This window comes from Ruegeria conchae, from assembly GCF_000192475.1.
Taxonomy (GTDB): domain Bacteria; phylum Pseudomonadota; class Alphaproteobacteria; order Rhodobacterales; family Rhodobacteraceae; genus Ruegeria; species Ruegeria conchae.
This window is the reverse complement of record NZ_AEYW01000014.1, coordinates 115,344-229,925: the sequence shown is the minus strand read 5'-3', so window position 1 is coordinate 229,925 and position 114,582 is coordinate 115,344. Positions and strand designations below refer to the sequence as shown.

Below are 114,582 nucleotides of genomic sequence, written 5' to 3'. Positions count from 1 at the left end.
CCGGCAAACGTTTTCACCTTCGAGATGACAACTTTGATGATGGCCTGAAGGCAGCCTACGCGTTCAAGCGCTCCGCCAAACCCCAAAGCCAGCAGCACCAGTGAAATCGTCCACATCATAGACTGAATACCGCCGCGGTTCAGCAGGGGATCGATCTCCGGAACTCCAGTATCGATCGAATAGCCGCTGTTGGCGAAGGTGAACGTCTCATGCAGTCCAGCCCCCTGACAGAAGATAGCCATGATGCCGCCCGCAACGGCGCCTGCGAAAAGTGACGGGATCGGAGGTTGTTTCATGACCGCCAGCACGATGACTAGAATTGCCGGAAAAAGCATGATCGGCGAAATCCAGAAAGCGTCGTCCAGCGCGGTGGTGATCGCGTGAATACGGTCAAACGATACTTGGGACGTGTCGATCAGAGTGAAGCCGACGACAAAATAAGTTACCAGTGCAATCAGCATGGACGGAACTGTGGTTGGAAGCATATTCCGAATGTGATCGAACAGATTAGTCCCCGTCACAGCAGGTGCCAGGTTTGTCGTATCTGATAAAGGCGAGATCTTGTCTCCAAAGAATGCACCAGAGACCACCGCCCCTGCTGTCCAGTACATTGGAATGCCGAACCCGGCTCCAATCCCCATCAGCGCTAATCCGACGGTGCCTGTCGTTCCCCATGAGGTGCCCAATGAAACAGAGACAATAGAGCAAAGGACCATTCCTGCGGCGAGGAAAAGCTCGGGCGACAAAATCCTGAGACCATAGTAGATCAGCGTCGGGACGGTGCCGCTTGCGATCCACACTCCGATGATCATCCCCACTGTGATCAGTATCGAGACCGACGGAAGGGAGATATTGATAACGTGGAACACGCCTTCTTCGATATTGGGCCATTTGTGACCCAACATGAGGCCAACGATGCCTGTAATTGCGATTCCGAATGCCAGTGGGATGTGTGGAGTAAAGTCACCGAAATAGAATAGTTGCAGCCCAAGCACACACAGGGTCAGCACTATTGGCACGAGGGCCAGCACCAAACCGGGCTGCCGTATGTTGTCTTCATTCCCAGACATATGGGTCTCCTCCTTTGGAATGGTCCAGAACCGTGATGATCTGCGGAAGAAACCAAGTTTGGCGTTGTGAGACTGTCGGTCAGAGCGCACATCTTGTTAGAATTTGCGACATTGGGGCGTCGGACTTCGGCGTCTTCGATTGAATTGAAGACTGACCATTGCAATCACGCCAAACAAATTACTTGCGTTCGTGAAGTATGCCTTGCTTCGAAAAATCGTGCGCGCGCCCAGTGAGGCGACGAGCTACTCAAGCCTTACCCGGATAGCGGCGAGTGGAGGGCTTTGGTCATGAAACGCGACGATGGGAACAGCAAGGCGTTGATCAAGACTCTGGGGTATCTCAAAATTGTGCAGGCGGACGTGATCATTCCCAGCGTCGCCGCCGGGAGGTGCCAGATATCCGAACTGGCCAAGAACGAACAGCATACGGCTATATTCGACGGGCAGAACAATAGTGACCAGAATGACCACAGCCGCAAATGCGACAACAACTGTCGAACGGATAAGTTATCTTCTTCTAAGGTTTAGCACCAGAGCCGATCGCAAGTTTAAGTCCTCGAGGCTTCGAACGCCGCCCATGCTTTTTCGAAGGCGTCGAAATCGAACCCTGATGCGCGGGCGGGATCAAGGATCAGTTTTTCGGTTTCAAGCAGCTTGATGATCGCCCGTTCAAGCTCGTCCACCACCTCGGGCGGGATCACCAGAGCGCCATGCCGGTCGGCATGAACTAGGTCACCGTCCTTGATCGACAGGCCGAAGATCGTAACCGGCGTTCCAACCTCTTTCACGTGCACGAACCCGTGGCTTGGCCCGACAGACCCGGCAACCACCGGAAATTTATCCGGCAGGTCGCCGAGGTCCCGCATCACGCCGTTGGTCAGCGCACCGCTGATGCCAAAACCCTTGTGGACAGTCGTATTGATCTCACCCCAGTAGGCGCCAATGCAGTCGGGGTAATCCAAGTCTTCCACCACGGTCACGGCGGGACCGGTGCCTGCGGCCATGTGCCGGTAGTAATCCATACGACGCGCGCGGATCACGTCAGGTGCCTCGGCCGGTGGGTTCACGGCGGCAATCTTCGCGGTGCGAGCATATCCCACCATCGCGCCCGCATCGGGATCAGAGCATAACATTGTGCCCCGGGTAAAATCATTGAAACCGCGCTTGCCCTGAGCCACTTCGATAGCGTTGCAAACGGTTGGCGTGTCGACCTTTTTCAGCAGGTCCAGCAGGGATTGGTTCATATCATCTCCAGCCAGCGGGTCAGGGCCGCCGTGGTTTGTTGCGGTTGTTCCAGAGTCGGCAGATGGCCAGCGTTTCCGATGATCTCCAACCGGCTCTGCGGCATCAGATCGTGCATCAACTCATGCCTTGAGACGGGGCACAGGGCATCGTCGCGCCCACAGAGAACCAGCGCTGCGCCGGTGAAGTCCCGCAGGGTATTGCTCTGTTCAGGGCGATCACGCAGGGCTTTGGATTGATTGATGAAAACCTCCGGCCCAAGATCCATGGCCATATCCATGCACAAATCCAAAATTGCGGCGCGGCGAGGGCCATCCGTCAGGTAGTTCGGCTTCATCTCTTCGGCCATCACCTTGCGCAGGTTGCCCCGTTCGACGGCATTGATCTGAGGACCGCGTCTGGCCTTGACCTCGTCCAATTCAGCAAGTGGGTTCGTGTCCATCAACGCTAAACCAGCCACGCGATCCGGAGCCTGCCGCAGAATTTCCATCGCCACGATACCGCCCATCGAGAGCCCCGCCATAGCAAAACGATCGGGCGCATAGGTCAAAACCTCGGCGGCCAGAGCCTGCATCGTGTCATAGCCACCGATGGGCGCGGACAGGATCGGGTAATTGCCTGATAGCGCGTTAACCTGCGGGGTGAACAACCGCGCATCGCACATCATTCCGGGCAGGAGGATAAGCGGCGTCATTTGACCAGGGCAGCCCCTTCGGCCAGCGCGCCCAGCTTGGCATAGGCGATATCCGGGTCGACCGCGCCAAAGCCTGCAAAGGTGCCAAAGCCGCAATCCGACCCGGCAACCACGCGTTCAGCATCGACAATATCGACAAAGCGTTGGGTGCGTTGGGCGACCACCTCGGGATGTTCGACAAAATTGGTCGTGGTGTCGACTACACCGGGCACCAGAACCTTGTCATCCGGAATCTCATCCTTGCGGTCACGGAACACCGTCCATTCATGCGCGTGTCGGGGGTTCGAGGTTTCGAACAGAACATAGCGAGATTTGGTGGACATCAGCGTCGAAAATACCTTGTCCATGCCGATGTCACAGCAGTGCGGACCCTCGTAATTGCCCCAGCAAATATGGACACGTACTTTTTCTGAAGGGACGTTTTGCAACGCGTGGTTCAGCGCCTCGACATGCATATCGGCGATTTTCACGAACTCGTCGTCGGACAGATCGGTGAACAACATGTGTCGCGACAGGGCGAGATCCGGGCAATCCAGCTGCAGATCCAGACCAGCAGCGACGATGGTTTCGTACTCTGCCTTCATCGCATCGGCCAGCGCGGCCAGATACGCCTCGCGCGTCGGGTAAAAATCATTTTGCAGAAACAGGGAAATCACCCCAGGGCTGGCCGCGTTCATAAAACCGCGCTCGACCTCGTGTTCGGCCATCGCCGCCTTGAGATTGTCTATGTCTTTCTGCAGCTCACCCTGCCCTTTCGAGCGCACCTCACCCACACACATGGGCCGCGCATATTGCGGCGTTCCGCCGTCATCGGCCAATCGTTGCAGAAAGCCCGGAAACATTTTGAGGTCCGCCGGCGCGTTGCGTGGGCTGTCCCCATCAAAGCCGGTATAGCGATCCTTCACATAAGTGGCATAAGAGATTTTTGAGGTCTCACCGTCCGAGACAATATCAACCCCGGCCTCGGCTTGTTTGCGCACCGTCTCGGACACCGCAGCGGTCATGCAGGCATCGAACGCGGCCTGATCGAACGGTTCCTCCCGCTCGCGCGCGAAGATGAAGTCCACGACCTCCTGACTGCGCGGCAGGCTTCCCACATGGGTAGTTGAAATGCGGGTCATGTCTTCATCTCCCTTCAAATCTTGTTCCTGCGCCGGGCCGGAAACCCGGTGCAGGATGCGCTGAGCATGCCCCGATTGGAATCGGGACACGCAGTTTTGACGTTATGCGCCCGTCCAGGTCGCCCCGGCCGGATCGTCGGTTGCGGTGATGCGGTACAGACCCGCTTGCCCGGTCATCGACGGCTCGGCGCTGTAGCTTTCACCGGGCAGAACCAGTGCGGTATCGCCGTTCGACAGAGTGGTTTCGACCTCATTCATCTTGATGCGCCAATGGCCGCTGGCCGGCATCAGAACCACAGGCTTGTCCGCCTTGACCTTATCAGAAACGGCCGAACCGCGTGTCAGGAAATCGACCTCGAAACCGGGCTTGTCCTTGATCAGGCCATTCTCACCGATCACCATTGTCGGCTTGTCCACCGACAGCGCCATCAGGTCCCAGTACCGCGCGACATATTTGCCGATCACCGCATCAACGGGAACCTCGGGGAAAGCTTTCAGCTCTTCCTCGGTCAGCAGCGGCATGGGCTGGACGTTGTGCGGCAATTCCTCGCCCTTTTTGCTGTCATAGAGTACGCCGTTATTGCCCAGAACCAGGCCATGGGCCTGCGCGTCCTGAATGACTTGCGGAGCCCAGATCACACCGCCACCAGCGTCGTCGCCGCCCAGCATCGACATGATCATGCCGTAGTCCTGGCCGACATTCTCGAACCCGCGGAAGATGCCGGTCGGGATGTTGAAGATGTCGCCTTCTTCGGCGATGAATTCGCCTGCAGTGCCATAGCGGCCCCAGAAGAACCGCCAGCGGCCTTTGGCAACAAAGAAGACCTCGGCGGTGGTGTGGCTGTGCAGCGAGTTGCGGCACTTCGGAGGCTGTCCCGCTGCGCCAATATTGAACCCGATCTTGTCGGTGATATGGACGTGCTGATCGGGGCTTTCGCTAACGCCGCCACCAATAATGGTAAAGTTCTCTTTCTGGTCCGAGCCCGGCGTGTGCGCGTCGATGAACGCGGTTTTACACGGCTTCAGTTCGCCATAACGGACGATGCGGCTTTCGATGGTACTCATATCTTGTCTCCATTTGATTTGGTTTTGTTGGGATCAAACCAAACCTCCCGGCGGGCGATTGTTAAGCCGCCGGGCGCGCAAGCTGGCGCGGTGGGCGTGGAACCGCCGCAACGCCTGCCCGGCATCCAGATTTGAGACACGGAGCGACATATTAGAGATCGCCGGTTTTCATCAGGATCTGTTTCCAGATCGAGGTTTCGTCAAACAGGGTATATTCCTTGCGCAGACCCCAGGGACCAAACTCGGCCTGGCTGATGCCCAGAACAAAAACCTCGGCCCCGGTCGGCACGCCGAAAACGCCCCAGCCGTCATGCTTGCCGTGCAGCGTCCAGCGGATCGCCGCGCGCGGTGGCATCATCGGATCGTCGCGGCCAATCTGGTGCTGGATTTTGAATTCTGCATTCGGGAAAGAGGCGCGCAGGCCCATCCAGAACCGGTCCACCGGCCCCCAGCTGTGCCCCGTGGTGCCGCCGGGATATTCCGACAGGACGGCGCGATCATATTCCGCCTCAACCACGCTCAGATCGGCATTCATGATCCGGGTCAGGATGTCAGCGTATTTCTGGCCCCATTCATTGTCATTGCCACGACCCTTATAGGGACCCGGCTGCTCGTTTGCGGGAGTGTAGGGCTGAACACAGGCGTCCGGCCCGCCCTCGCGGGCGATCAGGTCGCGGGCGTATTCTTTGGGGTCCCAGCCCATCTGCCGCACAATCGCGCTCTGGTCGCGGATCAGCCATTCGTCGTTGATCTGGTTGTTGATGGCGTGGCAGTCGGCGAGGATGCGATAGACCAGCTTTTTGCCGGTCGCTTTGCCATACACACCGTCGCCCATATGCGTTGCGGTGGACAGCAGGCGATGCGACGACAGCATGCCCTCTTCCGGTGTGCCCGACCAGATCACATCCTCGCCAAGCAATGTACGATCCGGAAACTCGGCAAGGGTTGCCATCGTGGCGGCGATAACCCCCTGATTGCCAACCACAACCGAACCGGGCGAACGCACAACGATATCCGGCGCATAATAGTGGTGCAAAGTGGCAATTCCACGATCTTCCCATATCTCTTTGGTAATCCCGATAATATAGTCGGGAAAGTCTTTGAATTTGGGATCAAATCCCTTCATGTTTGCCATCCTTCAGGAATGCGGGCCGAGCCGCGAATGATCAGTGGTCCGTCGATCTCAAGCTGCTTGGGCTCTATCTGCGGGTCGTCGATTTTACTGAGCAGAATGTCCACCGTTTCCGCCACCATGCGGTTGGCGGGCTGTCGGACTGTTGTCAGGTCATAGCTGGGCCAGGCCGCAACGGCGACATCATCATACCCCACCACCGAAACGTCTTCAGGGATCTTCAGGCCCAGCTCGAACCGGAGCGTGTCCATCACCGCGATCGCCATATGATCGTTGGCAACGAAGACAGCATCAGGCGGGTCCAAGGCAAACATCCTGCGGGTTGCGTCCCGCGCATCTTCCGTTCCAAAGTTGCCAACCTCGCGGCTGTGTAGCGTCAAGCCCGCTTGGTGCAGAGCCGCGACAAAACCGGCCTCGCGGTCCCGCTGGGTCGACGCGCCTTCCCAACCGGCGACATAGCTGATTTTCTTGTGCCCTGCGGCCAGCAGAAATTCGGCGACCTTACGTCCTCCGGCCAGGTTGTCCGAAGTGACCGATGACATCGTGGGATCATCCTGCCCCCGGTTGAACAGAACCATGGGCACCCCGGCCGCCCGGCAGCGATCAGACAGATCGGATGACAGCGCGACCGAAGCAGCAACGATCCCATCAACCTGAAAATCTAGGATTTCGCCAACAATCTTGTCGATGTTCTGGGCCGTATTAGAGGCCATGAATATCAGCACATGATACCCGCGCTCCTGTAAGGCGTTCGACAGTTTTTCCAGCGCCTCTGGATAGAACTGATTGTTCAGGTAGGCCACAACCAGACCGATGATGCCGCTTTTGCCCGAGACCATGGCGCGGGCCAGCACGTTGGGCCGATATCCCAATGCCTCAGCCACCTTGCGTACCTTAGCAACCGTCTTGGGCGAAGCCGAGGCGCCCGGTGTAAACACCCGGCTGACTGCGGATTGGCTGACCCCAGCCATCCGTGCAACGTCCATGGATGTAACCTTGTGTGCTGCCATCAGTCCGCTGTCCAACCTCCGTCGATCAAAATTGCTGTGCCGGTCACAAGCGCCGACGCATCCGAGGCCAGATAGACCACAGCCCCCATGATATCCTCAATCTCGCCCGGTCGGCCCAGCTTGATCTTGTCCAGAATCCAGGCGCGTTTGTCCGGGTCATCGAAGGTCGATCTAGTCAGGTCGGTCAAGATGAATGTGGGGCATATCGTGTTGACGCGGATCTTTGCGGGTCCGAACTCCAACGCCATCGCCTTGGTGAACCCTTCGACCGCGAATTTCGACGCGCAGTACACCGCGCGTTCCCTGCCACCGACATGACCCATCTGGCTTGAGATGTTAATCAGCGACCCGGCACAACCGGCCTCCAACAGCCCCCTGGCCACAGCTTGCGTCAGGAAATAGGCGCCCCGGACATTCACCCCCATCACGGCATCGAAATCATCCGGTCGCGTGTCCACAGCCTTACCGTGCCGGGCCAGCCCTGCCGAATTCAGCAATACATCAAACGGTCCGTTCTGCGCCACAGACTCAGCCGTTTCCGCCACGTCCGAGACATCCAGTTCAAGCACATGGGCAGCCCAGCCCCGGGCGCTCATTTCCTCGGCGATATCGCGCAACGCATCTGCGCGGCGCGCAGCCAGTGTGACCTCGGCACCATGTTCGGCCAGCGCAACCGCGCAGGCCATGCCGATGCCCGAGGAAGCTCCGGCGACAAGTGCGCGCTTGCCGCTGAGGCTGAAACTGGGGGTGCTGGGGAATTGGGGCATATCAGACCTCGCCGACCGGGAATGGAATTTTGCCCGGAACACGTGCCTTATTAAACTCGCGCAGGCGGGCAAAGACATCTACGCCCAGTTGGCGGTAGGCGTCCAGCAGATCGACCATGACCCAGTTCTCGCGGATCAGACCATCTTCGAGCCGCCAGAAATCGAGGCTGCGCATGGTAATCCGCTTGCCGGACGGCGCGATACCCATCCAGCCATCATGCGTGACGGTCTGAATCATGTCGGGCCAGCCGGTAACGGCGGCATAGTCGCCGTCACCGAAGAAGTGATAGGTGATATCCTCAACGTACTGGCCACGATCGGGCATACCGTTCAGGAACGGAATCTGGTGCCAGTTGCGGAACCCCGCGATACCGCGACCCGTGCCGATCCCTGCAGGACCGTACCAATTCATGCGCGGATGCCAGAACTTCTCCATCTCCATCACTGCGGGACCGCCCTGGCTGGGGTGTTTCTTAAGGTGTTCGAGCATTGAGACAATGTGAGTGCACGAGGCCTGCGATGTCGCCTCATCCCACGGTCCGGGCACGATGCCGTCCAGCGTTGCCGGACCGGGAATGTAAAATTCCAGCCCCAGCGACGGGGCCATGGGCCAGGCCTTGGCCTGCATCATCACCTCGGGGATGTCCCACAGAGTCTGGATCTCGACAACCTTGCCATCGGTGATGCGGTAGAATTCGTGGAACCGCATATGGGTCAGGTGCCCGGTTGGCGGGATGTCCAACCACGGGGCGACGAAAGTGCCAATGTAATGCCCGCCACAACCGACCCAATCATCGCCATGTTCCGTTGGCCCACCCATCACGATCCAGTCCCGGCGTTCCAGATCGGGCATGGCTTTCAGCAGCGGCGCATAGCAGGTGTCGTAGAGGTCCTGCGGACCGATCAGATCACCGAAAGGATGCGGCATATGCACGACCGCGCCCGGTGCGATCAGCCCATCCAGCGCGGCGCGCACCCCTGCTTCGTCAAAACCGTACATTGCCGCCCGCAACGGGGCGATCAGCGCCTTGTTCGCTGAATGGACGTCGGTCATTCCGCAGCCTCTCGGTAAGGGGCGCCTTCACCGTAAGGAACGTTGATCCCACCATAGCGGCGGACGCGGATATTGCATTGCTCGGCATGGCCGACAAAGCCTTCCAGCATGCACAGGCGCGAGCCGTATTCGCCGATCAGCGTCGCAGCCTCGTCGGTGACGACCTTCTGGTAGCTGTGGGTTTTCATGAACTTACCCACCCAGAGACCGCCTGTATAGCGACCGGCCTTCTTGGTCGGCAGGGTGTGGTTTGTCCCGATCACCTTATCGCCGTTTGCCACATTGGTGCGTGGCCCAAGGAACAACGCGCCGTAGCAGGTCATGTTTTCCAAGAACCAATCGTCGCGGTTGGTCATGACCTGAACGTGCTCGGATGCGATATCATCAGCGACCTGCAGCATCTCATCATAACTGTCGCAGACGATCACCTCGCCATACTCGTCCCACGACACTTTCGCGGTGCCCGCGGTCGGAAGAATGCCCAGCAGGCGGTCGACTTCCGACAAAGTTTCCGCAGCCAGTTTGTGCGAGTTGGTCAGCAGAACGCAGGGACTGTTATAGCCATGTTCTGCCTGACCCAGCAGATCGGTTGCGCAAAGCTCGGCATCGGCTGCGGTTTCATCGGCGATCACCATGGTCTCGGTCGGGCCAGCAAAAAGGTCGATACCGACGCGACCAAAGAGCTGGCGCTTGGCTTCGGCTACAAAGGCGTTGCCGGGGCCAACCAGCATGTGAACCGGATCGATGGTCTCGGTCCCGATTGCCATGGCGCCGATGGCTTGGATACCACCCATGACATAGATCTCATGCGCGCCGCCCAGATGCATGGCCGCGATCACCGCAGCGTTTGGTTCGCCCTGAAACGGCGGGGTACATGCGATGATGCGAGGCACACCGGCGACCTTCGCTGTTGCAACCGACATATGCGCCGAAGCCACCATCGGGAACTTGCCGCCGGGCACATAGCAACCCACGGATTGCACGGGGATGTTCTTGTGGCCCAGTATCACGCCAGGCTGCGTCTCAACCTCGATATCCAGCATCGAGTCGCGCTGCGCCTGCGCAAAGTTCGTCACCTGTGCCTGCGCAAACCTGATATCCGCCAGTTCGCGTTCGGTCAGCGACGCGATCAGGTCGTCGATCTGCTGCTGGCTCAGGCGGAAACTCTCAGGCGAATAGTTGTCGAATTTCTCCGATAACTCGCGCACTGCCGCGTCACCGCGAGCTTCGATATCTTTCAGCGTCGCCTCGACGACAGCGCGTGTTTTGGCGTCATCTTCGGCCCGGTCGGCCTCGGGTTTGCCGCGTTTCAGATATTCAATTGCCATTGTCCTAATCCTCAATTGTCGGGCCGGGGCGGAACCTTCTCTCCCCGGTCGAATGTTTCCCAGCCTTCGCCATTGAACAGATCAACGCCAAGCTGCGCGGCGACATGGGCAAAATCGACATTTACCCAGTTGTCGACGATCTTACCGTCGACGACTTTCCAGAAATCCATGTAGCGGATCTCGACCCGCTTGCCGGTCGGGGCGATGCCCAGAAACTCGCCCGAATGGGTCGCTTCCTGACGGCCAAAGGCCGCAGCCCATTCGCCCATGTAGAGGCGCGCTTCGTCGATGCAGGTCTTATCCGAAAAGGCAGCCTGAAACGGGCGCTGCCAGTTTTCCTGAAACTCCTGCAACCCGGTCTTGGTGCCGCAGCCCTGATTGCCGATCCAGCGGAATCCTTCTGCAAAGAATTCGCCGATATCGTCGATGCGGTGGTCGTTCAAACCATCGACCATCCCCTCGATCACGGCGCGGGTCTCGTCGGTTTTGCTCATGTCCGTGTCACGTGTCAGCACGGCCTGTTCGGGGCGGGAGCCCTTCATGTGTCTCGTCCTTATGTGGTTGCCAAGAGATTTTCTGTACAGACGGGGAGGGTTAATCGGCCGTCAGAAAATCCCTTGGCATCCGGTTGAGCGCCGGGTGGCGCGCAGCGGCGTTATGTCTGGCGGAACAGCTCATGCGGCTGGTTCAGCGATTTCGGCAAAAAGGTCGTAACCCAGCTGCAACAGCACATGCGGGATGTCGACAAAAACCCAGTTTTCGACCAGCAGGTCGCCCTCGCGGCGCCACCAGTCACAGACCCGCATGAAGACGCGTTTACCGCTTGCGGGCTGGTCGAGAAAGGATTTCATCTGCACGCCAGTCAACGAGGGCCAGCCACCCGAGCATACGTAGTTGCCGTCGCCGTAGCGGGTGAAATGCGCAGTCATGCCGTTGCCCGCACTGCCTCCGGACCAGCCTTCAAAGGTGGCTTCGAAAGGTAACTGGAAGCTGGCAAAACTCTCGATTCCGACGAAAGAACCGAAGGCGCCGGGGCCATACCAGACCATGTTGTTATGCCAGTAGGGGCGCCAAGCCTCATTCTCAGTGGCAAGTCCGGCCAGCATTTCTGTGACCATACGATAACTCCTGGCACCCTCGGCAGGGTCTTGAGGGGTGGTCAAGATGCCATCATGGCTGGCTGGGCCCTGAATCATGCCAGTGAAACCGCGGGTCTTGCCCGGGCTGTCGGTAATCGGCCATTGCCCAGCGGCCAGCATCAGCTCTGGGATGTCCAGAAAAACAAAACTCTCCACGGCCTTGCCATCCTGCATACAGTGGAACTCGCCGAAGCGCAGATAGGCAAGCTCGTCTGTGGCGCGAATGCCAAGCCAATCGCGTGAGAACCGACCAACGAAATAGCCCGTGGCGCTGATCCAGCCTTGTCCGTTAAATTCGCCGGCCATGACAATGTCGTCGCGTCGAAACAGCCCGTCGAAGGAATTGGCAAGCGGGGCGATGACGTGATCGTGCAGTCCGAGGCCGCCCGCGACCTCGTTGAAGGGATGCACCACGTTGACTTGCGCACTGGGGGCGAAGAAGGCGTCAAAGGCCGGCCGGAAGTTGCCAGGATGACGTTGTGCGGCGGTGAATTTCAGAAAGGGTTTGCGGTCGAGGCTTTCCATTGTCTTTGTCTCTATGGGATCTGTTCAAGGCGTCTGCGGAGAAGCGTCTCGCATGGTCCTGCGCGCATCAAAGCAAAGGGAATTCGCCCGGGTCGTCGTGCCCGGCACGCAGCCATGTTCAGGCTGGCTGCGCGCGCATGGGCAGATACGGACTGAGGATGCGTACGTCCCATCAGAGTCAGCCTTTCACAGCCCCGGCGGTCAGACCGCCCACAATCTGACGCTGGAAGAACATCACTAGAATGAACAGTGGAACTGTGGCCGAAACCACGGCCGCAACGGCGAACATCACGTTGCCCTCGGTTTGCGTTGTACCGAGGAACGCGGCAATGGCGGGCACCATGGTACGGTTGCTTTCTGACAGCAGCATCGCCCCCACGGCAAAGTCGTTATAGGCCAGCAGGAATGAGAACAGCCCGGTGGTGATGACACCCGGCCACATCACCGGAATGATCACGCGGCGGAAGGCTTGAAACTGGTTGCAGCCATCGACTTTGGCGCTTTCGTCCAATTCGCTTGGGATGTTCTTGAAGAAGGAATGCAGCATCCACAGGGTAAAGGGCTGGTTGATCGCCACAAGCACGATGATGGTGGTTGGGAGGATTCCCCAGATATTCCATTCAAAGAAGGGCAGCAGATATCCTGAAACCAGCGCAATCGGTGGCATCGCACGGAATATCAACGCCGTGATCAACAGCCAGAACGTGTAATTATAGGTTGACCGTGAAAGCGCGTAGCCTCCCAGCGTTCCGATAGTCAATGAAATAGTGACCACGAAGAAACACACGATTCCGGTATTGAGAACATTGCGCCAGAATTCTTCCTGTATCCATGCGCCCTCATAGCCGGTGGTGGTGAATGGCGAGCCATAGACTGCTTCGGTTCGGGCACCGGTCAACGCATTGGTCCAGTCCGCGATAGAGAAGAAATCCAACTCGACTTTGAACGAGCCCCATACCGTCCAGAAGAATGGGAAAGCAGCCAGGAAGAACCAAAGGAGCACGAATAAAGAAGAGGCTATCCGAAGGCTTTTGGGCATTCTTTGTGCGCGACTGGCCATCTTATCTTGCTCCTTTGAAGTCACGCCATGTGCGGACAAGCACGGGCGACAGAAGAATGGCGACCCCGATAATTGTCATCACAGAAGTTGCAGCAGCGGATGAAAGTTGCCGGGTTTCACCACTCATGTCGTTCAAAATGAAGGTGCTGAGGGATTGTGCATGCGCTCCGGCGCTGAACCCGATGATCGGCTCAAGCACTTTGAAATTGTCCATCAGTTGGATCAGCGCAACAAATGTCACAAGTGGCATGAGATGCGGGACGACAACAAACTTGACTTGTTGCCAGCGCGTTGCGCCGTCGATCTGCGCCGCCTCAATCTGGTCCTGAGGCAGCGTTTGTAGCCCAGCATAGAACACGACGAAGGCAAATGGGGCCGAGCTCCAGACGCCGTAAACCATCAAGGCAACCCACATCAGCCCGGTTGAGGCCTTAAGGCTGAAATTCGGATCTCCGGCCATGTATACAAGAGCGTTACCAATGACACCGCGGCTGTCGATCATCCAGAACAGGATAAGAGACCCGATAAGCGGGGTGACGATCATGGGCAGAAGCGAAAAGAAGATCATCAGACCTTTGAGGTGCCGGTGCAGTGAGTTAACTGCCAGAGCGATTACCAGCCCCAAGAGGATCGTGAGAGGCGTAACAATGAAAGTGAATGTAAGCGTGAACGCCATTGCCCGGTAAAAAGGCAGATTTCCCAATTCCGAGAAGAACCCGTCCCACGTCTCGTTGGACGCCCACATCTGGCTGATTTCCTGGATCGCCAAATGACCGCGGTCAAAGTAAATACCCAGCCCAACAAACCGCCCCAAAGGCTGTGCTTCTCGCAGAGCTGCGGTAGCCTCTTGGTCAATGGTCGTCTCTGTGGTGCAGCCGATCAGAGGGGTACAGCTTTCGACCTCTAGCAGAACAGCTGGGTGAGGTGCAAAGATCGATTGCGTCACGATCGACACGATTGGCATCGCGATGAACAGCAACATCGCAAGTCCTGTGGGCAGGAAGAACCAAAGGAATGTCTTATGGCGCATGTTGCAATCCTCGCGTCAGTGGGTTTGCGCGGGCGGATATCGAAGGCGCCCGCGCAATGGGCTTGTTATTGCAAATAGCCTTGCTCGATGGCGGCGGCGCGATAGGCGGCCTCGACATCGGCAAGTGCCTGATCAGCGCTTTCCTTGCCTTGCATGAAGTCCGCAAGTTCGTTGCCAAGCGCGCTGTGCATCAGACCCATGTAGGGCAGCATCGGATAAGCGGGCGTGCCCATTTTCGCCGCGGCAAAAACGCCTTCGGCATCTGCAGCGGGCTCGTAGCCTTCGATCAGCCAAACCGCTAGCGGCGTGGTCTCATCGTTCAACATGTCCGGGCGGATACCGTGTTTCATGGCGATGAATGTGGCCTCGGCCTCTTCATCCGAGATGTTTTTTCCGACAGTCCAGCCGTCCCACCACAGGGTCGATGCCGGGGTATCCCCGCCACCAACTGTCAGCGGTGCGCCAATCGCGTGACCGTCGATCACCTCTTGCAACACGCCCTCGGTGGTGGTCTGCTGTGACGCACGCGACCCCCACATATTCATAATTGCAACGTTGCCCGCGCGGTATTCAGCGTTGGTGGCGTTCGAGTCATGGGTCAGGAAGTCGGGATTCATGTATTCCGACAACGCTTTCATCATGTTCAGCGCGTTTACGCCGGCTTCAGAATTAACGTTGGGTTCGGCCGTGCCGGGCTTGAAGTGCTGGCCACCATAGCCAAGGAACATATTGTTGAATTCTTGTGCCAGATTCCAACCCGATGCGTAGGCGCCGCCCACCGGATTTTGCATGATCCCCTGCTCGCGAATGGCGCTGGCCACTTCGAGCAGTTCCTCATACGTGGTTGGCACTTCAACACCAGCCTGCTCCAGAACATCCTTGCGGTACATCAGGTGCTGCGCATTGGCCATGAACGCGATGGCCATGATATTGTCGCCAATTTTGATCAGCTGTCCTGGCTGCAGGTCCTGACCATGTTGTTCCACAAGATCGTTTAGCGGGCGAATGACGTCTTCGTTCATCAGCGCCACTATCGAGCTGTTGGCGATGATGGCACTGGTATACTCAGACGGGTTTCCGGACAAACCAGCCACGTTGATGGTTTGGTGCTCCGATGTCAGGTTAGATTCTACTGACGCCCCGGTGCATTCCTTGGCACCGGCCGCGACGGCCTGAATGGCCGCAAATTCGTTGCCAACAATATTGACCCGACCGTCGATTTCACAGGCATATCCTGCGCTCGCGGCAAAGGCGGCCAACGAGCCAGCCAATGCGATTCTCTTTAGAAACATAAGTATTCCTCCCTGGATGTTTGGGTGCATCTTCGAAGTCTGCACCCTTGTATGAATCCGTTGTGACGGGTACGGATTTTAACGTTTAGCCATTCAAGCGTGCACCTGTTTGCGCATCAAACAAGTGGCAGTGATCGGTGTGGATATGGATCGAAACCTGATCATCGATCTCGGCCCGATAGGTTTTGTCGGCCTTAACTGAGACAAGCGCTCCGCCAATCCGAACCGAGACCATCGTGCTGTCGCCCAAAAGCTCTTGCGTGTATATCGGCGCGTTGATCTCGCCACCGCTTTCCACAACATTGGCGTCCTCGGCGCGAAATCCCAGCGTGATGGGACCGTCTGGTGCGTTCAGCCCCTGCACTTCGGTGTTTCGAGCGCGGAACACACCACCTTTGACATCGCCATCAACAAGGTTCATCGCCGGGTTGCCAATAAAACTCGCCACAAATGTGTTAGCGGGCTCATCGTAAATGTCGGTCGGAGAGCCGACCTGCTGCACCACACCCTGTTTCATGATCACCACGCGATCGGCCAACGTCATCGCCTCGATTTGGTCATGGGTCACGTAAATGGTTGTCACCGCCAGTTCGTGGCTAAGGTTCTTGATCTGGGCGCGGGTAGAAACGCGCAGTTTTGCATCAAGATTGGACAGTGGCTCGTCCATCAAGAACACGTTGGGTTCCCGAACAATGGCACGCGCCAGCGCGACCCGCTGACGCTGCCCACCCGACAGCTCTGCCGGTTTGCGATGCAAGAAGTCATCCAGTTCGACCATCGCCGACGCACGACGCACTTTTTCGTCATGTGTTGCGGGATCAATGCCGCGAACCTTCAGTGGGAACCGTATATTCTCGTAAACATTCATGTTCGGATACAGGGCGTAGGACTGGAACACCATCGCGACGTCCCGGTCCTTGGGCTCCATGTCGTTAACACGTGCGCCATCGATCAGAATATCGCCTTCACTGGCGTCTTCCAGGCCCGCGATCATGCGCATGGTCGTGGTTTTGCCACATCCTGATGGGCCAAGGAGCACCAGAAATTCCTTGTCGGCGATTGTGAGGTCAAAATTGTCTACGCCGACAAATGAACCCCAACGCTTACCGACATTGCGAAGTTGAATTTCGGCCATTCTTTCCTCCCTGGCGCGCAAACTTATGCATACGCATGCAGAAGCATAGACATTCAGTAAAGCTTATGGCAAGTTTTTTTTGCATGCGAATGCAAACGTGTCGGAAGCCGATGCGCACTATCTCCTAACATACTGAAAGTTAACAATATGTCCTATGAACCCGAGAAGAAGGTTGTCCTCGGCTTCTACGACGCGCTGAGTCGATCCAAGGACCCGGCCATCGCAGAAACACTCTCGAGCTATTGCGAGAAAGGGCTTTTATGGCGAGGATTCCATCCCTTCAACGAACTGACCGGAATCGATGATGTAGTCCAAAAATTCTGGCTCCCTCTGTGGTCGAGCCTAACAGGTTTGCAGCGCCGGATGGATGTGTTCATGGCGGGCGCGAATGAGATCGAAGGGCACAGCTCGGTCTGGGTTGTGTCGATGGGTCATTTGATGGGTTTGTTCGACAAAAACTGGCTGGGCATTCCCCCGACACACAAGATGGTCTTCCTGCGATATTGCGAGTTCAACAAGATCGAGAACGGCAAAATCACCGAGACCGCGATGTATTTTGACATCCCGCACCTGATGATGCAGGCGGGATTACAACCCTTCCCTCCTCAGACGGCCGCGCAGCTGGTTCAGCCCGGACCGATGACTCACGATGGGTTGATGTTCGGCCCACAGCCTGCCGTAGAAGGCGAGAAAACCTTAGCGGCCATTAACGCAATGATTTCCGATCTCGGTCGCTGGGACAGCGGTTTGAGTCTTGTGGACGAACTGCGCCGTACCTGGTGTGAGGATATGATCTGGTGGGGCCCATCGGGCATCGGGGCGACTTACACAATTGAACGCTATGCAAAACAACATGCCGGGCCTTTCCGGTCCTCGTTTGCGGATCGCTCAAAAACCAAACACATCTGCCGCATGGCCGAAGGTCACTATGGTGGTTTCTTTGGGTGGCCGAACTTCACCGCGCGTCCCACGGGAGGTTTCATGGGCATGCCCGCCACCGGTAAAACCGGCGAATTCAGGGTGATCGATATCTACCGGCGTTCCGGGGACAAACTGGCCGAAAACTGGATCTTCATTGACCTCCTCCACTTTTGGAAACAACAAGGTGTCGATATTCTGGCCCGAATGGCAGAGGTGCCGCGAACATGACTCATTGGATCGACGCACATCACCACCTTTGGGACCTCGAGGCAGTATACTACCCTTGGCTGATGGCACGCGGGGTGGAAAGGTTCTTCGGCGACCCAACGCCGATTCAACGGAATTACCAGCTGAGCGAGTTCCAGTCCGAAGCCGCGCCCTGCGGCATCGGTGCGTCGATCCATATTCAGGTGGGAGCAGAAAACGGCCTTGACGAAGCTAGATGGGTTCAATCTGTCGCCGATGCCAATTCAGACTGGCCGATGGCGCAGGTTGTGTATTGTGATCTGACTTCAACCGAACTATCCGCCCAGCTCGACACGTTTCAGACCCTTCCGACTGTGCGTGGCGTGCGCCAGATCGTTGGCCGCGCACCCGGAGAGGACGCACAGACAGGCACCAATGCACTACTGGACGATCCACAATTCCTGATCGGTTTAAAAGAAGCCGGAATATGCAATCTCAGTTTTGATCTGCAACTCGTTCCCGAACTCATGAAAAAGACCGCCCGAGTGCTGGCGCTGGCGCCGGATATTCGTGTTGCACTATGCCACGCCGGATCGCCGCATGACCGCAGCCCCGCGGGCCTGAAGGAATGGGCTCAAAATCTACGCGCGCTGTCCAATCTGCCTAATGTTTCGTGTAAACTCTCAGGTTTGGGAATGTTCGATCACAACTGGACCCTAGATAGCATTCGACCGATCGTGGATGAATGCCTTGAACAATTTGGGCCTAAGAGGGTCATGTTTGGCTCCAATTTTCCAGTAGATAAACTCTATGGCGACTATGCCACTTTGGCGGAGGTTTACCGCGATCTGGTTCCCGCTGAATCGCATTCGGCGGTATTCAGCGAAACTGCTATAAGATTTTATGACCTTGAGGTTCCTTGGGAGGCAGATTCAATTTTGAATCGCTAGTGCAGACTGAGGGTTTGGTTGCAAAAAATTAAACCATTGTCCCGCATCGATAAAGCAATCCGATGACTCACCGTAACTCAAGGTCGAATGCCTGGTCATGAGTTCTTTTAATGGCACACAATGTCCAAAGGGATGTATCGCAAAAGGGATACGCGCCTGTATCCCAGGTCAAAAGCAGCGCAGAACCACCGTCAATTACGACAAGCGCCGATACAAACGCCGCAACAAGATCGAGATCATGTTCAGTAGACTCAAGGACGGGCGGCGTGTCGCAACCCGATACGACAGGTGCGCAAAGGTATTCCTCTCAGCCATCGCGCTCACCGAGACCGTCATGTTCTGGCTATGCAACAAGAACGGGTCCTGACCCTAGCAACTTAGCAGGAGCAATATTGACGATGAATGTCCGCTTTCAGCGATAACGTCAATTCAATCCCACGCTCGCAGCGAAGGACCGCTTCCCGCCCGATTCATTAGAATAACAACGCGTTCTGGCGCAAAAAGAACCGGCGCGGCTAGCACCGCCGCATTTGTTTTTGGGGTCGCGGGATTTGGACAAGCCAAACGCCTCTGGCCGTCAGGGGTAAGACGCTGCCTTCCCCGTCGGGTAACCCTATTAGACAACACCGTGTCCTCAGCTCCGCCCGCAGGCCGCACCACCATTGTCGAATAGCATTGCCTCGCCCCCATCCGTGTTCGCCACGTGGCAGATCAGCAAGAACAGGCGCCTTCGGCGTCTGATCTGCAAATCAGCCCTGATTTTCCTAAAAGGAAGTCAGGTTCAATGAAATGTATAGGTGCTGGATGAAGGAAGTGAGGCGAAAATGGCAGGGTTCTGTCGCTGGTAACAGAACTATGTGTCGCATTATACGAGCACTGTGGAACGTCACTAAAATTTGCCTCAGCCGACAGCTAAAACCTCAGCAAATGAGTGAATCACGTCATTCAATTTTGACCCAAACATCAAGCATTTCTGGCCCAAGGCGATTAATGGCATTTCATCGATGCTGAAGTTGATGTCTCATTTCTTGCCTGTTCCACCCAGCGACTGACAAACGCGGATTTGACCATCATGGAGTTGAGAAGGTTACTAAGTTCGAGGAAACTATGTCACGACTGAACGCCGCGTTGGGTGTCTTAGCCGGTGTCTCCAAGCCTTGCCGATGTATCCTCCTTGGCATTGCCATCAGCCATTCGGCTAAAAGCTTGTCGCCAACCTTCAGCAAGTTCTTCCATCTGAGACAAAACCTCGGCATCTTCCGGCAGAATGCGACGAGTCAGCCGTGCGCGTGTAACAGCCAATACAGACCAATTGGGATTTGGCCTTTCAGCCAAGGTGATCCGATCACCGGCGCCAACTCCGCCAGGTTGGAGCACGCGGTAATACCATCCGGTCCGGCCCGTCTTCTGGAACTGGTAAGGCATTTCTTTGCGCCCCGTATGTAGCCCAAGTTTCCAGCACGGCTGCCGCCCCTGGCTAATTTGAACTACCGCCGTCCCGAGTAACAGGATGTCGCCGATGCAGAGGTTTTCCTCATTCAGTCCCGTGGTAGAAATGTTCTCGCCAAACGCCGCGGGCATTGTGCCGCGTGCCATTAGGTTCTCTACTTGCCAAGCTGAATAGTGACCGAAATCATAATGATGGATGGCTTTGTCTTTGCCGCCATGCACGATCAGGTCCGCCTGAGCGTCCCCGGAAAATCCAAGCGAGGTAATGGCTTGCCGCCCGTCCATCCGGTCTTTCTGAATGGCAGATGGCGGCTTTCCCTCCCATCGATCTCTGATGGCTCCAAAAAAGAGGCCGTCGACGATTGCCGACAGTTCTGGACGGTTCATTTAGCTTCCTCGTGCTCAATGCAGATCTTGTCTTTTTCGCCGGGCTCCAATGAAACACCCAACAATTTGCAAAAACCGTTTTCCGTCGTGACATCATGATGGGCGCAGGATTTGCATTGTCCGAAGGACCGGCCTCCATTTATGGCCAAAGCCAGACTGAGGCCTTGCATCAGCCCCTGCTCAAGCATGGCTTGGTTTTCTAAGGGCATATCTCCAATTGCCTGAGCAACAGGATTTGGCTGACGTACGATCTCGGCCCCTTCTTTTGTGAGTTCGTAGGAAATCGACCGCTGATCGTGTTCTTTGCGGTGCTCTTCTACATAGCCTTTGCGCGCCAAAGCCTTGAGCGTCTGTGACATCGTTCCACGGGTTGTACCGATGTATTCTGCGACATGCGACGGCGAGCGCGAGAACATGTTCGCCTCAGAGAGGTACTCGAGCGCCATCCTCTGAGTCGGGTTCAGATCTCCCGCCCATCCTTCGGAAGCATCAATCCGGGCCAGACGGTTGATCAGTGTGCGTATGCGATGATCTGTGTTCATAACACTTTTAGTAGCGACTCGAAATTATCGTTGCAATGTATTTCTAATAATAGTAGCGACTCGCTATCTTTTTATTGGAGGCACCCATGAAACTTTCAACGCTCACTTCTACTTTGGCTCTGCTCATCGGCAGCACAGCTCTTGCTGATGGGAACCATGCCATTCATCAGGATGGCGCGATCATATCTTCTGCTGACGCCAGTAAAGTCGCGGATTTTGACATTCTGGCCGCGCACGCGCACCGCAATGGAAACACGGTCACTTTCCACATGACCACGAATGGATCGGCTGGTGTCTCGGTTCCGGCGGCAACCGGAGAGGTCGGTGGTTCAGACGTCTGGTCATATGTCTGGCCTACGTCTTTGGACCCTTCGGCCGTTGGGTTCGAAGGCGGCACAGGCATCCTTGCAATGGCCGCAACCAGTCATCCAGATTTTGATGACACACCGCTTTTTGACGAAAACGGCGACGGAGACCCGGCCAATGACGGCATCGAATGGCACAGCCACTGGGTAGTGTTGACTCCGACCGAAGCGTGCGGACCCGACGCGCTTGCCGTACGTGACATCCCCGAAGGTTCGTCACCCAAGTTACCTGCGACATGGCCTGGGTTTCCGATCTTTCTGGATAGCCCTGGGTTTACGCCTTTGTTCGACGGCCCTGAAATCTCGGTGAACGCAGGCTTCGCCAGCGACGTCGAACTGGAAGGTGTCGCTTACGATGGCGTCACTTCGGCCTTGCGTGTGAACGCTAATATCCATGCTCCCTTGCTGTGCGTCACAGATGTTTTTGACGTCGCATCTGGCGAACTGAGCCTGCCGGGCAAGATTTACTAACATTCGATCGCCCAGCCGCCGAACCCACGGCGGCTGCCTGCTCCTGAGGACAAAGAAAATGCAAGCACCAGAGTTAGACGTCACGGAATGGTTCAACACAGACACGCCCCTAACCCTAGATAACCTAAAAGGACGGGTTGTCGTCATTGAGGCCTTTCAAATGCTTTGCCCAGGATGTGTCCTGCACGGTATTCCCCTGGCGCAGTCGATTCAGAGGACGTTTCCTGAAGAGAAGGTAGCCGTAATTGGCCTGCACACCGTGTTCGAGCATCACAACGCTATGACACCGGTGTCTTTGCAAGCTTTCCTGCAGGAATATCGCATCACGTTCCCTGTCGGCGTGGACAAACAGGGCGCAGGACCGTTGCCAAACACGATGTCTCGCTTTGGCATGCGCGGCACACCAAGCCTTGTCCTTTTAGATCAGGCGGGGCAGATCGTTGCGCATCACCTTGGTCAGGTTTCGGAACTTCAATTGGGGTCCGAGATTGGCAGTCTTCTGACACAGGAGGTCGTGTCGACCAAATGCGGCACCGTCACTGTTGATCAAAGCGAATGCAAACCAGGTAGCTGCAATGTGTGATCGGGCCAAGGTGCCCACATATGGAAATCGTTTTTTCCAAGCGCCATCGCCAAACCGTAGTTTTGTCTTACACGGCGACGAAAAGCCCAAAAACACCAAACAGTGCTCGCTACCCAACAACCCACAGCGTCTGGCAAGTCCTAAAAGATCGGGGGACTTGCCAATTGTTTTTATGCCAGGTCTACACACTCGATGCTCAAACCAAGCGCGCTTGCCACACCGGCACCATAACCAGGATCGGCCTTGAGACAGTTCGATATGTGACGGATCTGAATTTCCTTCCTTGCAGCGCCAATCGCGCGGGCAGTGTTTGCGAACAACACTTTTTGCTGCTCCGGCGTCATCAGGCGGAACAAATCACCGGGTTGCGAGAAATAGTCATCATCCTCGCGGTGGTTCCAGTGATCCGCAGCACCTTCGATGGACAAAGGTGGTTCAGAGAAATCCGGTTGCTCGGACCATTCGCCATGCATATTGGGTTCATAGCCAATCCGAGATCCGGCATTGCCGTCGACCCTCATCGCTCCATCACGATGGTAGGAATGATACGGGCAACGCGGCGCATTCACCGGGATCTGGGAATGGTTGACACCCAACCGATACCGCTGAGTGTCGCCATAGGAAAACAGACGTCCCTGCAACATTTTGTCCGGCGAAAAGCTGATACCAGGTACAATTGTAGAAGGCGCAAAGGCGGCCTGTTCCACTTCGGCAAAGTAGTTCTCGGGGTTGCGGTTCAATTCCAGTTCGCCAACCTCAATCAGCGGATAGTCCCCATGCGGCCAAACCTTGGTCAGATCAAATGGGTTGAGGTGATATGTACCCGCATCCTTCTCTGGCATAACTTGGACGTAGAGCGTCCATTTGGGAAAATCACCGTCTTCGATAGCATCGTAAAGATCACGCTGATGGCTTTCACGGTCACCAGAGATGATTTGCGCGGCTTCTTCGTCGGTAAGGTTTTTGATCCCCTGCTGGGTTTTGAAATGGAATTTGACCCAGAAACGTTCGTTATCCGAGTTGATAAGGCTGAATGTGTGGCTGCCAAAGCCGTGCATGTGCCGGTAGGTTGCGGGAATGCCGCGATCAGACATAACAATCGTCACCTGAAGCAATGCTTCGGGAAGGCTGGTCCAGAAATCCCAGTTGTTATCCGCACTGCGCATGTTGGTCCGCGGATCGCGTTTGACCGCGTGGTTAAGATCGGGAAACTTCAACGGGTCGCGAAGGAAAAACACTGGAGTGTTATTGCCCACCAGATCCCAGTTTCCTTCCTCGGTGTAAAACTTGACTGCAAAGCCGCGAATGTCCCGTTCCGCGTCCGCCGCACCGCGTTCTCCTGCAACGGTCGAAAAGCGCAGGAAGAGATCCGTCATCTTGCCAACATCAGAGAACAATTTGGCGCGTGTATAGCGTGTGATGTCGTGGGTCACTGTGAACGTACCGTAAGCGCCGGACCCTTTGGCATGCATCCGGCGTTCGGGGATCACTTCGCGAACAAAATGAGCCATCTTCTCAAGAAACCAGACATCCTGAAGCAGCGCAGGACCACGCGGCCCCGCCGTCAGAGTGTTTTGGTTGTCGGGCACTGGCGCGCCAAACGCGGTAATCGCCGGATAGCAGTCATTGATCCTGCGCGCTGAGAACGTCCACTTCGAGCCCAAAGTGTTCAGCGTTTTTCAAGGTGAGCTACGATCAATTGCGTAGCCAAAATGCAATAGATTTGGCCCCAATTAGAGTACCGTGCTAGCGTCTGAGAAACGCCGATAAAAAAGGATAGACAATGTCTGCGACACTTTATGATCGTCTGGGAGGGACGGATGGTATTCGGCGAATAGTTGACACGCTGGTGGACAATCACTCCAAAAACCCAGTTGTCTCTGCTCGATTTGCAGGAAGTGATATGAAGCACCTCAAGCAAATGGCGGGGGACTTCTTTATTACTGGTTCTGGTGGACCTGAGATCTATGCAGGCAAGGATATGGCTAGCGCGCATCGGCACATGAACATCAGTGGAGACGAGTTTGTCGCAGTATTGGATGACGCCGTGAACGCACTAAAGGCAAACGACGTTGGTCAACAGGAGCAAGAGGAAGTCTTGTACATTCTATATAACCTCAAAGGGCAAGTCGTTGGGATTTGAGTATTGCGTGAACGGAGTGCACACAGAAAAGTGAAAATTCGGTCATTAGATTATTTTTGGGTGGAGCAGGTATCGCTCGGGTCTTGTTGAACGTCCACTGATGGTACCAATTGACAGTGAGGCAGAGAGCTTTTTCTTGGTCTTATTCTTGCTGTCGTACTGCGTATGATCGCGTTGGGAAAAAAGCGGTGTGCTATATGGTAAAACTATCTGCAGGAACTTTCTTCCTTGCTGTGGCAGTTTCAGCCACTATCGGTGCGGCAGCCACAGCGGTGGAGTGTAGCAACGCCGGAGGGTTAACCGAAATGATAAATGCAGAAGCGGTATGTTCTTTTCCCGGCAGAACTTGTCCAAGTGAATGGAAAACATATCAGTCGCTCAGACAATGGCACCCCAAAACTTGTGGGGGTTCGCAATGCACGGGCAAAGATGAATGCACCACGAAGCAGGGTTGGTCAACGAAACCACCAATGTGTGTCTATGAGAGCGGTAGAAATTCTGAAGGCGATTGCACCAAGAGAAACAAATGCGAGGCGGACCAAGTTGTTCGAGTAGCCTGCACCAAATGAGTTTGAGGTGTTGTTCCAGCGACTCCAAGAAACCTTGAAAAAATTCATTCGTGCATTTACGGCAGCCCAGATGTTCGCCTTGGGCAGGAGTTGCAAGAGTCAAAAACTTGGCTTCGGGCAAACACTGACGGCAGCAAAGTCCGCACTGCGGTCATCACCGGACAGAGTCTTGAATGGCGCGCTACTGCAACCACCGTGTGGAACGTCACTGATATTTGACCCAATCGACGGCCAAAACCTCATTAAATCGGTCAATCACGTCATTCAATTATGACCCACACGTCAAGCATTTGTGACCCCAAAAGAATTGCGGCCGCTTGACCAGAACAAGGAAAGGTTTTGTCTTTATGGATGGGTTATAAACAAAACCTCCCTTAGTGTCCTCAGCACCAAGGGCGGCATGGCGTGACTTTTGACAACAGTGGAAAACACCCAAGTTTGGCAGTTAGACAAATCTGTTCACATAATTCTCTATTATTTCCTGGCGTCCAGATTGCGGCTCTGGGTTTATTCCTTCATTTAAAACGCGCGCGGAAATTTCATCCAGGCTACTGCTTAACATGGACTCCGCTTTGGGAGACTTCCAACCGGAATACCGTTGCGAAAGCACGTTTTCCAAGCCTCCATCTTCAATCATTGCAGCTGCTGCTTTCAAACCCCGTGCGCATATGTCCATTCCGCCGATATGAGCCGCCACCAGATCGACAGCGTCAATCGATTGCCGGCGAATTTTGGCGTCGAAATTTGTGCCGCCGGTGTTAAAACCACCAGCCTTCAGGATGTAATAGTAAGCTAGGGCAACTTCCGGTGTATTGTTCGGAAACTGGTCTGTATCCCATCCAGATTGGTAGTCGTTGCGGTTCATATCAATCGAACCCAGCATCCCTTCAGCAGTCGCAACCGCAATTTCATGCTCAAAGCTATGCCCGGCAAGGATCGCGTGGCCCTGCTCGAGATTCAGCTTCACATCGTTCTCCAAACCGTACTTCCTGAGAAATCCGATGCAAGTAGCTACATCATAGTCGTACTGATGCTTGGAAGGCTCCTGAGGTTTCGGCTCCACCAGAATGGTGCCTTTGAACCCGATCTTGTGTTTGTACTCTACGACCATGTTCAGAAAACGGCCCATGTGGTCCAATTCAGTTTTCAGGTCCGTGTTCAGAAGAGTTTCGTAGCCCTCACGACCACCCCACAGAACATAGTTTTCACCGCCTAATTTGTGAGTTGCATCCATGCAGGATTTCACTGTCGCTGCAGCGAACGCAAAAACGTCGGGATCAGGATTGGTACTGGCGCCAGACATCCAGCGACGATGACTGAACATATTGGCCGTACCCCAAAGCAGTTTGTTGCCAGAAACTTGCATCTTTTCACCGATATAGTCGGTGATTTCTTCCAATGTGCGCAAGTTATCGGCGAAATTTCCCTGTTCGGGCCGGATATCAGCGTCGTGCCAGCAAAAGAATGGCTGCCCCAAAAGCTCAAACAATTCGAATGCAATATCTGCCTTCTGGCGGGCCCGGCCCATATCGTCCTGAGGATACCATGGGCGTTCGAACGTAGGTCCACCAAAGGGGTCTCCGCCCTCCCACGCGAATGAATGCCACCAGGCCACAGCAAACCGCAGATGGTCCTCCATGCGCTTTCCTATGACAATCTCGTCCGGATTATAATGGTGGAATGCCAGCGGGTTGTCGCTGTCCGCGCCTTCAAACCGGATCTTTTCGATCCCTTCAAAAAATCCACTTGGCATTTCTGCCCCCTACTCTGCTTTTTGTGCTGGCTGTTTGCCGAGAATGATCATCGACAAAAGATCGTCGTCAGTGACGTCTGCGATATCGACCGTCCCGACCAATTTCCCGTTCTTCATGACCGAGGCGCGGTCACACAGCTCCATAACGGCATGCACATCGTGATCGATCAGAAATATCCCGATGCCTTGTGCCTTCAGTTGGTGAATCAGATCCGCCACCATCTGCGTTTCATGTGGCCCAAGTGCCGCTGTCGGCTCGTCCATGATCAGAATGCGTGCGTTGAAGTAGACAGCCCGAGCGATCGCCACTGATTGCCTTTGCCCACCCGACAAGGCGGAGACCGGATCATTGAACTTCTGAAAGTTCGGATTGAGCTGCGCCATTATCTTTCGGCATTCGGCCTCCATGGCTGCGTCGTTGACCAACCCGAACGGCGTCGTCATCTCGCGCCCCAAGAAAAGGTTCGAAGTCGCGTCCAAATTGTCGGCCAATGCGAGCGTCTGATAGATCGTTTCGATGTTATTCGCCCGCGCATCACGGGGATTGTCAATCTCGACCGACTTGCCATCAATCAGAATCTCGCCGTGGTCCATCTGATAGGCGCCGGACAATACCTTTATCAACGTGGACTTTCCGGCCCCGTTATGGCCTAGCAAACCGACGACTTCACCCGGATAGAGATCGACTGAAACATGGTCGACGGCCTTGATCCCACCGAAGGAAATCGAGATGTCGCGCATCTCGACCAATGGCGGTGCGCCTGAACCGCGCCCAGTGCCGGAAAGTCTTTTCTGAGTATCCTGAGCTTGCATCACTTGGCCCCCAGTCGCTTACGGTAAACGATATCGATATAGACGGCCAACACGAGGACGCTGCCGACGACTATGTTCTGAAACGGTGCGTCTACGCCAACCATTGCCATGCCCGATTGCAGCGCCTGCATGATCAATGCGCCAAGGATCGCGCCGTATATGGTGCCGATGCCACCAGACAATGCGGTTCCTCCGATCACTGCAGCGGCAATAACCCGTAGTTCGTCGAGCGTACCAATGTCGTTCGAATGGTTTGCCAGACGGGCCGAGGCGACCACGGCGGATACGGCGCACAGGAAACCCATCAGCGCAAAAATCTTCACAGTCAGCAGCCGAGTGTTGATGCCCGAAAGCTCTGCCGCATCCGGGTTGCCGCCAGTAGCAAAGATGTATCGGCCGAACTTGGTTTTCCGCGCCACAATTGTCAGCGTGACGGCCACGATGATTAGGATGAGTACAGAAATCGGTATGCCGTATCCGACGACCAGCCCCTCTGGCATTGTCTCTCCGCGCGCTTCGAACATGCGTTGCAGCCGGCGCGTCGGAATGGCGTAACTGTTTACGATGTAAACGTACCCAAGGATGGCAATTGCGATTATCCCGGCCAGAGTGGCCTCGGCCCAAACAGGTTTCACAGGGAAGCCATGTGCCGCTTTTGCGCGTCGGCCACTCCACAAAGCCCAGATGGCAACCGCAGTAGCGAAAAGCCCAAACAGCCAGCTTGTCGTCGTTCCCAACGTACCGTTGGTCCCGCCAAACATCAGGAATGTACTATCCAGAGGACCAATCGTCTGGCCGCTGGTCAAATACCACGCCACGTTTCGCCAAACCAGAAATCCACCAAGCGTGACAATGAAGGCCGGTATCGTCAGGTAGCCAACCATCCAGCCATGAAACGCACCAATCAGCGTGCCGACAAACAGCCCGACTACAATGGTGATCGCCCAAGTTGCAGGATTGTTCAATCCCATCCCAAGTATTTGCGGCAAAAGCTCGGTTTGCGTCATTGCCATTACGGCTGAGGTTGTTGCCAGCAGCGCTCCTACCGACAAGTCGATGTGGCGAGTGACGATAATGAACACCATTCCGCACGCCATAATGGCCACTGAAACCGTCTGGATGGAGAGATTGAACAGGTTCCGAGGCGTCAAGAACCGTCCGTCCGTGAAGATGTTGAACCCGATACACAGGATGACAAACGCGCCGATCATTCCCAAAAGTCGCATGTCCAGTTCCAGTTGCTGGAACAGGCTGGGTTTCGCTTTTTCAGGTATCGGCTGAGACGAAGTTTCGGTCATTTCCGATCTTTCATATTCAGCATTTGCCCCAGGCCCAGACTAAGAGGCCCAGGGCTGAGTGGTTTAGTTACAAGGGGCAGGTCCGTTTTCAACGCCTTGGCAAAGATCTTCCAGCGGGATCCATCCGGCATCAACAACCACGGACAAGTTGTCCTTAGTTATTGGAACAGGCGCCAGGAAAACCGAGTTCATCTCGGTCCCACCCGGTGATGTCCAGCTAACTGCGCCTTCGACATCAGCAGGGCTTGTACCACCGCTCAATGTGACAGCGATTTCGCCAGCGGCCTTTCCGAGTTCGCGAGCATCCTTCCAAACCGAAACCGTCTGCGTACCCAGTGCGACACGGTTCAATGCTGCGTGGTCGCCGTCCTGACCGGAAACCGGAATGCCTTCCATGCCCTGTGCGGTCAGCGCAGCAACAACACCGCCTGCAGTACCGTCATTCGACGCAACGACTGCATCCACGTTGTTCTCGTTCGCGGTCAGGATTTGTTCCATGTTCCGCTGCGCGTTCGCCGGTAACCAGCCATCCGTATAAGCCTCACCAACGATTACTATGTCACCGCTGTCAACAGCTGCGCCGATGATCTCTTGCTGACCACCCCGCAGGAAGTCCGCATTTGGATCCGTGGGAGAGCCTTTGATCATGACATAATTGCCTTTCGGCATGGCCTCAAATACAGCGCGGGCCTGCATTCTGCCGACTTCGACATTGTCGAAGGTCAGATAAAATGCTCGGTCGTCTTCGATCAGGCGGTCATAGGCAATCACAGGGATACCTTCGTCCGCCGCAGCCTGAACCGCTGGCCCGATGGCCTGCGCGTCCTGCGCCAGAATGATCAGCGCGTCCACGCCTTGGGCGATCAGGCTTTCAATGTCCGACAGCTGCTTTGCCGACGATGATTGGGCGTCTGCCGAAATGTACTCGGCACCGCCAGCTTCAAGTGCCGATTTTATGGCCGCCTCATCCGTTTTCCAACGTTCTTCCTGAAAGTTCGACCAGCTTACGCCGACCACTGGCTCTGCGAATGCGGTCGAAGCCAACAAAGTGGCCACAGCCGAAAAGCTGAGAATTCTTTTCATGATTTCCTCCCATTTGCCGAGCCATCGCATTTCGATTCGCGGCTCTCACAAATTTCAATACCATATTTATTTCAGTCGGTAAAATATTTACTCTACAAGAGGCAGTCAAATTCAAATAGATTGGACCAACAGCAAGATTCGCGAGGACAAAATGCTGAAAAGCAAAGCCTCTCCGGTTTCTTTGGAACAAAGAAATACGACCCGCATACGGGTATTGGAGCACATCAGAGCCAAGGGGTCCGTCTCGCGGATCGATATTGCATCCGCCTTGCAAACCAGCCCTGCGACCGTCACCGCAGCCACGGCTGATCTCATCTCGGCCGGGTTGGTCAAAGAGACTGAAAGCCAGGCACAGTCCAAGTCGGGAAAGAGAGGCAGACCCAGAGTATTGCTGCAATTGGACGGCCAGATGCACCTTGTGGCCGGCCTCAAAGTAGCTCGGCAAGTAATCTCAGTTATCTTGGTCGACTTTGAAGGTAACGAAGTCGCATCCCATAAATATGCTCTGGATCAAGCCAGAATGTCGCCGCAAAAATTTGTATCGGCGATCCGCGAAGCTCTTGAAGAGACCTGCAGTCAGATCGACCGTTCCGTCGCACATTTGGCAGGTGTTTCTATCGGGGTGGCCGGACTGGTCGACGCAAACAGGAATTTTGTCCACTGGTCTTCTTCAATTACCGAGAGAAATATTGACTTCAGCCACCTGCTTTCAAATAAACTGCCCTGCCCCGCATTCGTTGACAACGATGCCAATCTTGTCGCCAAGGCCGAACAGCTTTTTGGCCTGGGCAAGGGTTTAGAGAACTTCCTCGTCGTTACGATCGAACACGGTGTTGGCCTTGGCATCGTATTGGACGGCAAACTATACCGTGGAGAACGAGGCTGTGGCGCTGAGTTTGGGCACACCAAAGTTCAGCTTGACGGGGCCCTTTGCCAATGCGGTCAACGCGGGTGTCTTGAAGCCTATGTGGGTGACTATGCCCTGCTCCGTGAGATGACAGTCACCGGTCATACCAACGACATGGAATCCGTTTCCGAAATACATGACCGCGCCAACTCAGGCGACGACAGAGCTTCGTCGGTGCTTGCCCGCGCAGGTCAGATGTTTGGCCTCGGAATTTCCAACCTGATCAACTTGTTTGACCCAGAGTGCATTATCGTCTCGGGGGCACAAATGAGCTTTGAACATTTGTGTTCCAGCGAAGTTATGACCCGCATTCGGAACGGCGTTGTGAATGTCGATGCACCTTTGCCCCAGATCAAAGTTCATCACTGGGGCGACATGATGTGGGCTAAAGGGGCAGCAGCCTATGGAATTGAGCAAGTCTCGATTCTAAAGGTCAAGGAGCTGACGTCGAATGCGCCTTGAGTTTGCGATAATTGCGGCTTTGGCCACAGTTGCGAATGCGGGCGCTGATACTCCTGAATTTGAAAAGATGGATGTGCCAAGACACGTCTATGATGGCGGGTGGGAGCATTTTGTCGGCGGTGGTGTGGCCGTTTTCGATTGCAATGGGGACTCGCTGCCAGAACTCTTTTTGGCTGGCGGTTCCAACCGGTCTCAACTGTTCATCAATACCTCGAAGGAACAGATAGCATTTCAGGCAAAGACGCCTGAAGATCTTTCGCTGGCCGGTGTGTCCGGCACCTACCCTCTTGATGTTGATAGCGACGGCGTAATGGATCTGGCGATTTTGCGTGTTGGCCCAGACCTGCTTCTTCGGGGCCATCACGACTGCCAATTCAGCCCTTTCACTGAACTCGGGTTTCAGTCCGAGGATCACTGGACCACAGGGTTCTCGGCAACATGGGAAAGCGGGCAAACGTTACCGACCTTGGCGTTTGGCACCTATGTTGATCGGTTTGATCCCGAAGGTCCTTTTGAATCCTGCGGACCAACCCTTTTGTACCGCCCAGAAGGCGACTTGTATCACGAGCCACTGCATCTTGAGCCCGGCTACTGCTCACTTTCTATTTTGTTTTCGGACTGGGCTCGAACTGGCCGCGCTGATCTTCGCATCAGCAATGACCGTCACTACTATGTTCGCGGCGGTCACGAGCAGTTATGGGCGATGGAGCCTGAGCCTCGGCAATACTCGGAAGACGAAGGCTGGCTTCCATTTTCGATCTGGGGAATGGGGATCGCCTCTCGCGACCTTACAGGAGATGGATTTCCCGAAGTTTATCTGACTTCGATGGGTGACCAGAAACTCCAGATTTTTGACCCAGTGACAAACGGACCGACCTGGCGCGATACAACTTACGATAAGGGTACGACCGCTCATAGACCGCATCTCGGTGGAGACGGAAGGCCATCCACCGGGTGGCACGCACAGTTTGGCGACGTCAACAACGACGGCCGGGACGATATATTCGTGGCCAAGGGAAACGTAGAACAGATGCCCGATGCGGCTCTGAACGATCCCAATAACCTACTACTACAGAACTCCGACGGTCAGTTTATTGAAGCTGCAGCAGATGCCGGTGCTGCTTCGATGGCTAAGTCTCGTGGCGCGGCGCTTGCTGACCTGAACAACGATGGGAAGCTGGATCTGGTGGTCGTCAACCGAGGTTCTGAGCTCGAAGTCAGTCAGAACACTTCACCAGGTGGAGATTGGCTCTTGCTGGATGTCGCTCAGGATCAATCCAATCGCGCAGCAATTGGTGGATTTATTGAGGTTATAACTTCGCAAGGCGGTCAGACCCGCGAACTTACAGTCGGCGGCGGCCACGCAGGTGGTATCGCCGGTTTTCATCATTTTGGACTTGGGAAGGAAGACAAGGCGAAGGTTCGAATGATCTGGCCGGATGGAGCGAAAAGCGAGTGGCGGGAATACCCCTCCAACCAAATCATCCGAATTCGACGCTGATTACTTGTCGACCGGCAGCCCGCTTGGAACTTGGTCAGGTACACCTAGTCGCTGCGCCGGATCCTCAAGACTTTTAAGAAAACTGAGAAGAGCGTCAATTTCCTGATCCGTCAGGCTTACTTTCGACAAGCTGTTGCTTTTGGCAATCGCACCCAAGTTCTGATTATCCGACATTGCTCTTTGGTCGTCAAAGCCGGGGAAGTCCGGCAAGGTGGCCCTCTCGATCGAGTAGTTTCGCAAGGACGCTACCGGGTCCAGATGGTGGCGCACAATATCTTCAAGGTCGGCATAAGCTCCGTTATGTCCGTACGGAGCAGTTAGGGTCACGTTGCGCAAAGATGGCGTGCGGAAAGCAAACGCGTCGTCGGGATCACCGGTCACGCGAAGACGCCCGTCGTCCCTGACATGGTTTTCAAATCGCGCCGCCTTTCCCGGGCCGATCTGCGGCATTGCAATCGAATGAAACTTGTGATCGGTCTGGAACCAGCCCGAGTGGCAGTTGCTGCAACCAGCTTTTCCATAAAACAAGCCCATCCCAATCTCGGCTTCTTCTGAAAGCGCGGCCTCACCTCGCATCGCGCGATCGAACGGGCTGTTATCCGCACGCCACTCGAATGCGATAAAGTCCGCGATTACATTGGCAATTGCCGTGAACGTAATTCCATCATCCGGCGCTAAGTCCTCAAACCTCTGCTCGTACTCTGGAATGGCCGCAACACGTTCTGCAATCAGATCCCACGCACCGCCTTGCTGTGTTAGAAATCCGAGGCGAACCGCTTTGCTCACGTCATTCTCAGAATAGTGACCCGCCATTTCGTCTGGCGACAAAACCGGGAACATGGCCTGTGCGGCCAGCGCTGAATTGAAACCAGACCGCATATGAGTACCCAACGGGGTTCTGATACCATCAGGTTGCGTTGGGTCTGCCTCTAGTCGCCCATCGTGGAAAAACGTCGTGAACTCAGTGGCTCCGAGGTTCCAAAGCCCTGGTGAGTTTCGAGGAATACGTTGTTCCGGGGTGTTCTCTGGGTCCAATGTCCGCTCTGGACCCAACCCAATTCCCCCTTCCCCGATACCAAGGGAAACACCGTCGGACGTGCCAAGCCTGGGATGATGACAGGTCGCGCAGCTGATATTCTTGTTGCCAGACAAGATCGGGTCATAAAACAGCAAACGCCCCAGCTCAGCACTTGCAAAGTCGGGTTCGAGGAACTCCGGCAAAGGACCAAGCGATTGGGCACCCGCGCCACCCACCACAGAGATTGCTAATCCGAAAGCCAAGAATAGCGAAACTGCTCTCATGTCATTCCTCAGAAACTTCTAGATTAAGTTCCTGCCGGTACGGATTCTCCGGAGTATAGATGATTGAAGGAAACGACGAGGTATTCGGTGCGTTGGGATAACCCGATGGCTCGAAACACACTCCATGCGAAGCGCGACGCGGTTTTGTCATCTCATAGCCCGAATAGACCTGTGCTCCGGGTTGGTCTGAGTAGACGGTCAACGCAAGGCCAGAGAGTGAAGTGATTTCCGCCACCAGAGTTTTTGGGTCGCGATCATGATCAAAACAGAAATAGTGATCGATCCCTTCCGAAACACTGCCAATCGTATTGGCCGTTGAAAAATCCAACCCGTTTTCGTTGGTCGCAAGCACTCTGCCCGACGGAACACCCTGATCGTCGATTTCCAGATACCAATTTGAAGCGAGTTTCAGCTTATGCTCGTCTATGCCTCCTGCAGCACCCAAAGTGTAGTAGTTATGCTGCGCAATGCTAATCGGCGTCGGCCGATCAGGCTGTGCAGATATTGAATAGACCAAGCGTTGACCCTGTAGGCAGATCCTGACCTCGAAGCTGATCTCCCCTGGAAAGCCGCCCTCCCCGTCGCGAGAAACATAGCTCAGAAAGACTTCATTCTGTGCAATCTGTTTGAGGTCCCAAAACTGCTTAGACAGCCCATCGTCGCCGCCATGTAGGGTGTTTTTTCCCTCGTTGGCGTTCAGTTCAAAACTAGCGCCCTCCAAGTCAAACTTCGCGCCGCTGATCCGGTTGGCAACACGCCCTACAATTGCGCCTAGGTAACGCGTATCGGTGAGATACGCAGTTGGATCGTCAAACCCAAGGATGAGCGGCACGTCCTTGTACCACCAACCCTGCGTGATCGCCCCATAGTTCAAAACCGAAACGCGCATATTCCCATCGGTAAGAATAGCTGTTTCAATCTGATAGGGCTTACCCGTTTCTAGCTTCATCTTAATGCCAGCGGCGCAAGCGCCTGATAGAATTGCCTATATCTCCGGTATTCGTTTTCGTAGGCATCAATCAGGTCGCCTCGTGGTTCAATGCGTTCCCGAATTTCCGGCGGCGTCATAACTTGCGCCGGTTCAGCGCCGTTGACAGCACATATCGCGAGTCGCGCAGCGCCCAAAGCGGCACCGAATTCGCTGCCTTTTGGCATTTCCAGTGGAACTTGCAAAACAGTAGCTAAGGTTTCCAGCCAGAACTGAGATCGTGCACCTCCCCCTACTGCCATAAGGCTATTTGGCTGGGTTCCGGTGCTCTTCAGTGCTTCCAGGCAATCTCTCATTCCAAAAGAAACACCCTCCATTACAGACTGGGTCAACTCAGCGGGCTCCGACGAGATGTCCACACCCAAAAACGCGCCACGAATATGGCTATTGTTATGCGGCGTCCGTTCTCCTGACAGATATGGCAGGAACGTGATCGCAGAAGGTCCGTTCAATTTTCCCGGCATAGATGCAGCGAGTCTTTCCACAGGTTCACCCAAATTGCGAGAAAGCCAATTCATGCTGTTCGTTGCTGACAACATGACGCCCATTTGTATCCATCGATCCGGGACTGCGTGGCAAAAGCAGTGCACGGCGGTTTCCGGATCCGGAGCATAGGCTTCCCGCGCAACGAGCAACACACCAGACGTCCCAAGAGAGACAAACCCGGTGCCGTCGTTGATGCTCCCTATACCGCAGGCAGCGGCAGCATTGTCGCCGGCACCACCAGCCACGACAACCGGATTCGAAAGCCCCCAATCCTGTCTCAAACGGACCTTCAACTCTCCACCCCGATCACTGCCCTCAACCAAGCTCGGCATCTGCTCGGTGCGCATGTGACCTATGGCTAGTGCCTTTTCTGACCACTGCCGAGTGTCAACGTCCAGCCAGGATGTTCCTGCGCTGTCTGACATGTCCGAAACATATTCGCCAGTCAGCCAAAACCGCAAATAATCTTTCGGCAGCAATACCTTGCCCACCTTTGAGAATACATCGGGCTCATTCGCGCGCAACCATTCGAGTTTCGGCGCCGTAAACCCCGGGAATACGATGTTTCCCGATATTGCGCGCATCTCTGGTGTTTGATCTAGTGTCCGCGCTTCGTCGGCTGACCGAGTATCATTCCAAAGAATACAGGGCCTCAATATTTCGCCATCAGGATCCAGTAGTGTAGCGCCGTGCATGTGTCCGCTTAGGCCAATACCTCGCAATTTTGAGAACGCTTGCCGGTTGCCGACGCGAAGCTTCCCAACAACCTCTTCGCAAGCGTTGGTCCAATCCAAAGGATCCTGCTCAGACCAACTAGGCTTGGGTGTCGAAGTGGAAATGCTGACTTCGGCATCACCGACAACGTGTCCTGTGTCATCTACCAGAATCCCGCGGAGACCTGACGTTCCCAAATCCAAGCCCAGATACATTGAGCACCACCTGTCTAAATATTTTAATGGCTAAAATTTATTGAAACAGGGATCTTGTCAAGGCTCCGTAAAAGGAGTGCCCTCCAATCGTATCTGGATCAGAAAACACGAACGCGACGTCCTTCGATACCCTGGACAGCCAAAAGAAAGACTGAGCAAGAGTTGGGTAAAATCGTCTGACCGAACATGGCGCAAACCTCTTAGAAAAGCCTCTTTGGCAAGAGGCAAGGTCTAAGCGAGTATTTCTCCAGTTTGACCGACAGCTAGCGTTCCACCATTAATCACTTCGACATAGACGCCCATATCCATATGGCCCATCAATTTCCGAATAAGGTAGGGTATTTTCAAGTCGCGCTCGGCCGTTTTCGGGTTCACTTCAGTTGCTGCACACCTTTTCGTACGCGAGAGTATCTTCAACTCGACATCGCCAAATCTTAAAACTGATCCAACTGCATCCAGCTCAGTAAACGAAGGTAATCCGTCTATCTCAATATTCGCTCGGAAGCGCGCCGGGTGGATTTCTGCGTTCAGTTGTTCGCCCAACTTTTTCACAGAGGGTAGATTCAAAACGGAAATCGCGTTCATCATTTGCGGTGATACAACAGATACATCTGTAAACCTATGAGGAGTGGAAGAGACAAACTTTGGCAGCTCAGGATCTTTTAAATCGATCTCCGAAGAAAGGAACTCTGCTGCCTTCTCCCGATCTTCAGACGCTCGCATATCAAAGCGTCGTATCTTTCCGTTCGCATTGATCTCAAGTGCCTGGGACTTAATTTCAAAATCGGTCTGAATGCCTGCCAGTGCAGCCTCATTCAACAAAACGACAAAACGATCTTTCGGCAGTGGCGTTGGGTTCTGCATGTCGAAACCGGAGTTGTAGCGAGCAAATCCGAACAGGCGATCGCCCGGAATGCCATCTCCTGCTCGCAGCGTCACAGTGCGCATAGGCTCGGAACTCAAGCCTTTTATAGGGTAGCGGTTCAATCGGACGATGGAGAGATTGCTCATACGTCTGCACCTGACCAAAAAGAGTTATGCACGGTCCCGAACTGTCCGCACTGTTTGACGCTATCTCGAATTCTCAAAGGTATCGACCAAATAATAATTGAGCGCTTCACAAGCGGGTTAGCTGAACCTGTTGGCTGCATGACGGCTGCGCCCATTTAAGTCGATATGACCATTCGATACCTCGCTGCCGAAAATACATTCGCCTCAAAGTCAATGAGTAATTTCTTTATGATTCAATAACTAAGAGAAAAAACTGGCTATCTCTTCCGATTTCTTGAGGTACGAACCTCAAAAATATCTGGACTTGAGGTGCGTACCTCAAATAGCCTTGGATGTATGCCGCGATTCGCACATCCTCGATTGACGGCGCAAAAAGGGAGGAATGGATGACTTACACAAAACTGGCCTCGACCAGCGCAATAGTCCTTGCCGCTACTACTCTTTCTACCAAGGCAAATGCTGAAGATCTGACGCTCTGTTGGGCTGCATGGGACCCGGCCAACGCGCTTGTTGAGCTATCAAAAGAATTTGAAGCAGAATCCGGCCACACCATGAACTTCGAATTTGTTCCTTGGCCAAATTTTGCGGACCGGATGCTGAACGAGCTGAATTCTGGGGGTAAGCTCTGCGACCTACTGATCGGTGACAGCCAATGGATTGGCGGTGGCGCTGAGAATGGTCATTATGTCCAGCTGAACGAGTTCTTTGATGCTGAAGGCATCAGCATGGACGATTTCGCGCCGGCCACTGTTTACGCTTACTCGACCTGGCCTAAGGGCACACCAAATTACTACGCGCTGCCTGCGATGGGCGATGCAAACGGCTGGTTCTATCGCAAGGACTGGTTCGAAAACCCCGAAATCCAAGCCGCATACAAAGAAGCAACTGGTCAGGACCTTCGTGAACCTCAGTCTCAGAAAGAATTGCTGCAGATTGCGCAGTTCTTCCAAGGTCGTGAAATCGACGGCAAGACAGTCTATGGCGCCGCAATTTTTACCGAGCGCGGCTCGGAAGGGATCACCATGGGTGTGACCGGAGCGCTGTATCCTTGGGGCTTCAAATATGAAAACACCCCGGGCTCATATGACATGGAAGGCGCGGTAAACTCTCCCGAAGCGGTTGAGGCACTGGAATTCTACAAGGAGTTCTACAAAACGGCGACGCCTCCGGGATATACCAACTCTTACATGGGTGAGAGCTTGGACGCCTTTAAGTCCGGTCAGGTCGCCATGGCTATGAACTGGTTTGCGTTCTTCCCTGGTCTTTATGCCGACCCCAATACTGGCGGTGACAAGATCGACTTCTTCGTGAACCCACCACAAAATCAGGCAGGTTCGACACTGGGCGGACAAGGTATTTCTGTCGTCAGCTACTCTGACAAACAGGACGCCGCACTTGAGTACATTAAGTGGTTTGCACAGCCGGAAGTTCAGGCCAAATGGTGGGAGCTCGGCGGCTACTCGGCGCATAACTCCGTACTGGAAGATCCTGGTTTCGTAGACAGCCAACCGTTTGCCGGCGACTTCCTTGAAGCAATGGGCGGTGTACAGGATTTCTGGCAAGAGCCTGCCTATGCGGAACTGCTGCTGGCAATGCAGAAGCGCATCCACGACTACGTGGTTGCCGACCAAGGTACAGCTCAAGAAGCGCTTGATCTTCTAATCGAAGATTGGACGGAAGTCTTTGAAGACGAAGGCAAGCTGTAGTCCGACGCAGACAGGAGCGGGTGCAAACCCGCTCCACCTTCACCCGTGAGTCCTAAACCAACAAGAACTGGCAAAGAGATGTCTGACAGGACAATAGATCGCGTTGCGCAGGCAACGCCCGAGCGAGTTGCGCGAAAAATCCGAGGATTATCCGACCGCGCGATCGCCTGGATTTTCATCTCCCCAACGATCTTTCTTTTGCTGGCGATCAACATCTTTCCGTTGATCTGGACCATCCAATTGAGCTTTACCAACTACAAGGCCAACCGGATCGGGCGTGAAGTCAAAGATGTCGGCCTCAGGAATTACGAGCGTATCCTGACGGACTCGGACACCTGGCTAAATATGCAGGCGACGGCGCATTTCCTGTTCTGGACGATCTTTTTCCAGGTCCTGATCGGGTTTACTCTGGCGTGGTTGATCAACAAGAAATTCAAGGGCAACGATCTTTGGACCACGATTATCGTGCTGCCAATGATGCTGTCCCCGGCGGTTGTCGGGAACTTCTGGAAGTTCCTGTATCAACCTCAAATCGGACTGTTTAACTACATCGTGTCCTGGTTTACCGGCAAGGACCCGTCGAGCTTTGAAATGCTGGGATCCGTGACGTTGGCTCCGTGGGCGATCGTGATCGTCGACACCTGGATGTGGACCCCCTTCGTGATGCTGATCTGTCTGGCCGGTCTGCGCAGCATTCCCGACTACATCTACGAGGCGGCTGAAATCGACAGGGCCAGCAAGCTGCGACAGTTCTTTACGATTACCATCCCGATGGTGCTACCGTTCCTGATGCTGGCCGTGCTGTTTCGAGGCATAGAGAACTTCAAGATGTTCGACCTGGTTGTTCAGCTAACCGGCGGAGGCCCCGGTTCTGTAACGGAACTCACTTCGATCAACCTGAAACGCGAAGCCTTTGAGAAATGGCGTACGGGCTATGCCTCGGCCTATGCGATCATCCTTTTCGTCACCGTGTTCGGCCTCGCGTCGATCTACGTCAAAGCCCTGAACAAGGTGAAACAGAGATGAGCAGTTTTTCCGTCACCGAACCTTCGAACCGGTCCAAGTGGATCGCAGGCTTCCTGGTAATTACTTATGCGCTGATCACGATGATCCCGCTGGTTTGGATTTTGCTGACTGGCTTCAAGTCCCCGGCCGATGCGATCAGTTACCCACCCAAAGTGGTCTTTGACCCAACACTTGAAGGTTACGTCAACCTGTTCACCACACGAACACGGCAAACGCAGGAATTTCTGGAAGCAAACCCACCGCAGAACTGGGCCGATGAGATCGTGCGCCAATACGACATGGTGATTGTCGGGCCATCCAAGTTCGGGGAACGCTTTATGAATTCGGTGATCATCGGATTTGGCTCAACGTTCTTGAGTATCTTCCTTGGCACGCTGGCCGCGTATGCCTTCAGCAGGTTTAAAGTACCGCTCAAAGACGACCTTCTATTTTTCATCCTCAGCACAAGGATGATGCCCCCGGTCGCCGTCGCCATTCCAATATTCCTGATGTTCAGAAACCTTGGTCTCAGCGACACGCATTTGGGAATGATCCTGCTGTATACGGGCGTGAATATTTCCTTGGCGGTTTGGTTGCTGAAGGGTTTCATCGACGAAATCCCAAGAGAGTACGAAGAGGCCGCCCTCATAGATGGCTACACGAGATTTCAGGCGTTCTATAAAGTGGTGCTGCCGCAAGCCGCAACCGGCATAGCCTCAACAGCTATCTTTTGCCTGATCTTCGCCTGGAATGAGTACGCGTTTGCCGTGCTGCTGACATCCGCGAATGCGCAGACTGCACCACCGTTCATCCCGACCATTATTGGTATTGGGGGCCTGGACTGGCCTGCTGTGGCGGCAGGTGCCACGATCTTCCTGATCCCCGTCATGATTTTCACCATCCTGATGCGCAAACATTTGCTGCGTGGGATCACATTCGGAGCCGTGCGCAAATGAGCGATTTTCTAACCGGATTGATGCGGCTCCGCCGCGGCCCGTGGGAGATGGTCGCAACCATCCTTATCGCACTGGGAGTCTTCATGCTGATGCAACCCTTTGTCCTTTGGGCCTTCACCTATTCCTTCATCGTCACGCTGATCGGAACCGTCATGTTCATCATCGTCAGTCATTTCCCGGAGTAGAAATGGCCCAGATCGTAGTCAAAAACGTAAGAAAGATGTTTGGCGATTTCACGGCTGTCCGCGAAAGCTCGTTCACGATTGAGGACGGTGAGTTTTTCATGCTGCTCGGGCCATCCGGCTGCGGAAAGACGACGACGCTGCGGATGATAGCTGGATTGGAACTTCCAACATCGGGTGAAATCTATCTGGACGGTGAAGAGATCAGCCAGCGGCCACCGTCGGAGCGGGACATTGCCTTCGTGTTCCAAATGTTCGCGCTGTATCCCCACATGAACGTGCGCAAGAATATCAGCTACCCCCTGATATCGCAGGGCATGCCGCGTGCTGCTGTCAAAGCCAAAGTAGAGGAAGTCGCGGGAATTCTGGGGATCAACGACATCCTCGATAGCCCAGTAGGTGGGCTTTCGGGCGGCGATAGACAGCGCGTAGCGCTTGGACGCGCGATTGTTCGCGAACCCAAGGCATTCATGATGGACGAACCTCTTGGTGCCCTGGATGCCGAATTTCGCGAGCACATGGCCGAAGAACTGCGGGCACTTCATGATCGCATGGGCGCGACCACTGTTTACGTGACACATGATCAGTTGGAAGCCATGCAAATGGGCGACAAAATCGTTGTGATGAACAACGCTGTGATCGAGCAATTCGGTACACCCCAGGAAATCTACGACAAACCAGCTACGATGTTCGTTGCGGATTTTATCGGGTCTCCTTCGATGAACTTCCTGCCGTTTGAGGGAAAGGTCGAGCCTGGTTCGGAAATGGTTCGGCTGAATGGCCATGACGAAGCCGTGCCGAGGCTGATGGAAGGGGCGGAAGGTGACTTGGTTTTTGGCGTTCGCCCCGAGCATGTTTTTCTGTCGGATGGGAGCGAATACCGGGCCAGAGTCTTGGCCGCAGAATACTTGGGGACCACCCAAATCGTTACACTGCAAAGCCCGAACGGTGAACTTAAAGCGCGAATTGATGCACGCGAAGTCGTTAATCCCGGCGAGTCAGTGGGGTTACAGTTCCGCTCACCTGCTGTAACCCTTTTTGAAAAATCCACCGGACGCGCGTTGAGGTCCGCTCTGAACGACGAGGTACTAAGCAATGGCTGAAGTCGTGTTGGAGAATATCTCAAAGTCCTTCGGCAATCTTAAAGCGGTGGATGATATCTCGATGACGATCCCCAACGGTGCCTTTGTGGTGTTGTTGGGCCCGACTGGCGCGGGAAAAACAACGACGCTGAGATTGATATCCGGACTCGAGAAACTGGATTCAGGAACTGTGCACATAGCCGGGCGTGACGTTGGAATAGACACTCCCGCTCAGCGCGATGTAGCGATGGTCTTCCAGCAATACTCGCTGTACCCGCATATGACAGTGCGGGAAAACCTGTCCTTCCCTCTGCGGTCGCCGATCCTGAAGACCCCAGAGGACGAGATCACCAGGAAGGTTAATGAGGTCTCGGAGATTCTCCAGATCCCGCACAAACTGGATAACAAAGCCACTGAACTGTCTGGCGGTGAAATGCAGCGCGTTTCAATTGGACGAGCGCTGGTGCGTGATCCCCAAATCTTCCTGATGGATGAACCGCTCAGTTCTTTGGACGCCAAGCTTCGGGCGGATTTGCGGGTCGAGTTGAAAAGGATTCAGGCCGATCTGGGGTCAACCTTGCTCTACGTGACCCATGATCAGGTCGAAGCCATGACAATGGCGACGCATATCGGCGTTTTGGAGAACGGCCGGTTGGTTCAGTACGGAACACCGCGGGACATTTATGAAAACCCGGGCAGTGTTTACGTAGCCAGCCGATTGGGTCTGCCGCGGATAAATATCCTGCCGTCCGGGTTGTTCGAAGGCGATCACAAAGGCCCGCAGATTGGCCTACGCCCGGAAAACATCATTGAAGGCGAAGGCAGTGAAGCGCGTGTCATACGTGCTGAGCATCTGGGGGATCAAACGCGGTTGCACCTGGACTTAAACGATCACCCGGTTGTGACCTTGATTGATGTCCATCAGGATTATCCATCTGGAAAAGTTATAAAAATCCGCCCCCACAACCCTTTGTATTTTGACGCGTCCGGCGCGCGAGTGAATTAAGGAGCAAAATCATGGCCCAGTTCCTCAACACAAAAGAAACTCTGGTGACAGAGGCGATAGACGGCCTTCTGGCCTCCTCCGGAGGGCAACTTACCCGGCTGGACGGATACCCACACATCAAGGTGATTTTCAGGTCGGATTGGGACAAGTCGAAGGTCGCCTTGGTGTCCGGCGGAGGATCTGGCCACGAACCCGCCCATGCAGGTTTTGTTGGCCCCGGTATGTTGACAGCAGCGGTGTGCGGCGAAGTGTTTGCTTCCCCGTCGGTAGAGGCGGTACTGGCGGGCATTCTTGCGGTTACGGGTGAGGCTGGGTGTTTGCTTATCGTGAAGAATTACACCGGTGATCGGTTGAACTTTGGACTGGCGGCTGAACGCGCCCGTGCATTGGGCCGCAAGGTAGAGATGGTTGTTGTTGATGATGACATCGCCCTGCCCGACCTTCCGCAACCACGTGGCGTGGCAGGTACGTTGTTCGTGCACAAAATCGCCGGAGCGCTCGCTGAAAGCAGTGCTGACCTAGACACCGTTACCAAAGCAGCAACAAGCACTATAGAAAAGGTTGTCAGCATCGGTATGAGCCTTGACACCTGTACCGTTCCGGGATCTCCAAAGGAAGACCGGATCGCACCCGGCAAAGCGGAGCTCGGCTTAGGCATCCACGGCGAGCCCGGTGTACAGCAAGTCGAGTTCTCAAATGCTGTATCGGCCATGTCCACAGTGGTGGAGAAGCTGAAGCAAAGGGTGGGTTCTGGGGATTGTGTGGCGTTGGTCAACAACCTTGGGTCGACAACTCCGCTAGAAATGGCTGTCCTCACGCACGCCTTGTCCGAGACTGGTATTGCCCATCACATCATCGGCCCAGCGCCAATGATGACATCGCTGGATATGCACGGGTTTTCTGTTTCTATTCTGCCTGTAGATCAGGACGATTTAGCGGCACTTGAAGCTCCTGTTGATCTGGCGGCTTGGCCCGGTGTCAATTCCATCGACCCGATAAAAGTAGCGCCTTTGCCTGATGGCCTGACCCCTATCGATCCAATTCCTTCGAACAATCCCGCCACAAGGGAGACGATCACCCGATTGTCTGAACTGCTCATCAACGCCGAGAAGAACCTGAACGAGCTGGACGCGAAATCCGGAGATGGCGATACAGGAAGCACGTTGGCGACGGCCGCTAGAGCGTTGCAAAGTAGCCTTGACCGAATGCCGCTCGCTGATCTGACACAACTGTTTCCGGCGTTGGGCAATGAGTTAAGCCAGACAATGGGTGGTTCTTCCGGCGTGATACTCGCTATTTTTTTCAACGCGGCTGGAGATGCCTCTGCGAGCGGGGCTTCGGTACCGAAGTCTCTGGTCGAAGGTCTGAATCGCGTCAGCCAGGTTGGGGGTGCCAAGGTAGGTGACAGGACAATGATTGACGCCCTGGCACCGGCACTTGCCGCTCTGCCATCTGGTCTGGCGCATGCGGCCGAGGCTGCCCGCGAAGGCGCGAACAACACCGCGAATATTCGACGTGCGAAGGCAGGCCGCGCAGCTTATGTTCCCGAAGAAAACCTAGTTGGTCATAACGATCCTGGCGCTGAGGCCGTTGCTTTGTTGTTTGAGGGCTTAGCGCGGGAGATTGAGGGTTGAAAAACACGTGGAAGACCAAAAACAAAAACTAGAATTGGTTAAAAAGCCAACCGTCAATGACATCGCGCGCGTAGCGGGTGTCAGCCTGGCGACTGTTGACCGGGTCTTGAACAGGCGCCCCGGCGTACGGGCCGTAACCGTACAGAAAGTACAAAAGGCGATTGATGAGCTGGGGTATGTGCGAGACACGGCCGCAGCAAACCTTGCACGAAACCGTGTCTACAATTTCCTCTTTATTCTGCCGGAAACGGACAACGAGTTTGTGGATGCAATCAGCAGTCAGATCGCAGAACAATCCCGCGACCAATTTATCGAGAGGACCCGCGTTGCGATAAAGAAAGTTGCTCCGTTTGAGCCGCAGGATATCGTTAACATTCTGGATACTGTCGACAGTTTGGAGGTTGACGGAGTCGCCGTTTTCGGACCCGAAACGCCTTCTGTCCGCGACGCCGTAAAAAGGCTGAGAGACAAAGGCGTTCCGGTGGTTGCGTTGGTGTCTGACTTGCCGAGTTCCGAGCGAGACCACTTTGTAGGAATTGATAACGTTTCGGCAGGGCGAACCGCCGCTCAGCTGATGGGACGATTTGTGCATCGCGACGGCAAGGTCTTGGTACTTACAGGATCCCGTTTGGCACGTGACCACCTAGAGCGTCGTCAAGGCTTTGATCTAGTTGTGGCTGAGGAATTCCCACACCTCGAAGTCGTAGCGTCTGTCGAGGGCCGGGATGACCCGGATCTGATTTACAAGATGATGCCCGAGATCTTTGACACCTACCCGGATCTGGTTGGAATTTATTCCTCAGCAGCAGGCAATGCAGGCCTGATTCAATTTCTTTCCGAGAACAAGCTCAGCAAAGATCTGGTGATCATAGCTCATGAGCTTACTCCGCTCAGTCGTGAGGCGCTTACGCTCGGTACATTTGACGCTCTTATCTCGCAAGACACCGGGCATATTGTTCGTTCAGCCGTCCGTCTGCTGCGTGCAACTTCAGACAAAGTACCATTCAACAAAGCCCAGGAACGTATCCGTATCGACATCTATCTGAAGGAAAATTTACCGCCATAGAGGCTTAGGTTTTGGGGAGGAAATTTTATGAAGACAATCAAAGGTCCGGCTTTGTTTCTTGCGCAATTCGCGGGGGACGAAGCGCCGTTCAATTCGTGGGACGCGATCACCAAATGGGCGGCTGACTGTGGATACAAGGGCGTTCAGGTTCCTAGTTGGGATGGCCGGTTGTTCGACCTGGAACAAGCCGCGTCCAGCGCCAGTTATTGTGATGACTTCAAAGGCAAAGCAATGGAAAATGGCGTCGAAGTCACTGAACTTTCAACCCACCTTCAGGGCCAACTTGTGGCCGTTCATCCGGCCTATGACAGCGCGTTTGATGGTTTTGCAGCCGAAAGCGTCAGAGGAAACCCGAAAGCCCGGCAAGAATGGGCGGTAGACCAAGTGAAAAAAGCACTATCTGCTTCAAAAAATTTGGGTATTTCAGCGCATGCGACATTCTCAGGCGCATTGGCATGGCCCTATGTCTATCCTTGGCCGCAGCGCCCTGCTGGTTTGATCGAAACGGCATTCGAAGAGCTTGCTCGTCGTTGGGTGCCAATACTGGATCACGCCGAGGAATGCGGCGTTGACGTCTGTTACGAAATTCACCCAGGTGAGGACCTCCACGACGGCGTGACGTACGAGATGTTTCTTGAACGGACAGGCAATCACCCACGCGCTTGCATGTTGTACGACCCGTCGCACTACGTGCTGCAATGCCTCGACTATCTGGACAATATCGACATCTACAATGATCGGATCCGGATGTTCCATGTCAAAGATGCCGAGTTTAACCCGACCGGCCGACAGGGTGTTTATTCCGGGTATCAAGGCTGGGTCGATCGTGCCGGGCGCTTCCGGTCGCTTGGCGATGGCCAGGTGGATTTCGGGGCGGTCTTTTCAAAAATGGCGGCGAATAACTTTGATGGCTGGGCAGTTGTCGAATGGGAATGCTGCCTCAAACACCCCGAGGATGGAGCGCGTGAAGGCGCGCAGTTCGTGTCCGATCACATCATCCATGTGACCGAGAAAGCCTTTGATGATTTCGCTGATGGAGGTGCAGACGAAGACGCCAATCGAAAAATGCTGGGGATTGAGTGATGGTCACAGGACGCAGTGAAGAAGCCTCGGGCCGCATTCGGCTTGGCATGGTTGGCGGCGGAAACGACGCATTCATAGGCGGCGTTCACCGCATAGCCGCGCGATTGGACGACAAGTTTGAGTTGGTTGCCGGTGCTTTATCTTCGACGCCCGAAAAATCCATTGAAAGTGGGCAGGCATTGGGGCTCGAGCGGGTTTACGAAGACTTCAAACAAATGGCGATCAGGGAAGCTAGGCTGAAGTCTGGGATCGAGGCGGTCTCAATTGTCACGCCAAATCACGTTCACTATGCAGCCGCACGCGAGTTCCTGAAACGCGGTATTCATGTAATTTGTGACAAACCACTCACCTCGACTCTTGCCGATGCCAAAAAACTGGTCAAAGCAGCAGAAAGCGCGAATGCCCTATTCATTTTAACCCACAATTACACGGGCTATCCGATGGTTCGGCAGGCACGTGAAATGGTCGCCAACGGCGATATCGGAAAGATACGCGTGGTTCAGGTTGAATACCCGCAGGACTGGCTGACCGAGCAACAGGATTTCAAACAGGCAGAATGGCGAACCGATCCCGAACGCTCGGGCGCGGGTGGATCAACCGGTGACATCGGGACTCATGCTTACAACCTCGCTTGCTTTGTAACCGGGCTGAAGGCGGAAAGCTTGGCGGCGGACTTGCAGGCCTTTGTGCCGGGGCGCAAGGTCGATGACAACGCGCATGTCTTGCTTCGCTTCGAAGGCGGAGCGCGGGGTATGTTGTGGTCTTCTCAGGTGGCTCCCGGCAATGAAAACGCACTTCGTTTGCGAGTCTATGGCGAAAAAGGTGGACTGGAGTGGTCTCAGGAAGATCCTAACTATCTGTGGTTTACGCCCTACAACGAACCCAAGCGTCTAATCACCCGAAATGGAGCTGGGGCCGGTGATCCTGCCAATAGGTTGAGCAGAGTTCCTCCGGGCCATCCCGAGGGGTATCTGGAAGGGTTCGCGAATATCTATGGGGAGGCTGCGGAGGCGATCCAAGCTTTCCGAAACGGGACTTCACCTGACGCTTCGGTTGTTTATCCAACGGTCCGCGACGGCCTCAATGGCGTTAAGTTTGTAGCCGCGTGTGTGCAAAGCTCTTCAAAAAATGCGGCTTGGGTCAAGTTGGAGTAAAGTCTGGTTGTGCGGATAGAGTGGACATCTTGAAAAACGGTGTGAGTATCTGCCAACAACTGAAGCTCGCACAATCTTTAGATGAACGCTCCGAAACAACAAGCTGCGAGCATCGCTGAACGGGTGTTATGTGAACCACCTTAACGTTGTAGCATCACTCGCCGAGGTCCTTATCATTCGCATCCCCAGCTTCATGAAGCTCTTGCTTTTTCATATGCCGAAAGAATGCAATGTGATTTATGACGCGATCGATCTCATCCGCCTCGCCTGTAGTATAAGCGGCTGCAATCAGTTTGAACTGCGTTTCTAAGTCTTCGGCGAGGTCCGCGTCACTTATTCCAAGGCTGTCTCTGACCTCCACCATCGCGACAGACTCCGCAAAATCTTCTTTCCACATCTCATTGAGATAGGTCCTCGTATCAAACTCGGGATCGTTCTCGCCCACGCCTCAACCCCGTTACGCTCGCTATAACGTTTCAAACAAATCACTTGAGAGGTAGTTCGATTTTTCTGTTGCCGAAACCGGTTTCGGAACAAACAAATAGTAGGATGACAACGAATCCCAATCTGCAAAACCGCCAATCTCAGTCTAGGAGCGCCTCACCACCACGGCGGGTGAAACTCGACGAATTGGCGGATCATCTCGGGCTTTCAAAGAGCACGGTATCGCGCGCATTGAACGGGTATTCAGACATCTCGGAAGTCACGCGAAAGAGAGTTGAGGTCACGGCAAGGAAGATGGGCTACCGCCCGCTCAGTCACGCGCAGGCTATTCGAACAGGAAAAGTTCGAGCTATTGCGATGGTCATCAACAGCGAAGAACCGGACCAGCACAACCCGTTTCTTCAGGATTTTCTGGCAGGCGCTTGCGAAGCAGCCAGTGCGTCGGACTGGACAATGACAATTTCCACAGCAAAGTCCGGGAAAGATATGCTCAATGTGTTGGAACGTCTTGTCGAAGAACGCAAGGCAGATGGTTTCATTTTGCCCCGGACCGAAGTGGACGACGCGCGGGTAAAGTATCTTGGAGAATTGAAGGTCCCATTTATCCTATACGGGCGGACTGAATACGGCCAATCTGATCCAATGGATGATATGTCTTGGTTTGACATATCGGGTGAAGCAGCAATCAGAAATGCGGTCGTTCGATTGGTCAACTTTGGCCATAGCCGTATCGGTTATGTCGGCAGTGATCCGAAGTTCAACTACAGTCATTTGCGCCGCGACGGGTATCTTGAAGGCCTGAAAGTTGCCGGCTTGCGGGATGATCCAGAATTGATCCGGGAAGGTGCACGGACACGCGAAGAAGGGGCTAACGAAGCGCGGTCACTGTTGAAATTGGACCACCCGCCAACCGCAATGGTGTTTGCGACCGACTTGGCTGCATTAGGGTGTTATCCAGTTTGCGCTGAACTTGGCCTTGAGATCGGAAAAGACGTTTCAATCCTTGGATATGACGGCATTCCCGAATGCCAATACGTCAATCCGGGGCTGACAACATTCAGCGTGGATTCGAGACGCGCAGGAGAGCGTCTGGCCACGCTACTGATCCGCCAGACCCGAGGCGAAGAACCCGCAACCCTGCGCGAACTCAGCGAAGCCGTGCTTATCGCACGCGAATCCGACGGGCCACCCCGGCTGACACCCGAGGCACTGGCGCGAAAAATCAACCTAATCCAACGATCATAACCGGGGAGGAAACCGACTATGAAACTCACACCTAAAGTATCTCGGCTGATGCTGGGCACATCGCTGGCGCTGGTGCTGGCTGCCGTTTCTGCGCAGGCGGACACAATCCGCTTCTGGACCACCGAGGAACAGCCCGAACGTCTGGCAAAGCAGCAAGAGATGGCCGATCAGTTCAAAGCCGAAACCGGTACCACGGTTGAGGTGATCCCGGTTACAGAAACCGATCTGGGCACCCGTGCCACAGCTGCTTTTGCTGCTGGTGACCTGCCGGATGTGGTTTACCACCCGCTGCAATACGCCCTGCCTTGGGCCGAAGCCGGAATTCTGGACACCGAAGCAGCGTCTGAGGTGATCGAAGAACTGGGTGCCGATACGTTTGCACCGGGCGCGCTGGGAATGGCGGCGTTCAACGGTGAAACGGCCTCTGTTCCGGTCGACGGCTGGACCCAAATGGTAGTCTATCGCAAAGACTTGTTCGACGAAGCTGGTCTGGAAGCGCCCGACAGCTTTGCCGACATTCAGGCCGCGCTGGAAGCGTTGCACAACCCGCCGGAAATGTATGGCTTTGTCTCGGCCACCAAGGTTGATGAGAACTTCATGAGCCAGGTGCTCGAGCATGTTTTCCTGGCCAATGGTGTGTCGCCGGTTGGCCCCGATGGGTTCCAGCCGTTGGACGAAGCCAAAACCACCGAGGTTCTGGATTTCTACAAAGCGATCTCCAAGGCATCTCCTCCGGGTGAGCTGTTCTGGAAGCAATCGCGCGAGCTGTATTTTGACGGCAAGGCCGCGATGATCATCTGGTCGCCCTTCATTCTGGATGAACTGGCCGGTCTGCGGGATAGTGCTCCGCCGACCATCAATGACGACCCAACCTCGCGTGATCTGGCCAGCAAAACCGGCATCGTAACCAAACTGTCCGGCCCGTCGAACCCCGATGGCGCAGCATGGGGTGACGTCCGTTACTTTGGCATCACCAACGACGCGGACACCGATGCGGCGATGGAATTCGTGAAATTCGCGATGGATGACGGCTATACCCGGACGCTGGCGATTGCGCCCGAGGGTAAGTTCCCGGTGCGCCGCGGCAATGCGGACAACCCGAATGCATTCTCTGAGGCTTGGGCCGAACTGCCCGTTGGCGTCGACCGCAAGGCACCGCTGGTTGAGCTATACGAACAGTCGATGATCGACGAGATCGTCGGCGGTTTGGATGTGGCGCAGCGCTGGGGCGTGGCCGAGGGTCAGTTGGCACTGGCATCGAAGATAATCAACAGCCAGGCGATCAACCGCGTCGTCCGTCAGTATATCGACGATGAGATTGACTCCGCAGCAGCCGTTACGGCGATGAACGAAGAACTCGCCAAGGTCGAGTAACGCTACCACTCAATGGCATCTGCAGCGGCGTTCGCGCCGCTGCACCCAACCCTCTGAGGTCTCTCATGTCTTCGGCCACCCCACCGAACGGTACCGGGGCTCTTGCCAAGCGCGAAGCGCGTCTTGCCAGGGCATTGCTGGCTCCGACCGTGATAAGCGTGTCTCTTGTTGTGATCCTGCCGCTGCTGGCGATCATCTGGATCAGCTTCAAGCCCTTTACCTTGTCCGACCTGCGCCCACCGGCGCCGGTTGTCCGAGAAAGCCTGCGTGGATCGGGCGATGATCTGCGGATCGAATATCGCCTGCGTAATTCCAGTCAGGAGATTGCCATCGGCGGCGTCACTCTAAGCGATGTGCTGCCTGAGGGTGTGACACCCACAGGTGAGATCGCAGCACCATGTGTGCTGGAAGGACAAGACCTGTTCTGCGATTTTGGTATCTTGGATGGCGGCCAACGCGAGAGAATTCGTATTCCGGTCACCGTAGACGGCGACCCTGACGCATTCGAAGAGTTGGTCGAAGGGTCAGAACCCGGCGTCACAGGCAGCGGTCCCAATGTGCTGACCAATTTCGAGTTCAGCCTAGAAAACTACGCCCGCGTCTTCGATGGGTCAGAGTTTTGGGGCGTGCTTTGGGTGACGCTGTTCTACACCGTCTTCGGAACCATCGGTGCATTGGTCATGGGATTGTTCGCCGCGCTGCTGCTTAACAAAAGTTTCCGCGGTCAAGGGTTCATACGCGGTCTCTATCTGTTCCCATATGTCGCCCCGGTGATTGCTGTAGCGTTCACCTGGGTTACTCTGTTTGACCCATTCTCAGGCTCCGCCAATGCACTGCTGGTTCAAATGGGCCTGAGCAGCGAACCAATCAACTTCTTCGGCGAACGACCACTGGCGCTGATCATGGTGACGGTGTTCGAGATTTGGCGCTATTTCCCGCTGTCCTTCCTGTTCATTCTGGCGCGGATGCAGTCCATAGACTCTAGCATGTATGAGGCGGCGGATATGGACGGCGCCTCTCCGTTCCAGAAGTTCTGGCTGCTGAGCATCCCGCAACTGCTGGGTATCCTGTCGGTGCTGTTCCTGCTTCGCTTTATCTGGACGTTCAACAAGTTCGACGACATCTTCCTGCTGACCGGCGGCAATGCGGGCACCCGCACGCTGACCGTAAATGTCTATGAGCAGGCCTTTGCAATCTCGAACATCGGCGCGGGCGCGGCCGTCGCCGTGGTAATCCTGATGTGCCTGATCGCCTTTAGCTTCGTCTTCTTCCGCTTCATCAGCCGAGAAGAGGGTCTGTGATGCGCAAAGGGTATATAACCGGCCCTGTTCTGGGCGCGCTATGGATGGTGGTGATCGCCACCACCGCTGCCATCACCATGTCGTTCTCAACCGGCGACGCATTCCGACCACAGGTTTTACTGTGCCTGATCTGGGGAACACTGGCTGGCCTTGTTTATGTCCGTTTTCCGCAACAGCACGCACGCGCGCGTCTGGGAATTTCGGCACTGTTGGGCCTGTCTTGCCTCACCGGATTTGGCCCGGTTCTGATCGGCTCTGGCACATCGTTGCAGGCGGTTCTGATCACGGTGATCGGCATTGCCGTTGTGATGCATCTGTCGATGGCAGCGATCCTGAAGGAAACACCGTTCGGTGAGCTCACCCGCCATGAATACGAGGATGCGGTGATCCGGTTCTGCACCGGTTTTGGTTATATCTTTTTCACGGCCATTGTGATCATTCCGTTCTATGTGATGGTGATGACCAGCCTGAAATCCCAGCAGGCGCTGTTGCAGAACCCGCTGGATTTCTCGGTGGACCTGAGCCAGGGCACCGCCCTGTTCCGCAGCTATACCGAGCTGTTCCGCGACTTCAATTTCGGCAGCTATCTGTGGACGTCCTTCTATGTCTCGGTACTGACGGTGTTCATAACGGTGCTGTTCAGCGTACCCGGAGCCTATGCCGTGGCGCGGTTCCGGTTTCAGGGACAAAAGGCCTTTTCCCGCTCGATTCTGCTGATCTACATGGTGCCGATGATCGTTCTGGCGCTGCCGATCTATATTGCTTTCTCGCTGACCGGCCTGCGCAACTCGATCCTCGGTATCGTGATGATCTACCCGGTTACGACAATTCCAGTCGCGTTGTATATGCTGCAGGGCTATTTTCGCGGATTGCCGACCGAGGTGGAAGAGGCCGGGCTGATGGACGGCCTGTCCCGTCTGGCAGTAATCTGGAAGATTACCTTGCCGCTGAGCCTGCCAGCGCTGGCCTCAGTCTCACTCTATGTCTTCATGATCGCATGGAACGAGTTCCTTCTGGCCTTCATGCTGCTGGACGACCCGTCGAAATTTACCCTGACCCGAGGAGTCACGATGCTGAACTCCTCAGAAATTCCCCGTCAGCACCTGATGGCCGGTGCGGTGATCGCCACCGTGCCGATCATGGCGCTGTTCCTGGGGCTTGAACGTTTTATGACCAAAGGCCTCACAGCGGGGTCTGTCAAAGGATGACCGAGATGAATCAACACACAAACCCCGACCGCGAGGCACGCAATATCCTGATTGCCAATGATCGCGGTGGCTACACGATCCCAACCGAAGGGCTGTACCCATACCAATGGAACTGGGACAGCGCGATTACTGCGCTTGGATTTGCCCAGTTCGACCTCGACCGCGCCTGGGTGGAGATCGAGACACTGTTTACCGGGCAATGGGATAATGGCATGGTGCCGCACATCCTTTTCCACCAGCAGGATGAAGGGTATTTCCCCGGCCCGGATGTTTGGGGCTGCAATGGTCCGATCCCCTCATCGGGTATTATCCAACCCCCCATCGCGGCCACGATGACCCGCAAAATCTGGGAACAGGACACCGCGTTCGGAGACGCGCGGATGAAGGCGCTGTTCCCAAAGCTCCGGGCTTGGCACCGCTGGATCATGAAATGGCGTTTGGATGAATTCGGGGCTGTTTGTACAACCCACCCTTGGGAAGCGGGTCGTGATAACGCGCCAGACTGGGACAATTCAATGGCGCGCATGGATGCGTCGGATGTGGGAGAGTACAAACGCCGCGACACCAGCCATGTTAACAGCGAGGATCGCCCGACAAAGTTCGACTATGACCGTTACATCAGGCTGGTACAGATCGGTCGAAAAGCAGCCTGGGATCAGCAGAAGCTGCTGTCGCTGAACCCGTTCCGTATCGCCGATCCGACGATGACCTTTACTACATTACGGGCCGCGCGGGACTTGCTGGTGATCAGTGAACAGCTTGGTCTGGCAGCTGAAGGCTTAAGCACAGACATTGAAAAACTGGAAGCTGGCGCTCGCTCGCTTTGGAACGAAGAGCTGGGCAGCTTTGACGCGCGTGACGCACATACCGGCGAGATGTCAGGTAGCGTATCGAACGCGTCCTACCTGTGCTGGTATGCGGGTGTTGAGTCGGACAAGATGCTGGAACGGTTGAAAGCCACACTAGAAACCGTGCCCTATCCGGTTCCAAGTTATGACCCGGAAATGCCGAAATTCGACGCGCGCCGCTACTGGCGCGGGCCCACCTGGGCTTTCATGAACATGATGATCGGATTCGGGCTACAGGATCTGGGTCATACCGAGCACGCAAATCAGTTGCGCAAAAAAACCGGCGATCTGATCTCGGGCTTTGGTTTTGCAGAATACTTCGATCCAATAACCGGGAGCCCGGCTGGTGGTAAGGCTTTCTCTTGGACAGCAGCAGTTTGGCTTCACTGGGCAGGGAGGGCCTGATGGGTAGCATCGAACTTAAGTCAGTCGAAAAATGGTTCGGCTCGGCCCAGGTCATCAAGGGAGTGGACCTCAAGATCGAAGAGGGCGAGTTCATCGTTTTTGTTGGCCCATCAGGTTGCGGAAAGTCCACTCTGTTGCGCATGATCGGCGGGCTCGAGGATATCTCGCGCGGGTCGTTGTTGATCAATGACAGTGATGTCACCGATCACCCGCCTTCAAAGCGCGGCCTGACGATGGTGTTCCAATCCTATGCGCTGTATCCGCATCTGACAGTTGCCGAGAATATGGGGTTTTCTTTGAAGGTGGCCGGAGTTCCCAAGGCGTACATCGCCGAACAGGTCAACCGCGCGGCCGAGGTTCTCAAGCTGGGACCGTTCCTGGAACGCCGACCCAAAGACCTGTCTGGTGGTCAACGGCAACGAGTGGCTATTGGCCGATCCATTGTCCGCGATCCCACCGCGTTCCTGTTTGACGAACCGCTTTCCAACCTCGACGCCGCCCTGCGGGTCGAGATGAGGTATGAGATCGCCAAGCTGCACCAAAGCCTCAAGCGCACGATGATCTACGTGACACATGATCAGGTCGAAGCGATGACATTGGCCGACCGCATCGTGGTTTTGGAATACGGCAAGATCGCTCAGGTCGGTACGCCGCGCGAGCTGTATGAACGCCCTGCGAACCTGTTCGTGGCCCAGTTCATCGGCAGCCCAAAGATGAATATCCTGCCCTGCGCGACCGAGGGTGACAGCTTCCATCTTGAGCACGGCCGCAGTGGCCCGTTTTCAAAGTCCGCAGCGGCCACCAAGCTTGGCATCCGCCCCGAACACATTCGGGTAGGCGCTGCAGGCGATGGTCAGACTGACGGCGTCATCGAGGTGATCGAATATCTGGGTGCAGACACATTCCTGATTGTGGATTGTGGAAGCGAGGACAAGGTCACAGTCCGTCTGAACGGCGATACGGCCCTGACACCGGGCACCCACATTGGTCTGCACTTCCCCACGGACAATCTGCATTTTTTTGATGAAAACGGGCAGGCTTTGGGGCTTGGATAGATGAACCCATCGGTATCCGTTGCAAACCTTGACCATTGACACTCAAGAACACAGTGAGTGTAAAGCTAAAGAACTGAAGCCGAAGCAAACCCTATCGATGTGGGCTGCTATATTCAGCCTAAACCTAGTGTCTTTGCCCCCTAAAATTGGGCCACTACTTTGTGCCCCTTGGGTTGCACGGGTTGGATGCCGTGACCTTAGCGACAACAGGTGCCGTGGCGGACGGTACAGCCGTCTACACCGCCGTGCATGAAGGCGGTGCCTACTACTTTGCCTCGAAAGAAAGTAAAGCGAAGTTCGAAGCAAACTCTGAAGCGTATCTTCCGCAATATGGCGGCTTCTATGCCTTCGTGATCGCGCTTGGCAAGAAATTCGATGGAGATCCGAAACATGCGGACATCATTGACGGGCCGCTTTTTCTATTTGTGAATTCGCATTTGAGCAGCGGGTGTTGAGCCGACTCAAGAATTAGTTACGCGATGTTTTAACCACCCACGGATACCAGTTGATTGAACAAATTTTTAATCACAGATACCTCGATAGTAAAAATAATATTCATTATCATATAGTTAACAATACATACTGCTATTACTAAAAATTTAGTTTGACAGCTGCGCCGAATATCACCGATGCTGATTGCCATCCGGTCTGCGCCGGATCACATAATCTTGGGAGGAGACAGATGCGGAGACATCTACTTTCCGCCGTGGCGGCAGCGGCCGTCATTGCGGGGCATGGTCCTGTTTGGGCCGACGAAGCCGCAGCACAACGTTGGATTGACGACGAATTCCAGCCATCGACCTTGTCGAAGGACGAACAGTTGTCCGAAATGAAGTGGTTCATCGAAGCTGCACAACCTTACTCGGGCATGGAAATCAATGTCCTGTCCGAGGGTATCCCGACGCATTCCTATGAATCCGAGGTTCTGACAAAGGCGTTCGAGGAAATCACAGGGATCAAAGTCAATCACCAGATTCTTGGCGAAGGTGAAGTGGTTCAGGCCGTTCAGACTCAGCTACAAACCGGGCGGAACCTTTATGATGGTTATGTCAACGACAGCGACCTGATCGGAACACATTCGCGTCTGCAGTTGGCCTATCCGCTTACCGACATGATGGGTGGCGACTGGGCTGCGACAACTTCTCCGACGCTGGATCTGGATGACTTCATGGGCATTCAGTTCACCACCGGTCCGGACGGCAAGTTGTATCAGCTGCCTGACCAGCAGTTCGCGAACCTCTACTGGTTCCGCAAGGACTGGTTCGATGACGAGGACAACAAAGCCGCGTTTAAAGAGAAATACGGCTATGATCTGGGCGTTCCGGTTAACTGGTCGGCCTACGAAGACATCGCTGAATTCTTCACAAATGACGTAAAAGAAGTCGATGGCGTCGCGATCTATGGCCACATGGACTATGGCAAGCGCGCGCCTGACCTCGGATGGCGCATGACCGACGCCTGGCTGTCGATGGCTGGTGCTGGTGACGTGGGCGAGCCGAACGGTGTTCCCGTCGACGAATGGGGCATTCGAATGGAAGCGGGCACATGTAACCCGGTCGGTGCGTCCGTTTCGCGCGGTGGTGCTGCAAACGGTCCGGCTGCGGTCTATGCGATCCGCAAGTGGGATGAATGGCTGCGGAACTATGCGCCTCCGGGTGCCGCAAGCTATGACTTTTATCAGTCGCTACCGGCGCTCAGCCAAGGCAATGTGGCCCAACAGATATTCTGGTACACCGCCTTTACCGCCGACATGGTCAAGCCCAAATCCGAAGGCAACAACACCGTCGACGACGAAGGCACGCCGCTGTGGCGGATGGCGCCCAGCCCGCATGGCCCCTACTGGGAAGAAGGCCAGAAGGTTGGTTATCAGGATGTGGGTTCCTGGACCTTCCTGAAATCGACCCCTGCGGATCGTGCTCAAGCAGCATGGCTGTACGCTCAGTTCGTGACCTCCAAGACTGTCGATGTGAAAAAGTCCCATGTGGGTCTGACTTTCATCCGCGACAGCTCGGTCAACCACGAGTCGTTCACCGAACGCGCACCCAAGCTCGGTGGTCTGGTCGAGTTCTATCGCTCGCCTGACCGTGTGGCATGGTCGCCGACCGGCATCAACGTTCCGGACTATCCGAAGCTGGCCCAGATCTGGTGGCAGCAGATCGGTGACGTGAACTCAGGCGCGTTTACTCCGCAAGAGGCGATGGACCGTCTGGCAGAAGAGATGGACATCACCATGGCCCGTATGCAGGCCGCGGATGAAAGCGCAGGTGTTTACGGTGGATGCGGACCGCGCCTGAACGAGCCGCAGGATGCGTCATTCTGGCTCGAGAAAGAGGGTTCGCCCAAGGCCAAGCTTGAGAACGAAAAGCCGCAAGGCCAGACTGTCAACTATGACGAGCTGGTTCAGCGCTGGCAGTCTCAGTAAGCCAAAGCAACCCGGGGTGCCGTTCGCGGCACCCCCACACCTACACCAAGACCAAGACAGCGCGGGCGCTGCGGGATCGGAATTCGCGAAAATGATCGAACTACAGGACGCGACCAAGCGGGTCGGCAACGTCATCCATATCAAACCAACCAACCTGACGCTGCAGACCGGCCATTTCAATGTGCTGCTGGGCGCGACAGGATCGGGTAAGACCTCTCTGATCAAGATGATGGCCGGGCTGGACCCGATGGCCTCGGGCAAGGTCTGTATGGATGGGCAGGATGTGACTAAACTGAGCACGCAGAAGCGGCAGATCAGCCTGGTGCACCAGTTCTTTGTAAACTACCCGCATATGACCGTGTTCGACAACATCGCCTCTCCATTGCGCGTTGCGGGCATGGCAAAGTCCGAGATTGTGGGTCGCGTGGAAGAAGCCGCGGATCTGCTTCAACTGCGCCCGATGTTACACCGCCGCCCGCATGAGCTGTCGGGCGGGCAACAGCAACGCACGGCACTCGCACGCGCCATCGCGAAAGAGAGCCGCGCCGTCTTTCTCGACGAACCGTTGGCCAACCTTGATTACAAACTGCGTGAAGAATTGCGCGAGCAGCTGCCCGATCTGTTCGCAGGTCGTGGTGCTGTGGTGGTTTATGCCACGTCAGAGCCCGAAGAAGCACTGCTACTGGGTGGATACACGGCCCTGATGGAAGATGGCCGCGTGACCCAGTTCGGGCCAACCGCTAACATTTATCGCAACCCTGAGAACATCGCCGCCGCGCGAGTTTTTTCGGATCCGCCGGTCAATGTCGCGCGCATCACTGTGTCCGGCGCTCAGGCGCAATTGGCTGGTGGAGGTGGCTGGGCTGTCACAGACATGGCCGACGGAGATTACATGGTCGCCGTGCGGCCCCATCGGGTGACCCCGTTTCGCTCTTCCGATGATGATGTGGAGCTTACCGGCCGCGTGATCGTGACCGAACTGTCCGGCTCGGATTCCAGCGCGCATTTCCAACATGGCGATGATGCGTGGGTGTCACTTGCCTCGGGCGTCCACCCCTATCAGGTTGGCGAAGATCACAGCTTCTACATGAACCCGGCCCACTGCCGGTACTTCGGCCAAGACGGCAAAAGGGTGGCCTGACATGGCACAGATCAAGCTTTCAAACCTGCGACACAGCTACATGCCTGCGCCGAAAGGCCCGGAAGATTATGCGCTGAAGGAAATCGACGTGACTTGGCGGGATGGTGGGGCTTACGCTCTGCTGGGGCCGTCCGGTTGTGGCAAGTCCACGTTGCTGAACATTATCTCGGGTCTTTTGACGCCGTCCGAAGGACAGATCCTGTTTGACGACCGTGACGTGACCGCCCTGCCCCCCGACCAGCGCAACATCGCACAGGTGTTCCAGTTCCCGGTGATCTACGACACGATGACCGTCGGCGAGAACCTGGCTTTCCCGCTGAAAAACCGGGGTGTTGACCCGGCAATGATCAAGCGACGCGTTGATGAGATTGCCGAGATGCTAGACGTCACGGATATGCTGAACACCCGAGCAAGCGGCCTTAGCCCGGACAACAAGCAGAAGATTTCCATGGGCCGCGGTCTGGTCCGCGATGACGTGAACGCAGTGATGTTCGATGAGCCGCTGACGGTGATCGATCCACATTTGAAATGGAAACTGCGCTCCAAGCTGAAAGAGCTACACCAGCGTGTGCAAGCCACGATGATCTACGTAACCCACGACCAGACCGAAGCACTAACCTTCGCCGACGAAGTGGTCGTGATGCAGGAAGGTGAAGTGGTGCAGATCGGCACGCCCGTTGAGTTATTCGAGCGGCCCCAACACACCTTTGTCGGCCACTTCATCGGCTCCCCCGGCATGAATGTCCTGCCCTGTGAAGCGAAAGGTGACCGCGCCGTGTTCGAAGGTCACGAGGTCATTCTAGAAGGCCCCACCCATGGCGACGGAGGTCGCACAGATCTGGGCATCCGCCCAGAATACGTGGGCTTTGGCGACTCGGGCATCCCGGCGCATGTCACCAAAGTCTCGGACATCGGTCGCCACTATGTGGTCAGTGCCATGGTCGGTAACACCCCCCTCAAGGCCGTGACTGAACACAGCGTGCCTGAGCCCGGATCACAGGTCTACCTGCAATTCAAACCTGAACAATCCCGCGTCTATCGCGACGGCTGGATCGCAACCGAGGAGCGGGCGCTATGAGAACCGAAAACCAAAAAGCCTGGTTCTTTGTCCTACCGGTGTTGGCGCTGGTCGCGTTTAACGCGCTGGTGCCGATGATGACGGTGGTCAACTACTCGGTGCAGGAAACCTTTGGCAACAACCAATTCTTCTGGGAAGGGCTGGGCTGGTTCGAGCAAATCCTGCGTTCTGACCGGTTTCAGGCTGCCTTAGGGCGACAGTTCCTGTTCACCTTCCTGATCCTGCTGATCGAGGTGCCCCTTGGCATCATCGTGGCCCTGTCGATGCCCCGCAAAGGGTTCTGGGTGCCGGTCTGTCTGGTGCTGATGGCCCTGCCGATGCTGATCCCGTGGAACGTAGTCGGGTCGATGTGGAACATCTTCACCCTGCCCAAGATCGGTCTTCTGGGATACTTCCTGAATGACGTTCTGGGCATCAACTATGACATGACGCAACAGCCGCTGTCGGCTTGGATCACCGTCATTATCATGGATGTCTGGCACTGGACTTCGCTGGTGGTGCTGCTGTGCTACGCGGGTCTCGTCTCGATCCCGGACGCGTACTATCAGGCAGCCAAAATCGACGGTGCCAGCCCGTGGTCGGTATTCCGCTATATCCAGCTGCCCAAGATGAAGACCGTCCTGACCATCGCCGTGCTGCTTCGCTTCATGGACAGCTTCAACATCTATACCGAGCCCTTCGTTCTGACCGGCGGTGGCCCCGGCAACTCAACCACCTTGCTGTCGATCGACCTTGTGAAGATCGCGCTGGGACAGTTCGACCTTGGCCCTGCAGCCGCGATGAGCCTGATCTACTTCGCCATCACGCTGCTTGTGTCGTGGGTCTTCTACACTCTGATGACAAAGGATGACGCGCAATGAAGAAGCGGTCCCTTATCCCGATCCTCTATATCGCGTTTCTCATGTTACCGATCTATTGGCTGGTGGCGATGTCCTTCAAAACCACGAACGAGATCCTGTCGGGCTTTTCACTGTTCCCCCAAACCTTCACGCTGGAGAACTATTTCACGATCTTCACCGACCCGACGTGGTACTGGGGGTATATCAACTCGATCATCTACGTTACGATCAACACGGTGCTCTCGGTCTGTGTGGCGCTGCCTGCGGCCTACGCGTTCTCGCGCTACCGGTTCCTGGGGGACAAACAGCTGTTCTTCTGGCTGCTGACCAACCGGATGGCACCGGCAGCTGTGTTCGCGCTGCCGTTTTTCCAGCTGTATTCGTCGATCCACCTGTTCGACACTTATCTGGCTGTGGCGCTGGCACACACGCTGTTCAACGTTCCGCTGGCGGTTTGGATTTTGGAAGGCTTCATGCGAGGTATCCCGAAGGAATTGGATGAAACGGCTTATGTCGATGGTTACTCCTTCCCGCGCTTCTTCGTAACGATCTTCCTACCAAACATTAAAGCCGGCGTAGGGGTCGCGGCCTTCTTCTGCTTTATGTTCTCATGGGTCGAGATGTTGCTGGCGAAGACCCTGACGGCAGTCGAGGCCAAACCAATTGCCGCCGTGATGACCCGCACCGCTTCCAGCGCGGGGTACGAACTGGGCCTGCTGGCCGCCGCCGGCACGTTGACCATCATCCCCGGCGCCATCGTCATCTGGTTTGTCCGCAACTACATCGCGCGCGGTTTCGCGATGGGACGTGTGTGAGGTTCGATATGCGTAAACTTCTTGTCACTCTGCCATTCCTGCCTTCAGTGGCCTACGCCCAACAGGCCGGTTGGGGCAGTGTCGGCCAGCAAGAGGAAAAAGGTTTCTCGTGGACCGCTCCTTTGTGGCCGGATTTCTGGATGGCATGGACTCCGGCAACACTGGCGGTGTTCATCGGTATATTTTCGGCCATCGCCCTAATCGGTTTGCTGGAAGGGTTCAAATTCCGAGACGGGATCGAGCGGCGCGGCGTGCTGGGACTGACCACCACGCTGGGGGATCGGTTGTTCATCACCCTGCTGGGCTCGACCTATATCTTCCTGACCTGGCTCGGGCTGGTTGGCCAACCTGTTTGGACGCCGCTTTTCCTGTCCATCGGTTGGGGCGTCTCCGTCTTCTGGAAAGTTTAGGCTTTGCGAAACAGCGAAAGGATGCTTGTCTGTCAGGCATACTAATAATGGCGACACCGAGATTGATGCGAAAGAAAAAGACAACAAATCTTCTGACCGAAGTGGAACTTGAGTTCATGAACGAACTCTGGGCGCTTGGTCAGGGCACGGTCCGTGAAGTCCTTGATCGCCTGCCACCTGATCGCAATCTGGCCTACACTTCCGGAGCCACAATTTTGCGGATCCTTGATGAGAAGGGCTTTGTCGAAAGCGAGAAGAACGGCAAGTCGCTGATCTACAGACCCCTTCTCGAGAAGGACAGGTATCAGTCGCGGTCGTTGCAGAATCTGTCCCGGACCCTGTTTGACGACACGCCCGCAACTCTGGTTGCAAGGCTGGTCGACGATGAGGGCCTGACAGAAGATGACCTAGAGGAGATTCGAGCACTGGTAGAGAGGAGACTGCAAAATGACAGCGGTTAAACCGGTTCTCGATGCGTTTCTCGAGTTCAACGTTGTGCTTGGATTATCGGCGCTGATCTGGCTGGCCGTGCGTGGGGGCCTTGCGTTGACGCCCATGAGGTACAGCTTTGTTGCTCAGCTTCGTTCGCTCAAGATACTTTGCATCGGCGTTATGCTCAGCCCGGTTCTGGCGATCGGTGTTTCGGGCTTTGTCGCTCAGGTGTGGCCCGGACGTGTTGTCGCGCTGGGGGATATCGCAGTGGCGGCCTATTTGCGCGGCGAAATCGCCATGCCCGCTGCGCAGTTCGAAACCCTTTTGAATACGCGCGAACGCTGGCTCGACTATGTCTTGTCAGGCGGCTCTGTTTTCGTAACTTGCGCGCTGACTACGCTGGTTCTTCTATCAATTGTTCTGGCAATTCGGGTTGTCCGCAACGCGCTCACAATTCGCAAGGCCGTAAGCTCCAGCTTTCTTTGGCGACAATCGGCGAAGGTGGACATTCGCCTTTCAGATCGCGTAACTGTGCCTTTTGCAGTGCGCGGCCTTCGTCGCCGTCACGTCGTTTTGCCCAGCCATTTGCTAAACTCGCCACGCGATTTGCGCTTTGCCCTGGCACATGAATTCCAGCACATCCGCGCGCTGGACGTGGAATGGGAACTGGGTTTCGAGCTTATGCGCCCTCTGCTGTTTTGGAACCCGGCCTATCTGGCCATGAAACATCAGTTTGATCGGCTTCGCGAATTGGCCTGCGACCAGTCTGTCGTCTCGCGCAAAGGCATTGACGCGACCGACTATACCGCCTGTCTACTGGAATACTGCACACGATCTATTAAGCTGAAGAACCCTCGCATTCTTCGTGTGGCCCTGGTTAACGGGCCGAAAGCAAAGCATGTTCTGCGCCAGCGTGTGATCGCCCTGACCGATGCGCCCGTAACGACCACACAATTGTCAACAAACTTCTTTGGGCTGACGCTTTCTCTGGTTGTTGTGATTGCCATTGGGTCGGCCTCGGTTCGTCAAACCCAGGATTGGAGCCATGATCGTCTTATGCTTTCGACAGTTGTAAATCTGGAACGGCTGGAAGCTCGGAATCAGGGAAATTGAAAGGCCGAATTTTAAGTCCGGCGTGGATTGGAAAATCGGCCTCACGGGTTTGCTAGCAAGCTGGTCGCGGATTCGGCGCTACGATGCTGCTGGTTTTCAATGAGACCGGGTTCAATGTGCCGCTATCACCGGCTCTAATGCGGGCGCCCGTGTTGCTTGACATCGATTGTCCGAGAACGATTTGATAGCAGCCGATGGCGGCTCCAACCTGCTGCAACGCAGCATCGCAACCCGCAGATGAAGGTCAGCCATAGGCCGCCTTGCGCAGACCAATGGCAGCAATCATAGCTTCGCAGTCACTCATTCAAGATGCAGCATCTAGAACTATGGACTCGCTGCCGACATCGGGGTGAGAGCAGCATTCGATATCAACCAACTTACAGCTCCGATGAAGACGGACCATGGCGGACTCTGAAATCACCATCCGATGCAGCATCGCAGCTTCCCCAAAGCGGACATTGCGCCACGCTGAGCCAGACTCGGGCCCATTGTTTCGCAATGCGCTGCTCTGAAGCCAATGGCACTAAGCCTCGCGAAACAGTCCGAGATGGATGTGAAAAGCTGCTACGTTTAGCTGACCTCAAAACCACAGGCTCCAGGCGCAGGAATGTTAACAGCAATCATAAATGGCAACCAAAGTAGACCGATCCCTAGGATTGTAAGGCAATGCTCATTTTGCAAATCTGAAATGATTCCGCGTTCTGGCGAGGTTAGGGTTCATCATTGGGCGCATAAATGCAAAGTGGAATGTGATCCTTGGTGGGAACCAGAAACTGATTGGAATCGGAACTGGAAAAATGAGTTTCCACTCTGTTGGCAAGAACAAGTGTTTACTGATCAAGATACTGGTGAGAGGCACATTGCCGACGTCTACACGCTGGCAGGCCTCACTTTGGAGATTTAACATTCCCATCTCGATCCCAAAGAGCGTCGAGCCTGCGGGGATTTTTGTAAAAACATGCTTTGGGTGGTTGATGGGTCTAGGCTTAAAGGCGACAGGAAAAAAATCCTAGGTTGGCGGAACGCGCTCACGGAGATTGTTCAAGGCAGCAAGCGAACAAATCTGTTCTTACTTAGCGATGCCAATGAGCTTTTTCCACGCGATTGATTGCAAGGCCCGGTTCCAATATGTTTTGACTACTTGGGTCCAAATGCCGAAACTGAGACTGCACCGACGCTACTATTTCTCTTGTATCCTGGTACAGTGCATGGTGGCCGTTTGGTAGAACCCCTGCCGCGCGACGGCTTGCTGCGAGCAATCTATTCTGTACGTGTACACATGCCCGCTGTTCGCGGGATCTTGCAAAATGTGTCACGACTGAGACCTTCGAGAAAGCGGAGCTAGCAGCGCCTGACTGAAACGGATAGTTCGCCACCATTCGGCCCAAACCGGCCATTGAACAAGTGTCATGTATTCTGCAGTGCAGCTGATTGATGCAGGCCTTAGCTGCACCGGCATACCGCACTCCAAAATCATTCCATGTGATTCAAACCTGACCAGGAAGCCATAGGACGATAGCAGGGAAGGCAACGAGCATCGCGATGGTTGCAGCATCCGCCAGAAAGAAAGGCGTTACACCTTTAAAAACATCCTGAACACTTAGGTCATCACGAACGCCGGCCACGACAAAGCAATTCAGCCCAATAGGTGGGGTGATCAGGCAAAACTCGGCCATTTTGACAACCAGAATGCCAAACCAGATGGCACACATAGGTCCGGACATACCGAAGGTACTTTCGGCTGCACTTACGGCTTCACCTCCGTTCAACGCCATGACGGCGGGGTAAACTACCGGCAACGTCAGCAGCAGCATACCTATCGCATCCATGAACATGCCCAGTACAGCGTAAGCCAGAAGAATACAGATCAGGATCAGCATCGGAGACATCTCAAGCGAGGTGATCCAGTCGGAGAATGCACTTGGCAGTTCGGCGAAACCGAGAAAACGAACGTAAACCAAAACGCCCCAGATGATCGTGAAAATCATGACGCTCAGCTTGGCGGTTTCCAAAAGCGCGTCTTTGAGTTCGGACCAGCGCATGCCCTGATACAGCGCCATCAGGAACACCACAAATGCTCCAATTGCGCCACCTTCGGTTGGCGTACCCCAGGCATCGCCGCCGAACGGGTTGTAAACAAAGAATATGATGGTGACGACGACAATCACGATGGGCAATGCGGGCGGCAACGAGAGGAAACGTTCTTTCCATGTAAATCCGGTGACTGCGGGGCCAAATCCTTTGATCACAACGGCCATGCCAATGATCAGCAAGCCGTAAATTACTGCCGAGAACATGCCCGGGATGAATCCCGCCAACAGCAGTTTGCCCACGTCCTGCTCGACGATAATCGCGTAGATGACCAGAATGGCCGAAGGCGGGATGAGCGAGGCGAGCGTACCGCCTGCAGCAACGACACCTGCAGCAAAACGCTTGTCGTAGCCTATCTTCAGCATCTCGGGGATGGCGATACGGGCGAACACGGCGGAAGTGGCGACCGAGGCCCCAGATACCGCCGCAAACCCAGCGGTTGCGAAAACGGTCGAAACCGCCAGCCCGCCCGGGACCCATGCGAGCCAACGCTTCGCGGCTTCGAACAGTGCTTTGGTCAGGCCCGCGTAATAGGCGAGGTAGCCAATCAGGATGAAAGTCGGGATAAGGCTCAACGCTTGGCTTGAAATCTTGGAGTGCGGAACCTGCCCCGCTGTTTTGACAGCCACAGTCACAGCCTTGCCGAACCGCGCCGGGTCGTACCCAAACTTGGCCCAGAAGATCCAGATCAGGCCAATCATGCCAGCTGTCGCGGCGGCAAAGGCCACGCGCATCCCCAGCACCACAAGAACAAGCATACCGCCCGAGACAATCAGACCAATATCAATGGGTTCCATCAGATTTAACCTCAGTTGTCGTGGCCCGAGACGTGCTCGGCTTCCATTGCAGCTTGAGTGGCTGCATCGGCTATCAGTGGGACGGCAATAGGTGCCTGATCGGGGTGCCGGATCGCGCGCCCATAGGCCCAGAGCTGTAGGACAAGCCTTAGGCAAAGCACGCTAAAGGCGACGGGGGCCAATAGCTTTGCGGGCCACAACGGGATACCTATGTCGATCGAGCTGTCGCGGCTCCAGAGTGGAGCACCAAAGTCAAAGCTGCGTGCGAAATGTGCCCAGCTCCCCCAGATCAGCAAGACGATGAGCGCCAGAATGACAGCGGTTGTGACGAACTCAACGATATAGAGCGTCCGGCCTCTAAGCGCTCCAACAACCATGTCCATTCGGATATGACCGCCATCACGCTGCGCATAGGAAATTCCCATGAAGGCGATTAACGGCATGGCTTGCTCGATCCAGTCCACGTAACCAGGAAGTGGCGCATTGGCGAAATTCCGACCACCAACAGAGACTACGGCCATGACCATCAGCGAGAAAACTGCAAGACCGCTGATCAGAGCCAGAAGGCGCTCCAGTTTGTAGAGATGTTGATCGAGGATGCTGAGACGGCTGTCGTCGGACAGCACCTGGGATGACCCGGCCATCTTTGTACTCCGCTGTCAGGAAAGAAAGAACCCGACGCCAATCAAGCTGACGCCGGGCAGTGAGTGGATTAGCTGCCGTTTGCGATCTTGCCAGTCACAAGGTCATAAAGCTCTTGTGCTGGCAGGCCGCGCTCGGTGTTTTCTACGATCCAGGCCTCGGCCGCGGGGGCGGCAGCGGCTTCTTTGAACGCTGCGATTTCTTCATCGCTGAAAGTGACCCGTTCGATGCCGCGTTGATCCAGCTCAGGGCCCCACGCTTCCATCGTTTTAGTCTGGTAGTGGCTCACGTAGTGATCCAGTGCCTCTTCCACCGATCCCAGCAGAGCTTCGCGGTGTTCGTCAGACAGATCTTCCAGTGCCAGTGTGTTCACCACGACGGGGCAGTTGACGGTGCCGGGGTTGAGGTTCGTCGTCCACCACGTGCCATTCTCAATGGTGCCGAATGACATATGAGCGTGTGGCGCAAAGCTGACCGCTTTGACGATGCCGCTGTCCATTGCCTGACGCACTTCGGATGCAGACATCGAGGTCGGAACCGCTCCAACCGTCTCCATCGCCTTGCCGATGCCACCTGTCGCCCGAACGCTCAGACCTTCAAAATCGGTTAGGGATTTGGGTGCTTCCCCGACACCAACAAGGTTGTACTGCGGTAGCGGCGACGGCATCAGCAGAGTCGCGTCCCAGCGGGCCAGATCCTCGACAACAGCCGGGTGTTGATAGACGGCCATCGACAGGTCGACTTCCTGTTCAAGGGATGTCACGCCCAAAAACGGCAGTTCCAGGACAGTAATCGAGGGGTTCTTGTCGCGGTGGTAGCCAGCGCAGAACTGGGCCATTTCAAACGCACCAATCGAAATCCCATCGAGGTTTTCTTTGTTCTTCGACAGGCCACCATAGCTGATGTTGAGTGTGAACTCACCGCCCGTTTTTTCGTTCACCAGTTCGGCGAGTTTCTCGACGTGTTCGGTAAAGGCACGACGCTTGCCCCAAAGGGAAACGTTCCATTCGACAGCCAGTGCTTCGGATGCAACGGTCAGCGACAGGGCCGCAATGGCCGCCCGGTTCAGATGTTTGCGCATAATGGCTCCTCCCAGATCACGCAATTCGCTTGGGTGGAGTATTCAGGATGCGCGGCAGCCTGCCTATGAAGGAAAATGCGCGTGGAATATCGACTTCCCTGCGGATATCCGCAGAGTGGTTTCGCTTACAACAGCGCCTCTTTATCGAGACCGAGTTTGACGATCTTTTCGTTGAGCGTCCGACGGCCAATCCCAAGCGCTTCAGCGGCGGCATCCATGCGGCCTTTATGCGCCTTGATGGCCTTGCCGATGAGCTCGCGTTCAAACGCAGCAACCGCTTCGCGCAGCGTATCCGGTACTTCGTCAAATTGCTGATCGCTTTGGATAGCCTGCGCCACCGACCCGCCCCCGCGTCGGGCCGCTAAAATGCGTCGTTCGCAGACATGGCGCAATTCACGCACATTGCCGGGCCAGTCATGGGCAAGCAGAGCGGCCAAATCGTCCTGATCGAGTTCTGGCGCGTCTATCTCATAAACCTGCGCGTATTCGTTCAAGAAATGCGTTGCCAACAGAACCATATCATCCCGTCTTTGACGTAGCGGAGGTAAAGACAGGACGACAGTATTCAATCGAAACAAAAGATCCTGACGCAGTCGACCTTCCTCGGCTGCAAGTACAACGTCTTCGTTGGTTGCTGATACGACCCTGAAGCTTACTGGCACTGGCGACACAGCCCCCACTGGCAGCACCTGCTGATCCTCGATGACCCTTAGTAGCTTGGCCTGCGCCGCCGGTGGGCATGAGCAGATTTCGTCCAGAAACAAGGTCCCGCCTGATGCCGCCACAAGCCTTCCGTCGGATTCACCCGCGACGCCGAACATTTCCACTTCGAACGTATCGGCCGACAATGCGGCGCAATTAAGCGCCAAGAACGGAGCCTCCGGCGAGCGGCCCAAATCATGTAAAGCATGGGCAACTAGCTCTTTCCCGGTGCCCGTATCCCCCTGCAACAATACCGCAACCGAGGTATCAGCAAGATCAAGTACTTCTTGTCGCAAGTCTGTAATGGCGTCTGTTTGGCCCAGCAGGATGCGGTCAAGGCCTGACAGTTTGAACAGCCGGTCTTTGAGGTGGGCATTGCTTCTTCGCATTCGGTTTTGTTCAGCTGCGTGCCTCAGCACCGTAAGCAATCGCCGTGGTTCATATGGCTTTTCGATGAACCCGTACGCCCCGTCCTGTATGGCCTGAACCGCCATCGGGATGTCACCATGTGCCGAAATCAATACCACCGGAGGCGCCACCTGTCTGTCCAAACTGGCCAGTAATTCAAGCCCCGACATACCCGGCATACGCACATCGGACAGAATAACATCGGGCGACGCGCTGGCCAGATACTCCATCACTTGGGTCGCGCGCGACAGGGCGCTAACAATCCAGCCAGCGGCTTCGAGCAACTCGATAAGAGATTGTCGCATCGATTTGTCATCATCAACGACCAGAATTTTGAAGGGTTGCTGCTGAGTCATTCGTCCGTTTCTTCCGTAATTGGGGCAATCGGGAAGGTGACACGAAAAATTGTTCCGCCGTCGTTACGATTTCGGGCCGTCATTGTGCCGTCGTGATCTTTGACAATGCTGGTGGAGATAGCCAGTCCCAAGCCCATGCCTCTCCCGCTCTCTCTTGTGGTTACAAATGGCTCTTGCAACTCAACCAGCGTTGCTTCGCCCAATCCGTGACCGTTGTCTTGAATTTCCAACACGACCTCATCATCAGAAGCCATGACAGCGATATGGATTTCAGGCCCATCCGCTTCATCCGTAGCATCTATGGCATTACGCAAAAGATTAGTGATGACCTGTTCGATCCGCAGAGCACTGCCCCGGATAATGGCCGGACCAGTCGACGCATCAATTGAGATTTTCACCTTGCCCTGCTCGATGTTTGGCGCAACCAAAGCCAACGCGGCGTCAACCGAAGTGCATAAGTCTACGTCGTCGAACGCTTCACTCTCTGACCGTGCAAAAAACCGTAATTGGCGCGTGATCCCTTCCATCCTGTCCACGAGGCTTCCAATTTTTTGCGGTAGCTTGGACTCACCGGAAGATGAGATCTCATCTGCCACCAGGTGATTGCGCATCGCTGCGATCGGCTGGCCCAGTTCATGCGTGACCGACGCGGATAATTGCCCCAGAGCCGCCAATCGGCTTGCGCGTTCCAACTCGCTTTGTGTGCGTTTGAGGCTCCGCTCGGCTGTCTTGCGGTCGTCGATTTCGATAGCGAGCCTTTCATTTGCCTCCCGCAGCTTTGCTTCTTCTTCTTCGGACCGCTCCAAGGCCGCGCTTACGCGCCTCGCGCGTTGTATTTGGAAAAAGATAAATGCGAGCCCCGCCAAAAGGACAAAGATTGCGGTTACAAGCCAACTACGTGCTACGGCCTGATCGTCACTTGCAAAATAATGAAGCGACCAGCCATCGGGCAAATCCGTTGCTGCAAGGTGCAGGCGCTTCGTCCCAGCAATTCTGGCCTGATCTCCCGGCAACTCAACCCAATCCAACGCATCTAAGTCTTGCCCCGGAAACTGCCTGGCATCCCGAATCCGCTCTTGCTGAGGTTCTGACAATGGCGTCAACGCGCGATATCGCCAATCCGAGTTCGAAGAAAGCAGAACGACGCCGTCTTCATTGGCCAAAAGAACCTGTTCACCCGAGTTTTTCCAACTATCCTGAAGATTAGAGAAATCGATCTTAATCGCTATGACGCCAGTTGAAGCTCCCTCGTCGTCAAGCACTGCGTTGGCGATGAAGTAGCCTGGCAGACCAGTCGTTGCCCCGATGGCATAGAAGCGGCCCTGTTTTCCAGAAATGGCAGTTTGGAAATACGGGCGGAAAGCGTAGTTCTGGCCAACAAAGCTCCCAGTGTCGCGATAATTCGATGAGGAAATCGTGATCCCGTCTTCGTCCATCAGGTAGATCGCATCCAGCCCCGCCTGCGCCGCAAAATCCTCGAGGCGTCGGTTTAAAGTTCCGGTGCCATCCCCTTCGGCTGTTCCAATTACAAAGGAATCCTGTGACAGCACATATGTGAGGTGGGAAAATCGCTCGAGTTCGCTGTTCACCGAGCTTTGGTAAAGAGAGAGCCGGCCCTGAGCTTTCGAAAGCTCCTCCGAAACGAAGTACTGGTAAGAAACCAAATAAAGGCCAATGCTGGCGGCAATGGCTATCAAAATACCTACAATATACGAAGCTGATCGCATTGAATGCCCATGAACTGCGACGGCATAGGATCACAGTAGGTATTAGCCGTCCATCCCAAGAGTTCTAAACTGACATTTGGATGTTTTGGCCGAACAAGAATGACCGAGTAATTTGAGAACGCGAAGCAATGAACGAACATGCCGAAACAACTATTTGCATTCCGCAAGCAGATTCGGCCCAAAGGAGACATCTAGCACAGTATCGCAATTCTGCGGACGCAGCCCGCTTTTCTGACATTCGCTGCAAATGCAAAATCTCGACGTCTGCGAGTTCACAGGATGCGGACGAAGTTGCCATTCAGTTGTGAATTGCGAATGTCCGCTTGTGGGAAAACTCTGAAAGATGCAATTTTAGCCAACAGAAACAGAAATGCAGGGAACAGGATTGTCACCTATTGACGCTGTACGTACGCCAGACGACCGTTTTCTAAACCTGCCTGATTTCGTCTGGCGTCCTCAGTACGAAGATCAGTTGGCCGGGTATGAAGGCCTGCGGATGGCAAGAATAGACGAAGGTCCGCAGGATGCAGAGCGGGTGTTCTTGTGCCTTCATGGGCAGCCTTCATGGGGTTTTTTGTATCGGCATATGATTCCGGTCTTTCTCGAGACTAGCGCCCGAGTTGTCGTTCCTGATCTGTTCGGTTTCGGCCGGTCTGACAAACCTATCCAAGATAATTGCTACACTTTCACATTTCACAGACAGAGCTTGATCGAGTTGATTGAAACGCTCGATCTCAAAGGAATTACACTCGTTGTACAGGATTGGGGTGGGCTTCTTGGTCTTACAATTCCACCAGACATGCCTGATCGCTTCAATCGGCTATTGGTTATGAACACGGTTCTTGGCTTGGGTGGCGGTAGCAGCGAAGGGTTCGATGCATGGAGGGATTTCCACCGAACCCACCCGGACTATGACGTGGCCGCATTGTTTCAAAAATACGTGCCCGGCATGAGTGATGAAGTTGCGGCCGCTTACGCCGCCCCGTTCCCGGACGCGCGTTATCGGGGCGGCGTACGGAAGTTCCCGTCGCTGGTGATGACCGAACCCGACATGGAGGGCGTTGATGTGTCACGACGTGCAGCGGCATGGTGGAAAACTGACTGGTCTGGCGACAGCTTCATGGCGATAGGAGAAGCAGATGTTCTGATCCCGCCGAGGCTGATGAAACGCATGCACGAAATATTGGGCGTAGTTCGCCCACCTCTGATGTTGCCAGACGCAGGACACTTCGTTCAGGAGACCAACGGCGAACAAGTTGCTCGCGCGTGCTTGTCTGCATGGGAAGATGTAGGGCATCCCATATAGCCTTAATGGTTTAGAAATCGGACCTTCCTGCAGACCGCAGCATCAGTTACTTCTGGGCTCGCTACCGACCTCTGTGCCATTGCAGCAAAGCCCGCTGCCCCGCCAATAACTGATCACGAGGACGGCCCAGCTGCTACTGGCCAAAGGCCTACTCCGCTGCGGTGCAGCCCGCCAAAGCCACCATTCGCTTCAGTTGCATGAGTTGATAAAAGACGGAAGTCGGAAACGCGGGACAGACCGGCCATTGTTCAAACGACCGCTTTATGGGACCTGAGTTCAGAACGACAGTTGAAGAGAGCAGAGCAATGTCAGCACAAAAGGCTATCGGGCGTGCATCCTTTCAAACGCGTCGACGGTAGCAATTGAGGTTCAAAGGAACCCACAATCGCTGCCGAGGCGTCGAGCTTCAATTATCCCTAACGCCCCAGCACGTTCGAATTGTGACTCTACGGTGGCAACGAAACGATGGGCCTATGCAAAGTGGGTGGACGCAACGGCTCGGCGTGTTGCCTCGACGATCCGGTCGGCCTCGTTGCGCGTGAGGCATAGTGGAGGGGCGAAGCCCAGTATGTCGCCTTGCGGCATGGTTCTTGCGATGATGCCTTCCCCCAAGAGCGCTCCGGCGACCTTTGCACCGATGCCTTTGCTGGGCTCGAATAATGCCTGCGATGCAGGATCACGCGCAAATTCGACAGCGCAGAGCATACCCAAGCCGCGAATTTCAACGACGTTTGGATGGTTACCTAATGCTTTTTGCATCTCGGCATTCAGATAGGCGCCGGTGGTACCTGCGTTACTTACGAGATCCAGCGTGTCGATCAGCTGCAGATTGGCAATACCGGCGGCGGCCCCGATGGGATGGGCGGAGTATGTCGATCCATGACCGATGGGGCCGTTTCATCTGTCCCCTGTTCCAGAACAGACCACATCTTTTCGGACACGATCGAACCGGATAACGGCGCATAGGCCGAAGTCAGGCCTTTGGCGATTGTGATGATGTCCGGCTGCAATCCATAATGCGTCGAGCCGAACATGCTGCCGAGCCGCCCGAAGCCGGTGACCACCTCGTCCGCGATCAGCAGAATATCGTATTTGTTCAAAACCTCCTGAATGGCTGCCCAATACCCATCAGGCGGCGGGACGATCCCGCCGGTTCTAAGGATGGATTCGCCTATGAACGCAGCAATCGTGTCGGGCCCTTCGGCGAGGATCAGGTCTTCGAGACGCGCGGCGCACCAGCCGGAAAATTCCTGTTCGCTCATGCCGGCCTCGTGTCGGTGCAGGTATTATGGTGCTTCGGTGTGAATAACCTGAGCAAGCGGCAGGTCGAATTTCTTGTGGAAGAGTTCTAACCCGGTGAGTGATCCGGTCATTAGGCCTGATCCGTGATAACCCCGCCACCGGCTGATGATCTTCTTCCTTTCAGGGCGGCCGAGGATGTTGTTGTAGTACCAGACGAGCTTGATGTTGGTCTCATTCGCGTCGAACCCGCCCAGTCCGAAATATACCTTGGACATATGATCCGGCGCGCGATCCAGGATCATCTTGGCAAGCGTGATAGTAGGCCAGTTCCTTGGCTTGCTCGGCAATCGCATCAGCGATTTCCTGACACCCATAGCTAACATTGACGCAATATAGCCCGGCAAACGCGTCAAGTAGTCGTTTGCCATCCCGGTCTTCGATATACACGCCTTTTCCGCCTGTGATGACACGAGACGGCGTCTCGCCATGTGCATGGTTGGCCAGATGCGTTGAATGGTGGAAGAAATTTTCGCGATCCCATGCGGCCAGTTGATCATTTGTCAGCATTGTTTTGTTCCTCGCCTTTGTCACGCTCAGTCGCGGCAGATATATTTGCTTTCTGTGAACGCCTCGAGCCCTTGTCTTGCGTCTTCGCGCCCAAGCCCAGACTGTTTGACGCCGCCGAAAGGGATCGGCGCGCCGGTAATTTTTGTCCGGCTCACGGCGACCATGCCGAATTGCAAGGCCCGGCTGGTTCGATAAATGCGGCGTGGGTCCTGAGTGTGGACATACGCGACCAGCCAGTATTCCGTCGCATTTGCGATCTCAACGGCCTCGTCCTCAGTATCGAAGGGCGCAATCGCTGCCACAGGGCCAAACGTCTCTTCGTGAAAGATCTTTGCGCTTGTCGGCACATCGCTGAGGACAGTGGCCTCAAAGAACAGAGAGCCTTTGTCCGATATCTGCCCTCCGAGTAAACAGTTTGCGCCATGCGCGACTGCGTCTTCAACCTGTTCGATCTGCTTAGCGACTGCTGCCGCGTTTATCAGCGGCCCGAGGTCTGGATCGTTAATCTATGGTTTCGCAAAGCTCTACTACGTCGAAGCTGGCAACGGATTTCTGTGTTGGACTTTCGACCAGATTGTCTCTGCGCGCCGCGCTAACAAGTTTGACGGCGGCACAAATCAGGCGCCCGTTGCAAATCTTGTACGCAAGCATTTTCATGACCGTCTTTCAAAGATCGCAGATGCGATAAGGTCGGAAGAACCCGAAGTGGCTCGCTCAGAAGTAGAGAGCTTTTTGGTCGGCATGGCCGCATCATCGGCTCTATGAACACAACGGGTTTGAAGGTTTCCAAAGAACATTTTGATGGGGTGAACGCCTGACAAAAACAATTACCAACTGACAAGCCAGTTAATTGAATAGGTCGTAGCGGCCGATACTTCGAGAGTCGTAAATTTTACCTAGTGGTAGTCGATGTACGTATGTCCGCTTTCGCGATGGTTAACAATGCCGTTCGCACCCGCAGCGAACGACTGGTACTCTGATCGTTCCAAAAATTTGCAACACAACCCTATGAACCGCAGGAAAGGTGGTTAATCGGATCAGGAATAGGAACAAAGTTTCGAAGTCGTGAGCTTGGCTTTGACCAAGGCTTCGGCAAAGGTAACGGCACAGGCCACTCCATCGACAACGGGCAGATTGAATTCTTCCGAAAGATGCGACATGAGGTCGGTCATCCCCGCGCAGCCCAACACAATGGCCTCAGCCCGATCTTCCTCGATGGCAGCGCGAATTTCGACCCGTATCTTGTCGATTGTCGCCGGATCGTTTTCCTCGAGCTTCAGAACCGGAACATCCGATGCCCGAACTCGAACGCAGCGACGATCCAGACCGTATCGCAACAAGTTGGCCTCCAGCCCTGCTAAAGACCGGGACAATGTGGTGATGACACTGAACTTTGGACTGATCATGGATGCCGCATGGTAGGCCGCTTCCCCAACACCGATGACTGGCGCCGAAGTGACGCAGCGCACGGCGTCGACCCCAGTATCGTCGAAACAGGCCACAACAATTGCATCTGCGTCCGGATGCGCGTTCACAACCTCCAGCAGTCCGGGAACGCAGGTAGAGACATCCAGATAGCCCTGTATGCTGGCGGGACCGTTTTGGGACGTGGCAGCGATAATCATGGTTTCAGGATGCGCAGCCGCCCGCGCTGCCTCTTTTATCTTTCGCGTCATGGAACTGGTAGTGTTGGGATTGACGACTAGAAGTTTCACAACATCCTCACACTTCTCCGCCCAGGTAGGCAGCTTTTATCCGCGGATCGGTCAAAAGTTCCTTGGAGTTTCCTGAAATGACCACATTTCCTGTCGTTAGCGCATAGGCGCGGTGTGAGATCGACAGCGCCATGCGCGAGTTCTGCTCGACTAGCAGCACCGACACTCCTTCGTCCCGGTTGATCGCCACTATTGAGCGGGCAATGTCTTGAACCAACTTGGGCGCGATGCCCAGCGAAGGTTCATCCAGCAGCAGTAGTCGAGGTTTCGCCATCAAGGCGCGCCCAATCACCATCATCTGCTGTTCGCCGCCCGAGAGTGTACCAGCGGACTGGCTATAGCGTTCTCTCAGACGCGGAAACCGTTCCAGAACGGAATCCAAGGTGCGGTGCACATCCGCTTTATTTGAACGGGTGAATGCACCCATCAGCAGGTTGTCTTTGACCGTCATATAAGGAAAGACCCGCCGCCCCTCTGGCACCATCGCAATGCCTTTCGAGACTATCTCAGCCGGGTTGGTTCCTGCGATATCTTCGCCCTCGAACGCAACCGAACCGGACTTGATCTTCGCCAGCCCAGTGATCGCCCGCAGGATGGAGCTTTTGCCCGCACCATTGGCACCGATAAGGGCGACGGTTTCACCTTGCTCAAGATCAATCGACACGCCCTTCAGCGCATAGACGTGATCGTAGTAAAGCTCGACATCCTTGAATTCCAACATCTTGCTCATGGCTCAGATCCCGATCTCGTCATCGGCGCTGCCCAGATAGGCTTCGATGACCTTTTCGTTGTTCTGGATTTCCGCTGGGGTGCCTTCGGCGATCATTTCGCCGAAATTCAGCACAACAATCCGGTCCGAGATGTTCATCACTGCGGGCATGTCATGTTCCACTAACAGCACTGTGACACCCCGGTCGTCGCGCACCTTGCGGACCAGATTGACCATTTTCATGGTCTCGTCGTGGTTCATACCCGCAAAAGGCTCATCCAGCAGCAGGACCTTGGGATCAGTGGCCAGACCGATGGCGATCCCCAGCGCGCGCAGATTGCCCTGCGGCAGGTTCGAGGCCTGCTCGTTAGCGATCTCGGTCATGCCGAGGAATTCGATCAGGTCATCGGCATACTGGCCAAAACTGTCGACGTCTTCATGTGCCGTTTTCGTGCCCCAGAAATACCCGGCCAGCGAGGCACGCGCACGCAGGTGCTGAGCGACGATGATGCTTTCGCGCACGGTCATTGACTTGAAGATCGTGGTTTCCTGAAAGGTACGGACCACCCCCTTGCGCGCCACCACATGCGGTTTCAGGTTCGAAATCCTCTCACCTTTGAACAGCACTTCTCCGGCGGTCGTCGGCAGAAACGACGAGATCATCTTGAACAATGTGCTCTTTCCAGCACCGTTCGGTCCAATCACCGACAGGATCTCGTTTTCATTGACGTTGAATGAGATATCGCTGTTGGCGGTCAACCCGCCGAATTTTTTGGTGACGTGGCGGACTTCCAGAAGATGGCTCATTTGTCATCTCCTTTCTTGCCCGGCAGCCGCAGGCTAAGCAGCCCGTTCGGCAGGAACAGCATCAGAATGATCAGCAGGCTGGAATAGGCCAGCAGTTGGAAGCGCCCCAACTCAAACAACAGATCCCATCCAAAATACAGAACCAGTGTGCCCAACATCGGGCCAAACACATAGCCCAGACCACCGAGGAAGCAGTTCAGCATGAAGTTCACACTGTCAGCGACCTGAAAGCTGGACGGATAGACCGATTGTGCAATCGATCCGAACATGGCTCCGCCAATGCCGCCCAGAAAGGAGGAAATAGCAAAGATGATGATGCGGATATATGAGATATTCACGCCAATGGAGCTGGCCAGTTCCTCGTTCTGCTGCATCGACCGGCACAGGTGGCCGAGGCGCGAATTCACCAGCCGGTACATGGCGGCAAAGGTCAGCACCATCAGCACACAGGCCGAGTAGTAGAAGGCCAGCCGTGGATTCTCGAGCGTCGCGAAATCCGGGATCAGGGTAAGACCCAGGATCGACACGCCACCCGGCAGCGGGATCGAGGTGATCCCCTTGGCCCCATTGGTGATTGGTAAGGCTAGCGCGGTCAGGGTGACAACCTGCGTCAGTACCAGCGAGATCATCGCAAAGTACACCCCCCGCAGCCGCAGGATCGGTAAGCCAATCAACACGGCGACCCCTGCCGCAAACAGACCCGCGAGCGGCAGAGACAACCAAAAGGACATGCCAGCCTTCGTCACAAGAATGGCCGAGACATAAGCTCCGATCAGGGCAAAAGCGCCTTGCCCGATATTGATGCGGCCGATATAGAAAGTCAGCCAGACACCGGCACTGGCAATCGAAAGCAGCGCAACCGAGGTCAGCGTATAGTAAAGGTCAGACCGCCCGGACGCCGCGATAAAGCCGGGAACCGCGACGAAGATGGCCAGTAGGAAAAACGCCAAACCGGCCCATTGGATCGTGGAAAGTTTCGGCACAGTGTTAACCCCACGGTTTGCCCATCAAGCCCTGCGGGCGGATGGCCAGGAAAATCATCAGTGAAACGAAGATCAGTAGATATGTGATATCGCCGTATTGCGACAGAACCGCCAAACCGATGGCTTCCATAAAGCCAAGGATGATCCCTCCGGCGATCGCGCCAGAAATCACACCTGCACCGCCGATCATTACCATCATGAAGGCTTTGATCGAGGTCGGCCCGCCCATGCCCAGATTGACGCCTGTGATGGTCACCAGCAGGCCGCCGACCAGACCAGCCAGCATCGCACCCAGGGCAAACCCGATCATAGAGTACCGGGCAACATTCACGCCCATAAGCTGGGCCGCGGTTCTGTCCTGCGCCAGCGCACGCAAGGCGCGGCCGGTTTTGGAATATTGCATGAACAGAATGAAGGTGACGATTGAGAGAATGGCCAGCACGCAGATCAGGATCCGATCATAAGGCATGATCAGCCTGAAATCCCAGTTGAAGACACCGTCGACAATCTTGGGCACGCCACGCTGTTTTTCTCCGAAGACAAGCAGGATGACCGCGTCAAACAGAAACGCCAGTCCCGCCGCCAGCAGCATTGTGCTTTCTTCGCGCGACGATCGTCGTATCACTGGCGCAAACAAGAACCGTTCGATGAGTGCGCCAAGTACTGCCAGGGTGATACAAGACGCAAGCAACGCCAGGATGAATGGCCAACCAAGCTGCCCGTAAAAGGTGTAAGTGACGAAGCCGCCGAGAACGTACATCTGTCCGTGAGCAAAATTCAGTACGTTCATCAGGGCGAAGATCAGCGTCAGTCCTAAGGCGATCATCGCATATTGCGCGCCCAGATAGATGCCATTTGCTAGTATCTGTTCCATTGGAGTCCCGCGTAAGGTTCGGGTATCCCGGGCTGATCATCAGCCCGGGAGAGATTGAGGCTCGTTAGACGATTGCCTTGGTTGGGAGTATTGCCTCAGTCGACTTCGGCGACAAAGAGTGTTTCAAACTCTCCGTCCTGGTAGACATTTACCACCAGCGGAACCGCGATCTGACGCTTTTGCCCGAACGATGTCGTGCCGACATACCGCATCTTAGCATCGCCCTTCATGAAGGGATTTGGTGCTTCGAACGTGTCCATTGTGGTCTGGAAAGCGTTCACATCGTCGATACCTGCCGGATTGGCGTTTAGCGTCGCCAGAATATACTCTAGCGCATAGACCTTGGTATTCGACTCGTCGTTATATTCGCCGAACATGTCAGTGTAGCGCTTGACGAATTCCTTCATGTCATCCGATGCAATTTCAGGGGTTGAAGCGCCGCCCACCGAGATGAACCCGTTGGCCAGTTCACCTGCGCCTTCGCGCAAAACCGTCGCATCCTGCGCCGTCTCAGTTGAAATTATGCCCTGGAACCCAAGCTCTCGAGCCGAACGGATCAGCTGAGGGGCATTGGCCGGTGAAACACCTGACAGGACCAGCAGATCAGGTTGTGTCCGCATGACCGGCGTCAGAACTGGGGTAAAGTCCGTAGTGTCCACCTGATACGTCACATTGTCAGAGACAACTTCAAGACCCAGCGCATTGGCCGCAGCGATCCCGCCATCACGCTGGCTCAGCGGATCAGACTCGTTGGCAGCAACAAAAGCCACCGTCTTCACGCCCTTTTCGTCCTTCAGATACTTATAAATCGCTGGACCTGACTGGTAGTTTGCAACCATGCCCAGAACCGCATTCGATGCCGGCGCTGTGTAAAGCTCTTTAGGGAAAGCATATGGAAAATACATGATCCCTTTTGCTTCGGCAACTGGGCGAACGGCGGCTGCGCCGTCATCCACGTTGGGACCAACCACATAGTGGATCCCTTCCTGCGCCATTTTTTCCATGCCAGCGATCGCACGTTTGGGGTCTTTCTGATCGTCGAATGAAACGATTTCGATATCGTAAGTGGTATCGCCAATCTGGTAACCGCCGGATTCGTTAATCCAGTCTGCCCTCGCCTCCATCGATCGCTGGTTAGAGATGCCCCAAGCCGCCGCCGGACCCGAGGTAACCCCGACAAAGCCGATCTTAAGTACGGGGTTATCCGCCCAGGCAGCCGAGCCAAGCACGGATGCGGTCAAGGCCAATGCGACCGAGGATTTAATCAGTTTTCTACGTTTCATTCTTTCCTCCCTATGAGGTCTCGGCGCCTCTTCTGGGCGCTTGGCGAAGTATACAATGCGACCGGTCGAATCCCGGAATGCCTCTTGGATACTGCATTGTTAACAATCTGTGTCAACACTTTTAGTAAACGTGATTGTTGATATTGCAAACAGAAGACCAATATATTGTCAGTTAGAAGTTGTACGGTTAAGTACGATCGACATGTATTCCTGCCAAATCGGAACAAGATGACAGACGCCCAACAAAAACTCGACGCCGTCCAATCCGATCCGGATGAGCAATTGATCGTTGACCGAATTTATTCTGCGGTCATGGAACAGAAGCTGGCGCCTAGAACCAAATTGAGCGAACAAACCTTGTGCGAGACTTTTGGCGTAGGCCGAATGCGCGTTCGCCGAGCTTTGTTGTTATTGAGCAGCCAAGGCATTGTTGAACTGCACTCCAACCGTGGCGCCTTTATAGCTTGTCCAAGCCCTGACGAAGCTCGAGAGGTTTTTGAGGCCCGCTTGATGATTGAATCTGGCATCGTACGTACACTGGCACATGAGAACGGCAGCCTAGGAATCGACGCGCTACGGACACATGTCAAAGAAGAAGATGAAGCTCGGGCAGCAAATGATCGAACTGAGATCATCCGGCTTTCAGGTGAATTTCATGTGGAACTGGCCAAATGCCACAACAATTCGGTACTTACACGCGTTGTGCGCGAGTTGGTGACCCGGTCATCTCTGATCGTGGCATTGTTTGGAACTAACAGGGACTCTTCGTGTCCCGATGATGAGCACGCCTCGATCATTGATGCGATCGTGAGTGGTGACCCACAATCCGCGGAAGACAACATCCAACACCACCTCCTCCACGTAAAAAACAGTCTGGATTTGGAACGAACCCGAAAGGTTGAACCCGATCTGGCTAAGATACTCACCGGGCGCATGTAACTTGGTACTGTTGCGAAGTGTTCCGATGTTCAAGGAAATACATCTGACCTTCTTTGTTATGCGAGCAGTTCTCTGAATTGTTGAAAGGGACAGAGTCCGGGCGTGATTTGATCTTTGCGGATCATGTGCGCCACTTCGATTCCGTCGAGGGTTGCCGCCGCTTAGGCAAATGCCTTGAACCCTAGCATTGGCCGGATGCGTCTCTTGATGAAACAATGGTCCTGTTCCACGATGTTGTTCAGGTATTTCCGCCTGACCATCTCAATCGGGATCGGGCAACCAAAGCCTTTCAGCATCTTGTTTATGGCCTTGATGCCAGCCGTGTTAGCTCCGCTTTTGTCGATGACAATCTTCCGTGGCAAACCATTGACCTCCTTCATCCGAGCGAAGAAGTTCGTCGCGGCAGGCTTGTTTCGCTGTGGTGAAAACATGAAATCAAGCGTCTTGCCGTATTTATCGACGGCCCGATAGAGATAGACCCACGCACCCTTCACCTTGATGTAAGTCTCATCCATTCTCCAAGAGCGATCACATGGCCCTTTCCTGCGGCGCGCTACATCAGCAATTGCGCCTGAGCATCGTGTCACCCAACAGTTCAGTGTCGCATGATCAACCGATACACCGCGTTCTGCCATGATTTCTTCCAGATCTCGGTACGACACGCCGTATCGGACGTAAAAGAAGACTGCGAATAGGATAACATCCTTCGGATATTGCGCACCTTTGAAAGAAATCATGGACCAACCTTCAACTGGATAGTGTCGTTCGCCACACATGCGCTAAAGCCACGAAGGTCAATGGATAAGAGTTTGCAACTGAGCCATCATCAACGCGTCTTAATAATCAAAATATTATACTTATGACTACTACACAAAAGCCTAGTTTCGCAAAGAATTTGAGTTTTCAAACCAAGTACATGAAGAGATCTGTTTAATTAGCCCTATTTCCGCTGATCGGCGCGTCGTAGCCAGAGCAGACGAATAGTTTCAGTTATCTTCACCACTCGAAGAACATAATGGACACCCCAAACTCCAAGGGCTCGTCGGGTAGATAGATCGGATTTTCCAAGAAGATTTTTCAGAGTCTTAAACGACGGGATCAGCTTGTGAACGGGTGGTATGTAATTCACAAATCCACGCTTCGCGTTCCTACGCAAACGCGCGCCTTCAATTCGGCGGGCTTTGGTGATGTGTTCACCAAGACTTCTACGCGCTGGATGTCTTACGATGGCTTCCTCGGCAAAAAGGATAGGTTCGCCTGCAGCTTTTGCGCGATCGTTCCATTCCATATCACCACCTGACAAAACCGTGTCGTTGAACCGACCGACTTGATCTATCACACTGCGACGCAAAATCAGGTTGGCAGTAACAGCTCTGCCACGCTCAACCCACTTCTGCTGCTCCAGACCAAGATGAACGTCATACAATTCCGTTGTCGTCCATTCTTCCCCGTTAGGAATTAGAACAACATTGCCTCCGAACCGCCCAACCTCAGGGTGATCCTGGGCCATCTTCAATCCAGCTTCCAGATACTGTGGGTCAGGCTGACAATCTGAATCGGTAAAGAAAAATAGGTCGGCATTCGCGTCATCGATACCGCGATTTCGTGCCGCGTATGAGCCCGGCTTTGCTTCGCTCAATATACGAGCGTTTGCAGGCAAGCGAAACTCAGACGGAGTTTGGTCGGAAGGATCATTGTTTACCGCAATAATCTCGAATTGAACGGCATTCAGGGTCTGGGAAGCCAAACAGTCCAGACAGATCTGCAGTTGATCCCAACTGTGGTAAGTTGGAATAATGACGGTCGCGGCCAGTGGTTGCCGCGCCGGTCGTCTTGCAGATTGCTGCGTCAAACCAAGCTCACTCTGCGCTAACTGCGTTAGAATACTGATGGTCGTACAAGGTTTTGAAAGGGCCTTGTTCTTTCAACAAATGTTTGGCGCTCCCTTGCTCCAACACTTCCCCGCTTTCAATCACAACAATCTTGTCCGCGTGCATAATCGTTGAAAGGCGATGCGCAACGATAATTGTTGTACGCCCTTCCGTAAGCCTGCTGAGCGCTTCCTGCACCAGATGTTCCGACTTTGAATCCAGCGCACTCGTCGGCTCGTCCAGCAACAGAATGGGGCTATCGCGCAACAACGCGCGGGCGATCGCAAGGCGCTGTTTCTGACCGCCAGATAAGAAGGCTCCGTTTTCGCCCACCATGGTGTCAAAGCCCTGCTCCAAAGTCATTATGAAATCATAGGCGTTTGCGGCCTTGGCGGCCTCAATCACGTCCTCTTGTGTCGCTCCCTCTCGGCCAAAGCGAATATTGTCTGCGATCGACGCTGAGAAAAGAAATGTCTCTTGGCCGACAAAGGACATATTCTGGCGCAACGTCTTGAAAGAGGCGTATTTTATGTCTTGGCCATCAATCGAAATCGTACCACTGTTTGGATCATATAGGCGCAATGCAAGGTTCAAAATGGTCGACTTTCCGCCACCAGATAAGCCAACCAAAGCGGTCGTCTTGCCGGCCTCAAAGGTCAACGAAAGCCCCTTCAAGATCGGATCACGCCGGGCGTAGCCGAATACAACATCGTCAAACACGACTTTGCGAGGCCCATCCGGTAACGCTTTGGGATTAGCTTCCTCAGGCAGGGTTTCCGGCTCGTCCAGCATGCTGAACAGCATTTTAACACGCCGCAAACCCACTTCCATCTTCACCCGCACCTTGGTCAGACGCTTCGCAGGTTCATACGCCATCATCACAGCAGTAACGAATGACATCAGTTCGCCTGGGGTAGAGGCCGCTGCACCAAACAATTTACCTGCACTCAGCCCGATGACCGACGCAATTGCAAATCCTGCCAGAATATCAGTCAGTGGGCTGGTTGCCGCTTGCAAGCGAGCAAGCTTATTTCGGCGTTTTTCGACGCTTTTAACTGCCGAATTCATCTGTTCCGCCATGCGTTCTTCTAGTCCAAAGGACTTGACCACCCGAATTCCGGCTGACGTCTCCTGAATGACTTTCATGATCGCGCTCATCGACTGCAGCTCCATATCCGCAATATCGCGGACTTTACGAAGCAGCATCCGAACCCCCAGAATTGCAAGCGGGCCGACGATTAGCGTAAAGAGGGACAAAACTGGTTGCTGATAGAACATCACGGCAAGCAAACCGATCAATGTAAGCATGTCTCGAACGGCGGTCGTGACCATTATTTCGATAACCGTCCGCGCAGCCTGTGCTGTCTGTGTCACTCTCAACAGCAAATCCGAGCTTTCGGTCAGGTTAAAGAAAGATACGCCCTGCCGCAAAAGCTTGTCATATAGCTTGATCTGCTGTTTTGATACGATCCGGTTCCCAGCGCGGGTCAATGCCACAACCTGGACGTAGGTGGCGACACCTTTTACCAAGAAAATAGTGAACACGGCCATCGAAACGCTAAAGATCTTGGCCGAATTCTCACTGTCGAACAGCGAGTCAACGACATCTCGCATGATGAACGCGATACCAGCTGTAGTCCCCGCCACAAACACCATCGCGATAATTGCAATGGTATACGGCAGCATTTGCTCCCGCATGTTCTCTGACAGCAAACGCCACAAGACGGAATCGCTTAGTACCGCCGCAAACTTTGATTTGATCTTTTGCAATGCACATGCCCACTGTGATCAGGATTGAGACATGTCTGTTATGACAGACTCATAAATCGTGTCCGCTAGATAGTCGCCCGCTCTCTATTGGGCAAGCCCACGCGGTATTCCGCCTTAATCCACGGTTTCGATGCGCAATGTCCTGATCGGTGTGTCGACCGCCAAAACCCGCCCTGACCACTGATATGCAATGTAGTGGGCAATAAACAAGAAGGCTCAACAAGCATAGCCTAGGCCCCTACCCTTTCGACCTCGTTCAAATGTCGAAACCAACTGACCCAAAACTCTGGATCGCACCCATGTAAAATGGTCTGAACTTGCGCCCAGCCCCCCTCCCCTAGAGAGGGAGAATTAGCTGGATTTGACTAAGACGCGACAATATTGTTGTGCTGATCGGGTTCATGTTGCATCCGATTCTGAAAGTCTGATCCGAAAATGGGCTCACCTCAACCGTACCAAGTAGAATCTGTGGAGCTATCGCAAACATAGCAGAAAAATAAAGCTATCACTCTGATTAGGTTAAATTATCCAGCGAGTTCTGCAAACTAGCGGAATCCGCGTGTCGAACGTCCCAGCGGCCTCTTACCGATCAAATTTGCTGTTTCGAAGTCTGCAACAACCGGGGTGAAGCTTTCAAAGCGAAGCATGGGCCTCGTAAGCTGCTTGATGAGCCGGTGATCCTGCTTGAAGATATTGTTTACTTCTTTGATCCCGGTCGTGTTGCTACGAAATTTGTTAACTTTGATCCGCTTTAGGATGCCATTGTGTTGGCCTTCCATTTCTGTGATTTGCAACCCGCCAAGGATGAATACATTACTAACCATCTGTTCATCCTCGCATGTTCGACCTTAACACTACTTTCAGCCGGTATTTCTTCTAGATCACGATAGGAAACGCCGTTTCGAACGCAGAAGTAGACCGTGAATAGGATCACAGATACTGGGTAGAGCGCGCCATTGAAATAGATCACAAGACTTTCCCAAATATCATTACAGACCAAGCCTCGATTGGAATAAACACACGAAGCTGCAACATGCCGATCAACGACCGCGACAAAGAACGGTTCCCTACTAGTTTTAATCTGAAAATCTGACTGGTATAATTCAAACAAATTCAGGAAAAGCAACGGCATGGTCCAGTTAGCCTATCAGACGCACCTTCCGAATTCGCCCAAATTCAAGTTGGATAGCTCCAAGCAAAGGTTTCAAATGGTGAGACTGAATGTATTGTGCAATGAACTTGCTTGGCGCACGCAAGGTGATCGTCTGATCTTGGGTTTCAACAAGTTGAAGGTCACGATACCAGCATTTGAACAACAACATTTCTGACTCTGATAGGCGTTGGAGCACCCTACCCCACGGACTTTGAAGATCTTGCCTCTCAAGTTCGACTTCTAATTGTTTTTCTTGACCAAATTGAACATGAACGACCTTTTCGGATGGTTTTGGTATTTGCATTTCCATGCGTGATACAAAATCAGAACCAACATTTTGCCAAACTGGTTTGCTTAGGCGATAAATTTCCGTGTAGTTGAGTCGGTACGCCGCAACACGGCCTCTAACTCCGGGCCTAAGCTGAAGAAGCATATTATAATTCGTCAATCGCTTAATTTCTCGCTTGACGGTTCGTTGGTCCACGGACCAGAGGCGGGCCATTTCTTTTTGTCCGACCGTCAGCTCGTCAGTGCGCCAGTTGTATCGGGCGGTTATCAACGCAATGAGCCGCATCATTGAATTTTGAAAACCGGGTGTACCACTTAATCCCGCAACAGAGATTGCAGTTAGTAGATCGTACTTCTGTGAACCAGCCTGATGTCCTGTAAATCGTTTTATTTCCATTTTGATACTGCCACTGTGCCTCGAGCGGATCGGTCTTGCTGTCCGATTCCATCAATTGGGTTCAGTGTGATGAAATCCCGTAGTTTGTCAACGAACTTTGAAAAGCAGGATGCCCACTTCACTTCTCAAATTCAAAAGAAAAATCGGTTATTAGGTATTAGGTGACATGCTGGATGTCACCCTATTGGGGGGTGAATGTCACCATATATCTAGTTAGTGATTGATGCTTGTCACCAAAACATAGCCTGGCATTCGAATTTCTTCCCGTATTTAACGGATCATAGGCAAAAAAGCGGAATTTCTATTCTTTACGTTTTGCAGTTTCCAAAAATCGCGTTATTAAAAGACCACCGTCATATAACAAGAGCAACATCATGCGTGACCACACCGACCTTCAAGCTATGAACGAACGAAGCCTGGCTCAACAGGCTGCCGTCCGCCGCGCTACCTTCTCGCCTGCAGACGAGAAAGTTCTTCGACCATTCTCAATCTGGGAAATTAGCCAGTTCATGTTTGATGTCCCGGCGGACACCTTGAGAAAGAAGTTGGCCGAAGACCCGTCTCTTCCGCAAGGTGCGACTGAAGATGATGGACGGCAAAGATGGTTTTCTCTTGCTGAGATTAATGAACTGAGACGGCGTCTGAGATTTAGGGGTAAGAGCCTTCTGCCTCAAAGGCCGGCAGGCCGGGCTATGAGAGTGGCGGTTTCGAACTTTAAGGGTGGTGTTGGCAAAACTGTCGTTGCTCAGCACTTGGCGAATGCGGCTGCGCTTGATGGTTATCGTGTTTTGGTGGTGGACTTTGACCCCCAGGCGACACTCACTCATTCAATGGGTCTGGCTGAAGTAAGAGAGTGGAATACTGTCTGGGGCATTATGTGTCGCGACCTCTGCCGTGAGGCGAACCGGATCGCGGACGAATATGATGATCCTGCAGATTGCCCCTACCCTACTGCTGACGAGTTGCCAGAAGATGTTCAGTCGATCGGCGCACAGCGTGTTCAGGATTTCATTCAAAGAACTTCATGGTCGACGATTGACATCATTCCGAGCTGCGCGAACGCCGCCTTCGTTGAATTTGCTTCCGCCCAGTATAGGTCCATTCATAAGGCATGGAGTTTTTTTGGATGCGTCGCAAGATATCTCGATGAGTTGCCAGACGACCAATATGATTTGATTGTTTTCGATTGTCCGCCTGCAATTGGATATCAGTCTTTGAATGCGGCCTTTGCGGCTGATATCCTCTATATTCCGTCTGGTCCTGGCTATTGGGAGTACGACAGCACAACGAGTTATCTTGGTCAGCTTGGCGACGCCTTGGAAGACATAACCAGCGGTTTCGAACGTATTGCACAGGATGCTGGTATTACTCTTCCTAAAAGGTTCGATGACATACGTGTTCTCATGACTCGCTTCGAGGCCAGCAACTCTCTGCATGTCGCGATGATGGACGCTTTCAAAAATGTCTTCGGGGCCGATGTCTGTCAAAATCCCATCGAAATGACACGTGCGGTCGAGCAATCTGGTAGGTTCCAGATGTCTGTCTACGAGCAGGACTATAGGCAGATGACTCGGGACACATGGAAACGGGCGCGTCTGTCCTTTGATAATGCATACAGTGAATTTAAGGACGTCGTCCTACGGGCCTGGGAGGCGCGTACCAAAGTTGAGGAGCGGGTAGAATGAGCGGTAACAAATTTGGCTTCACTCCAATTGATGAAGATGACATCAAGAAAACACGCCGCCGCGAAGTGGGTCCAATGGGGGCTGCGGTACGCGAGACAGCAAACAGTTTAAATGAAAGCACTGAGAACCGTGTCGAACAGCGACGGCAAAATGCCTCCGATGCCAAGGAGTATCGCAAAGCTCGTGACGAGGGGCGAGTTTTGGTTGCGGTCAGCATCAATGAAATTCTTACGACAGATCTTCCAAGAGATCGCTTGGATCTATCGGCCGTCGCAAGTTCGGATGAGATGGATGAACTCAAGGCTTCTATTCAGGAACGCGGCCAGAAGGAGCCCATAGAGCTTTATAAGGATTCAGATGGTCGATTCCAGCTCAAAAAGGGTTGGAGACGAGTAACTGCTCTTAAGCAGCTTTATGAGGAGACCGGTGATGAACGGTTTTCCAGTGTTACAGCGCGAGTTGCCGAATCCCAGAGTGATCGTATCGACCTTTACATTGACATGGTTGAAGAGAACGTTGTTCGAGAGGACCTGACTTTTGCTGAGATGGCGCAAGTGGCAATTCTTGCTTCCAACGATTCTGAGTTGGGGGCAGGGGATGCAGTAGCTTTGGTCGGAAGGCTTTACTCATCCCTGCACAAGATGAAACGCTCTTATATTCGTAGCTTTGTTTACCTGCTCAATGAACTTGATGGCGCGTTGCCATTTCCTAAGAGTGTCTCCAGAAATCTTGGCGTTGAGGTTGCGCGGAAACTTCGAGCTTCGTCGGGTTCAGTTGCTGTGTTAAAAGATGTGTTGGCGCGCGCATCCACAGCTGATGAGCAAAACGCGGTGCTTGATGCTTTCTTGGCGGATACTGATTCTGAACGGGGTAAAGGCAAGCGACGTGAGAAAGTCGAGAGCGTGAAGTATGAGTTTCATGTGGGCGCTTCAAAAATCACTGCGCGAAAGGGAGAGTGCAGAATATTGTCCGGTCAAGACTTTAGTTCGATTGACCGTTCAAAGCTCCAGAGGGCGGTTGAAGCTTTCGAAGCGGTTTTGAACGAGAAGTAACCCGCGGGTTACCCATGCTTACGTTTTTTGATTTTAATGGCGGTAACCCATGGGTTACCGCCTTCTTCGTTTAGCCCCAATTCACCCCAACAGGTCTGTAGCTGGATTCTCCGCGATATCGACGTCATCGTAGTATTTCTGCGCTTGGGCCAGGGAGCGGTGCAGTGACAGGCGCATGGCGGCCTGGATGGGCGCACCGTCCAGTGCGGCCTGGGTCAGAAACCCCGAGCGCAGCCCATGGGGCGAGGCAAAATCCTCGGGCAATCCGGCTTGTTCCAGGCGGTGTTTGACGATCTGATAAATCGCATCCGGGCTCAGACGACGTTTCAGCACACGATCCGCTTTTGAGACAGGGCGGAACAGCGGTCCATCCTCGATCCCGCCAATCTCGATCCAATGCACCAGCGCCTGGGCTGCGCGGCCTTTCAAAACCAGTCGCGGGGTCTCGCCCTTCTGGGTGGTCTTGGTTTCCAGCAGCGAGAGCCAGACGACGCCGCTCTTGTCAAATTCCTTGAGCGAGACATCCTCGCGCATCAACCCGGTGATCTCCGAGCGCCTCCGACCACCCGACGCCCAGCTCAGCATCAACAGCGCTCGGTCGCGGCAATCCCGGCGCGAGCCCCGGCAGGTGGCCAGCAGCAGTTCGAGAATGTCACGGGTGATTGGATGGGTGGATTTTGGGGCAGGGGACCGGGCCGCGGCACGACGGGCCTTGGCGCGGGCCTGTTTCACCTGTGGCGCGTCAAAAGGCGAAGTCAGGTTCTTCATCCGGTGGAAGGCCAGCCAGGAGGCGATGCGCCGGTCGAGCGTGGACGGGGCCGGGCAGGAGAGGGACTTGCGCAGCCCTTGCGCAATCAGCAGCTCTGCGGTTTCGCGCGCCACATCCGTTTCTGGTGCGTCGTTCAGGTCGCGGGCGTGATCGAGAATAAAAGACAGCGCGATCGGCGCACTTTCCGGCCAATCCAACGCTGATCCGAAACGCGCGGCTTTCCATGCCGTCACGTAGCGCAGATCCCGCTCATAGGCACGCAGCGTATTGGCCGGCGTGCCGCGCACATACAGGTCGGTCAGCGCCTCCTGATCCGCCTGCGACAGGGCAGGGGTGGCAGCTGGAAGATAGGGGGCAGGCGGCTTCATGGGGCACATTCTGCGCTGATTTTTCGGCAAAATCAATCAAACATGATAAGGGATACTTATCGGTTGTAATCAAAGATTTGAGAAGATCGAAAAGTAACGATCAAAAAGGAAAGATTTTGCGCGTAAAGCGGGTAGGGGCTTGCAACACAACCCCTTCGGACATCATCTTTCCTGCCGCCAGAAACAACTGACGGACGGCCCGGTCCGCGACGGGAGTGGAAAGAATGTGGGGATACCTGCAGATTCTGATCTAATGTCTCGTTGTTTTTGCAGGAAGCATAGCGATGAAATTCAAGATCAGTTTAGAGACTGAGTTTGGTTGGGGCGAGAAGCGATCACACGAGATTTGCACCCTGGAACGCCGGTCGGTTGATGCGTCCGAGGAAGACCTTGGACTGTGTCTGGTCGAGGCGAAATCAATACGGTTTTGTCAGAAGAGCTTGGGTTGAGGCGGGTAGGGTGCTCTCGTAGCCTTCGTGCATGATTAAACAGTCACCATTCAAGTACTTCAAGACCAGTCCAGACGTCATTCGTTTGGCTGTAATGCTGTACGTTCGGTTCCCATTGTCGCTTCGAAACGTGGAAGATCTATTGAATGAACGGGGAATTGAAGTGAGCCACGAAGCCGTCCGATATTGGTGGAACAGGTTCGGTCCGATGTTTGCTGCTGAGATCAGACGGAGGCGAGTTCAGCAGCTGCGCGCGTTCTCCAAATGGAAGTGGCACGTGGACGAGGTTTTCGTGAAGGTGAATGGCAAGCGGCATTATCTTTGGCGGGCTGTTGATCACGAAGGCGAGGTGCTGGAAGCCGTTGTCACCAAACGTCGAAACAAGCAGGCAGCATTGAAATTCCTCAAGAAATTGATGAAACGACACGGTACAGCGGATAGAGTTGTAACGGATCGCTTCGCGTCATACAGGGCCGCTCTCAGAGAGCTTGGTGCAACCGAAAAACAGCAGACGGGCAGGTGGCTCAACAACCGCGTCGAGAATTCACACCTTCCTTTCCGACGACGCGAACGCGCCATGCAACGTTTCAGGCGCATGCGAAGTTTACAGAAATTCGCCTCCATCCATTTCTCCATCTACAACCACTTCAACCAGGAAAGATCGCTAACCAGCAGAGATACCTTCAAGCTGGCACGCACCGCCGCTCTCGCTGAGTGGCGCGAACTTGGTGCGGCATAAATGGCAGCTATACTGGCCTAGCTGAGACTTGTTCGAATTTGTCTGACAGCACCGGTAAGCTTGCAAGTTGGAAATGGTTGCGTAGGTGTCGGTCAGAAACGCGATGCGCTCCTGATCGCGAATCATGGCTTCGGTCCTGACATTAGCGTGATGCAGAGAATACAGTCCAAAAAGCGTCAATCCGACAAGCAGGCAGGTAATACCTAAAAACGCGACAAGCAATTTGACTCGCACCGAAAGGGCGATCCCGGCGACGCTTCGCGCAATGAAGTTTGGCCCGTCCGGGCCGATGTTGGGGCCTTGTTCCATATTCTCTGACCAGCAGAAAAATGCGTTGGTTCAGTTTGTCTTTTGTTATTGTGCAGTAAGCAGTCAAAACGCAAATGTCTGGTTTGAGCCCAGTCAGGACAAATATTCGATGTGATGATATGATCTGATGAGAGGCAATTTTGCAGGCGCCTATTTTTCTTGGGAGGACACTGCATGATTATGCGTATATTTCAGGTGCGAGTCAGAGACGGCAAGGAAGAAGAATTTGCAGAATTCTTCTACAAAACCGCGATTCCAATGATGAAAGGAATCGAATGGATCGTTCAGGTTTTGCCTGGTGCACCACACAGTGACAACCGAAGAGATTTTAGTTTTGTAATGGTCTGGAAAGACTTGGCGTCACTCAAAGCGTTCGTTGGCGAGGACTATAATTCTCCCCATATCGACCCTGCTGAAGCTGAGTTGGTCGAGAGCAGATTGATCAAACACTACGAGCTGGTGGATTGATCCATGGTTTCGGAAAAAGCAACCGAATTCACCGGTTCTTGCGGGTGCGGACAATTGACCTATCAAATGTCTTCACCACCAATGTTTGTTCATTGTTGTCATTGCAAGGAGTGTCAGAAGCAAACTGGGTCCGCCTACGTACTAAATGCCATCATTGAAACGGAGCGCGTTACATGGAGTGGAAAGACTACTAGCCACACGTTGGCAACTCCGAGTGGTAAGGGCCAGAAAATCACAAGATGCGCGATATGTGGTACGGCTGTATTCAGCGAATACTTAGTAAGGCTGGGTAAACTTAGGTACATTCGTGTTGGCACACTGGATAACCCTGACCTTTGTCCACCGGACGCTCAGATATTCACTTCTAGCAAACAGTCTTGGGTTCCACTTAACCCTGATATCCTGAGCTTTGAGAACTTCTACAAATTCAAAGAGGTTTGGCCCGAAGACGCCTGGACAAGGTTGAACGCGGTGTTTGGCGACTGACCAAATAAATCAATGTTCACCTCACGTTACGACCCGCCGCTAGAGTGAAGAAGACGCGAAAGGCCCTCGTGGGCCCAAGTCGAACACACCTGAAGTCGATTTCCACCACATCCTAAGCTGTCGCCACGAAACGTTGTGCTCATTCAGGTAAACCGGCCAAACGTAAGGATGCACAGTCTTTTTCCAGCCTCTCTCTGTCAGAGAAAAGTTGGGTTTTCGCCCAATCCGATATGGAAAACCGAGGGCGGTATCTAATCACATTCCGTGCTTCATCGCGAGCGGCCTCAAGGTTCTCCGTCTCTACATAGATGATTACGAGGTCGAGGTGCCCAAAGCCTTCAACCCTTTGACCATATTCGATGAATGCTTTCGTAGCTTCCTCGTATTGACCGTCAAGTCGAAGGGCTAAACCCAGAACGCCTGCATACCAACCTGGATAGTGAGGGTTCAGGGTGATGGCTTGCTGTGCGACTTGGATCGCTTCATTAGCCTGGCCATTGAAAGCTAGGGTGATTGACAGTCTGGCAGCCACGTCAGCGTGGTTTGGATTTAGCGCTAGTGCCTTGTTGAACTTCTCGATAGCCGAAACCAGCTTGCCATCGATTGCATCCGCAAAACCCGCAATGGCGTGAGCCTCTGGGTTGTAGCTGTCTATTTCCAGAGCCCTCTGTGCGCAGTCACGAGCCTCCGCTAGCGCGGCACGCCGGTCAGCAACAAATCCATGTCGTGCTTCGACAGTGCAAATGAATCCCAAAGTACAATACGGAGCCGAGTAACCCGGGTCGAGTGCAATTGCCTGTTGTGCAAATCGGCGAGCGTTGGCCTGAGCTTCCCTAGTAATTCTGCGCGAAGCCTCCACGGCCTTTAGTTGAGCGGTCCACGCGCTGAGGTTTTTCGTGCCGGATCCTCTGAAACGAGCCATTTCTCCCGCCAACAGTTCGACTTGTAGCTCGGTTGCAATCCTAAGTGCGAGTTCATCCTGAACTTCGAATACATCTTCAATGAGGCGATCATAGCGGTCAGCCCAAATGTGCATACCGGACTTTGCATCGATTAGCTGTGCTGTGATCCTCACCCGGTTCCCGCTTTGACGGACACTTCCCTCAAGAACAAGATCGACACCCTGCTCCAGGCCGACCTGTTTCACGTCAACGGAGCGACCTTTGTAGACGAATGTAGAATTACGCGCGACGATCATTAAATTCGGGAGTTTTGATAAAGTGGTGATGATCTCTTCGGTAATGCCATCAGCAAAAAACTCCTGATCGGGGTCAGAAGAAAGATTATCAAAAGGTAGGACACCGATTAGCAGAGACTTTGTATGGCTAGCCGGAGTTACTCGCGGTGGGGCAGAACCTGGCGGCGACCATTGGAAAACTTCCATTGGTGACGGCGCGTTCTTGAACTGTCGCTCTCCTGCGCGATAAAATTGCTCAGCGAGGCGCTCGTCAAGGCTGCGATGGACGACATCTGAAATTAACACAGCCCCTTCGTTGGAAGCCTCTTGTAGACGTGCGGATAGATTGATGCCATCGCCGAAAATGTCATCTTCGTCGAATACGACATCTCCAAGATGCACGCCCACTCGTAGTTTCAGTGAGGACCGAGTTGACACCTGGCTTTGAAGATCAAGGGCGCATCGTACTGCATCAGATACCGAGTTGAACTCGACTATCCATCCATCGCCCATCCTCTTAACGACATTACCGCGATGATCGCTAACCAAAGGATCAAATAACTCTCGACGTAGAACACGAAGTTCGCTGAGAGTCCTATTTTCATCTGCCTTAATCTGGCCTGAGTAGTTTACTACATCGGCCGAGAGTACTGCGGAAAGTCTGCGGTCTCCATTCATGTCTATTGGTAACGCAAATTACGTTGCTTGGAAAAGACAACATGATCTCCTGAACGTCCCGCATTTCCTAGTGAATGGTTTGGCGCAAAACTGAAAAGCTTAACTGTGAATGTCTGCTTCGGGCTGACTGCGGTCCTTTGGAGTAAAAATGCGGATGTCCGCAAAAGTCCGCATAGCAGTCGTTCACTGAATTTGGCCGAATGACCGGGGCGAGCCCAAACCTCCCGGATGCTGAACAGCGCACCAAGGTCCGCTCTCCGGACGTTGCGTTATCAGCTGGCTTCTATCAACTGGTCAGAGTTTCCACTCGAACCCAACGGCATTTTCGGACACTTCCCAAAGACGCGACATTACAGCCTTGTCATGGGCGTGGGTATTCAGTGTCCCTTTGCCGACCGGGCCCACTGCTTCCAGACGGCCCGTCGGACCATAGAGGGCGCGTTGTTCGGTCAGCGCCTCTTCGGTCGCGCACATGACCTCAGGATATGAGCCTTGTTCCGCAGTCTGGACCATTGGTGTCTTGGTCATCAGCCACCAGATGAAACGCATTGTACGGCTACCGCTGGTGGTGATCAGCGATGTGGCTGACGAGCCCGGATGACAGACGAAAACCTCGATATCCGCGCACCCCGCAGCAGCCAGTCGGTCTTGAAATTCGTAGGCAAACATCATCTGCGCCAGTTTGCTCTGCGAATATGCAATGTTTGCGCCGTAGCCCTCATCCCAGTTCATGTCGCCAAACTTGATGGTCTTGAGACCCATGTTGTAGCCGAGGCTGGCGACGACCACGATCCGGCCTTTGCTTTCGGCGATGCGATCAAAAAGCAGACCATTGAGCAGAAAGTGCCCGTAGTGATTGGTGCCAAGCTGGCTTTCGAACCCGTCGACGGTCAGCTTGCGGGTCGGCACCTGCGCGATAGCCGCGTTATTGATCAGTGCGTCGATGCGGGGCACGGTCTTCAAGACTTCTTCTGCCGCCTCGCGCACACTGTCCAGGATTGACAGGTCCATGCGTATGAAGCTCACGTCGGCTTTCGCGCCGAATTCCTGTTTCAAGCCCGTGATGGCCGCCTCGGATTTCTCGGCTGAGCGGTTCAGCATCACCACCTTAGCGTTCTTCTTGAGAAGAATGCGCGCTGCTTGAAAGCCTGCGCCAGCGTTGGCGCCAGTAATGATGTAGGTCTTGCCTGTCTGGTCGCCGAGGCGCTCGGGTGTCCAGCCTTTGGGTCCGAATGTCGTATCTACCATTTGTGTCTCCTGCCAGCCCAAACTGGCGGTTTGAGGTGTTATTGCTTGAAGGCACAAATAGAACTTGGCCGGGCCCAGAAACAGGCGGTATTCTCTCGATTACTTGCCCAATCGTCTCAACCCCATTGCAAAGATGAAAGCCCTCTGCCAGCTAGAGTGCATGAGCAAAGAACAGATCAAAGACCTTATCGAGCGCCATCTGCCAGAGGCAGGCCTTGTCGACACCGCGTTGAAAGGCGTCCAGCTTTTCCGGGTGACCGATGCCGTACCTTGCGTCCCAGCTGTCTACGAGCCCACGGTGGTGGCTATTCTCAGTGGCACCAAGGAAGCTGTTCTGGACGGTGAGCACCACATGTATGACAGCGACAAATACCTGCTCTGCCCAATGACCTTGCCGGTAGAGGCAGGTACTCCACGGGCGTCTAAAGCGGACCCACTGCTCGGCGTCGTGATCACCTTGAATCCACGAGTGATGCGCGAGCTCACATTGGAAATTGAGACCGCGGCTGGTGTCATCAGACAAGCGCGGGCTGGCGCGCAATCGGCTTTGGCATTGGCGGCTTGGGATGATGGTTTCACGCAAGCATTGCTGCGTCTTCTTGAGCTGCTCGATCATCCGGTTGATCTGGAAGTGCTCGGACAGGGGCGACTACGCGAGTTAAGTTACTCGGTGCTCACGGGCGAGGCCGGGGCCGCTGCAAGACGAGCTTTTGGCGTCGGCAACGAAATTGCGCGCACCATCGAGTACCTCTCAACCCACCTTAACGAGCAGGTCACCATCGACGATATGGCTGAACACGTCGGTATGAGTCGCGCGGTATTCCATCGGCGGTTCAAGGAAGCCACGACACTGTCCCCGATCCAGTTCGTGAAATCGATGCGGCTGAACAACGCCGCGATGAAGATTGCCGAAGGAAAGACCGTATCGGAGGCGGCGTGGGACGTCGGCTATCAAAGCTCCTCTCAATTCAGTCGCGAGTTTAGGCGGATGTACGGCCAGTCGCCCCGGCAATGGAGCAACACAACGCAGGTATCAGAACGACTGAACTAGGCACACCTCCGCACTAAAGATACAGCGCTTCAGCAAGGAGCGCCGCGCAAGGAAGCTTTACAATGGATATCCTCAAGGCATCGACCGACTGGGCTAAGGCGGAACTGTGGTCAAACGGCTTTTTCGCTCTGTTTGGGGTGGTGTTTCTCGTGGCCAGCCTTCTTTTCTGGTCGAGGGGAGAGACCGACATGGCAAAGGCGTTCGTGCTCCCGATGTTCGTGGCCGGAGTGCTGATGCTGATCCTCGGCGGCGGGCTGTTCTACGGAACGTGGAAAAGCTTAACAGGCTTCGCGCCTGCCATCGCTGAGGACGGGGCGGGTTTTGTTGCTTCCTAGATCGAACGCGTTGACAGGACAATGGCGCAATATGGCACTGCGGTTTTCAAGGTTATGCCACTAATGATCGCTGCTGCCGCTATGTTATTCGTTTTTGTGCACTGCCCCGGCTTGCGGGGGGCCTTTGTCACGTCAATCGTCTTTCTAGGCCTCATCATGCTGATCGACAGCAACGCCAATGCTCGGTTGGAGGTCTATAAGACAACCTTGGTTTCGGCAGTGTCTGGCCGCTAGCTCTACTAGAATGCAACCAAAGGCCGGACGCGCTCGCCAATTCGCGTTCCTGATCGATGTCCGGTTTGAGGGGTGTTGCTGCCATTGCGTGCGAAGATCCAAACGTCCGTTTTGTCCGCGTAGCGGTTGTTGGTGAGAGTTGCATCGAACGAGTGCTTTGAACCCACAATGAACCTTCCGCGTCTCTTCTTACGGCATATCGGTACCTGGCATGGAAACAAGCCCCGCTAAATCATACACAACGACCATGAAACCGCTTCTCAGCCTCTAGCAGTTTTATTTGAGCGTGAAATTAATGCGCCAGAATAAAAAAGCCTTGTGGATCATCGCTTGCCCAAATTCGGTTCAATCAGCGAGAAACGCCAGAAGTGTCTCCATATAGGTCTCCCATACCGGCCCACCAGGTAGTGGAAAATGGTTAGCGGTTTCAAGTACGACCAACTCGGCTCCGCGAATTCCAGCTACGAGTTTCTGAGCTTCAGATAGAGGATGAATTGCATCCATTCGACCATGAAGGACCAAAGTTGGACAAGAAACTAACGGCAACAGCTCCTCTACATTCGCAGCGTTGATCTGGTCGCGTTCAGCTAAAGCCCTGGACTGTCCAGATGCCCGGGTGAAGTAGCGTGCATAATCCATCACATGCTCGGCCGGACCGTCCGGAAAGTAACTTGTCATTAGGCCAGCAGCGAAACCGATGGCATTGGCATCCCAGCCCGACGCGATCAACTGCCGCATCGGGTCAGGTCCAGGTGCTCGGGCGGTGCGCCCTGTCACATATCCGCCGACAATTGCGAGTTTTGTGACCCGATCTGGATATTGGGCTGCAATCTGGATGGCACGAAGGCAGGCTCCGGAACGCGACATCAGTGCGAATTTCTTGAGCCCTGCGGCGTCCGCCACGGCGATCACATCCTCGCCGGCCTTAATGAAATCGCGAGCGCCATCAACACCATCCTTTGAAGAAAGCCCTTGGCCTGCCGGATCGTAGCGAACGAAGTTGTTTTGCGCGATGAGCGGGTCGAAGAAGTTGCGCTCACATGGGATGGCCCAACTCAATTCGAGATGTGAAATCCCGCTTTCGACCTCAATGAGGGCAGGGCCGCTGCCATAACTGGCATAGGCGATGGAATGTCCGTCTGGATTGCGGGTGAATCGAATACGCTGAACATCGGATTGTCGGGAACTAACGGCATTCTCATTTGACGAACCATTGACCTGAACCGTCGCCACCATCTGCAACCCGCGCCGCGCCACCGTACGGATGACGGCCTGGCGCTTGCCGTCGTCCCCAACCGCCTTCCGCGCCGCCGCGATCCTCGCACTGATAGCGCTTTCCGATACGATCCGGCCGCCCCAAACTACCTCAATAATCTCGTCGCGCGTGACCACGCGTTCGGCATTATCGGCTAACAGCAGGATTAGATCAAAAACCTGCGGTTCGACGGCAACTGGTTCGCCGGAACGTGTGAGGGTACGTCGCGCATCATCTAGCGCGCAGTCGTCGAAGCGATACTCCATGATCTACAGATTAACCCATATCTTCCCTTCTTTTCACAAGGAAATCTAAGGGGAATTGCAAGGATATCGCAGGGATTTCGTCAAGCGAGCTGCCCTTGAGTAGGGCACGTTGGGAACACTTGATGAGGAGATCCAAAATGATGCCCGATACAAACATCGACCTTCTGAAGCACATTCCCGAAACGCATCGGCCTGTCACCGACCATGAGCGCATGGCCATTGCAGTGAAACGAGAGTTCAAACGAGCTGAGCGCACCAAGATACTGGGTGTCTTGAGCCACCTCGTCGATAGGCTTGGGCAATGGATTGAGGGTCGTCCTGCAAAGGTCTGATGAGTCCGCAACACGGAAGTCACCACGCTTGGATTTGAAGCTCCGGTTTGGGGGCTAACCCGGACATTGTAGACTTACGAGAACGGCTCAAATGAAATTACCTTTAACCAAACAACCAACATGTTGGGGGTGTCGTCAGGCAAACCTGCCGTTTGCAGGTTTCCAACAGAATCTCTGTGCGGAATCCGGATTTGCTTTAAGGTTGTGTAAACACCGTTGGTTCCTCATGTGAGACGAAGTTATCCAAAACAAGACTGAAAGAGAACTGAATGAAACGCCTATTTCCATCTCTGCCTGAGAACGCAACGCTTGGAAGTGTCTATCAAGCCTTTCCAGACAAGCTTTCTCCATTGTGTGCGTATGAAAGCCTTGTGATGAGGGGCGAGAGCGACCTCTCGGTTGCTGAACGAGAATTGATTGCAGCCTATGTCTCTGGCTTGAATGCTTGTGCGTATTGCCATGGCGCACACATCGTTTTCGCCAAAGCCTACGGCATTGAGGTCGAGACAATCGAGGCACTGATGGAAGACCGCGATACGGCACCAGTCGAGGACCATCTCAAACCGTTACTGGCATACATTGAAAAGCTCACCGTCTCGCCATCAAGAATGACGGAAGCCGACGCAAAAGGGGTCTACGCGGCAGGCTGGTCAGAGAGCGCGTTGTTCGATGCTATCCAAGTGTGCGGTGTCTTTAATCTCGTGAACCGCTTCATAGAAGGAACAGGTGTCCAAAGCCCTGGCAACGATCCAAGACAAGCAGACGAAGCCACTTTGAACCGATGCCGCAGTGACAGCTTCTACACCGATTTTGGACGGGAGAATGGCCTCGATATACCTTGAATTGAAGACGTTCCAGGCATTTCAATCTTGATGTACTTTGCCAGCGCGGTAAGGGCGGCTGCTTGGTTTTCAGGCTCCCAAAGTTCTTAAAGTTCCAAGCTTGGTTGCCAAGCAAACAAACAGGACTTCCAGCATTTCTACCGCCGATTGCTGGTATAGTCAGCCCCAGTGTATCGGTAGCTCCCAATTTCGGTGACCAAAACAGGCGGCACGACCGACATGCCCGCGTCCTTATGTTCGAGTAAAGCTCTCAATACTCTCAATCATTCTTGGGAAATCCGGTTCGGACGCAAATAGTAGGTGGTTCGGGCTGTTCAACTGAACAAACGATGCGTTCGGAATTTCAGACGCCAGCAGTTTCCCCTCCGAGAGCGGCGCAACAGCGTCCCTATCGCTGTGAAGGACCATTGTTGGAACAGAGACCTTTGCCAACAGTTCGCTCACATCAATATCGTCAAACAAGGCGCGAAACTGGGCGATGTTCTCAGCTGGTCCGCAAAGCTTTTGAAACTCGTTGACGCCACAGGCGGGTCTGATGATTGAGCTCGACGCAATTGCCGCAGTTGCGCTTGGTGGTACGCCGCTGACCGGTGGCTATGGCAAGTATTGAAACATTGGTTTTTGCTTCGTGTTTGAACTGATTAGAAACGAGACGCCAATTTTGTGTCTTCTTGCTGTTAAGCTTTTTTGACGAGCATAATCTTGTTTTTCTGACAGGAAATTAACGTTACTGCCGAACGCGATAGCCGGAAGCAATGATCTTGTTTATCAGAACAGCGGCGGCCTGGTGCATGTCCTTTTCATCGTTATTGCCGACCGCTGTTTCGTGGACAGCAGCTGCGTCATGCAGAACTCCCACAATTTCATGTTCGGGCAGAAGCTCACGATCTTTAATTGCAAGCAAAAGCGCTTCACAAATTGAGAGTGCGGCCATTCCTGAATGGTCTTGCCGGTCAGCCATGGTAGACGTCCTTTTCTAACAGGCGTCCAAGCATGGAAGCGCCACGATGAATTGCACCATACTGGCATAGATTGCTGTATACTTAACTGATCGAAAGCAGTCTTGGCGTCGGATAGTTTCGCGGGCTGCTCATCGATGAAGGAAGAACACTTGCGCACTATCAAAAATAGTCCACTCACCCGAAAGCTTTCAAACTTCGTCGCTCTGACTGAGGTTGAACTTGCGGTATTGGCACGCCTGCACAAGCGTCGCAGAACCTTTGAAGCCGGACGTGACCTTGTGCATCAAGGGCAATCAGAGCAGGCGGCCTACATTCTGGCCTCGGGCTGGGTTTGTTCCTACAAAACCCAGACTGACGGGTCGCGTCAGATCGTCGATTTCCAAATACCGGGTGACTTTCTGGGCTTGCGAAGCGTTCTATTGCACACCTCGGATCACAGCATAGAACCAATCATGGAAATCCAAGCCATTGAAGTAGTAGTGGATGATCTCCTGGAAGCATTTGCGCAAACGCCCCGGCTGGCGACAGCAATCCTTTGGGCGGTCTCTAGAGATGAAGCGATGGTGGTTGAGCACCTGGTCAACATAGGACGGCGAGATGCGGGTGAGCGCATGGCGCATTTTCTTTTGGAACTTGGTGTGAGGCTGACTCAGGTCGGGATGGCAACCAAGATGGGATATACCTGCCCACTGACACAATACCATCTTGCCGATACGCTGGGACTGAGTGCCGTGCATGTTAATCGTGTCCTACGGCAACTGCGGGAAAAGGGGCTGCTTACTTTTCAATCCGGGCAAGTGGTATTTGATGATTATGACGGACTGGTGACGTTGGCCGGTTTTGACCCCACTTATCTGGATCAGGCCGGGCCACTGTTGAAGCAATAAGTTCACCCCTACAGCGATGCCGGGATTTTGATGATAGTTGCCTGGTTAGAGACGCCATTCGCTTCGGCAGATTTTGGATTTCACCGAAAAAGAAGCGCAAGATAAATACAGTCCGATTGCGGTACTGGATTTCCTGCGCTTCTCAAATACTCGTTAAGAACACGCCAGCAAATATCCCGCCAACACACATCACGTTGCCGGAATCCAAACATCGTTGCACTGACGCAGGTTAGTCAATTTTTGGCAGTACCTGATCCTCGGGCACCAAATGCATTTGAGATTCCAATAAAATCTCAGGTCATTGGCCGCAGACTAACATCGATCAGCGCGCGTCTGCCATTTGCACATTATTCTAAATTACAACGCCAGTACTACCGCAGCGCTTACGAGCGTGTACCGCGGCAGACTGCGCGGGGAAGATCCAACAAACTATATGGAGGACAAAGGTGAGCGCGAGATCGTCCAGTTCTTTGGTGACGTTTTCAAATCCGTTCTCTTTGTCCGGCTACCCGGATGAACTTCCTGCAGGCGAGTATGAAGTAGTTGTTGTTGAAGAACTACTACAGGGCCTGAGTTTCGAAGCATATCGCAGAACCGGAACCTACCTGACAGTTCAGGGCAAAGGCAGCAAGCCAGGCCGCACGGAAATGCGCCCAATTGACCCAGAAGATTTTGAACTGGCGCTCAAGCAAGACCAAACCTTGGCCACATCTAACAATGACAGCGATGCGGCGCTTTCCCCGCAGGAGGAATAGATTATGAACACGCCCGAATGGCTTAAACCCGGAATCTACGGCGCCCTGATCGGAGGGGTTTTCGTAGGCGTCGTTGGATTTTCTTGGGGTGGATGGATGACCGGCAGTAACGCGGACAAGATGGCCAACGCCATGTCCCGCGACAATGTAATCGCTGCGTTGGTTCCGATCTGCGTCGACATGGCGAGAACTGACACCCAACGCGCCGAAAAAATAACGACGATCAAAGAAGCTACTTCTTTCAAGCGAAAGGATGCCGTTATGGCAGCCGGCTGGGCAACGGTACCGGGATCCCAAACCCCCAACAAAGATCTAGCACAGGCCTGCATTGAGGGGCTGAACCTGGATGGATCGTAACTCAATCACTCAACATTCGGACAACGTCGTTTGCACCAGGACAAATCGAAAAAATCAGCACTGGTTTTACTCTCACTTCATGACGGCGCTGTTTGTTGGCGTTTTCAGCTGCTTGACGGGCTCCCTTATCTCATCAAGTCCCGCATCGGCAGAAACAAATTCGATCCCGGATAACGCGCATCCCAATAAGTATGGCGACGGTTGGGAATGCGATTTGTCCTATCGGTTGGAAGGCGAAGAATGCGTGGCCATTGTCGTGCCGGGAAATGCCTACCCCACAAACAGAACCTATGGCTCAGGGTGGGCATGTATGCATGGCTTTGTTGAAGTTGGCGGCACCTCATGCACTGAAGTGATTGTGCCTGAGGGTGGATATCTCGATCCATCAGGTGAGAGGTGGCGGTGCCTGCGTGGATACACAAGAGTAGACGATAGCTGCCAGAAAATCGTGGTGCCGGATAATGCTTACCTGACGAATAGCACTTATGGATCTGCATGGCGTTGCAACCGTGGCTACGAAAAAGACGGAGAAGCATGCGTGGCAGTAGCGGTGCCGGAAAACGCTTTTCTGAACGCATCAACCAGCGGGCGTCCCTGGACGTGCGAGCGTGGGTATTTTGAGCGCGACGGACGGTGCGATGCCGTGTTTGTGCCTGAAAATGCTTTCTACGATGACGCGATCCATGGAGTTGGATGGAAATGCGAACGTGGCTACGAGGCGTCCGGTGATCGCTGCAATGCAATCGAGCTACCGGCAAATGCCCATATCGACCGATCCGGCAATGGGTGGCAATGCCACAAAAACTATCATCGATCAGAAGGGCTGTGTGTTCTGAACCAGTGAGAATTCAGACAGAAAGCCCACTTTCCCAAACTTCACAGTTTTTGCCCGTCCTTACCAAGGACGCGCGTTTCACACTCTAAAAAGGAACAAATATGAAACCCGAACCCATTGCGTCGGATGCCAAGCAGTTCATTGCCAGCGATGCGCAAAAGCTGGCGCCTGAACAAGCAGTTTTTCCAGAGCTTCACCGCAAGACACTCGTGACAGATACACCGACTGCAATTGTGTATTGCGAAGGAAACTTCGCAAAGATCGATGGCAAGACGGCTAATGGTCTCGTTCGACATTCACAGGCCTATCGCGTTCTTTCGGTGATCGACAGCACGTATGGCGGTTGTGACAGTGGCAAAGTGCTTGATAATATCGCAAATCAGGTTCCCATCTTCGATGATCTTGATGCCGCCGTCGCTAATGAAGCTACGATCCCCGACACTTTTATTTACGGAATGGCGCCGGCCAGCGGCAGAATGTCCCTTGAGGATCGCGAAGTTGTTGTGGATGCGATAACGCTCGGAATGAACATCGTCAGTGGGCTGCATGAATTTCTTAGCGATGACAAGGAGCTCGCAGGATTTGCCAAAATTCACGATGTCACGATACGCGACATTCGCAAGCCGCGGCCAAATCCCGACCTGCGCCTGTTAGATGGCAGTATTGGAGACGTCCAGGCGATCCGCATCGCGGTGTTCGGCACCGATTGTGCAATTGGAAAGCGTACAACCGCGACAATCCTGACAGGCGCACTTAACGCGCATGGGATCAAAACAGTTTTGGTCGGCACCGGCCAAACTTGTTTGATGCAGGGCACCAAGTATGGTGTCGCGATGGATTCGGTGCCGCCGCAATTTTGTTGTGGCGAACTTGAGCGCGCTGTCGTTGCGGCATCAGAGGGTGAGCACCCGGATGTAATAGTGATCGAGGGCCAGGGCGCGCTAAGCCATCCGGCTTTTTGCACATCAGCCTTCATTCTGCGAGGCAGTCAGCCACATGCAGTTATTCTTCAACACGCGCCTAAACGAAAACGTCGATGCGACTTCCCCAGCATGACTATGCCCGACCCTTGCGATGAAATCACCCTGATCGAGGCTTTTGCGAACACAGAGGTAATTGGCATGACGATCAACCATGAAGGAATGAATGATGTTGAGATTTCAAAGGCCATCACAGACTACAACTGCAAATTGTATCTCCCGGTCACTGACGCATTGAACCGTCCTCCAAAAAACTTGGTGAATATGGTTCTATCTGCCTTTCCGCGCTTGCAACCCGTACGTGCTACGACCATTGAATGAGCAAGCTGCGTATCGACGTTGATCTGGACAAAATTCGGTACAACACACGGTTCCTGGTCGACCACCTTAGACCCCGCGGAATTACGGTGACAGGTGTGACAAAAGCCGTTTGCGGTCATCCTGAGATTGCGAATGCTATGCTTGAAGGTGGCGCGACAGGGCTGGCGGACGCGCGGATCAGCAATATCATGCGTATGCACGATGCTGGAATCTCGTGCTCTATATCCTTGATCCGAACGCCCATGCTGAGCCAGGTCGCGCAAGTCCTTGATAACTGCGATGTCAGCTTCAACACTGAGATGGACATTATCGCCAGCCTGGCCATCGAGGCGCTGGGGAAGAACATTACTCACAATATTATCTTGATGGTGGAAATGGGGGATATGCGGGATGGCATCTTGCCTGAACACCTTGAAAGCACTGTGTCTCAAATTCTTAGAATGGAAGGGATTTCTCTGAAGTGGATTGGCGCAAATTTTGCCTGTCTGGGTCATGTGGCACCCTCTGCAGGAGCAATGGAATTGCTTTCGTCGCTTGCCGCCGACACCGAACTTGCAAGTGGACCCGCTCTGGAAACAGTGTCAGGCGGCGGCTCTGCCAGTTTGCCATGGGCGCTTGGCAAGGGGGCGACCGGAAAGATCAACAACCTGCGTCTGGGTGAGGCCATCCTGCTGGGTACCGATCCCGTTTCGGGGTACGCGATCGACGGGCTTTACACAGATGTTTTTACGCTTTGGGCGGAAGTGATCGAAACGAAGACCAAATCAAATCCAAATCCCTTGCAAATGATTTATCCTATACCTTCAATGCAGTGTGTGACTTTAGACAGTCCTTCGAATACTCGGTCGATCCTTGCGATTGGACTCCAGGACACTGATGCGGCGGGTCTAATATTCCCTGCTGGCGTCACGTTCGTCGGAGCCACCAGTGATCATATCGTTGTTGAAAACACCGATTGTCTGCTTCGCCCTGGTGGCGAGGTGAAGCTGAAATTGAACTATAGTGCGCTCTCGCGCGGCATGGCTGCACCCGATGTAGCAAAAGTCTTCCATGGTGATGGCGCATTGGTTGACTGCACCGCAGCGAACACTGATCGCCGATATTCGAAGCGAAAGTAGCGCGCCAGGGTTGCCGCCGCCTCGGTTCTGCTTCAGCCACCCGTCTTATTCTACGGCTTTACGTAGTAAATGAGGCACCCAATCCCTATATTGGATGTAGCCGCATTCACTTTTCACACCCTATCTGGGCTCGTGGGTGGTGCGGACAATCAAAGGATCAAAATGATGTCTTTCAAAGACCTGACGACCAGAGCGGCTGCCGCACTGAAGGAAAACGATGCGGACGCGTCAAAAAAAGAAGTGACGTCGAAAGGGCAGGACACCGTCCCCGAAAAACCAAAGCCTAAACCCCAAAACTGATAATACCCTGCCGGGAGTGGGTGGCTTGTTCTTGTCTGCATCTCCGAGCGAGCGGTATCAGCAAAGGAGAATTGACCAAATGAACCAAATAATCAGCAAGACAATCGCAGTCTTTTCCAGGCCGTTTACTTTCCCTGGCTTCGACGAATTACTCCCGGCGGGCGAATACGACATAGAAACTGAGCTTTCCGCACCACCAGATTATTCGGATCAAGAAGCCTGGAAAGCATCAGTGCTAATCTGTCTGCATCCACGGAAATCTCACCCCGGTCTGGCGCGTACCTTGACCGTTTCTCTTACTGATTTGGAGAGAGCCCGCGCAAAGGATAAATTGTCTTCAAAGCAGTTGTCGCAGTTCTTGCTCGACCAGCTTTTGGCGGATCCCATGGTGCAATTGATAATGGAAGCGGATGGCGTTTCAGAGACTCAACTTCGGCACCTCTACTCCGAGTCGCTCATCTCTGAGGCAGAGGTCACATCATCAGATCAACGTGCTCTACGGCGAGCATGCGGAAACGGTTCTCGGTATACTTTCGCTGTCCAAGCTGCTGAGAACGAAGGAATGCCGGTTCGTCCTAATAAAACCCCTCGGATTACAGGCCGTCCCATCGGACAGTCTGAACCAGGCAGCTCCTTCAATCTCAAGGCTTAGGGCTCGGAACTTTCTTTTCCAGTCGCTGTATGAACCAAAACAGAAATCGAGGCTAAGAACTGATGGAAGACTCCGACAACGAAGCAGATATGATCATGGCTCGCGCCCACAATGACGTGCCGCAAGAACGCCCGTGTCTTCGTTGCAGAACTCCATTCTGGAGCGAAGGGTTCGGAGAGCGGATTTGTCGACGCTGCAAGGGGTTGAACGTGTGGCGAAATGGCGTATCGGAAAGCCCTGGGTTTGCTCGGCGTCGCTGATGTACTGACATGTAGTGGTTCCGATGTGATCTGACAGTTGGCCGTTTTTCCTGTGGTGTATGCCAGATTAAGTTTGGTTCCGGATTTTTTGCTTCCTGATCTCTTTGCTCTCGATCATGGTCTGGAAGGGTATTCTTCAGCAACACATTTTGCCCTGATGAGTGTGCTCTTGGTTGTAGTGGTGCAGCCATTCTTCCAGATCGGCTTGCAGCGAAATCTGCGCCGCGAGCGCACGCAAAACGATTATGCTATGTCCGAGTTGGACTCAACGCGGTCATTCGTTGCACTTTGTACGAACGAACGCTCTGCGGGACTAAACCGCCGTTGCCCTTCCGGGTGTTTGCCGGCGCAGCATCTGCTCGCAGGCGCGGCAAGTTCTTCGCTGCGTTGCAGCCGATGTCGCCAGACCGGTCATTCAATGACACGTCGATGCCCAAATCTCAAACCGCCCTTTCGCTGCAGTCAGGTCGGACAAACGAGACGCGGATGGAGTGGATGGCGTCTGCTCCCAAACGCCGCGTTTGCGGCAACGGGTGTCGGTCGCAATCTGGCGTTCGGCGCTTCGCGTTTCGTCTAAATCCACCGGTTCTTCCGTCATCTCTTTGTCCTCCGATTCATCAGCGTTCGGCCGCAGCCGTCAGGCCGGGAGGGGGAGGAGACGTACTCCCAGACGGCTCTCCGGCCTCCATTCCTCTCAGAAACCTGAAAAGTTCGCTATCGGTTGTCAGGACCAGCGTCGTTCCGCCTGAAATCATGTCCTTGTAGGCCTGCATTGTCCGGGTAAACGCATAGAATTCGGCTGCTTGGGCGTCGATGTTGTAGGCTTTTGCGTAGATCGCAGCCGCCGAGGCGTCAGCCACGCCGCGGATTTCCTCGACGGCGCGATACGCTTCGGATTGTATCTTGTTCAGATCGCGAACCCGGTTGCCGCGAATTCGTGCGGCTTCGCCATTGCCTTCGGAAAGAAAACGTTCAGCGATCTGGCGACGCTCGGAGATCATGCGGTCATAGATCTTCGGACGCACACTCTCATTGTAATTGATCCGCTTGAAACGGATATCGAGAAGCTCGATCCCAAATACACGAACCTTCTCTGAGGCGGCTGCGAAAATCTCCTGTTCTACAAGTGCGCGGCCTTTCTGGATAGGAACCAGAGAACCTATGTCCTGCGCACGCTCCTCATCGGTTAGAAGCGTGTCCCGCAGCGGGATCCGGCCTTTCGTAGTCCGGATAATCTCTATCAACTCGTGTTTGGCGACGGCATTGCGGGTTTCGCTGCCGAGAATATCGTCTAGTCGGGATTGCGCGCTGCGCTCATCGCGCAGCCGCAGGAAATATTGCAACGGGTCGGTGATTTTCCAGCGGGCGAAAAGATCGACGGAAATGTAGAGCTTGTCCTTGGTGGGCATGTCGGACGGATTGCCATCCCACTCAAGAACCCGGCGGTCGATCCGGTTGACTTCCTGAACGATGGGCAGCTTTAGCTTTAAACCGGCCGTTATAACTGGTTCTCCCACGGGTTTGCCGAATTGGGTGATAATGGCCTGTTCGACTTCGCCAACTGTGTAGAGGGAACCGGAGGCAATCACGCCAACTGCAGCCGCAATCCCTGCAATGAGACCCAGTCTGATGCTCATGACGGATCCTCCTGAAGCCTGTCGAGGTTCAAAAGCGGCAGGATGCTCGCAGTCGATCCTTCGACAATGATTTTTGACAGGATTGTGGGCAGAACATCCTGCAGTGTCTCTATGTATATCCGCCGCCTCGTGACCTCTGGTGCCTTGACGTATTCGGCCAAAAGCGCGGTGAACCGCGCGGCGTCGCCTTCCGCCTCGTTGATCCGTTTCAGGCGATAGCCGTCGGCCTCGCGGATCCGCTGATCTTTCTCGCCCTCGGCCAGCGGAATGACTTTGTTATATTCGCGGCGCGCCTCATTGATCAGGCGTTCCTTTTCCTGCTGGGCCTGGTTGACCTCATTAAACGACGCCTGAACGGGTCCCGGCGGGTTGATGTTTTTCAGCTGCACCTGGTCGATGCTGATGCCCATGGCGTATTTCGTGGACAGAGCCTGCATCTTAAAAAGTGCCTCGCTCTCGATCTCTTGCCGGCCGATGGTGATGACCTCGTCAACCGTGCGGTCTCTAACGACCTCGCGCATCACCGACTCAGAGACGTAACGCAAAGTCGCGCTTGGCTCGCGTACCTCGAACAGGAACTTCAGGGGGTCCGAGATCCGGTACTGCACCACCCATTCCACAAGCGCGGCGTTCAGATCTCCCGTGACCATTTCGGTTTCGCGCTGGCCGTCTGATGGGCTTTGGAAGGGATCACTCCTGCCCGGCGTGGTGAATCCGAATTCCTGCTTCAGCTGCCGTTTCACGGGCACCAGTGTGGCAACGTCGATGCCAAACGGGAATTTGAAATGCAGGCCAGGCGAAACCTCAGCAGTGTATTTGCCAAAACGCTGGACAACGGCGACCGAGTCGCTCGGGACTGTGTAATAAGAAGACCAGGCTGCAACCGCCGCCAAGACTATCGCTCCTGCAACCAGTACCCCTCTCAGAGGCGGCCGCCCTTCAGGGAGTAATCCGCTCAGGCGGTCGCGGCCTTGACGAAGAAGATCGTCAATCTCGGGAGGATTGCTCTTCTGTTTGCTTTGCCATGGCCCACGGTCTTCCGGGCCGCCGTTCTGGTCGGGCATATCGTTTTCTCCCTTGCTCGTGCGAACCGGCACCCGGCGCAGACCTTGGCGGTCGGCGGGGTAGATCCACGTGTCTTATTCCCTCTGTGTCGGCATTCCTTCGTTCTCCGCAGCCTGTATTTGTGAGTTTTCTTGTGGCGATGTACCTGTTGTATCCGCATCCCGTGCCTCTTTGTCCGCCTGAGATGCGCGCCCGCCCGCGTAGAGATGCCGAAGCTGCATCTCGGAAACACCGTCGGCCTCCATCACCAGCCGAACCATCGGGTCTGCGAGCATCTCTTCCAGGAAAAGTTCTGCCAGATCTTTTCCCGTCAGCTTGTCCTTTGCCAGGGCGTCATCGAGGTCCGCCAGTGAAACGGCCAAGGTTCTCGTCAGACCGGGGTGGGATGCCCGGGAATGCAGTCTCACCGCTACAGATGCTTTCCAGGCTTCAGGGTGCAGATGGTCGGGCGGTGAGGACAGTTCCGTTTCAATATCGTATTCTCCTGCCGGAAGCGTCTCGTCGAAGCCAGGCAACCTGAAGGGCCGGGTGAAAACCGCAATGGACTTTCTGACTAGCTCGTTCATAGGAGAAGTCCTTTCATCAAAGCGACAAGCGGGCCAAGGCTGCGGCCGCCAGAGCAATGCCCTTGTCGTGGTAGTCCCCGTGGAACACACCATCCACCTTGACCTCCCAGATCCCATTCCTCTCTCTGACACGGACACGATCAGCTTGCGCGGTTGGATAATAGGGGTGTGCCGAAGTTTGTCTTTTTTTCGGTTGGTGTAATGGCTTCTTGAGATCCCTGGAGCTCGCCGCCTTTGGCAATTGCGTTTCTCCAAGGGCCATCACGGCGCGAATGAACTCCTCCGCGTAATCATCCGCGTTCCGGTGGTCATGCTCGTGCCGCACCATGGCCATCGGCTCAACAAAACGCTTTTTCAAGTGCTCAAGGAAACGCGGTTCTGTGTGGGACATGTAAGCAATAAGCGACTGGAGAACCCGTTCATGGGCTAGAACGCGCCGTTCAAGATCGGTTGTTTCAGGCAGAGGTGGTGACATGGCGCTGCTCATCCTTCATTGATCGTGTTTTCCGGACGCTCCGGTGACTTGTTTACGTCAAGGGCTGCAAGGCAGGCGTGCGCGATGTCCCGGTTCGGGGTCTCTGTGCCTGGTACTGTCGCCCAGCCAGCCGCCATGAGGGCCTCTCGCTGCCGGAAGGTAGAGGCTGCCCGGATCGCCGCCATCTTGGCAGCCCGTTCCGGATCGGATCGGGCCATGTCCAGACAGACAGGCACCAATGCGGTGACAACATGTTCGCGGGCCATCGCCACGGACCTGTCGTTCGAGGTTCGGTCGGTTACCCAGCCGCCCCAAGAAAATCCAGCTACACTAACAAGTACCGCGCCGATGACGGCGCCGTAGAGGCCAGGTTTAAGCCATTCGGGAGTGTTCATTGTAGTTCCTCCAGCGGCAAAGCGCCGCCTCGCTATCTTCAGGTGTCATATTGAATGCCGCGGCCAAGTGCCGTTTCCAGGTCGGTCCAGGTAATTGGCCGCATTTCTGTTCGGCCCAGCGAACGCCCCTTGCCGTTTATAGTCAGGAAAATCGCTGTTCTGCGGTAAGCCGGGAAACTCAGCGTCTCGATAAGTTCTTCCTCAACCAATACTTCGTATTCACCGGCAGGCAGCTCGTCCGAATATCCGGATAGGGTAAACGGGCGCGGGAAGGTCACGGTGGATCTGATTGAACGCAGCGCCATCTCCGGTCTCCGCGATGTATACGTGCCTTCCGCGCTGCAAAGGCTGCCGTATCCTGATTGCAGAGAGGTAGCCTGCATTTGCGGTCATCATACATTATCCCAGAACCGGGCGATGCGCGCTGACCCATGTTAGCGCCGCTGGGCCCTGGGCAGTGCTGGCGAACCTTGGAGCTGCCCTGATGCTTGACTTCAGAAGTTTGGACACCGGCTGATCTGCGTCAGCGCATGCTCCAGGCGATGCGGGTATGATCAAAACAATCCGAAACATTTTGATCCTGCCAGAGGAGGCCCCGGTCATTCGGCACGTTCGCTCCCAAGATCCGAAAACATTGAAAAGGAGGAAACGGTGATGCCCGCAGGTGGCATTCTTTACCCGCATAGCCCTGAGTTCGATCGTTTTTTGCAGGCCTTCGTTGGTGAAGACCGGAAAGGCAATGCTGTTACGGTACTTTCGGCCCTTGCAAGGCTAAAACTCGAACCTTGGGAAGAGGCAG

The 114,582-nt window shown here is 54.4% G+C and carries 110 protein-coding genes and 5 pseudogenes (2 of these 115 running past the window's edge); 55 read left to right on the top strand and 60 right to left on the bottom strand.

Annotated features, from left to right (window positions below; translation table 11 throughout):
* Positions 1–1,070: the 5' portion of a Na+/H+ antiporter NhaC gene (nhaC, locus tag G7G_RS0115730; protein WP_010442398.1), read on the bottom strand. It extends 403 nt beyond the left edge of the window; 1,070 of the gene's 1,473 nt are visible here — the first part of the coding sequence; its start codon is at positions 1,068–1,070; the stop codon falls past the left edge of the window.
* A gap of 288 nt (positions 1,071–1,358) precedes the next feature.
* Between nhaC and G7G_RS0115725 the strand changes: the two genes are divergently transcribed.
* Positions 1,359–1,598 carry a hypothetical protein gene (locus G7G_RS0115725; protein WP_010442397.1) on the top strand — a complete coding sequence of 80 codons (240 nt, stop codon included), beginning with the start codon at positions 1,359–1,361 and terminating at the stop codon, positions 1,596–1,598.
* Between the two features lie 20 nt (positions 1,599–1,618).
* Here the strand turns inward: G7G_RS0115725 and G7G_RS0115720 are convergent, their stop codons facing one another.
* The 15 genes from G7G_RS0115720 to G7G_RS0115650 form a co-directional block, all read right to left on the bottom strand.
* Complete coding sequence (locus tag G7G_RS0115720; RefSeq protein ID WP_010442396.1) at positions 1,619–2,314, bottom strand: RraA family protein; 696 nt, start codon at positions 2,312–2,314, stop codon at positions 1,619–1,621.
* On the bottom strand, positions 2,311–3,006 hold the full coding sequence (locus G7G_RS0115715; protein WP_010442395.1) for an alpha/beta fold hydrolase: 696 nt from the start codon (positions 3,004–3,006) through the stop codon (positions 2,311–2,313). The genes G7G_RS0115720 and G7G_RS0115715 overlap by 4 nt, the downstream gene beginning before the upstream one ends.
* The gene (locus tag G7G_RS0115710) at positions 3,003–4,127 is read right to left on the bottom strand and encodes a cobalamin-independent methionine synthase II family protein (protein WP_010442394.1); all 1,125 of its coding nucleotides are present in this window, start codon (positions 4,125–4,127) and stop codon (positions 3,003–3,005) included. The genes G7G_RS0115715 and G7G_RS0115710 overlap by 4 nt, the downstream gene beginning before the upstream one ends.
* A 102-nt stretch (positions 4,128–4,229) precedes the next feature.
* Positions 4,230–5,192: a cupin domain-containing protein gene (locus G7G_RS0115705; protein ID WP_010442393.1), complete on the bottom strand. Its 963-nt coding sequence runs from the start codon at positions 5,190–5,192 to the stop codon at positions 4,230–4,232.
* 151 nt (positions 5,193–5,343) lie between these two features.
* Positions 5,344–6,318: a nuclear transport factor 2 family protein gene (locus G7G_RS0115700; protein ID WP_010442392.1), complete on the bottom strand. Its 975-nt coding sequence runs from the start codon at positions 6,316–6,318 to the stop codon at positions 5,344–5,346.
* The gene (locus G7G_RS0115695; protein WP_010442391.1) at positions 6,315–7,334 is read right to left on the bottom strand and encodes a LacI family DNA-binding transcriptional regulator; all 1,020 of its coding nucleotides are present in this window, start codon (positions 7,332–7,334) and stop codon (positions 6,315–6,317) included. The genes G7G_RS0115700 and G7G_RS0115695 overlap by 4 nt, the downstream gene beginning before the upstream one ends.
* Positions 7,334–8,101, bottom strand: a complete 768-nt coding sequence (locus tag G7G_RS0115690; RefSeq protein WP_010442390.1) for an SDR family NAD(P)-dependent oxidoreductase — start codon at positions 8,099–8,101, stop codon at positions 7,334–7,336. Before G7G_RS0115690 ends, G7G_RS0115695 begins: the two co-directional genes overlap by 1 nt.
* 1 nt (position 8,102) lies before the next feature.
* Positions 8,103–9,155: an ester cyclase gene (locus G7G_RS0115685; protein ID WP_010442389.1), complete on the bottom strand. Its 1,053-nt coding sequence runs from the start codon at positions 9,153–9,155 to the stop codon at positions 8,103–8,105.
* Positions 9,152–10,483 carry a histidinol dehydrogenase gene (gene hisD, locus G7G_RS0115680; RefSeq protein WP_010442388.1) on the bottom strand — a complete coding sequence of 444 codons (1,332 nt, stop codon included), beginning with the start codon at positions 10,481–10,483 and terminating at the stop codon, positions 9,152–9,154. The genes G7G_RS0115685 and hisD overlap by 4 nt, the downstream gene beginning before the upstream one ends.
* An 11-nt stretch (positions 10,484–10,494) precedes the next feature.
* Complete coding sequence (locus tag G7G_RS0115675) at positions 10,495–11,025, bottom strand: ester cyclase (protein WP_010442387.1); 531 nt, start codon at positions 11,023–11,025, stop codon at positions 10,495–10,497.
* Positions 11,026–11,157: 132 nt separating this feature from the next.
* Positions 11,158–12,147: a nuclear transport factor 2 family protein gene (locus G7G_RS0115670; protein ID WP_010442386.1), complete on the bottom strand. Its 990-nt coding sequence runs from the start codon at positions 12,145–12,147 to the stop codon at positions 11,158–11,160.
* Positions 12,148–12,325: 178 nt separating this feature from the next.
* The gene (locus G7G_RS0115665) at positions 12,326–13,207 is read right to left on the bottom strand and encodes a carbohydrate ABC transporter permease (RefSeq protein WP_010442385.1); all 882 of its coding nucleotides are present in this window, start codon (positions 13,205–13,207) and stop codon (positions 12,326–12,328) included.
* A gap of 1 nt (position 13,208) precedes the next feature.
* Entirely contained in the window at positions 13,209–14,237 is a 1,029-nt protein-coding gene (locus G7G_RS0115660; protein ID WP_010442384.1) for a carbohydrate ABC transporter permease, read from the bottom strand.
* 65 nt (positions 14,238–14,302) lie between these two features.
* Positions 14,303–15,529, bottom strand: coding sequence for an ABC transporter substrate-binding protein (locus tag G7G_RS0115655; RefSeq protein ID WP_010442383.1), 1,227 nt, complete (start codon positions 15,527–15,529; stop codon positions 14,303–14,305).
* An 85-nt stretch (positions 15,530–15,614) separates the two neighbouring features.
* Positions 15,615–16,664: an ABC transporter ATP-binding protein gene (locus G7G_RS0115650; RefSeq protein ID WP_010442382.1), complete on the bottom strand. Its 1,050-nt coding sequence runs from the start codon at positions 16,662–16,664 to the stop codon at positions 15,615–15,617.
* A 147-nt stretch (positions 16,665–16,811) separates the two neighbouring features.
* Between G7G_RS0115650 and G7G_RS0115645 the strand changes: the two genes are divergently transcribed.
* The 3 genes from G7G_RS0115645 (at position 16,812) to G7G_RS23175 (ending at position 19,088) form a co-directional block, all read left to right on the top strand.
* Positions 16,812–17,813, top strand: a complete 1,002-nt coding sequence (locus G7G_RS0115645; RefSeq protein ID WP_010442381.1) for a nuclear transport factor 2 family protein — start codon at positions 16,812–16,814, stop codon at positions 17,811–17,813.
* The gene (locus G7G_RS0115640) at positions 17,810–18,721 is read left to right on the top strand and encodes an amidohydrolase family protein (protein WP_010442380.1); all 912 of its coding nucleotides are present in this window, start codon (positions 17,810–17,812) and stop codon (positions 18,719–18,721) included. Before G7G_RS0115645 ends, G7G_RS0115640 begins: the two co-directional genes overlap by 4 nt.
* A 97-nt stretch (positions 18,722–18,818) precedes the next feature.
* On the top strand, positions 18,819–19,088 hold the full coding sequence (locus G7G_RS23175; RefSeq protein WP_337999045.1) for a transposase: 270 nt from the start codon (positions 18,819–18,821) through the stop codon (positions 19,086–19,088).
* 770 nt (positions 19,089–19,858) lie between these two features.
* Here G7G_RS23175 and G7G_RS0115630 read toward each other — a convergent pair.
* Together G7G_RS0115630 and G7G_RS0115625 are read right to left on the bottom strand one after the other, a co-directional pair.
* Positions 19,859–20,557, bottom strand: a complete 699-nt coding sequence (locus G7G_RS0115630; RefSeq protein ID WP_010442379.1) for an MOSC domain-containing protein — start codon at positions 20,555–20,557, stop codon at positions 19,859–19,861.
* The gene (locus G7G_RS0115625) at positions 20,554–21,099 is read right to left on the bottom strand and encodes a MarR family winged helix-turn-helix transcriptional regulator (protein WP_010442378.1); all 546 of its coding nucleotides are present in this window, start codon (positions 21,097–21,099) and stop codon (positions 20,554–20,556) included. Before G7G_RS0115625 ends, G7G_RS0115630 begins: the two co-directional genes overlap by 4 nt.
* Before the next feature lie 86 nt (positions 21,100–21,185).
* Between G7G_RS0115625 and G7G_RS0115620 the strand changes: the two genes are divergently transcribed.
* Positions 21,186–21,935: a hypothetical protein gene (locus G7G_RS0115620; protein ID WP_010442377.1), complete on the top strand. Its 750-nt coding sequence runs from the start codon at positions 21,186–21,188 to the stop codon at positions 21,933–21,935.
* A 58-nt stretch (positions 21,936–21,993) separates the two neighbouring features.
* Complete coding sequence (locus tag G7G_RS0115615; RefSeq protein ID WP_010442376.1) at positions 21,994–22,518, top strand: redoxin domain-containing protein; 525 nt, start codon at positions 21,994–21,996, stop codon at positions 22,516–22,518.
* A gap of 170 nt (positions 22,519–22,688) precedes the next feature.
* Here the strand turns inward: G7G_RS0115615 and G7G_RS0115610 are convergent, their stop codons facing one another.
* Complete coding sequence (locus G7G_RS0115610) at positions 22,689–24,149, bottom strand: catalase (protein WP_029622082.1); 1,461 nt, start codon at positions 24,147–24,149, stop codon at positions 22,689–22,691.
* Between the two features lie 152 nt (positions 24,150–24,301).
* Between G7G_RS0115610 and G7G_RS0115605 the strand changes: the two genes are divergently transcribed.
* Positions 24,302–24,661, top strand: a complete 360-nt coding sequence (locus G7G_RS0115605; RefSeq protein ID WP_029622080.1) for a group I truncated hemoglobin — start codon at positions 24,302–24,304, stop codon at positions 24,659–24,661.
* 1,014 nt (positions 24,662–25,675) lie between these two features.
* Here the strand turns inward: G7G_RS0115605 and xylA are convergent.
* From xylA to xylF, 4 genes are all read right to left on the bottom strand, one after another.
* On the bottom strand, positions 25,676–26,983 hold the full coding sequence (gene xylA / locus G7G_RS0115600) for a xylose isomerase (RefSeq protein ID WP_010442373.1): 1,308 nt from the start codon (positions 26,981–26,983) through the stop codon (positions 25,676–25,678).
* A 9-nt stretch (positions 26,984–26,992) separates the two neighbouring features.
* Positions 26,993–27,796: an ATP-binding cassette domain-containing protein gene (locus G7G_RS0115595; protein WP_010442372.1), complete on the bottom strand. Its 804-nt coding sequence runs from the start codon at positions 27,794–27,796 to the stop codon at positions 26,993–26,995.
* A complete protein-coding gene (locus G7G_RS0115590; RefSeq protein WP_010442371.1) occupies positions 27,796–29,094 on the bottom strand; it encodes a sugar ABC transporter permease in 1,299 nt (432 codons plus the stop codon). Before G7G_RS0115590 ends, G7G_RS0115595 begins: the two co-directional genes overlap by 1 nt.
* 63 nt (positions 29,095–29,157) lie before the next feature.
* Positions 29,158–30,177, bottom strand: a complete 1,020-nt coding sequence (gene xylF, locus G7G_RS0115585; RefSeq protein ID WP_029622078.1) for a D-xylose ABC transporter substrate-binding protein — start codon at positions 30,175–30,177, stop codon at positions 29,158–29,160.
* A gap of 151 nt (positions 30,178–30,328) precedes the next feature.
* Here xylF and G7G_RS0115580 point away from each other — a divergent pair, with 151 nt between their 5' ends.
* Both G7G_RS0115580 and G7G_RS0115575 read left to right on the top strand, forming a co-directional pair.
* Complete coding sequence (locus G7G_RS0115580; RefSeq protein ID WP_010442369.1) at positions 30,329–31,546, top strand: ROK family transcriptional regulator; 1,218 nt, start codon at positions 30,329–30,331, stop codon at positions 31,544–31,546.
* Complete coding sequence (locus G7G_RS0115575) at positions 31,536–33,047, top strand: CRTAC1 family protein (protein WP_010442368.1); 1,512 nt, start codon at positions 31,536–31,538, stop codon at positions 33,045–33,047. The genes G7G_RS0115580 and G7G_RS0115575 overlap by 11 nt, the downstream gene beginning before the upstream one ends.
* Here the strand turns inward: G7G_RS0115575 and G7G_RS0115570 are convergent, their stop codons facing one another.
* The 4 genes from G7G_RS0115570 to G7G_RS0115555 all read right to left on the bottom strand — a co-directional run bounded on the left by G7G_RS0115570 (position 33,048) and on the right by G7G_RS0115555 (position 37,763).
* Positions 33,048–34,349, bottom strand: a complete 1,302-nt coding sequence (locus G7G_RS0115570; protein WP_010442367.1) for a cytochrome-c peroxidase — start codon at positions 34,347–34,349, stop codon at positions 33,048–33,050.
* A gap of 1 nt (position 34,350) precedes the next feature.
* Positions 34,351–35,298, bottom strand: a complete 948-nt coding sequence (locus tag G7G_RS0115565) for an aldose epimerase family protein (protein ID WP_010442366.1) — start codon at positions 35,296–35,298, stop codon at positions 34,351–34,353.
* Positions 35,295–36,752, bottom strand: coding sequence for a xylulokinase (xylB, locus tag G7G_RS0115560; protein ID WP_010442365.1), 1,458 nt, complete (start codon positions 36,750–36,752; stop codon positions 35,295–35,297). Before xylB ends, G7G_RS0115565 begins: the two co-directional genes overlap by 4 nt.
* Before the next feature lie 231 nt (positions 36,753–36,983).
* Complete coding sequence (locus G7G_RS0115555; RefSeq protein WP_037321646.1) at positions 36,984–37,763, bottom strand: MOSC domain-containing protein; 780 nt, start codon at positions 37,761–37,763, stop codon at positions 36,984–36,986.
* Between the two features lie 386 nt (positions 37,764–38,149).
* Between G7G_RS0115555 and G7G_RS0115550 the strand changes: the two genes are divergently transcribed.
* The 10 genes from G7G_RS0115550 (at position 38,150) to G7G_RS0115505 (ending at position 48,637) form a co-directional block, all read left to right on the top strand.
* On the top strand, positions 38,150–39,469 hold the full coding sequence (locus G7G_RS0115550; protein WP_029622076.1) for an ABC transporter substrate-binding protein: 1,320 nt from the start codon (positions 38,150–38,152) through the stop codon (positions 39,467–39,469).
* A gap of 78 nt (positions 39,470–39,547) precedes the next feature.
* Positions 39,548–40,495: a carbohydrate ABC transporter permease gene (locus G7G_RS0115545; RefSeq protein ID WP_010442362.1), complete on the top strand. Its 948-nt coding sequence runs from the start codon at positions 39,548–39,550 to the stop codon at positions 40,493–40,495.
* Positions 40,492–41,430 (top strand): carbohydrate ABC transporter permease, encoded by a 939-nt coding sequence (locus G7G_RS0115540; RefSeq protein WP_010442361.1) that lies wholly within the window; start codon positions 40,492–40,494, stop codon positions 41,428–41,430. The genes G7G_RS0115545 and G7G_RS0115540 overlap by 4 nt, the downstream gene beginning before the upstream one ends.
* Positions 41,427–41,615, top strand: a complete 189-nt coding sequence (locus G7G_RS0115535; protein WP_010442360.1) for a hypothetical protein — start codon at positions 41,427–41,429, stop codon at positions 41,613–41,615. The genes G7G_RS0115540 and G7G_RS0115535 overlap by 4 nt, the downstream gene beginning before the upstream one ends.
* A gap of 2 nt (positions 41,616–41,617) precedes the next feature.
* Positions 41,618–42,715, top strand: coding sequence for an ABC transporter ATP-binding protein (locus G7G_RS0115530; protein ID WP_010442359.1), 1,098 nt, complete (start codon positions 41,618–41,620; stop codon positions 42,713–42,715).
* Positions 42,708–43,700 carry an ABC transporter ATP-binding protein gene (locus G7G_RS0115525; RefSeq protein ID WP_010442358.1) on the top strand — a complete coding sequence of 331 codons (993 nt, stop codon included), beginning with the start codon at positions 42,708–42,710 and terminating at the stop codon, positions 43,698–43,700. The genes G7G_RS0115530 and G7G_RS0115525 overlap by 8 nt, the downstream gene beginning before the upstream one ends.
* An 11-nt stretch (positions 43,701–43,711) precedes the next feature.
* The gene (locus G7G_RS0115520) at positions 43,712–45,334 is read left to right on the top strand and encodes a dihydroxyacetone kinase subunit DhaK (RefSeq protein WP_010442357.1); all 1,623 of its coding nucleotides are present in this window, start codon (positions 43,712–43,714) and stop codon (positions 45,332–45,334) included.
* A 7-nt stretch (positions 45,335–45,341) separates the two neighbouring features.
* The gene (locus tag G7G_RS0115515) at positions 45,342–46,400 is read left to right on the top strand and encodes a LacI family DNA-binding transcriptional regulator (RefSeq protein WP_010442356.1); all 1,059 of its coding nucleotides are present in this window, start codon (positions 45,342–45,344) and stop codon (positions 46,398–46,400) included.
* Between the two features lie 27 nt (positions 46,401–46,427).
* Positions 46,428–47,483: a sugar phosphate isomerase/epimerase family protein gene (locus G7G_RS0115510; protein ID WP_010442355.1), complete on the top strand. Its 1,056-nt coding sequence runs from the start codon at positions 46,428–46,430 to the stop codon at positions 47,481–47,483.
* A complete protein-coding gene (locus tag G7G_RS0115505; protein WP_010442354.1) occupies positions 47,483–48,637 on the top strand; it encodes a Gfo/Idh/MocA family protein in 1,155 nt (384 codons plus the stop codon). The genes G7G_RS0115510 and G7G_RS0115505 overlap by 1 nt, the downstream gene beginning before the upstream one ends.
* Before the next feature lie 154 nt (positions 48,638–48,791).
* Here the strand turns inward: G7G_RS0115505 and G7G_RS0115500 are convergent, their stop codons facing one another.
* Positions 48,792–49,082: a hypothetical protein gene (locus G7G_RS0115500; protein ID WP_010442353.1), complete on the bottom strand. Its 291-nt coding sequence runs from the start codon at positions 49,080–49,082 to the stop codon at positions 48,792–48,794.
* 104 nt (positions 49,083–49,186) lie between these two features.
* On the opposite strand from G7G_RS0115500, the gene G7G_RS0115495 reads away from it, so the two are divergent.
* The 15 genes from G7G_RS0115495 (at position 49,187) to G7G_RS0115425 (ending at position 64,767) form a co-directional block, all read left to right on the top strand.
* The gene (locus G7G_RS0115495; protein WP_037321643.1) at positions 49,187–50,326 is read left to right on the top strand and encodes a LacI family DNA-binding transcriptional regulator; all 1,140 of its coding nucleotides are present in this window, start codon (positions 49,187–49,189) and stop codon (positions 50,324–50,326) included.
* Between the two features lie 18 nt (positions 50,327–50,344).
* Positions 50,345–51,700 (top strand): ABC transporter substrate-binding protein, encoded by a 1,356-nt coding sequence (locus G7G_RS0115490; RefSeq protein ID WP_010442351.1) that lies wholly within the window; start codon positions 50,345–50,347, stop codon positions 51,698–51,700.
* Between the two features lie 65 nt (positions 51,701–51,765).
* Positions 51,766–53,001, top strand: coding sequence for a carbohydrate ABC transporter permease (locus G7G_RS0115485; protein WP_010442350.1), 1,236 nt, complete (start codon positions 51,766–51,768; stop codon positions 52,999–53,001).
* A complete protein-coding gene (locus G7G_RS0115480; protein WP_010442349.1) occupies positions 53,001–54,209 on the top strand; it encodes a carbohydrate ABC transporter permease in 1,209 nt (402 codons plus the stop codon). Before G7G_RS0115485 ends, G7G_RS0115480 begins: the two co-directional genes overlap by 1 nt.
* A gap of 5 nt (positions 54,210–54,214) precedes the next feature.
* Positions 54,215–55,462 carry an MGH1-like glycoside hydrolase domain-containing protein gene (locus G7G_RS0115475; protein WP_120981223.1) on the top strand — a complete coding sequence of 416 codons (1,248 nt, stop codon included), beginning with the start codon at positions 54,215–54,217 and terminating at the stop codon, positions 55,460–55,462.
* Complete coding sequence (locus tag G7G_RS0115470; RefSeq protein WP_010442347.1) at positions 55,462–56,517, top strand: ABC transporter ATP-binding protein; 1,056 nt, start codon at positions 55,462–55,464, stop codon at positions 56,515–56,517. The genes G7G_RS0115475 and G7G_RS0115470 overlap by 1 nt, the downstream gene beginning before the upstream one ends.
* A 182-nt stretch (positions 56,518–56,699) precedes the next feature.
* Positions 56,700–56,972 (top strand): YHS domain-containing (seleno)protein, encoded by a 273-nt coding sequence (locus G7G_RS23170; RefSeq protein WP_158005276.1) that lies wholly within the window; start codon positions 56,700–56,702, stop codon positions 56,970–56,972.
* A gap of 227 nt (positions 56,973–57,199) precedes the next feature.
* Complete coding sequence (locus G7G_RS0115460; RefSeq protein WP_010442345.1) at positions 57,200–58,939, top strand: ABC transporter substrate-binding protein; 1,740 nt, start codon at positions 57,200–57,202, stop codon at positions 58,937–58,939.
* Between the two features lie 91 nt (positions 58,940–59,030).
* Entirely contained in the window at positions 59,031–60,080 is a 1,050-nt protein-coding gene (locus G7G_RS0115455; RefSeq protein WP_010442344.1) for an ABC transporter ATP-binding protein, read from the top strand.
* Between the two features lies 1 nt (position 60,081).
* Positions 60,082–61,158 (top strand): ABC transporter ATP-binding protein, encoded by a 1,077-nt coding sequence (locus G7G_RS0115450; RefSeq protein ID WP_010442343.1) that lies wholly within the window; start codon positions 60,082–60,084, stop codon positions 61,156–61,158.
* Entirely contained in the window at positions 61,155–62,018 is an 864-nt protein-coding gene (locus tag G7G_RS0115445) for a carbohydrate ABC transporter permease (protein ID WP_010442342.1), read from the top strand. The genes G7G_RS0115450 and G7G_RS0115445 overlap by 4 nt, the downstream gene beginning before the upstream one ends.
* Positions 62,015–62,812 (top strand): carbohydrate ABC transporter permease, encoded by a 798-nt coding sequence (locus G7G_RS0115440; protein WP_010442341.1) that lies wholly within the window; start codon positions 62,015–62,017, stop codon positions 62,810–62,812. Before G7G_RS0115445 ends, G7G_RS0115440 begins: the two co-directional genes overlap by 4 nt.
* A gap of 8 nt (positions 62,813–62,820) precedes the next feature.
* Positions 62,821–63,222, top strand: a complete 402-nt coding sequence (locus G7G_RS23165; RefSeq protein WP_010442340.1) for a DUF2160 domain-containing protein — start codon at positions 62,821–62,823, stop codon at positions 63,220–63,222.
* A 65-nt stretch (positions 63,223–63,287) separates the two neighbouring features.
* Entirely contained in the window at positions 63,288–63,683 is a 396-nt protein-coding gene (locus tag G7G_RS0115430) for a BlaI/MecI/CopY family transcriptional regulator (protein ID WP_010442339.1), read from the top strand.
* A complete protein-coding gene (locus G7G_RS0115425) occupies positions 63,670–64,767 on the top strand; it encodes a M56 family metallopeptidase (RefSeq protein WP_010442338.1) in 1,098 nt (365 codons plus the stop codon). The genes G7G_RS0115430 and G7G_RS0115425 overlap by 14 nt, the downstream gene beginning before the upstream one ends.
* Before the next feature lie 1,487 nt (positions 64,768–66,254).
* On the opposite strand, the gene G7G_RS0115415 is transcribed toward G7G_RS0115425, so the two are convergent.
* The 5 genes from G7G_RS0115415 to G7G_RS0115395 all read right to left on the bottom strand — a co-directional run bounded on the left by G7G_RS0115415 (position 66,255) and on the right by G7G_RS0115395 (position 72,571).
* Positions 66,255–67,655 (bottom strand): TRAP transporter large permease, encoded by a 1,401-nt coding sequence (locus tag G7G_RS0115415; RefSeq protein WP_010442337.1) that lies wholly within the window; start codon positions 67,653–67,655, stop codon positions 66,255–66,257.
* An 11-nt stretch (positions 67,656–67,666) separates the two neighbouring features.
* Entirely contained in the window at positions 67,667–68,299 is a 633-nt protein-coding gene (locus G7G_RS0115410; protein WP_010442336.1) for a TRAP transporter small permease subunit, read from the bottom strand.
* A gap of 68 nt (positions 68,300–68,367) precedes the next feature.
* Entirely contained in the window at positions 68,368–69,378 is a 1,011-nt protein-coding gene (gene dctP / locus G7G_RS0115405; protein WP_010442335.1) for a TRAP transporter substrate-binding protein DctP, read from the bottom strand.
* A gap of 125 nt (positions 69,379–69,503) precedes the next feature.
* Positions 69,504–70,844: a sigma-54-dependent transcriptional regulator gene (locus tag G7G_RS0115400; protein ID WP_010442334.1), complete on the bottom strand. Its 1,341-nt coding sequence runs from the start codon at positions 70,842–70,844 to the stop codon at positions 69,504–69,506.
* Complete coding sequence (locus tag G7G_RS0115395) at positions 70,841–72,571, bottom strand: sensor histidine kinase (protein WP_010442333.1); 1,731 nt, start codon at positions 72,569–72,571, stop codon at positions 70,841–70,843. The genes G7G_RS0115400 and G7G_RS0115395 overlap by 4 nt, the downstream gene beginning before the upstream one ends.
* A 370-nt stretch (positions 72,572–72,941) precedes the next feature.
* Between G7G_RS0115395 and G7G_RS0115390 the strand changes: the two genes are divergently transcribed.
* Complete coding sequence (locus G7G_RS0115390; protein WP_010442332.1) at positions 72,942–73,877, top strand: haloalkane dehalogenase; 936 nt, start codon at positions 72,942–72,944, stop codon at positions 73,875–73,877.
* A 471-nt stretch (positions 73,878–74,348) separates the two neighbouring features.
* Here the strand turns inward: G7G_RS0115390 and G7G_RS23160 are convergent.
* From G7G_RS23160 to G7G_RS0115335, 9 genes and pseudogenes are all read right to left on the bottom strand, one after another.
* Positions 74,349–75,686 (bottom strand): annotated as a pseudogene (locus G7G_RS23160) (aminotransferase class III-fold pyridoxal phosphate-dependent enzyme).
* Positions 75,687–75,712: 26 nt separating this feature from the next.
* A pseudogene (locus G7G_RS0115370) lies at positions 75,713–76,192 on the bottom strand (aldehyde dehydrogenase family protein); the annotation flags it as partial.
* A complete protein-coding gene (locus G7G_RS24715) occupies positions 76,188–76,343 on the bottom strand; it encodes a hypothetical protein (protein ID WP_238528816.1) in 156 nt (51 codons plus the stop codon). The pseudogene G7G_RS0115370 and the gene G7G_RS24715, both read right to left, overlap by 5 nt.
* 380 nt (positions 76,344–76,723) lie before the next feature.
* Entirely contained in the window at positions 76,724–77,401 is a 678-nt protein-coding gene (locus G7G_RS0115360) for an aspartate/glutamate racemase family protein (protein ID WP_010442326.1), read from the bottom strand.
* A 7-nt stretch (positions 77,402–77,408) separates the two neighbouring features.
* The gene (locus G7G_RS0115355; RefSeq protein WP_010442325.1) at positions 77,409–78,131 is read right to left on the bottom strand and encodes an ABC transporter ATP-binding protein; all 723 of its coding nucleotides are present in this window, start codon (positions 78,129–78,131) and stop codon (positions 77,409–77,411) included.
* A gap of 3 nt (positions 78,132–78,134) precedes the next feature.
* Positions 78,135–78,917 carry an ABC transporter ATP-binding protein gene (locus tag G7G_RS0115350; protein WP_010442324.1) on the bottom strand — a complete coding sequence of 261 codons (783 nt, stop codon included), beginning with the start codon at positions 78,915–78,917 and terminating at the stop codon, positions 78,135–78,137.
* Complete coding sequence (locus G7G_RS0115345) at positions 78,914–79,900, bottom strand: branched-chain amino acid ABC transporter permease (RefSeq protein ID WP_010442323.1); 987 nt, start codon at positions 79,898–79,900, stop codon at positions 78,914–78,916. Before G7G_RS0115345 ends, G7G_RS0115350 begins: the two co-directional genes overlap by 4 nt.
* 4 nt (positions 79,901–79,904) lie before the next feature.
* Positions 79,905–80,774 carry a branched-chain amino acid ABC transporter permease gene (locus tag G7G_RS0115340; RefSeq protein WP_010442322.1) on the bottom strand — a complete coding sequence of 290 codons (870 nt, stop codon included), beginning with the start codon at positions 80,772–80,774 and terminating at the stop codon, positions 79,905–79,907.
* A gap of 95 nt (positions 80,775–80,869) precedes the next feature.
* Positions 80,870–82,057 (bottom strand): ABC transporter substrate-binding protein, encoded by a 1,188-nt coding sequence (locus G7G_RS0115335; protein WP_010442321.1) that lies wholly within the window; start codon positions 82,055–82,057, stop codon positions 80,870–80,872.
* A gap of 228 nt (positions 82,058–82,285) precedes the next feature.
* Here G7G_RS0115335 and G7G_RS0115330 point away from each other — a divergent pair, with 228 nt between their 5' ends.
* Positions 82,286–82,996, top strand: a complete 711-nt coding sequence (locus tag G7G_RS0115330; RefSeq protein WP_010442320.1) for a GntR family transcriptional regulator — start codon at positions 82,286–82,288, stop codon at positions 82,994–82,996.
* A gap of 56 nt (positions 82,997–83,052) precedes the next feature.
* Here the strand turns inward: G7G_RS0115330 and G7G_RS23155 are convergent.
* From G7G_RS23155 to G7G_RS0115305, 5 genes and pseudogenes are all read right to left on the bottom strand, one after another.
* Positions 83,053–83,733, bottom strand: a pseudogene (locus tag G7G_RS23155) (IS6 family transposase).
* Between the two features lie 203 nt (positions 83,734–83,936).
* On the bottom strand, positions 83,937–84,848 hold the full coding sequence (locus G7G_RS0115320; protein WP_010442318.1) for a glycosyltransferase family 2 protein: 912 nt from the start codon (positions 84,846–84,848) through the stop codon (positions 83,937–83,939).
* A gap of 7 nt (positions 84,849–84,855) precedes the next feature.
* Complete coding sequence (locus tag G7G_RS0115315) at positions 84,856–86,565, bottom strand: ABC transporter ATP-binding protein (RefSeq protein WP_238528815.1); 1,710 nt, start codon at positions 86,563–86,565, stop codon at positions 84,856–84,858.
* Between the two features lie 617 nt (positions 86,566–87,182).
* Complete coding sequence (locus G7G_RS23150) at positions 87,183–87,461, bottom strand: hypothetical protein (protein WP_010442316.1); 279 nt, start codon at positions 87,459–87,461, stop codon at positions 87,183–87,185.
* A gap of 315 nt (positions 87,462–87,776) precedes the next feature.
* Positions 87,777–88,475: a DnaA N-terminal domain-containing protein gene (locus G7G_RS0115305; protein ID WP_010442315.1), complete on the bottom strand. Its 699-nt coding sequence runs from the start codon at positions 88,473–88,475 to the stop codon at positions 87,777–87,779.
* Between the two features lie 374 nt (positions 88,476–88,849).
* Between G7G_RS0115305 and G7G_RS0115300 the strand changes: the two genes are divergently transcribed.
* Together G7G_RS0115300 and G7G_RS0115295 are read left to right on the top strand one after the other, a co-directional pair.
* Positions 88,850–90,160, top strand: coding sequence for an AAA family ATPase (locus G7G_RS0115300; protein ID WP_010442314.1), 1,311 nt, complete (start codon positions 88,850–88,852; stop codon positions 90,158–90,160).
* Positions 90,157–91,212 carry a ParB/RepB/Spo0J family partition protein gene (locus G7G_RS0115295; protein WP_010442313.1) on the top strand — a complete coding sequence of 352 codons (1,056 nt, stop codon included), beginning with the start codon at positions 90,157–90,159 and terminating at the stop codon, positions 91,210–91,212. The genes G7G_RS0115300 and G7G_RS0115295 overlap by 4 nt, the downstream gene beginning before the upstream one ends.
* Before the next feature lie 81 nt (positions 91,213–91,293).
* Here the strand turns inward: G7G_RS0115295 and G7G_RS0115290 are convergent, their stop codons facing one another.
* Positions 91,294–92,349 carry a tyrosine-type recombinase/integrase gene (locus G7G_RS0115290; protein WP_010442312.1) on the bottom strand — a complete coding sequence of 352 codons (1,056 nt, stop codon included), beginning with the start codon at positions 92,347–92,349 and terminating at the stop codon, positions 91,294–91,296.
* 284 nt (positions 92,350–92,633) lie between these two features.
* Here G7G_RS0115290 and G7G_RS24240 point away from each other — a divergent pair.
* The 4 genes and pseudogenes from G7G_RS24240 to G7G_RS24995 all read left to right on the top strand — a co-directional run.
* A pseudogene (locus G7G_RS24240) lies at positions 92,634–92,771 on the top strand (ISKra4 family transposase); the annotation flags it as partial.
* Positions 92,772–92,829: 58 nt separating this feature from the next.
* Positions 92,830–93,537, top strand: a complete 708-nt coding sequence (locus G7G_RS0115280) for an IS6 family transposase (protein ID WP_010442310.1) — start codon at positions 92,830–92,832, stop codon at positions 93,535–93,537.
* 483 nt (positions 93,538–94,020) lie between these two features.
* Positions 94,021–94,314 carry a hypothetical protein gene (locus tag G7G_RS0115275; RefSeq protein WP_010442309.1) on the top strand — a complete coding sequence of 98 codons (294 nt, stop codon included), beginning with the start codon at positions 94,021–94,023 and terminating at the stop codon, positions 94,312–94,314.
* A gap of 3 nt (positions 94,315–94,317) precedes the next feature.
* Complete coding sequence (locus G7G_RS24995) at positions 94,318–94,800, top strand: GFA family protein (RefSeq protein ID WP_010442308.1); 483 nt, start codon at positions 94,318–94,320, stop codon at positions 94,798–94,800.
* Positions 94,801–94,939: 139 nt separating this feature from the next.
* On the opposite strand, the gene G7G_RS0115265 is transcribed toward G7G_RS24995, so the two are convergent.
* Positions 94,940–96,655, bottom strand: a complete 1,716-nt coding sequence (locus G7G_RS0115265) for an adenylate/guanylate cyclase domain-containing protein (RefSeq protein ID WP_083829020.1) — start codon at positions 96,653–96,655, stop codon at positions 94,940–94,942.
* 294 nt (positions 96,656–96,949) lie between these two features.
* Positions 96,950–97,903 carry an SDR family oxidoreductase gene (locus G7G_RS0115260; protein ID WP_010442306.1) on the bottom strand — a complete coding sequence of 318 codons (954 nt, stop codon included), beginning with the start codon at positions 97,901–97,903 and terminating at the stop codon, positions 96,950–96,952.
* Between the two features lie 133 nt (positions 97,904–98,036).
* Between G7G_RS0115260 and G7G_RS0115255 the strand changes: the two genes are divergently transcribed.
* From G7G_RS0115255 to G7G_RS23725, 3 genes are all read left to right on the top strand, one after another.
* Positions 98,037–98,954, top strand: a complete 918-nt coding sequence (locus G7G_RS0115255) for an AraC family transcriptional regulator (RefSeq protein WP_238528814.1) — start codon at positions 98,037–98,039, stop codon at positions 98,952–98,954.
* A 62-nt stretch (positions 98,955–99,016) separates the two neighbouring features.
* Positions 99,017–99,289, top strand: coding sequence for a hypothetical protein (locus tag G7G_RS23730; RefSeq protein WP_010442304.1), 273 nt, complete (start codon positions 99,017–99,019; stop codon positions 99,287–99,289).
* Positions 99,290–99,310: 21 nt separating this feature from the next.
* On the top strand, positions 99,311–99,523 hold the full coding sequence (locus G7G_RS23725) for a hypothetical protein (protein WP_010442303.1): 213 nt from the start codon (positions 99,311–99,313) through the stop codon (positions 99,521–99,523).
* Positions 99,524–99,868: 345 nt separating this feature from the next.
* Here the strand turns inward: G7G_RS23725 and G7G_RS0115240 are convergent, their stop codons facing one another.
* Positions 99,869–101,044 (bottom strand): alpha/beta hydrolase, encoded by a 1,176-nt coding sequence (locus G7G_RS0115240; RefSeq protein WP_010442301.1) that lies wholly within the window; start codon positions 101,042–101,044, stop codon positions 99,869–99,871.
* 140 nt (positions 101,045–101,184) lie between these two features.
* Between G7G_RS0115240 and G7G_RS0115235 the strand changes: the two genes are divergently transcribed.
* Both G7G_RS0115235 and G7G_RS0115230 read left to right on the top strand, forming a co-directional pair.
* Positions 101,185–101,376, top strand: a complete 192-nt coding sequence (locus G7G_RS0115235) for a hypothetical protein (protein ID WP_147437044.1) — start codon at positions 101,185–101,187, stop codon at positions 101,374–101,376.
* Between the two features lie 269 nt (positions 101,377–101,645).
* The gene (locus G7G_RS0115230; RefSeq protein WP_010442299.1) at positions 101,646–102,218 is read left to right on the top strand and encodes a carboxymuconolactone decarboxylase family protein; all 573 of its coding nucleotides are present in this window, start codon (positions 101,646–101,648) and stop codon (positions 102,216–102,218) included.
* Positions 102,219–102,945: 727 nt separating this feature from the next.
* Here G7G_RS0115230 and G7G_RS0115215 read toward each other — a convergent pair.
* Positions 102,946–103,179, bottom strand: a complete 234-nt coding sequence (locus G7G_RS0115215; protein WP_010442296.1) for a hypothetical protein — start codon at positions 103,177–103,179, stop codon at positions 102,946–102,948.
* Between the two features lie 135 nt (positions 103,180–103,314).
* On the opposite strand from G7G_RS0115215, the gene G7G_RS0115210 reads away from it, so the two are divergent.
* The 7 genes from G7G_RS0115210 (at position 103,315) to G7G_RS24545 (ending at position 109,385) form a co-directional block, all read left to right on the top strand.
* The gene (locus tag G7G_RS0115210) at positions 103,315–104,067 is read left to right on the top strand and encodes a Crp/Fnr family transcriptional regulator (RefSeq protein WP_010442295.1); all 753 of its coding nucleotides are present in this window, start codon (positions 103,315–103,317) and stop codon (positions 104,065–104,067) included.
* A 446-nt stretch (positions 104,068–104,513) separates the two neighbouring features.
* The gene (locus G7G_RS0115205) at positions 104,514–104,822 is read left to right on the top strand and encodes a hypothetical protein (RefSeq protein WP_010442294.1); all 309 of its coding nucleotides are present in this window, start codon (positions 104,514–104,516) and stop codon (positions 104,820–104,822) included.
* Between the two features lie 3 nt (positions 104,823–104,825).
* Positions 104,826–105,179: a hypothetical protein gene (locus G7G_RS0115200; protein WP_010442293.1), complete on the top strand. Its 354-nt coding sequence runs from the start codon at positions 104,826–104,828 to the stop codon at positions 105,177–105,179.
* Between the two features lie 79 nt (positions 105,180–105,258).
* Positions 105,259–106,023: a hypothetical protein gene (locus tag G7G_RS0115195; protein ID WP_120981208.1), complete on the top strand. Its 765-nt coding sequence runs from the start codon at positions 105,259–105,261 to the stop codon at positions 106,021–106,023.
* Between the two features lie 92 nt (positions 106,024–106,115).
* Positions 106,116–107,315 carry an N-acetyltransferase DgcN family protein gene (locus G7G_RS0115190; protein ID WP_010442291.1) on the top strand — a complete coding sequence of 400 codons (1,200 nt, stop codon included), beginning with the start codon at positions 106,116–106,118 and terminating at the stop codon, positions 107,313–107,315.
* Entirely contained in the window at positions 107,312–108,433 is a 1,122-nt protein-coding gene (locus G7G_RS0115185) for an alanine/ornithine racemase family PLP-dependent enzyme (protein WP_010442290.1), read from the top strand. The genes G7G_RS0115190 and G7G_RS0115185 overlap by 4 nt, the downstream gene beginning before the upstream one ends.
* Before the next feature lie 379 nt (positions 108,434–108,812).
* Positions 108,813–109,385: a hypothetical protein gene (locus tag G7G_RS24545; RefSeq protein WP_010442288.1), complete on the top strand. Its 573-nt coding sequence runs from the start codon at positions 108,813–108,815 to the stop codon at positions 109,383–109,385.
* A gap of 327 nt (positions 109,386–109,712) precedes the next feature.
* Here the strand turns inward: G7G_RS24545 and G7G_RS24990 are convergent.
* The 8 genes and pseudogenes from G7G_RS24990 to G7G_RS0115140 all read right to left on the bottom strand — a co-directional run.
* Positions 109,713–109,859 (bottom strand): annotated as a pseudogene (locus G7G_RS24990) (IS481 family transposase); the annotation flags it as partial.
* A 201-nt stretch (positions 109,860–110,060) separates the two neighbouring features.
* Positions 110,061–110,243 (bottom strand): hypothetical protein, encoded by a 183-nt coding sequence (locus G7G_RS0115170; RefSeq protein WP_010442287.1) that lies wholly within the window; start codon positions 110,241–110,243, stop codon positions 110,061–110,063.
* Positions 110,244–110,262: 19 nt separating this feature from the next.
* On the bottom strand, positions 110,263–111,282 hold the full coding sequence (gene hflC / locus G7G_RS23135; RefSeq protein WP_010442286.1) for a protease modulator HflC: 1,020 nt from the start codon (positions 111,280–111,282) through the stop codon (positions 110,263–110,265).
* Positions 111,279–112,346 carry an FtsH protease activity modulator HflK gene (gene hflK / locus G7G_RS0115160; protein ID WP_010442285.1) on the bottom strand — a complete coding sequence of 356 codons (1,068 nt, stop codon included), beginning with the start codon at positions 112,344–112,346 and terminating at the stop codon, positions 111,279–111,281. The genes hflC and hflK overlap by 4 nt, the downstream gene beginning before the upstream one ends.
* Before the next feature lie 75 nt (positions 112,347–112,421).
* Positions 112,422–112,913, bottom strand: a complete 492-nt coding sequence (locus G7G_RS23130) for a hypothetical protein (protein WP_010442284.1) — start codon at positions 112,911–112,913, stop codon at positions 112,422–112,424.
* 16 nt (positions 112,914–112,929) lie between these two features.
* On the bottom strand, positions 112,930–113,388 hold the full coding sequence (locus tag G7G_RS0115150; protein ID WP_120981224.1) for a hypothetical protein: 459 nt from the start codon (positions 113,386–113,388) through the stop codon (positions 112,930–112,932).
* A gap of 8 nt (positions 113,389–113,396) precedes the next feature.
* Positions 113,397–113,783: a hypothetical protein gene (locus G7G_RS0115145; RefSeq protein ID WP_010442282.1), complete on the bottom strand. Its 387-nt coding sequence runs from the start codon at positions 113,781–113,783 to the stop codon at positions 113,397–113,399.
* A gap of 38 nt (positions 113,784–113,821) precedes the next feature.
* Positions 113,822–114,088 (bottom strand): hypothetical protein, encoded by a 267-nt coding sequence (locus G7G_RS0115140; protein ID WP_010442281.1) that lies wholly within the window; start codon positions 114,086–114,088, stop codon positions 113,822–113,824.
* Between the two features lie 349 nt (positions 114,089–114,437).
* Between G7G_RS0115140 and G7G_RS0115135 the strand changes: the two genes are divergently transcribed.
* Positions 114,438–114,582: the 5' end (the start) of a hypothetical protein gene (locus G7G_RS0115135; protein WP_010442279.1), read on the top strand. The gene runs 275 nt beyond the window's last position; 145 of the gene's 420 nt are visible here — the first part of the coding sequence; its start codon is at positions 114,438–114,440; the stop codon falls past the right edge of the window.

Bases quoted from the DNA above. Each gene is read 5' to 3' on its own strand.
- G7G_RS0115235 (WP_147437044.1), top strand. From the start codon at position 101,185: ATGCCCGATACAAACATCGACCTTCTGAAGCACATTCCCGAAACGCAT.
- xylF (WP_029622078.1), bottom strand. From the start codon at position 30,177: ATGAAAAGAATTCTCAGCTTTTCGGCTGTGGCCACTTTGTTGGCTTCG.
- G7G_RS0115240 (WP_010442301.1), bottom strand. From the start codon at position 101,044: ATGGAGTATCGCTTCGACGACTGCGCGCTAGATGATGCGCGACGTACC.
- G7G_RS0115315 (WP_238528815.1), bottom strand. From the start codon at position 86,565: ATGCGGGAGCAAATGCTGCCGTATACCATTGCAATTATCGCGATGGTG.
- G7G_RS0115280 (WP_010442310.1), top strand. From the start codon at position 92,830: ATGATTAAACAGTCACCATTCAAGTACTTCAAGACCAGTCCAGACGTC.
- G7G_RS24995 (WP_010442308.1), top strand. From the start codon at position 94,318: ATGGTTTCGGAAAAAGCAACCGAATTCACCGGTTCTTGCGGGTGCGGA.
- G7G_RS0115630 (WP_010442379.1), bottom strand. From the start codon at position 20,557: ATGAACCGTCCAGAACTGTCGGCAATCGTCGACGGCCTCTTTTTTGGA.
- G7G_RS0115580 (WP_010442369.1), top strand. From the start codon at position 30,329: ATGCTGAAAAGCAAAGCCTCTCCGGTTTCTTTGGAACAAAGAAATACG.
- G7G_RS0115145 (WP_010442282.1), bottom strand. From the start codon at position 113,783: ATGAACACTCCCGAATGGCTTAAACCTGGCCTCTACGGCGCCGTCATC.
- G7G_RS0115525 (WP_010442358.1), top strand. From the start codon at position 42,708: ATGGCTGAAGTCGTGTTGGAGAATATCTCAAAGTCCTTCGGCAATCTT.
- G7G_RS0115575 (WP_010442368.1), top strand. From the start codon at position 31,536: ATGCGCCTTGAGTTTGCGATAATTGCGGCTTTGGCCACAGTTGCGAAT.
- G7G_RS0115300 (WP_010442314.1), top strand. From the start codon at position 88,850: ATGCGTGACCACACCGACCTTCAAGCTATGAACGAACGAAGCCTGGCT.
- G7G_RS0115665 (WP_010442385.1), bottom strand. From the start codon at position 13,207: ATGGCCAGTCGCGCACAAAGAATGCCCAAAAGCCTTCGGATAGCCTCT.
- G7G_RS24715 (WP_238528816.1), bottom strand. From the start codon at position 76,343: ATGAAAATGCTTGCGTACAAGATTTGCAACGGGCGCCTGATTTGTGCC.
- dctP (WP_010442335.1), bottom strand. From the start codon at position 69,378: ATGCGCAAACATCTGAACCGGGCGGCCATTGCGGCCCTGTCGCTGACC.
- G7G_RS0115675 (WP_010442387.1), bottom strand. From the start codon at position 11,025: ATGAAGGGCTCCCGCCCCGAACAGGCCGTGCTGACACGTGACACGGAC.
- G7G_RS0115410 (WP_010442336.1), bottom strand. From the start codon at position 68,299: ATGGCCGGGTCATCCCAGGTGCTGTCCGACGACAGCCGTCTCAGCATC.
- xylB (WP_010442365.1), bottom strand. From the start codon at position 36,752: ATGTATCTGGGCTTGGATTTGGGAACGTCAGGTCTCCGCGGGATTCTG.
- G7G_RS0115470 (WP_010442347.1), top strand. From the start codon at position 55,462: ATGGGTAGCATCGAACTTAAGTCAGTCGAAAAATGGTTCGGCTCGGCC.
- G7G_RS0115190 (WP_010442291.1), top strand. From the start codon at position 106,116: ATGAAACCCGAACCCATTGCGTCGGATGCCAAGCAGTTCATTGCCAGC.
- G7G_RS0115440 (WP_010442341.1), top strand. From the start codon at position 62,015: ATGAAGAAGCGGTCCCTTATCCCGATCCTCTATATCGCGTTTCTCATG.
- G7G_RS0115305 (WP_010442315.1), bottom strand. From the start codon at position 88,475: ATGGAAATAAAACGATTTACAGGACATCAGGCTGGTTCACAGAAGTAC.
- G7G_RS0115510 (WP_010442355.1), top strand. From the start codon at position 46,428: ATGAAGACAATCAAAGGTCCGGCTTTGTTTCTTGCGCAATTCGCGGGG.
- G7G_RS0115230 (WP_010442299.1), top strand. From the start codon at position 101,646: ATGAAACGCCTATTTCCATCTCTGCCTGAGAACGCAACGCTTGGAAGT.
- G7G_RS0115210 (WP_010442295.1), top strand. From the start codon at position 103,315: ATGAAGGAAGAACACTTGCGCACTATCAAAAATAGTCCACTCACCCGA.
- G7G_RS0115170 (WP_010442287.1), bottom strand. From the start codon at position 110,243: ATGACGGAAGAACCGGTGGATTTAGACGAAACGCGAAGCGCCGAACGC.
- G7G_RS0115355 (WP_010442325.1), bottom strand. From the start codon at position 78,131: ATGAGCAAGATGTTGGAATTCAAGGATGTCGAGCTTTACTACGATCAC.
- G7G_RS0115295 (WP_010442313.1), top strand. From the start codon at position 90,157: ATGAGCGGTAACAAATTTGGCTTCACTCCAATTGATGAAGATGACATC.
- G7G_RS0115390 (WP_010442332.1), top strand. From the start codon at position 72,942: ATGCAGGGAACAGGATTGTCACCTATTGACGCTGTACGTACGCCAGAC.
- G7G_RS24545 (WP_010442288.1), top strand. From the start codon at position 108,813: ATGAACCAAATAATCAGCAAGACAATCGCAGTCTTTTCCAGGCCGTTT.
- G7G_RS0115720 (WP_010442396.1), bottom strand. From the start codon at position 2,314: ATGAACCAATCCCTGCTGGACCTGCTGAAAAAGGTCGACACGCCAACC.
- hisD (WP_010442388.1), bottom strand. From the start codon at position 10,483: ATGGCAATTGAATATCTGAAACGCGGCAAACCCGAGGCCGACCGGGCC.
- G7G_RS0115425 (WP_010442338.1), top strand. From the start codon at position 63,670: ATGACAGCGGTTAAACCGGTTCTCGATGCGTTTCTCGAGTTCAACGTT.
- G7G_RS0115710 (WP_010442394.1), bottom strand. From the start codon at position 4,127: ATGACCCGCATTTCAACTACCCATGTGGGAAGCCTGCCGCGCAGTCAG.
- G7G_RS0115200 (WP_010442293.1), top strand. From the start codon at position 104,826: ATGAACACGCCCGAATGGCTTAAACCCGGAATCTACGGCGCCCTGATC.
- G7G_RS0115620 (WP_010442377.1), top strand. From the start codon at position 21,186: ATGAAACTTTCAACGCTCACTTCTACTTTGGCTCTGCTCATCGGCAGC.
- G7G_RS0115255 (WP_238528814.1), top strand. From the start codon at position 98,037: ATGAAAGCCCTCTGCCAGCTAGAGTGCATGAGCAAAGAACAGATCAAA.
- G7G_RS23150 (WP_010442316.1), bottom strand. From the start codon at position 87,461: ATGGTTAGTAATGTATTCATCCTTGGCGGGTTGCAAATCACAGAAATG.
- G7G_RS0115290 (WP_010442312.1), bottom strand. From the start codon at position 92,349: ATGAAGCCGCCTGCCCCCTATCTTCCAGCTGCCACCCCTGCCCTGTCG.
- G7G_RS23165 (WP_010442340.1), top strand. From the start codon at position 62,821: ATGCGTAAACTTCTTGTCACTCTGCCATTCCTGCCTTCAGTGGCCTAC.
- G7G_RS23725 (WP_010442303.1), top strand. From the start codon at position 99,311: ATGGCGCAATATGGCACTGCGGTTTTCAAGGTTATGCCACTAATGATC.
- G7G_RS0115640 (WP_010442380.1), top strand. From the start codon at position 17,810: ATGACTCATTGGATCGACGCACATCACCACCTTTGGGACCTCGAGGCA.
- G7G_RS0115140 (WP_010442281.1), bottom strand. From the start codon at position 114,088: ATGGCGCTGCGTTCAATCAGATCCACCGTGACCTTCCCGCGCCCGTTT.
- G7G_RS0115655 (WP_010442383.1), bottom strand. From the start codon at position 15,529: ATGTTTCTAAAGAGAATCGCATTGGCTGGCTCGTTGGCCGCCTTTGCC.
- G7G_RS0115590 (WP_010442371.1), bottom strand. From the start codon at position 29,094: ATGACCGAAACTTCGTCTCAGCCGATACCTGAAAAAGCGAAACCCAGC.
- G7G_RS0115650 (WP_010442382.1), bottom strand. From the start codon at position 16,664: ATGGCCGAAATTCAACTTCGCAATGTCGGTAAGCGTTGGGGTTCATTT.
- G7G_RS0115705 (WP_010442393.1), bottom strand. From the start codon at position 5,192: ATGAGTACCATCGAAAGCCGCATCGTCCGTTATGGCGAACTGAAGCCG.
- G7G_RS23130 (WP_010442284.1), bottom strand. From the start codon at position 112,913: ATGAACGAGCTAGTCAGAAAGTCCATTGCGGTTTTCACCCGGCCCTTC.
- G7G_RS0115700 (WP_010442392.1), bottom strand. From the start codon at position 6,318: ATGAAGGGATTTGATCCCAAATTCAAAGACTTTCCCGACTATATTATC.
- hflC (WP_010442286.1), bottom strand. From the start codon at position 111,282: ATGAGCATCAGACTGGGTCTCATTGCAGGGATTGCGGCTGCAGTTGGC.
- G7G_RS0115415 (WP_010442337.1), bottom strand. From the start codon at position 67,655: ATGGAACCCATTGATATTGGTCTGATTGTCTCGGGCGGTATGCTTGTT.
- G7G_RS0115595 (WP_010442372.1), bottom strand. From the start codon at position 27,796: ATGCAAGCTCAGGATACTCAGAAAAGACTTTCCGGCACTGGGCGCGGT.
- G7G_RS0115150 (WP_120981224.1), bottom strand. From the start codon at position 113,388: ATGTCACCACCTCTGCCTGAAACAACCGATCTTGAACGGCGCGTTCTA.
- G7G_RS0115455 (WP_010442344.1), top strand. From the start codon at position 59,031: ATGATCGAACTACAGGACGCGACCAAGCGGGTCGGCAACGTCATCCAT.
- G7G_RS0115690 (WP_010442390.1), bottom strand. From the start codon at position 8,101: ATGCCCCAATTCCCCAGCACCCCCAGTTTCAGCCTCAGCGGCAAGCGC.
- G7G_RS0115715 (WP_010442395.1), bottom strand. From the start codon at position 3,006: ATGACGCCGCTTATCCTCCTGCCCGGAATGATGTGCGATGCGCGGTTG.
- G7G_RS23175 (WP_337999045.1), top strand. From the start codon at position 18,819: ATGAGTTCTTTTAATGGCACACAATGTCCAAAGGGATGTATCGCAAAA.
- G7G_RS0115505 (WP_010442354.1), top strand. From the start codon at position 47,483: ATGGTCACAGGACGCAGTGAAGAAGCCTCGGGCCGCATTCGGCTTGGC.
- G7G_RS0115395 (WP_010442333.1), bottom strand. From the start codon at position 72,571: ATGCGATCAGCTTCGTATATTGTAGGTATTTTGATAGCCATTGCCGCC.
- G7G_RS0115545 (WP_010442362.1), top strand. From the start codon at position 39,548: ATGTCTGACAGGACAATAGATCGCGTTGCGCAGGCAACGCCCGAGCGA.
- G7G_RS0115570 (WP_010442367.1), bottom strand. From the start codon at position 34,349: ATGAGAGCAGTTTCGCTATTCTTGGCTTTCGGATTAGCAATCTCTGTG.
- G7G_RS0115480 (WP_010442349.1), top strand. From the start codon at position 53,001: ATGCGCAAAGGGTATATAACCGGCCCTGTTCTGGGCGCGCTATGGATG.
- G7G_RS0115625 (WP_010442378.1), bottom strand. From the start codon at position 21,099: ATGAACACAGATCATCGCATACGCACACTGATCAACCGTCTGGCCCGG.
- G7G_RS0115350 (WP_010442324.1), bottom strand. From the start codon at position 78,917: ATGAGCCATCTTCTGGAAGTCCGCCACGTCACCAAAAAATTCGGCGGG.
- G7G_RS0115605 (WP_029622080.1), top strand. From the start codon at position 24,302: ATGTCTGCGACACTTTATGATCGTCTGGGAGGGACGGATGGTATTCGG.
- G7G_RS0115550 (WP_029622076.1), top strand. From the start codon at position 38,150: ATGACTTACACAAAACTGGCCTCGACCAGCGCAATAGTCCTTGCCGCT.
- G7G_RS0115330 (WP_010442320.1), top strand. From the start codon at position 82,286: ATGACAGACGCCCAACAAAAACTCGACGCCGTCCAATCCGATCCGGAT.
- G7G_RS0115445 (WP_010442342.1), top strand. From the start codon at position 61,155: ATGAGAACCGAAAACCAAAAAGCCTGGTTCTTTGTCCTACCGGTGTTG.
- G7G_RS0115495 (WP_037321643.1), top strand. From the start codon at position 49,187: ATGACAACGAATCCCAATCTGCAAAACCGCCAATCTCAGTCTAGGAGC.
- G7G_RS0115475 (WP_120981223.1), top strand. From the start codon at position 54,215: ATGAATCAACACACAAACCCCGACCGCGAGGCACGCAATATCCTGATT.
- G7G_RS0115660 (WP_010442384.1), bottom strand. From the start codon at position 14,237: ATGCGCCATAAGACATTCCTTTGGTTCTTCCTGCCCACAGGACTTGCG.
- G7G_RS0115540 (WP_010442361.1), top strand. From the start codon at position 40,492: ATGAGCAGTTTTTCCGTCACCGAACCTTCGAACCGGTCCAAGTGGATC.
- G7G_RS0115490 (WP_010442351.1), top strand. From the start codon at position 50,345: ATGAAACTCACACCTAAAGTATCTCGGCTGATGCTGGGCACATCGCTG.
- G7G_RS0115275 (WP_010442309.1), top strand. From the start codon at position 94,021: ATGATTATGCGTATATTTCAGGTGCGAGTCAGAGACGGCAAGGAAGAA.
- G7G_RS0115340 (WP_010442322.1), bottom strand. From the start codon at position 80,774: ATGGAACAGATACTAGCAAATGGCATCTATCTGGGCGCGCAATATGCG.
- G7G_RS0115615 (WP_010442376.1), top strand. From the start codon at position 21,994: ATGCAAGCACCAGAGTTAGACGTCACGGAATGGTTCAACACAGACACG.
- G7G_RS0115565 (WP_010442366.1), bottom strand. From the start codon at position 35,298: ATGAAGCTAGAAACGGGTAAGCCCTATCAGATTGAAACAGCTATTCTT.
- G7G_RS0115555 (WP_037321646.1), bottom strand. From the start codon at position 37,763: ATGAGCAATCTCTCCATCGTCCGATTGAACCGCTACCCTATAAAAGGC.
- G7G_RS0115695 (WP_010442391.1), bottom strand. From the start codon at position 7,334: ATGGCAGCACACAAGGTTACATCCATGGACGTTGCACGGATGGCTGGG.
- G7G_RS23730 (WP_010442304.1), top strand. From the start codon at position 99,017: ATGGATATCCTCAAGGCATCGACCGACTGGGCTAAGGCGGAACTGTGG.
- G7G_RS0115670 (WP_010442386.1), bottom strand. From the start codon at position 12,147: ATGGAAAGCCTCGACCGCAAACCCTTTCTGAAATTCACCGCCGCACAA.
- G7G_RS0115530 (WP_010442359.1), top strand. From the start codon at position 41,618: ATGGCCCAGATCGTAGTCAAAAACGTAAGAAAGATGTTTGGCGATTTC.
- G7G_RS0115450 (WP_010442343.1), top strand. From the start codon at position 60,082: ATGGCACAGATCAAGCTTTCAAACCTGCGACACAGCTACATGCCTGCG.
- G7G_RS0115485 (WP_010442350.1), top strand. From the start codon at position 51,766: ATGTCTTCGGCCACCCCACCGAACGGTACCGGGGCTCTTGCCAAGCGC.
- xylA (WP_010442373.1), bottom strand. From the start codon at position 26,983: ATGCCAAGTGGATTTTTTGAAGGGATCGAAAAGATCCGGTTTGAAGGC.
- G7G_RS0115430 (WP_010442339.1), top strand. From the start codon at position 63,288: ATGCGAAAGAAAAAGACAACAAATCTTCTGACCGAAGTGGAACTTGAG.
- hflK (WP_010442285.1), bottom strand. From the start codon at position 112,346: ATGCCCGACCAGAACGGCGGCCCGGAAGACCGTGGGCCATGGCAAAGC.
- G7G_RS0115725 (WP_010442397.1), top strand. From the start codon at position 1,359: ATGAAACGCGACGATGGGAACAGCAAGGCGTTGATCAAGACTCTGGGG.
- G7G_RS0115645 (WP_010442381.1), top strand. From the start codon at position 16,812: ATGTCCTATGAACCCGAGAAGAAGGTTGTCCTCGGCTTCTACGACGCG.
- G7G_RS0115520 (WP_010442357.1), top strand. From the start codon at position 43,712: ATGGCCCAGTTCCTCAACACAAAAGAAACTCTGGTGACAGAGGCGATA.
- G7G_RS0115460 (WP_010442345.1), top strand. From the start codon at position 57,200: ATGCGGAGACATCTACTTTCCGCCGTGGCGGCAGCGGCCGTCATTGCG.
- G7G_RS0115685 (WP_010442389.1), bottom strand. From the start codon at position 9,155: ATGACCGACGTCCATTCAGCGAACAAGGCGCTGATCGCCCCGTTGCGG.
- G7G_RS0115185 (WP_010442290.1), top strand. From the start codon at position 107,312: ATGAGCAAGCTGCGTATCGACGTTGATCTGGACAAAATTCGGTACAAC.
- G7G_RS0115535 (WP_010442360.1), top strand. From the start codon at position 41,427: ATGAGCGATTTTCTAACCGGATTGATGCGGCTCCGCCGCGGCCCGTGG.
- G7G_RS0115195 (WP_120981208.1), top strand. From the start codon at position 105,259: ATGACGGCGCTGTTTGTTGGCGTTTTCAGCTGCTTGACGGGCTCCCTT.
- G7G_RS0115335 (WP_010442321.1), bottom strand. From the start codon at position 82,057: ATGAAACGTAGAAAACTGATTAAATCCTCGGTCGCATTGGCCTTGACC.
- G7G_RS0115400 (WP_010442334.1), bottom strand. From the start codon at position 70,844: ATGACTCAGCAGCAACCCTTCAAAATTCTGGTCGTTGATGATGACAAA.
- G7G_RS0115260 (WP_010442306.1), bottom strand. From the start codon at position 97,903: ATGGTAGATACGACATTCGGACCCAAAGGCTGGACACCCGAGCGCCTC.
- G7G_RS0115265 (WP_083829020.1), bottom strand. From the start codon at position 96,655: ATGAATGGAGACCGCAGACTTTCCGCAGTACTCTCGGCCGATGTAGTA.
- G7G_RS0115215 (WP_010442296.1), bottom strand. From the start codon at position 103,179: ATGGCTGACCGGCAAGACCATTCAGGAATGGCCGCACTCTCAATTTGT.